Genomic DNA, 115,343 nt, shown 5'->3' on the forward strand with positions numbered 1-115,343 from the left:
ACTGCTGCTCACCCTCGTCGGCAACGACCGCGAGCGCCGCCGGCTGGCCCAGTACCTGACCGCGCACCGCGTCGACGGCGTGCTGCTGGTCTCCGTCCACGCCGACGACCCGCTGCCGGACCTGCTGGAGCAGCTCGGCATGCCGGCCGTGATGAGCGGCCGCAGATGGGCCTCCGAAACGCTCGCCTCGGTCGACTCCGACAACTTCGGGGGCGCCGGCGCCGCGGTCGGCCATCTCGTCTCCCGGGGGCGCCGCGCCATCGCCACGATCACCGGACCCCGGGACGTCTACGGGGCGCAGCGCCGTCTCGACGGCTACCGCGAGGCGATGTCCGGGGCCGGTCTCGAACCGGACGAGCGGCTGATCGCCCCGGCCGACTTCACCGAGGAGGGCGGTGCGCGGGCCATGCGCGAGCTGCTCGCCCGCCGCCCCGACGTCGACGCGGTCTTCGCGGCCTCCGACGTCATGGCCGCGGGCGCCCGTCAGGTGCTGCGCGAGGCCGGCCGGCGCATCCCGGACGACGTGGCCCTCATCGGCTTCGACGACTCGGCGGTGGCCCGCCACATGGACCCGGCCCTCACCAGCGTGCGCCAGCCGATCGAGGAGATGGGCCGCACGATGGCCCGCGTACTGCTCAGGGAGATCGCGAGCGAGAGCCAGGAGCGCCCGCAGATCGTGCTCCCCACCGAACTGGTCGTCCGCGACTCCTCGTGACGGCCGTCACACGGCCGCCCCCTGAGAGGGGCTCAGACACGAGAAGGGCCCCGGTCCGAAGACCGGGGCCCTTCCCTTCAGGGTGAGTAACGGGACTCGAACCCGCGACATCCTGGACCACAACCAGGTGCTCTACCATCTGAGCTATACCCACCATGTCCGGTCTTTTTCTGACCGGCCGAGAAAAAGTGTACAGGGTCCGAGAGGGTGCTCGCTCCCCAGTTGTTCAGCCGCTGATCCCGGCCCCCGAAAGGGCCATGACCAGCGGCTTCACAAGGTCCTACGGCGCGGGCGGCGCGACGCGTGCCGCGATGGCCTTCGCACGCTCCGAGTCCGGACCGGGCTGCGGCACGAAGACCGCCTCGCGGTAGTAGCGCAGCTCCGTGATGGAGTCACGGATGTCCGCGAGCGCCCGGTGGTTGCCGTTCTTGGCCGGGCTGTTGAAGTACGCCCTCGGGTACCAGCGGCGCGCCAGCTCCTTGACCGAGGAGACATCGACGATCCGGTAGTGGAGGTAGCCCTCCAGGGCCGCCATGTCCCGCGCCAGGAAACCGCGGTCGGTGGAGACCGAGTTCCCGCAGAGCGGGGCCTTGCCGGGCTCCTTCACATGCTCGCGGACGTAGTTCAGCACCTGGGCCTCGGCGTCGGCCAGGGTGGTGCCCCCGGCCAGCTCGTCGAGGAGGCCCGAGGCGGTGTGCATCTGCCGCACCACCTCGGGCATGGTCTCCAGGGCCGCGTCCGGCGGGCGGATCACGATGTCCACCCCTTCGCCGAGCACGTTCAGCTCCGAGTCGGTGACCAGTGCGGCCACCTCGATGAGTGCGTCTTCCGTCAACGAGAGCCCGGTCATCTCGCAGTCGATCCACACCATGCGATCGTTCATGGCCCCACCCTACGGGGCGCTCCGCTGGCCCGGCAGGGTCGGGCGCCCGGTCGTGTACGCGTCGGGGCCGGGTTTCCCCTGCTCCGGCTGGACCGTACCGACCGTCGGCGCCGCGACGGCATGCGGGCCCGGCGAGGTGGCCGTGGCCGCGGCACGCCGGATCGCCGCATTGCCCTGGGCGGGTACGACCGGCTCGGTCGCCGTGGTCACCGGCTCCGCGCCACCGCCCTGCGGACGACGGGCCCGGTAGGCGGCCCGGTACGCGGCGGGGGAGGAGCCCAGTTGACGCCGGAAGTGTCCGCGCAGCGCGACCGGCGAGCGGAAGCCGCAGCGGCCCGCCACCTCGTCGACCGAGTACTCGGACGTCTCCAGCAGCCGCTGCGCCTGCAGCACCCGCTGGGTGATCAGCCACTGGAGCGGTGCGCTGCCGGTGAGCGAACGGAACCTGCGGTCGAAGGTCCGCCTGCTCATGTAGGCGCGCGCGGCCAGCGTCTCCACGTCGAACTGCTCGTGGAGATGCTCCAGTGCCCAGGCCACGACCTCGGCGAGCGGGTCGGAGCCGATCTCCTCGGGTAAAGACCTGTCGAGGTAGCGCTCCTGGCCGCCACTGCGCCGCGACGGCACGACGAGCCGGCGGGCCAGTGCCCCGGCGGCCTCCGTGCCGTGGTCCGTGCGGACTATGTGCAGACAGAGATCGATCCCCGCCGCTGTCCCCGCGGAGGTGAGCACATCGCCGTCGTCGACGAACAGCTCACGCGGATCGACATGGACCGACGGATAGCGCTTGGCCAGCGTCGGTGCGTACATCCAGTGTGTGGTCGCCGGGCGGCCGTCCAGCAGGCCGGCGGCGGCGAGCACGAACGCGCCCGTGCACAGCCCGACGATGCGGGCGCCCTCCTCGTGGGCGCGGCGCAGCGCCTCCAGCGCCTCGGCGGGCGGCGGCGAGGTGATCGAACGCCAGGCGGGCACCACGACGGTGCCGGCCCTGCTGATCGCCTCCAGCCCGTAGGGCGCGGTGAGTTCGAGTCCCCCGGTGGTCCGCAGCGGTCCTTCTTCCCCGCCGCAGACGAGGAGTCGGTAGCGCGGAACTCCCGCGTCCTGGCGGTCGATTCCGAACACGGAGAGCGGGATCGAACTCTCGAAGATGGGGCCGCCGCTGAACAGCAGCACGGCGACGACTTCTCGTCGTCGACGTCCACTGAGCTTCCGTACAGCCTCCGTTGCGGCGGCGGAGTCCTGGCTCATGACGCTAAGCCCCCCTCGGTGTTCGCGTCTCCCTGGTCCTTACGGGCCTGTCGCACCTGCACTTTTCCCCTCGGTCCTGCACGAGTTCCCCAGACTTCGATACCCAAGATCGAATCTACTGCGTCCCGTGGTGCCGGCGTGACAAGTTCACCAACCGGCGTTATGTCGACAAGGCCACTTGGCGGGAAGCATTCGATCACGAAGCGTTTCATCCGAAAGCCGTGCAGGGAAGTGCGTCTGGCGTTGATGGCCCGTCCCCGTTGGGTGGAAGCGTACCGCGCGGTCTCTTCCTGCCTGGTGGCAAGGGGGTTGATCGGCCAATTCGGCAAGGAATGGGCACGGGTATGAAGTTGGCCGAAAATAGACGGTTGTGCATACGTGATTCAGTCATTGCACCGGCGCACAACCCGGGTGATCAACCGCTTCTTTGCGCCCCCTGGGCAGGTCGGACGGCTGATCGTACGGAATCGGGTGGTGGCAACCGACAGCGACCGGATTCCGCCCGCCGGACCGGTGTCGGTTCCCGGCCCGGCTGATCGCCGGGAGCGGGGCGGACGGGCCGGAGCGGGTGCGGTGGGGCGCCCGGGGCGGGGTGCCGGCCCCGGCGGTCGGCAGCGGGGCGGTGATCCGTTCCGGGGTCGCCCCGGGGGCGCGGGGGCCGCGCTCGGGTCCGGGGGATGACGGATCCGGATCCGTCCGGTCACCGAGGGCAGCCGTCCCGGCCCGGCGGCGTCGGTGTACAGCACAAGCGGCATTGCCATACGGGTCCGCCTCGGGCATGCTCCGTGAAACGTCGCGCGCGCTTTGCGCGGGTCTGGGCAGTGGAGGAGTGGCGCCGTACCCTTGGGGGTAAGGGGTTGGGAAGATGATTCCCGGACACCGCAACACCGCCCGCTGACCCACCTTCCCCAAGTCGCTCTCCTCACGAGGACTCTCTTCGCCGAGACACCGATGGCCGGTCACGAAATCCCCGAACCCGCCGACCGCAAGCAGGTAGCCGACCCCATGTCGGACCCGCAGACGGTCGAAGAAACACGTCACTCCTGCGATCCCGCGTTCCGCCATGGGGTCGTCGTCGGCTTCGACGGCTCGACCTCCAGTGAACGCGCCCTCGCCTATGCCATCGGGATGGCCCGAAGATCAGGCTCCGGCCTGATCATCGTCCATGTCGCCAACCGGCTGCCGACCACGGTCTGGGCAGGTTGCGAGCCGCCCGTCTTCGTGGACGTGCCCGATCACCGCACCGAGGTGCTCGGTCTGGAGCTCGCCTGCGCGGACTACCTCTCCGAGGTTCCCTGGGTCCTCGTCGAGCGGGGCGGGGACATCTGCCACGAGCTGGAGGAGGTCGGCCGGGAGTACTCGGCCGACGCCATCGTCGTCGGCTCCACGCACGGCATCGTCGGCCGCATCTTCGGCTCGGTGGCGGGACGCCTCGCGCGGCGTGCGCAGCGCCCGGTCGTCGTCATCCCCTGAGAGCCCGTCGGGTGACCTCTTTCGTCACTCCTGTGATCCGTCGATCGGTCCCTCGTTCGACATGGCGTCAACTCGTCTGCGTAAACCGGCAATTCATGTCGGGCGGAGGTGGATGGCGCGCTCGCGGAGCGGCCTGCCGCGGACAACGGCGTTCCCGCGGGAAGCGCCCGGCACCTCCACCCCCGGTCATCTCGCCCCGGGAGTCGCCCCGTTGGCGTTCGGTATCGGTCACCCCGGCGCCGTGGAGGCTGGCGCAGGAACGGCCCCGTACCCGCGCTCGCGGTGGGTACGGGGCCGTTCCTGCGCGCCGGGCGCGCGCGTGAGCTGTTGTGTGCGCGGGCCTATTCGACGGTGACGGACTTCGCCAGGTTGCGCGGCTTGTCGATGTCACGGCCCATGGCCAGCGCCGTGTGGTACGCGAAGAGCTGGAGCGGGATGCCCATCAGGATCGGGTCCAGCTCGTTCTCGTTCTTCGGCACGACGATGGTGTGGTCGGCCTTCTCCTGCACCTGGTGGGCGACGGCGAGGATGCGGCCGCTGCGGGCCTTGATCTCCTCCATCGCGGCGCGGTTCTTCTCCAGCAGGTCGTCGTCCGGCACGATCGCCACCGTCGGCATCGCGGGCTCGATCAGCGCCAGCGGCCCGTGCTTCAGCTCGGAGGCCGGGTACGCCTCGGCGTGGATGTACGAGACCTCCTTGAGCTTCAGCGAGGCCTCGCGGGCGACGGGGTAGCCGCGCACCCGGCCGATGAACATCATCGACTTGGCGTCCGCGTACTCGGCCGCCATCTTCTTGATCTCGTCCTCGTTCGCCAGGATCTCGCTGATCTGGGCGGGCAGCCTGCGCAGCCCCTCGATGATCCGCTTGCCGTCGGCGACCGACAGGTCCCGGATCCGGCCCAGGTGCAGTGCGAGCAGCGCGAACGCGACGACCGTGTTGGTGAAGCACTTGGTGGAGACGACGCACACCTCGGGACCGGCGTGGACGTACGTACCGCCGTCCGCCTCCCGGGCGATTGCCGAACCCACCACGTTGACGACACCGAGCACCCGGGCGCCCTTGCGCTTGAGCTCCTGGACGGCGGCCAGCACGTCGTACGTCTCGCCCGACTGGGAGACCGCGACGTACAGCGTGTCCGGGTCGACGACCGGGTTGCGGTAGCGGAACTCGGAGGCGGGCTCGGCGTCCGCGGGGATGCGGGCCAGCTCCTCGATCAGCTGGGCGCCGATCTGGCCCGCGTGGTACGAGGTGCCGCAGCCGAGGATCTTGATCCGGCGGACCCCGCGCGCCTCCCGGGCGTCCAGGTTGAGGCCGCCCAGGTGCACGGTGGCGAAGCGGTCGTCGATCCGGCCGCGCAGCACCCGGTCGACGGCGTCGGCCTGCTCGGAGATCTCCTTGTGCATGTACGTGTCGTGGCCGCCCATGTCGTACGACTCGGCCTCCCACTCCACGGTGGTCGGCGTGGCCGTCGTGGACGAGCCCTCCGTGGTGTACGTACGGAAGTCGTCGGCCTTGAGGGTGGCCATCTCGCCGTCGTCCAGGGTGACGACCTGGCGGGTGTGGGCGACCAGCGCGGCGACGTCCGAGGCGACGAACATCTCCTTCTCGCCGATGCCGAGCACGACCGGGGAGCCGTTGCGGGCGACCACGATGCGGTCGTTGAAGTCGGCGTGCATGACGGCGATGCCGTACGTGCCCTCGACCGAGCGCAGCGCCTCGCGGACCTTCTCCTCCAGGGTGTCCGCCTGGGCGCGGGCGATCAGGTGGACCAGCACCTCGGTGTCGGTCTCGGAGAGGAAGGCGACGCCGTCGGCGACGAGCTTCGCACGGAGCTCGGAGGCGTTGTCGATGATGCCGTTGTGGACGACGGCGACCTTGTTCTCGGCGTCCAGGTGCGGGTGCGCGTTCTCGTCGCTCGGGGCGCCGTGGGTGGCCCAGCGGGTGTGGGCGATACCGGTGGTGCCGGTGAAGCGCTTGGGAACGCGGGCCTCCAGCTCGCGGACCCGGCCCTTCGCCTTGACCATCCGCAGGGCGGCGGGCTTGCCGGCCGACGCCTTGCCGGTGATCACGATGCCCGCGGAGTCGTAACCCCGGTACTCCAGCCGCTGCAGCCCTTCCAGCAGCAGCGGAGCCACATCACGCTTCCCGATATATCCGACGATTCCGCACATAAAGTCTCTGCCCCTCCATCGACGTACCTGTGGTGCCCGTTGTTCAGCCGTAGACGATGCGGCGCAGCTGGCGGAGCGAGAGCTCCGGCGGTGCGACCGCGCGGTGCGGCAGCTCGGCCGCGATCCGCTCGAAGATCTCCGCGTTGACCAGGCCGCCGGACTGCAGTTCGCGGTGGCGGCGGCGGACGAAGTCGTCGGTCGTCTCGTCGAAGTACGCCAGCACGTCGAGGATCACCCGGGCGGCTTCACCGCGCTGGAGCGCGGTGCTGCGCACCAGGTGGTCGATGAGGTCGTCATGCGACGGGCGGCGTTCGAGCACTCGTTGATATTGCGATGAGTGGGGCGCTTACGCAACAATTCTGCCCGATATCGGGCAGGGTCGGGTGTGATTGCGCTCTCGCACGGGCCCGGGACGGCGTTCCGGGCCCGTGCTCGCGACAGCTCCGGGCTGCCTACAGGCGCTTGAGGACGGCCTGTTTGGCGGCGCTGAACTCGTCGTCGGTGAGCACCCCGGACCGGTGCAGCTCACCGAGCTCGCGCAGCCGGCGCAGCAGTACGTCGTGATCGTCGCCGGACGAGGCGGCCGGGGCGGGTGCGGCGGGTGCGGCCGGGGCCGTGATCTCCGCGGGGGCGGGTCCCGCGCCCGCGGGCAGCCGTACCAGGACCGCCGCCGCGACCAGGGCCGCCGTGTACTCCTTCTTGGACAGCCCCCACAGATCCAGCGAGTACGGGTCGTCCTCGGCCGCCGGGGCCGGCGCCGGGCCCTCGCGCCGCACGAAGCGCAGATGCCCGTTCTCCAGACCGATGGCGGGCACCCAGTGCACGCCGGTCACCTCCGAGACCGGGAACGCGACCGGGCCGCCCGAGGTCTTGACCTCGTTGGCCTTCCAGTTCCAGGTGAGGCGGACGGTCTCCCCGTCGAACGAGGCCGTGCCGTCCCCGCCGCCACCGGCGACCGGCACCGCGGGCCCCGGCAGCAGGAAGCCGTCCACCGCGCCGGTGGGCACCTGCTCGACCAGCAGGGCGCTGCGCACCTCGTCGACGAAGTACTCCGCCAGCCCGCTCCGGTCCTTCTCCACGGTCAGTTGGTAGGGGTCGGCGGCGTCCCTGAGCCTGCCGTCGGCCGCGCGCAGCACCGGGCACGCGCCGTCGCGCAGCCGCAGTCGCAGCCGGCCGCCCTTGCGGTCCGGTTCGAAGGAGATGCCCGCCAACGCCCGCAGCGGGACGACGCATTCGCCCAGCTCCTGCCGGAGCGGATGAATGCCCTTGCCCCGGCCCGGCACGATCCGCACCGTTTCGCCGTCGAAGGTCCACGTCCCGTCGCGCTGGGTTATTTCCGTCATGCGGCGGATTCTCTCAGCCGTGCAACGGGGAAGTGGTCTACACCTTGACCATACGTGAGGTGCACGATACGCATGGTGATGGTTCGGTTGCTCAGGAGATCCACAGGTGTGAACCCGTCGAAAGGGACCCGGCTTGTGAGACTGCACAGGACACAGCGCACCGCCCTTCCCCGCCTTCTCGGCTCGCTGCTGCTCGTCACGGCGGCCGGGATCTCCACTGTCGGCGCGACAACGGAAAGACCGGTGGCGAACAACGGTCCGGCCGCCGCCTCGCCCCGTCCGCTCGGCCAGATCGTGCCCGCCCCCGCCGAGGCGAAGCCCGGCGGCTCCCCGTACACCATCACGGCGGACACCAGGATCCGCGTCGACGGCTCCGGCGAGGCCCGACGGGTCGGCGACTACCTGGCGGGTGTGCTGCGCCCGTCCACCGGATACTCGCTGCCGGTCACCGGCGACGCCGGCAACGGCATCCGGCTGCGTCTCGACTCCCACAACGGCGCACTGGGCGCCGAGGGCTACAGCCTGAAGTCGAGCCGCGGCTCCGTCACCATCACCGCACGCGGCCCCGCGGGACTCTTCCACGGCGTCCAGACGCTCCGCCAACTGCTCCCGGCCGCCGTGGAGAAGAAGAGCCCCCAGAAGGGCCCGTGGACGGTCGCGGGCGGCACGGTCACGGACGCGCCGCGCTACGCGTACCGCAGCGCGATGCTCGATGTCTCCCGGCACTTCTTCTCCGTCGCCGAGGTCAAGCGCTACATCGACCAGCTCGCCCTCTACAAGATGAACAAGCTCCATCTGCATCTCTCCGACGACCAGGGCTGGCGGATCGCCATCGACTCCTGGCCGCGGCTCGCCACGTACGGCGGGCAGACGGAGGTCGGCGGCGGCCCCGGCGGCCACTACACGAAGAGCGACTACAAGGAGATCGTCCGGTACGCCTCCTCCCGCTATCTGGAGGTCGTGCCGGAGATCGACCTGCCCGGCCACACCAACGCGGCACTCGCCTCGTACGCGGAGCTGAACTGCAACGGGGTCGCGCCGCCGCTGTACACCGGCACCAGTGTCGGCTTCAGCTCGCTCTGCGTCCCGAAGGCCGTCACGTACGACTTCGTGGACGACGTGGTGCGTGAGCTCGCCGCGCTCACGCCCGGCAAGTACCTCCACATCGGCGGCGACGAGGCGCACTCCACCAGCCACGAGGACTATGTGGCGTTCATGGACAAGGCGCAGGCCGTCGTCGGCAAGTACGGAAAGACCGTGGTGGGCTGGCACCAGCTGACCGGGGGCACGCCGGTGAAGGGCACGGTCGCCCAGTACTGGGGTTACGACCGGACGGGCGCGGCCGAGCGCAAGCAGGTCGCGGACGCCGCCGTGAACGGCACGAAGCTGGTGCTGTCCCCGGCCGACCGCAGCTACCTCGACATGAAGTACGACAAGGACACCGAGCTGGGCCTGGCCTGGGCTGGCTACGTCTCCGTCCAGCGCTCGTACGACTGGAACCCGGCGACCTACCTGGCCGGCGCACCGGAGGGCTCGGTCCTCGGGGTCGAGGCGCCGCTCTGGTCGGAGACCCTGACCGACAGCGACGAGATCGAGCAGATGGCGTTCCCCCGGCTGCCCGGGGTCGCGGAGCTCGGCTGGTCGCCCGCGGCCACGCACGACTGGGACGCGTACAAGGTGCGGCTGGGAGCGCAGGGGCCGAGGCTCTCGGCGCTCGGCGTCGACTACTACCGGGCGCCGCAGGTCCCCTGGGCCGCCGAGTGAGGCGACCGGGACCGTCCGGCGACCAGGTACCTTCCCGGTCGCCGGACGGTCCCGGTGCCCGCGCTCTACTCGTCCCCGGCCGCCGCCTCGCGCAGCTGCTCCTCGCTCATCCCGCGGCGCCAGTACCCGACGAACGTCACGCGTCCGCGGTCGAACCCGCGCTCACGCACCAGGTGCCGGCGCACCGCCCGGACCTGCGAGGACTCGCCCGCGATCCAGACGTACGGCGTCCCCCCGGGCAGTTCGGCCGCCTCGACGGCAGCGGTGGCCGGGGGTGCGCCCTCGTCCCGTACGAGCCAGGTGATCCTGGCCCTGGCGGCGGTGTTGAGGGCCTGGCGGTCCCGGGTGTGCTGAACCTCCAGCCAGACCCGGGCCTTCATGCCTGCGGGCAGCCACTCCAGGGCGGCGGCCGCGGCGGGCAGCGCGGTCTCGTCGGCCCAGATCAGCACCCAGTCGGTGTCCTCGGGAGGGCGGAAGCGGACGGCCGTGTTGTCCTCGACGGCCGGGCCCAGCGCCGTGAGCCGGTCGCCGGGGGAGGCGTCCGCGGCCCAGCGGCAGGCGGGGCCGCCGTCCCCGTGCAGCGCGAAGTCGATGTCGATCTCGGTCGCCCCGGGTCGTCGAGCAGCCGCAGCTTCTCCGACTCGTCGTGGACGAAGGTGTGCACGAGCAGTGTCATGCCCCGAACTCCTCCCGGCAGCCGTCGAGTCCCTCGACGGTGACCTCGATGCTCCGGCACTCCTCCCAGCGTGCCCGGTCCATCCGCAGCCGTTGCAGGGTGACGGGCGCTCCCCGCACGGCGGCGACCGTGAGGCCGTCCGGCAGATAGCCGAGCCGGTGCGAGACGCCCAGCGAACGCGGGTTGTCGGTCATCGCGGCCGACACCGCGGTCCGGGCCCCGAGGCCGGCGAAGGCGAGATGCAGGGCGGCGGCCCGCATCTCGGTGCCGATGCCCCGGCCCTGGTGGGCGAGGCCCAGCCACGACCCGGTGCTGACCTGGCCGGTCACGGCGAAGTCCTTCGCCATCAGGTCCTGCCGCCCGACCACCTTGCCCTCGCACAGCACGGCGAGGCTCAACGCCCAGTCCCGTACCGACCAGTTGGCGACGGTGGACAGCACGTGCTGGAACACCACCTTGCCGCGCTCCTCGGGCGGTACGGCGGTCCAGGGGACCGTGAACGGCATCTCGTCCGGCGCGTGCACCCCGTCGGCGGCGACCGAGGCGAGCTCGTCCAGCAACTCCAGGTCGGGGAGGCGTAGTTCCAGGCGGGGCGTGCGGAGGCGGAGCCCGTACAGGGGCCAGTGCTGCGGCTTCATGGACGGACTCTGCCGGGCGGGGCGGCGCCCTGTCGAACGGATTCCATCGGATTCCCGGGCGGCCCGCGAACGGTCAGGGGCGCGGCCAGGGGCGGCCGCCCAGGCGCTCGATGTCGGTGTTGAAGCGCCTCAGGTAGGCGGCGAAGCCGGAGATGTCCTCGTCCGACCAGTTGGCCATGACCCGCTCCAGGGAGCTGACGAGGCCCTCGCGTTCCGCGTCGAGCATGCGGGCGCCCTCGGCGGTGATCCGGAACTTGCGGGCCATGCCGCCCTCGGGGTCCGGGATGCGTTCCACGAGTCCGGCGCGCATGGCCGCCGCGGTCTGCCGGTTGAGGGTGGAGGCGTCGAGTCCGAAGGCGTCGCTGAGCTCGCCGATCGACATCGGCCCCTGAATGCGGACGCGGCTGAGCAGGATGTAGGCGCTGTGGTCCATCAGGCCGTCCTTGCGCCGCCCGCCCTTGTTCTGCAGGAGGCCGTGGCGGCTGAGGAGCATCTGCTCGTACTCGACCTCGTGGGTGGGCCTGGTCATGCGCCTGCCGCCTCCTGCTGTCGTCCGGGCGTCCCGGCGTGTTTCCGAATGTCGGCTTCCATTCTCCCATAGGCCCATGCAGCGTACATATAACGTGCTCGATGCATGAAGTGTGTACGATGCATAGTCTTCTTCCGACACACACCCGAGGAGTCCCGGATGGGTGCCCCCCAGCCATCAACCCGCCCCGGCGGCGTCGTCGCCACGCTGGCCATCGCCGGTGTCACGGCGGCGATCATGCAGACCCTGGTCACCCCGCTCATCGCGGAGCTGCCGCAGATCCTGAGCACCACCCCCTCGAACGCGGCATGGGTGATCACCGTCACCCTGTTGGTGTCCGCCGTCTGCGTGCCCGTCTCCGGACGTCTGGGCGACATGGTCGGCAAGCGCCGGATGCTCCTCGTGTGCTCCGTGCCGCTGATCGTCGGCTCGGTGGTGTGCGCGCTCTCCTCGTCCGTCGTCCCCATGATCGTCGGCCGCGGTCTGCAGGGCATGGGCATGGGCGTGCTGCCGCTCGGTATAGCCCTGCTGCGTGACGTGGTCCCGGCGGAGAAGCTCAGCTCCTCCATCGCGCTGGTCAGCGCCTCCATGGGCATCGGCGGCGCGCTCGGCCTGCCGATCGCCGCGGCCGTCGCCCAGTACACGGACTGGCGGGTGCTGTTCTGGGGTTCGGCCGGCCTGGCCACCGTGGTCGCGGTGCTGATCTGGTTCCTGATCCCCGACGTGCCGGCCGGGGCCAAGGGGCAGCGGTTCGACGTGCTCGGTGCGCTCGGTCTCGGGGCGGGCCTGGTCTGCCTGCTGCTCGCCGTCTCCAAGGGGGCCGACTGGGGCTGGGACTCGGCGACCACGCTCGGCCTGTTCGCCGCCGCCGTCGTGGTGCTGCTCGCCTGGGGTGCGTGGGAGCTGCGTACCCGGGACCCGTTGGTCGACCTGCGCACCACCGCGCGTCCCCGGGTGCTGATGACCAACCTCGCCTCCGTCTTCGTCGGCTTCGGCATGTACGCCAGCATGCTGATCTCGCCGCAGCTCCTGCAGTTCCCCTCCGCCACCGGCTACGGCCTGGGCCAGTCGATGCTCGCGGCGGGCCTGTGGCTGGCGCCCGGCGGCATCATGATGATGATCGTCTCCCCGCTCGGCGGAAAGCTCATCGACGCCCGGGGCCCGAAGTTCACCCTGGTCTGCGGCATTCTGGTCATCGCGGTCGGCTACGGCCTGGCGCTGGTGCTCATGGGCTCCGCGTGGGGCCTGATGGTGGTCGGCATGGTGACCAGCAGCGGTGTCGGCCTGGCGTACGGGGCGATGCCCGCACTGATCATGGGCTCGGTCCCGCTGTCCGAGACCGCTGCCGCCAACGGCTTCAACACGCTCATGCGCTCCCTCGGCACGTCGATCGGCGCCGCGGTGATCGGCGTGGTCCTCTCTCAGATGACCGTCACCATGGGCGGCCACACCTTCACCTCCGAGAACGGCTTCCGTACCGGACTCCTGGTCGGCTGCGGTGTCGCCCTGGTCGCGGCGGTGATCGCCGCCGTCATCCCGGCGGCGCGCCGCGTCGAGGCCGGCGCCGACGCCGCGCCCGAACAGGCCACGGTCAAGGCCTGACCTACGGTTCGCGGTTCGCGATCGGCGTGACGTCGCCCGGTATCCGTACCTGTGCAGCGCAGGCGGAACACGGACCGGGCGGCGGTATCGCCGCCCCTCCCGGTAAGGTGACGATCTTCGGACGGCGTCAGCCTCCGGAGCCCCGAAGGCGAACGTCCATGACACACCCTGTCCCGCGCTCCGCCCGCCGTCGCCTCGACGCCGCACTGGACGGCCTCGCGATCACCTTCCGCGGAATGACCGCCCACCCCGACGAGAACAACTGCGAGTGCCACTGGGGCAGTGCCGAGGAGCTCGCCCGACTCAAGGTCCCGGACGTCGAGTTGGACCACGATCTCCTGCGACGCACCTGGCAGGCTCCCGACTGGAGCGACCACCCGTCGGTGCTGCGCCGGATACTCCCTCAGTTCGCCCGGTCCCTGGTCGCGGGCCGCGCCGATCCCTTCTGCGGCCCGGAGGAGATCGGCCGCTCGTTCGACCGCGGCCACTGGCAGCAGTGGCCCGACGAACAGGCCGCTGCGGTACGGGAGTTCCTCCACGCCTGGTGGTCCCACACACTCACCGACCCGGCCCCCGCCGTCCCGGCCCATGACCTCCTCGCCCTGAACACCAAGGCGTCCGGCACGCTCCGCCCGTGGCTCGCCCACTGGGAGACGCAGACCGGCACCCCGGCCACCCGGCACCTCGCCGAGGCCGCCGCCCACTGGGAGTACGACCTCCTCGGTGACGAACTCCCCTGGGCCGCCTGGGACGACGAGGACGACGAGGGCGAGAGGCGCGCCGAACTGACGGCCTGGCTGCTGCACCACGCCCGCCCCCGCCTCATCGCCCACGGCGCCCCCGACGAACTGCTCCACCGCATACGCCTGCTCGGCCTCACCGGCCCAGCCCGCTGGGAGGACCCGCACTGGCCCGACTACCGCCACTGACGCACCGGCCCCGCCCAGGAGGACTCCGACGACGATCTGGGGCTGTGCCGGGCCGAGGCGGTGCACCGCGGTCTGTTCGGCGTGCGGGGCGAGCAGGCCCTGCAACTCCCCGGCCGCGGCGGTGAGGAGACGGCCGTCGCGGGCGGCGTGGAGGGTTTCGAGGACGAAGGCGACGTGCGTGGAGCGGCAGGCGGTGTGCCGTGCCTCGATCCGGGGGTCGGTCTCGTCGGCGGGCGCCGGGATCCCGCTCAGGTCAGGGCGAGGAGGCCGACGGCGACGGCGGCGGTGCCCAGGCCGACGAGCTGGCCGCGGTGGATGCGTTCGGCGAGCACGCCGCGGGCGAGCAGGACCGTGCCCGCCGGGTAGAGGGCGGTGACCACGGCGACGACGGTGAGGTCCCCGCTGCGGGCGGCGAGCAGGAACAGCAGGTTCGCCATGGAGTCCAGCATGCCCGCGGCCGCCGACATCGCGTACGCGGGCCGCTCGGAGCCCAGCTTGCGGTGCATCAGCCCCGCCGCGACCAGGGTGACGGCCGAGGAGACCGCCCGGCCCACGATCAGCGGGGCCACACCGCTGTCGGACGGCGCCTGGTGCAGAAAGACCAGCTGGAGGGCGATGGCGGCGCCCGCGCCCAGGGCCAGCAGCAGGGCGGTACGGGAGGGGCGCACCGTCCCGGCGCCGTGCCCGGCGCTGACCAGCACCACCGCCGCCAGCGCGAGCGGCAGACCCACCAGGCCGGCGGCGCCCAGGTGCTCGCCCTGCGTCAGCCCCACCCCGACCGGCAGCGCGGCGGACACCAGCGCGGTCACCGGTGACAGCACGTTCATCGGGCCGATCGCCAGGGTCCGGTAGAGCATGGCGAACGCGGCGGCCGAGGCGACCCCCGACGCGGCACCCCAGCCGAGGGCACCGGCACTGAACGAGGCGCCGAGGAACGGCCACAGCAGCAGCTCGACCGCGAGACTGGCCGGGGCGGCGATCATCACGGTCCGCAGCACGTGTGCCCTGCGGGCACCGAGACCGCCGAGGAAGTCGGCGCACCCGTAGGCGAGTGAGCTGCACAGAGCCAGCAGCAGAGCGAGCACGGCACATCCCTTACTATTCAGTGGAACGACCGCACCGTACAACGGACCGACCGTGTCGTGTCAACCAAACGACCGCGTGGTGCATTGAAGTGGTCCACTTGCAAGGATGGTGATCAGGTGGCCGAGACAGCCGCAGCTCTGCGGACGGTCGCGCGCAATGTCCGGGCGGCCCGCACCCGCGCGGGCCTGTCCCTGGAGGAACTCGGTCGGCGCGCCCAGGTCAGCAAGGGTGCTCTGGTGGGGCTGGAGAAGGCCCAGGGCAACCCCAACCTGGCCACGCTGGTCCGGCTGGCCGACACCCTCGGCATCTCGGTGTCCGCCCTGATGCAGGGGTCGCCCGAAGGCCGCGTCCGGGTCGTTGCCGCCGACGCCGTGCCGCCACTGTGGACCGGAGCGCGGGGCAGCGAGGCCCGGCTCGTACTGACGACCTCGGGCCCGGCCCCCGTCGAGCTCTGGCGCTGGCGGCTGCAACCGGACGAGGAGTACCCCAGCCATCCCCACCAGGCCGGAGTCGTGGAGACCGTCAGCGTCACCTCCGGCCGGATGACCCTGGTCGTCGACGGCACCGAGCACGCCCTCGAAGCCGGACAGACCGCCACGTTCGACGGTGACACCTCACACGCCTACCGCGGCGCGGGCACCGAACCCTGCGACCTGATCATGACGGTCCACCTGCCGGCCGGCCCCGCCGCCACGGCCTGAGCCGGCCCGCGCGACGAACGGTGTTCAGCGCGGGACCCGGCGGTCCGTCGGGCCGAACATCACGTTGTGGCGCCCCACCGGGCCTCACCTGGCAGAGCCGTTCGACCTCCGTGCGGCCCGGTACCGCGTACGAGCGTCGGCAGTTGCGGGCGATCGAGGTGCTGCATCGGCTGCGGCACAAGGGCTCGGGTGGGTGACCGGGGCCGGAGGGCATCTCCGCCGACCGGTGGGCGGGGGGCCCGGCATACGATCCGCGCATGATCGAAGGCGAGTTGGTCAGGCTCCGCGCACTGCGGGCGGCGGACGCGGAGCACCATCTCCGGTGGCGCAACGACCCGGAGGTGGTGCACTGGGCCACCGGTGGCGACCCGTGCTTCGGGCCGGTCACGGCGGAGGCCATCGGGCTCGCCTTCGAGACGATGCTGCGGCTGGTCCCGAGGGAGTCGGCCGTCCTCACGGTCGAGGACCTGGCCGACGGCACGGCCATCGGCATGGTGGACTACCGCGATCTGGACCCGTTCGCCGGGCGGGTCACCGTCGGCATCACCATCGGTGAGCGGGACCGCTGGGGCCGCGGCCATGGATCCGACGCGCTGCGCCTGCTGGTGGGGCACCTGTTCGGGGCCTTCGGGCTGCACCGGATCGAGCTCGACACCTGGAGCGGCAACGAGCGGGCCGTCCGCGCCTTCGCCAAGGCGGGCTTCCGCGAGGAGGGCCGGCGCCGGGGTGCCGTGCTGGTGGCGGGCAGGCGGTACGACACCGTGCTGTTCGGGATGGTGCGCGAGGAGTGGCCGGGCGGGACGAGCTGACCGTCTGCCCGTCCGCCCGCCCCCACCCACGCCGTCAGCGCGTCAGGCCGGGAGGCCCAACTCGCGGGCGATCAGCATCCGCTGGACCTCGCTCGTGCCCTCGCCGATCTCCAGGATCTTGGAGTCGCGCCACATCCTGGCGACCGGGTACTCGTTCATGAAGCCGTAGCCGCCGTGGATCTGGGTCGCGTCGCGGGCGTTGTCCACCGCCACCGTCGAGGAGTACAGCTTGGCGATCGCCGCCTCCTTCTTGAACGGCTCGCCCGCCACCATGCGCGAGGCCGCGTCGCGCCAGCCGACCCGGGCCATGTGGGCCCGCGTCTCCATGTCCGCGATCTTGAACTGGATGGCCTGGTTGGCGCCGATCGGCCGGCCGAAGGCGTGGCGCTCCGCGGCGTACTTCACCGACTCGTCGACGCAGCCCTGGGCCAGGCCCGTGGACAGGGCGGAGATGGCGATCCGGCCCTCGTCCAGGATGCGCAGGAACTGGGCGTAGCCGCGGCCCTCCTCGCCCAGCAGGTTCGCCAGCGGGACGCGGACGTCGGAGAAGGACAGCTCGCGGGTGTCCGAGGCGTTCCAGCCGACCTTGGAGTACGGGGCGGCGACCGTGAAGCCGGGGGTGCCGGACGGCACGATGATCGAGGAGATGCGCGGGGCGCCGTTCTCCTTGCGGCCGGTCACCGCCGTCACCGTGACCAGCTCCGTGATGTCCGTACCGGAGTTGGTGATGAAGCACTTGGAGCCGTTGATCACCCACTCGCCGGTGGCCTCGTCGCGCACCGCCGTCGTCCGGGTGCCGCCCGCGTCCGAGCCGCCGTCCGGCTCGGTCAGGCCGAAGGCGCCGAGCGCCTCGCCCGAGCAGAGCCTCGGCAGCCACTGCCGCTTCTGCTCCTCGGTGCCGAAGTGGTAGACCGGCATCGCGCCGAGCGAGACCCCGGCCTCCAGCGTGATCGCCACGGACGAGTCGACCCGGGCCAGCTCCTCCAGGGCGATCCCGAGGGCGAGATAGTCGCCGCCCATGCCGCCGTACTCCTCCGGGAACGGAAGCCCGAACAGGCCCATCCGCCCCATCTCCCGCACGATCTCGTACGGGAACTCGTGCCGTTCGTAGAAGTCGCCGATCTTCGGCGCGACGACGTCGTGCGCGAACTCCTCGACGGTGCGCCGCAGTTCCTCGTGTTCGGCGGTCAGCCGGTGGTCCAGGGGCATGGCAGGGGTCACTCCTTGTGGGACGGTGTCTATCGCACCGAGAGCGCGCGGACGGTACGGGACGGGCTGGGTCGGCCCAGTTGATCGGCGAGCCACACGCTGGTGGCGGTGAGCGCGTCGAGATCGACCCCGGTTTCGACACCGAGGCCCTGGAGCATCCACACGAGGTCCTCGGTGGCGAGATTTCCGGTGGCGCTCTTCGCGTACGGGCAGCCGCCGAGGCCGCCCGCGGAGGCGTCCACGGTGGTCACCCCGTGCTGGAGCGCGGCGAGGGTGTTGGAGAGGGCCTGCCCGTACGTGTCGTGGAAGTGCACGCCGATGGTGTCGGTGGGTACGCCTTCCTCGTTCAGCTCGGCGAGCAGGGTCTGTACATGGCCGGGCGTGGCGACGCCGATGGTGTCGCCGAGGGAGAGCTCGTCGCAGCCGAGGTCCATCAGCGCCTTGGCGACCCGGACGACCTGGTGGACGGGGACGGGCCCCTCCCACGGGTCGCCGAAGCACATCGACAGATAGCCGCGGACATGCACCCGGTCGGCCTTGGCGCGGGCGACGACCGGCTCGAACATGGCGAGCGACTCGTCGACGGTGCGGTTGAGATTGCGGGCGGCGAACGTCTCGGTCGCCGAGCCGAACACGGCGATCCGGCGGGCACCGAGCGCCAGGGCCCGGTCCAGGCCGCGTTCGTTCGGTACGAGGACCGGCAGGGCGACGCCGTCGATGTCGGCCAGGCGGGGGAACAGGTCCTCGGCGTCGGCCAGTTGGGGCACCCACTTGGGGTGCACGAAGCCGGTCGCCTCGACGGTGGTCAGGCCCGAGGCGGCCAGCCGGTGGATGAACTCCGCCTTCACCTCGGTCGGTACGACGGTCTTCTCGTTCTGCAGCCCGTCGCGGGCACCGACCTCGTGGATGCGTACCCGGGCGGGCAGGTCCTGGGCCGGCACGGTCATGGGCAGGGTGCGGGACGTGGTCATGCTTCCTCCCCGGGCGCCTCGACGGGGGCCACCACGGCCAGGATCTGGTCCATCGCGACCGTGGCACCGGCGCTGACGTCCAGCTCGGTCACGGTCCCGGCGTGCGGGGCGGAGATGACGTGTTCCATCTTCATCGCCTCCACCACCAGCAGGCTCTGCCCGGCCACGACCTCGTCCCCGACCGCCACCTTCACCACGGTGACCGTCCCGGGCATGGGCGCGGCGAGCGTGTCCGCCCCGGACCGGCCCGCGCCGGCCAGGGACGCCTCCACCGGGTCGTGATCCTGTACGTGCCAGCTGTCGCCGTCCCGGCCGAGCCATCTGCCGTCCGGGGAGGCGGCATGGGTGAACGCGTGGGTGACACCGGCGAGTTCGAGGGTGAGGCGGTGCCCGGAGACCTCGACCAGCCTGGCCGTCTCCCTGCCGCCGGGCAGCGGGGCCAGCGGGCCGCAGGCCCCCGTCACGGGCTCCGGCGGCTGCGCGCCCTCCCCGACATGGCCGAAGGCCAGCTCCGTACCGGCCAGGCAGGAGCGCAGCGAGACCTGCACCGGGTCGTGGCCGGGCAGCCGGAAGTCGAGCACCGTGCGGGCCGGGGTGCCGCCGAGCCGCCAGCCGCTCGCCGCCGAGAACGGGTCGACCCAGCCGGAGGCGTCGGTGGTGCCGGTCCGGGCCCCGTCCGCACCGGCGGACCGCCGCAGCAGCGCCGCCGCCGCGTACACCTCCTCGGGCACCCCCTCCGGCACCAGCGTGTCCACCTCACGCTCCACCAGGCCCGTGTCCAGATCGCCCGCCACCACCGCCGGGTGGGCGAGCAGCCGGCGCAGGAAACCGGCGTTGGTCGGGACGCCGAGGATCACCGTGTCCGCGAGCGCCGCCCGTAGCCGGCGCAGCGCGGTGGCGCGGTCGGGGCCGTACGCGATGACCTTCGACAGCATCGGGTCGTACAGGCTGCCGACCTCGCCGCCCTCGCCGAGCCCGGAGTCCGTCCGCACCCCGTTGCCCTGCGGCTCGTGCAGCGCGAGGACCGTGCCGCCGGAGGGCAGGAAGCCGCGTGCCGGGTCCTCGGCGCAGATCCGGGCCTCGATGGCATGGCCGGTGAGCGTGATGTCCCGCTGCTCGTACGGGAGTCGCTCGCCCGCCGCGACCCTCAGCTGCCACTCCACCAGGTCCAGGCCGGTGATCAGCTCGGTGACCGGGTGCTCGACCTGGAGGCGGGTGTTCATCTCCATGAAGAAGTACGAGGCGGGGTCGTTGCCCGGGACGATGAACTCCACCGTGCCCGCGCCGACATAGCCGCAGGAGCGGGCCGCCTGGACGGCCGCCTCGCCCATCGCGGCCCGGGTCTCCTCGTCGAGCAGGACCGAGGGCGCCTCCTCGATGATCTTCTGGTGGCGGCGCTGGAGCGAGCACTCGCGCTCGCCGAGGTGGACCACGTTGCCGTGGGCGTCCGCCAGCACCTGGATCTCGATGTGCCGGGGCCGGTCGATCCACCGCTCCACCAGCAACGTTTCGTCGCCGAACGAGGCCCGTGCCTCGCGCCGGGCGGCCGCGATCTCGTCCCCGAGCAGCGCCTCGTCGCGCACCAGCCGCATGCCCTTGCCGCCGCCGCCCGCCGAGGGCTTCAGCAGCACCGGCATCCCGATCTCGCGGGCCGCGTCGACCAGCCGGTCGTCGGTGAGCCCGCTCCCCGAGGAGCCGGGCACCACCGGAACCCCGGCCGCCGCGACCGTCTCCTTGGCCCGGATCTTGTCGCCCATCAGCGTGATGGCGGAGGCGGGCGGTCCGATGAAGGTCAGCCCCGCCTCGGCGCACGCCCGCGCGAAGCCCGCGTTCTCGGCGAGGAACCCGTATCCCGGGTGGACGGCCTGCGCGCCGGCGCGGCGGGCCGCGTCCAGCAGCGCGGGCACACTGAGATAGCTCATGGCGGCGGGGGCGGGCCCGATCCGTACCGCTGTGTCGGCCTCCCGGACGTGCCGGGCATCCGCGTCCGCGTCGCTGAAGACGGCGACCGAGCGGACGCCCAGCTCCCGCAGCGTGCGGATGACACGTACCGCGATCTCGCCGCGGTTGGCGACCAGAACGGTGTCGAACATCGTCATCTGTTCCTCACATCCGGAAGACGCCGAAGCCGGCATCGCCCAAGGGGGCGTTGGCGCACGCGGTCAGGGCCAGCCCCAGCACCTGCCGGGTCTCCAGCGGGTCGATCACGCCGTCGTCCCAGAGCCGGGCCGTGGCGTAGTAGGCATTGCCCTGGGTCTCGTACTGCTCGCGGATCGGGGCCTTGAAGGCCTCCTCGTCCGCCGTGCTCCAGTCGTCGCCCAGCTGGTCGCGCTTGACCGTCGCGAGGACGGACGCGGCCTGCTCGCCGCCCATGACGGAGATCTTCGCGTTGGGCCACATCCACAGGAAGCGGGGGGAGTAGGCCCGGCCGCACATGGAGTAGTTGCCCGCCCCGTACGAACCGCCGACCACCACGGTCAGCTTCGGTACGCGCGTGCAGGCGACCGCCGTCACCATCTTGGCGCCGTGCTTGGCGATGCCGCCGGCCTCGTAGTCCCGGCCCACCATGAAGCCCGAGATGTTCTGCAGGAAGACCAGCGGGATGCCGCGCTGGTCGCACAGCTCGATGAAGTGGGCGCCCTTCTGGGCCGACTCGGAGAACAGGATGCCGTTGTTGGCGACGATGCCGACCGGGTGGCCGTGGATGTGGGCGAAGCCGGTGATCAGCGTCGTGCCGTACTCGGCCTTGAACTCGGCGAACCGGGAGCCGTCGACGACCCGGGCGATCACCTCCCGTACGTCGTACGGCGTCCGCGAATCGACCGGGACGGCGCCGTACAGACCCGCGGGGTCGACCTTCGGCTCCTCGACGGGGCGCACGGACCACGGCAGCGCGCCCCGGTCCGGCAGGGTGGCCACGATGTTCCGCACGATCCGCAGCGCGTGCGCGTCGTCCTCGGCGAGATGGTCGGTCACCCCCGACGTACGGGAGTGCACCTCGCCGCCGCCCAGCTCCTCGGCCGTCACGACCTCGCCGGTCGCGGCCTTCACCAGCGGGGGGCCGCCCAGGAAGATCGTGCCCTGGTTGCGGACGATCACGGCCTCGTCGCTCATCGCGGGGACGTACGCCCCGCCCGCCGTGCACGAACCCAGCACCGCCGCGATCTGCGGAATCCCGGCCCCCGACATCCGGGCCTGGTTGTAGAAGATCCGCCCGAAGTGCTCCCGGTCCGGGAAGACCTCGTCCTGCATCGGCAGGAACGCACCGCCCGAGTCGACGAGATAGAGGCAGGGGAGGCGATTCTCCAGCGCCACTTCCTGGGCGCGCAGGTGCTTCTTCACCGTCATCGGGTAGTACGTGCCGCCCTTGACGGTCGCGTCATTGGCGACGATCACGCACTCCCGGCCGCTGACCCGGCCGATCCCGGCGATCACCCCGGCCGCCGGGGCGGCGCCCCCGTACAGCCCCTCGGCCGCCAGCGGGGCCAGCTCCAGGAACGGGGACCCCGGATCGAGCAGGGTGTCCACCCGGTCCCTGGGCAGCAGCTTGCCGCGCGCCACATGTCGGGCGCGGGCCCTCTCACCCCCGCCGAGCCTGGCCGTGGCGAGCCGCTCCCGCAGCTCGTCGGCGAGCGCGTGATGCGCCGCCTCGTTGGCCTTCCAGGCCTCGGAGGCGGGATCGGCCGCGCTCGCCAGCACCGGTGCCTGCTGCATCGTGTCGAGCCCCCTTGCCCGTACCGCAGTAGTTAGTGACCGTTAACGTCCGACTTCAGGTTAACGAGCGCTAACAGCCTTGTCCAGGGCGCTCGGCCGGTGCCCGCAGCGCTTTCGGCAGCCGTCCGCGGTGCTTTCGGCGGGTATCGGCCAAGTGCGACCGGCCCACGGGGGGTGGCCCGCGTGGACCGGCCGGAATAATGGCCCGCACCGCTCCCTGACCCGGAGCGGCGCCGGTCGCCGACCGGCGAAGGGCTTCGGGTGGGGGAAACGGCAGATGACACAGCAGTCGCAGACGGTGCCGGGTGTGGACGGAGGGGCGGCCGGGGGAGTGGCCGGGAGGCCGCGCATCCTCGAAGTGGACGCCCTGCGCGGGTTCGCGCTCGCCGGGATCCTGGTCGTGAATCTCATGACGACCGCCGGACCTCCCGGCGCCAGGGACGGTCTCGCGGGGGTGCACGCGGCGGACGGAGCCGTGCAATGGCTGGTCGTCCTGCTCGCGCAGTCGAAGTTCTACCTGCTCTTCTCCTTCCTCTTCGGATACAGCTTCACCCTCCAGATGGACTCGGCCGCCCGAGCCGGGGCGCGCTTCGCGCCCCGGATGTCACGGCGGCTGGCCGCGCTCCTCGTGCTCGGGTTCGCGCACGCGGTGCTGCTGTACACCGGCGACATCCTGATGATCTACGCCCTGCTCGGGCTGGTCCTGCTGGCCGTCCGGAACGCCGGGCCCGCCGCGGTCCGGCGGGCGGCGCTGTGGGTGTTCGGCGTCGCCGGCGGCTTCCTGTTGCTGATCGGGCTGGGTGCGTCGCTGTTCGACCCGGGCGACCTGGGCGAATCCGCCACGGTGAAGGCCGAGCTGACCGCCGCCTACCGCGGTGGATTCGCCGACGTCGTCGGCGCCAACATCCGGGCGCTGCCCGACATGCTCGCGGCCGTCCCACTGATGGGCGGGTTCGTCGTTGCCGCCTTTCTCATGGGATTCGTGGCCGGTCGGCGGCAGTGGCTCGGTCCGGCCGCGCTCGCCGACCGGGCGCGGCTGCGCCGCATCTGCCTGACGGGTCTCGCGATCGGGGTTCCCGGGGCGGTCTTCTCCGCCGCGGGGCTCGTGGGGCCGCTGTCGGAGCGCTGGGTGCTGCTGGGCCTGGCGGTCGGTATGGTCGCGGCCCCGGCGCTCTCGGCCGCGTACGCCACCGGGCTGCTGCTGTGGTTCACCACACCGCGCGGTGGAGCGGCGGCCCGGGTCCTCGCGCCCGCCGGACGGATGGCGCTGACCAACTACCTGACCCAGTCCCTCGTCATGGCCCTCGTCTTCTCCGGGTACGGCCTCGGGCTGTACGGCCGCACGGGCGCCGCGGCGGCGGTCGGCGGGGCGCTCGTGCTGTACGCCGGCCAGCTCGCGCTCAGCGGGTGGCTGATGCGCCGGTACCGGCTCGGGCCGGTGGAGTGGCTGCTGCGCGCGGTGACGCTGTGGGCGCGGCCCCGTACCAGTTAACGTTCGCTAACCGCACTGTCTAGAATCGAATCCATGACCACGAGGACGGACGCCCCCACCCGCCGCGAGCAGATCCTCAAGGAGGCCGCCCGCCTCTTTGCCGAGCGCGGCTTCCACGGCGTCGGTGTCGACGAGATAGGTGCCGCCGTCGGCATCAGTGGCCCCGGGCTCTACCGGCACTTCCCCGGCAAGGACGCGATGCTCGCCGAGCTGCTGGTCGGCATCAGCGAGCGGCTGCTGGCGGGCGGGCAGCTGCGCGTCTCGGAGGACGCGGCCTGCGAGGGCGGCTCCCCGCAGGCCCTGCTCGACGCGCTCATCGAGGGGCACATCGACTTCGCCCTCGACGACCGCCCCCTGATCACCCTCCACGACCGCGAGCTGGACCGGCTGCGGGACGCCGACCGCAAGCGGGTCCGCCAGCTCCAGCGGCAGTACGTCGAGGTGTGGGTGGAGGTGGTCCGCGAGATGTACCCGGACCTGCCCGAGCACGAGGCCCGCGCCGCCGTCCACGCCGTCTTCGGCCTGCTGAACTCGACCCCGCACCTGGGCCGGCCCGGCGCGCAGCCGGGCCGCGCGGACACGGCGGCGCTGCTGCACCGGCTGGCGCGCGGGGCCTTCGAGGCGGCGGCCCGCGCGTAGGGCGCTACGGCGGTGCCCGGCGGGTGTGTCCGCGATTTCCGCCGGCCCTGACGCCCGGCCTTGAATATATGAATTGATGCGAAAGGGGTGAGGTGTCTCCTCATATTCCCTTTCCTTTTCCTCGACGAGCTCCGTCGGTCGCAGTGTCGCGAGGCCCCCAGGCTTATGGTTTGAGCTGTCCCACCCACACCTGATGGGGAATTTAAATGAAAACATGTCAGGTTTCGATCGTTGTCCCCTGTTTCAATGAGGACGAGGTCATCGAGGTATTCCACCGTGCGTTGATCTCCGCCCTCGAACCGACTCGGCGGACCTTCGAGATCTGTTATGTCGACGACGGCAGCAGCGACCGGACCAGGCTCCGGATCGGTTCGCTCGCCACTGCGGACCAGCGGGTCCGCTATACCTCCTTCAGCCGTAATTTCGGCAAGGAGGCCGCCATGCTCGCGGGACTGCGCATGTCCCGCGGCGACGCCGTCGTCCTCATGGACGCCGACCTCCAGCACCCGCCCGAACTGCTGCCCCGCATGCTGGAGCTGCGGCAGCGCGGCTACGACCAGGTCGTCGCGCGGCGCGACCGCGCGGGAGAAGGCGCCCTGCGTACCTTCCTCAGCGCCCTCTACTACCGGGCCATGGGCCGGTGCATGGACGTCCAGGTCGTCGACGGCGAGGGCGACTTCAGGCTGCTGTCGCGCACCGCCGTGGACGCCGTGCTCGCGCTGCCCGAGACCAACCGGTTCTCCAAGGGGATCTTCTCCTGGATCGGCTTCGACACCGTCGGTTTCACCTACCGGAACATGCAGCGCGCGGCGGGAGATTCGAAGTGGGGCGGCAGACGCCTGCTCAACTACGGGATCGACGGGCTGATCTCCTTCAACAGCCATCCGCTGCGCCTGGCCATCCACATCGGCCTCGCGCTCGCGCTGGCGGCACTGGGATACGCCGTGTGGACCATCGTCGGCGTCGTGCTCCACGGTGTCGTCGTACCCGGCTACACCACCCTGCTGACCGCCGTCGTGGCGCTCGGCGGAATCCAGCTCGCCACGCTCGGCGTCATCGGCGAATACGTGGGACGGATCTACTCCGAGTCGAAACGCCGCCCGCACTACCTGGTGCGGGAGACGGACGAATCTCCGCACGTCCGCCCGGTCGATATTCCGGCAGAGGCGCGTTCGGGCCCGCCCGCCCCCGAGGGCGGGAGACCGTCGGTGCGACGCACCGGGGCGACCGCTCTCGGAGCGTCGAGGAGGCGCACCGTACGCCAGTTCATCGAATTCGGGTTGATCGGAATCATCAATACGGCGGTATATCTGGCGGTATACGCCTCGTTGAATGTCTGGATTCCCTATCTGGCCGCACATGTCATCGGATACTCGGTCAGCGTCGTGGGATCATTCCTGCTCAACTCCCGCATCACCTGCCGCACGAAGCCGACCTGGCAGGCCTTCGTCCGGTATCCCCTGTCGAGCGTCGTCAATCTCGTACTCACCGGAATTCTGCTCTACCTCGGCGTGAGCAGGCTGGGCATGGACAAGAACATCGCCGCCGTGGCCGCGGGGATCCTCGCCACCCCCTTCTCGTTCCTGCTCGCCCGCTGGGCCATCGACTCCGGTGCCGCCCTCGCCCGGCAGGGCGGCGGACCGGCCGGGAGCAGTACTGGACACACCACACCGTGAACCCACCACCTGAACTTCTTGGCGTGCAAGACGCGAGCAGCGTACGAAGGGCACCAGTGCACATGACTACGGACACGTCGAAATCCGCCGGCACACAGGCGGAGAGCGAGGAATCTTCCCGGCCGGAACCCCGTCCGGGCCCCGCGCGGCGGTGGGCGGCGATCGGGACGTCGGGCCTTGCCCTGCTGCCGCTCGCCCTGCTCGGCGCGGCCTTCTGGATCGGCCGGCTGGTCCGCCCGGGAGGGGACGACTGGTGCTTCCTCCCGGTCGTACGGGACGGGGGCGCCTCCGGGATGATCGGGAAGTTCTTCCTCCATGACAACGGGCGCATCGCCAACGCGCTGCTCGTCATCGGGTACGGATCCTTCGGCGTCCCGGGCCATCAATGGTTCGCCCTGGTCAGCGGGGTGCTCATGCTGGGCATCCTCTGGGCGCTGATCGCCTCCGCGCTCAAGAGGGCCGGGCTGACCGCGCCACGCGGGCTGGCGCTGCTGGTGGGCGCGACGACGGCGGCGCTCCTCTTCTTCGCGACGCCCAACCCGTACAAGGCGTTCTACTGGCCCGCCTCCTCCGTCTCGCACACCGTCGCACCGGTGCTGGCCTGCGCCGCCGTGATCCCGCTGCTGCGCGCACGGACACGACGGGGACGCGACTTCGCGCTGGGCGTCGCGTACCTGGCGGGGATCTTCATCGGCACCCTGTCGGAGGAGACCGCGATCGTCGCGTGCGTCGTGCTCGCCGCCGTCCTGCTGATGAGCCTGTGGGCCCTTCCCGGGGCCGGCCGGACCCGTACGCGCGTCTGGTGCGTGGTCGCCTTCGCCGGGGTCGCCGTCGGGACGGTCATCCTGTACCTGTCGCCCGGCGCACGCACCCGGCGTGGACGGTTCGGCGCCGACAGCGCCTCCATGTTCGGCCCGGAGGCGCTGACCACGGCGATGCGGGCGTTCGGACACGTCCTGGGGACGATCTTCACGACCTGGCAGTACCTGGGAGCGGTCGCCGTCGGCGTGCTGCTGGGCCTGCTGGTGCGCGGAGGCGAGCGGGGAACGGACGCGCCGGAGGGGTCCCTGCGCCGCAGGCCCTTCCTCCTGGTTCTCGTCGGATTCCTCGCCTTCCTGGTCTCCGGCTACCTCTGCGTCGTCGTCGCCCACCCCGCCTTCGGGGCGAGCGTGGCGACCGCGTCGCGCATCTGGGGCGACTTCCTCCTCTTGTACGTGCTGCTCCTGGTCGGCGTCGGTGCCCTGTCGGGACGGGCGTTGCGGGCCCGCAGGTGGGGGATCCGCGCGGCGACGGCGGCGGTCGCCGGAGTCGTGTGCGCCGCGACCTGTGTCGGCCTCGCCGTCCCGCTGCACCGGCTGGAACGGCAGATGGAGGTGCGCGCCCAGCGGTGGGACCGGCAGGACCGCTCGCTGAGGAACGGGGCGGCGCGCGGCGCCAAGGTGCTCCCGTACACGCCGGTGTCGGTCAGCGGGATGCTGGAGCCGTTCGGCAACCACGGCCGGCGGGCGTGGCCGGCGCAGTGCGTCGCCCAGTACTACCACCTGAAGAAGATCACGCACTCGACCCGGCTGCCCTGACCGGCGGGCCGGGCCGATCGGTCAGTCGTGCAAGACACCCGGCACACTGTGCACACCTGACGGCACAATGGGTTCATGCCGATACCCAGCCGCGCCGCCCTCGTCGAACACCTCGTCCGCACGCGTATAGCCGGAGACGTCGCCACACCGCGCGACAACAACCTCTCCCACTACCGCAAGCTCGCCAACGGCGACCGTCACTACTGGCTGGGTCTGGAGCTCGGCGACCGGTGGCGCGACGAGCAGGACGTGCTGGCGGTGATGGCCGAGCGCTGCGGGGTCAGCGACGACCCGGAGCACCGGTTCGGGCAGGACACCATCGACCCGGAGCTGACGGTCGACGCCCTGGAGCGGATGGCGGCGCGGCTGCGGAAGGCGGCGGCGGGATCGGAGCGGGTGCTGTTCGCGACCGGGCACCCGGGCGGGCTCCTCGATGTGCACCGGCAGACCGCGGACGCGCTGCGGGCCGCCGGATGCGAGATCGTACGGATCCCCTCGGGGCTGATCGCCGACGAGGGCATGGTGTTCCAGTTCGCGGACGTCGCGGTGCAGGAGCGCGGCGCGACCCTCTGGCACACCCACTCGCCCGCCCCGATGGCCGCCATCCTGGACGGTCTGGAGCGCGAGGGCCGACCGCTGCCGGACCTGGTCGTCGCCGACCACGGCTGGGCGGGGTGCGCGGCGCAGCGCGGGCTGGACGCGGTGGGGTACGCGGACTGCAACGACCCGGCGCTCTTCCTCGGCGAGGCGGAGGGGACGCTCCAGGTGGCCGTCCCGCTGGACGACCATGTGCTGGACCCGCGGTTCTACGACCCGATGACGGAGTACCTGCTGGACGCGGCGGGGCTGATCCAGGACTGATCCAGAGCGGATCCAGGACCGATCCAGAACGGATCCGAGGCCGGTCCCGGCCGCACGGCCCGGTCAGACCGATCCGGTACCGGTACCGGGCCCGCGCAGCCGCTGCCTCAGGCCCGGGGTCGGGTCCAGGTACACCCGGCGGATCGACGGATAGCGCTCCCGCAGCTGCTCCTCCGCCTCCTCGCACGCCCACTCGATCTGCTCGGCGGTCGAGGCGTCCCGGAAGTCGACCTTCGCGGCGATCAGGATCTCGGCCGGCCCCTGGATGAGCGTGGTGAGTTCCAGTACCTCGATGATGTGCGGGACGGAGAGCAGTTCCTCGCGGATGCCGGCGCGCATCTGCTGCGGCACCGGACGGCCGATCAGCAGCTGGGCGTTGGACCGGCCCAGCACCCAGGCGACGTACACCAGCAGCAGACCGATCAGGATCGATGCGATGCCGTCCCAGACCCCGGAACCGGTCAGCTGGCCGCCGAGCAGTCCGCCCGCGGCGAGCAGCAGACCCGCCAGCGCCGCCGAGTCCTCCATCACCACGGCCTTGACCGCGGTGTCGGGGGTGTGGCGGAAGTAGTGCCCGACCGGCGCCCGCAGCCGCGCGGCCTCGCCGCGGACCTGCCGGAGCCCGGTCCGCAGCGAGTAGCCCTCCAGCAGGAAGGCCACCGCGAGCACGAGGTACGAGACGAGCGGATTGCCGAGCTCCTCGCCCGCCGCGAGGGTGTGGATGCCGTCGTAGACGGAGAAGACCGCGCCGCCGACGAACGTGGCCACGGAGGCGAGCATCGCCCAGATGTACCGTTCGGGGCCGTAGCCCAGCGGGTGTTCCTCGTCCGCGGGCTTCTCGCTGCGTCTCAGCGCGGTGAGCAGCAGCAGCTCGGTGACCGTGTCGGCGACCGAGTGCGCCGCCTCGGAGAGCATCGCGCTCGATCCGCTGATCAGCCCGGCGACGGCCTTCGCCACCGCGATGCCGAGATTGGCGGCGGCCGCGACGATCACCGTGACCGTGGACTCCCCACCACCGGTCTTCGCGTCGCTCATGGTCTCGTCCATGGTCTCGTCGCTCATGGTGGGGAGTATGTCCGAACCGGCGCCCCGCGGCCCGTCGGCGCAGGGCGCGTCAGTCCCGGGGGACGCGGACCACGCCCTCCTGGATGACGGTGATCGCCAGCCGGCCGTCCTGCGTGTAGATCCGGGCCTGACCCAGCCCGCGCCCGCCGGACGCGGACGGCGACTCCTGGTCGTACAGCAGCCATTCGTCGGCCCGGAACGGCCGGTGGAACCACATCGCGTGGTCCAGGCTCGCGCCGACCACGTCGCCGACCGCCCAGCCCCCGCGCCCGTGGGCGAGGAGCACCGAGTCGAGCAGCGTCATGTCGGATACGTACGTCGCCATGCAGACATGGAGCAGCGGATCGTCCGCGAGCTTGCCGTTGGTGCGGAACCACACCTGGGAGCGGGGCTCGCGCGGTTCGCCGACGCTGCCGAAGGGCGGGGCGTCCACGTAGCGCAGGTCGACCGCGGCCCGCGCCTCGATCAGCCGGTCCACGACCCCCGGCTCGCTGAAGCGGTCCGCGTACCGGGGCAGCAGCTGCGCCGCCGTGGGCAGCGTCTCCGGGTCCGGGGCGGGCGGCATGGCCGCCTGGTGCTCCAGGCCCTCCTCGTACGTCTGGAACGAGGCCGAGAGATGGAAGATCGGCTGGCCGTGCTGGACGGCGACGACCCGGCGGGTGGTGAAGGAGCGGCCGTCGCGGATGCGGTCGACGCTGTAGACGATCGGCGCGCCCGGGTCGCCCATACGCAGGAAGTAGGAATGCAGGGAGTGGGCGGTCCGGTCGGCGGGGACGGTGCGGCCCGCGGCGACCAGGGCCTGGGCCGCGACCTGGCCGCCGAAGACGCGGGGCACGACCGCCGAACGGCTCGTACCCCGGAAGATGTCCCGCTCGATCTGCTCCAGGTCGAGCAGATCGAGCAGGGAGTCGAGTGCTGCGCTCATGGAACGAACGTAGCCGCTCTCACAGGCCCATGGACTTGGCGATGATCGACTTCATGACCTCGCTGGTGCCGCCGTAGATGCGGTTGACCCGGTTGTCCGCGTACAGGCGGGCGATCGGGTACTCGTTCATGTAGCCGTAGCCGCCGTGCAGCTGGAGGCAGCGGTCGATGACGCGGTGCGCGACCTCGGTGCAGAACAGCTTCGCGGAGGCGGCCTCGGCGGCGGTCAGCTCACCGGCGTCGTGGGCCTCGATGGCGCGGTCGCAGACGGCTTCGGCGGCGTCCACCTCGGCCTGGCAGGCGGCCAGTTCGAACTTGGTGTTCTGGAAGGACGCGACGGTCTTGCCGAAGACGGTGCGCTCGGAAACGTACTGCTGGGCGAACCGGACGGCCGCCTTGGCCTGGGCGTACGCGCCGACGGCGATGCCGAGGCGCTCCTGCGGGAGGTTCTGGCCGAGGTAGGAGAAGCCCTTGTTCTCCTCGCCGAGGAGGTCCTCGACCGGCACTTTGACGTCGACGAAGGCCAGCTCGGCGGTGTCGGAGGTGCGCAGGCCCAGCTTGTCGAGCTTGCGGCCGACCGAGTAGCCCTCGGCCCTGGTGTCGACGACGAGGAGCGAGATGCCGTGCCGCCGGTCGTCCGCCCTGGGCGCGTCGGTGCGGGCGCAGACGATGACCCGGTCGGCGTGGACGCCACCGGTGATGAAGGTCTTGGCGCCGTTGAGGATGTAGTGCGTGCCGTCCTCGGAGAGCTTGGCGGTGGTCTTCATGCCGGCCAGGTCGGAACCGGTGCCCGGCTCGGTCATGGCGATGGCGTACATCGACTTGCCGGTGACGAAGTCCGGCAGCCAGCGCTTCTTCTGCTCCTCGGTGGCGTACGCCTTGATGTACGGCAGGCAGAGCAGCACATGCACGCCGGAGCCGCCGAAGTTGACCGCCGCGCGGGCGCACTCCTCGGAGATGATCGCCTCGAACTTGAAGGACTCGACCCCGGCGCCGCCGAACTCCTCCGGCACCTCGATGCCGAATATGCCCAGCTCGGCGAGCTTGTAGTAGAAGTCGCGGGGCACCTGGCCGGCCGCGAACCACTCGTCGTAGACGGGGGCGACCTCGGCCTCGATGAAGGCGCGGATGGTCTCCCGGAACGCCTCGTGGTCCTCGTTGAATACCGTACGGCGCACGGGGTGCCTCCTTGGTCTGCTTCGGGCGAGCTTCGGCCAGCCTGGCTAAGCGCTTGCTCAGATACGTTTAGAAGTTACCCGGGGGTCACCGAGGCTGTCCAGGGTGATGCGCAGCACGCCCACGCGGGCCGTACGGCCGCGGACATGCGGAAAGCCCTCCCCGGCCACCGGCCGGGAAGGGCTCCTGGCACGCCTTGCCGCCTACTGGGGCTTGAAGGAGCGGATCTGGTAGTTCCCCTGGAGGTTGCCGCCGTTTCCGGCGGGGGTGGATCCGACCCGGGCGTTGTAGTTGGTCTGGGTGTAGTACTGGACGCGGTGCCCGGTCGCGTTCCACACGGAGCGGACGTTCTGGCCGCGCTGGATGAACGAGCAGTCGTCGGCGGTATTCGCCCGCTTCTTGTCGGACCACTGGCAGCGGGTGCCACCTCCGTTCCAGTCGCTGTAGATACAGAAATATCCGGGGCTGCAGCTGTAGGAAGCCCTGGCGCTTTCGACGGCGGCGTTCTCGGCCGCCGCGACGGCGACGGGCCCGGCGCCGAGTCCCAGGGCCAAGGCGATCGAGGTGACGGTGAGCGCACTGATGCGATGCATGGCGGAAACCTCTTCTCCTGACGGTGACCAGGGCACCGGACCCTGGTCACCAGCAGCGTGGCACGGCTGCGACCTGCGCAGACAGGCGGAATCGGGGGCGCTCGAAGCCCGCTTCGAAGGTCGCGGTGCTCCTGTGCGCACCGGCGCGAACGCCCGCCCCGGACGGCCGGCGGCGGGTGCCCCGTGCCCGGCCGGCCGCGCGTCGTAGGGTGGGTTCCTCTGGGGGTGGACCATGTTCGACGGCGTACGCACCGTGATGGTTTTCGCGGCGGACCCCGAGGCTTCCGCACGGTGGTACGGGGAGCTGCTCGGCGTCCCGGTGCGGGTCGATGTCGGTGACACGGGCGCCGTCTACGCCTGGGTCGTGGCCGGCGGGGTCGAGCTCGGCTTCCACCCCGTCGACGACGCGCGCAACCCGAGGGGCGGCAGCCCGGTCGTGTACTGGAGCGTGGCCGACGTGGCCGCGGTCCGGGAGCGGCTGCTGGCCGCCGGCTGTGAGCACCACCGAGGCCCCCTGGTGATCGAGCCGGGCCGCCGCATCGCGCAGCTCCGCGACCCGTTCGGCACGATCATCGGCATCGACGGCCCGTAGGGCCTCTCGCGGGGCCTCGTCCGGGCGCCCCCGGCGGGCTGATCGCGCGGCTCGGGCAGCGGTCGCACGGGAGAGCGGTGGTGATCCGTGAACCGTGCGACGGCGCGGCCGACTGCGCTTGTGCCGCAGGGATCACGCCAAGCGCACACCCATCCATCATATGACTAATGGTCATTTTCCTTTCAGCTGGTGTTGCTGCGGGAAATGAGCTGGATGAAGGGCCTGAGCAGGCCGACACAGGCGAGAAGGACGGTCCCGCACCCGTCCGGCGCATCCGGTCCGACCGCGAGCTTCGCGGGCACCGCGCGCCACATCACATGAATCTGCGGATCACACAGAACGAACCAGGGCCTCTCACGGCGCCCGAGTCGGTCCGCGGCACCAGCTCCGCGGGCTCATCGGGCGATCCGTGGGCTGCCCCGCCGTGCCGGAACCACGACACACGGAGGTCCCATGCCGGGGGTGAAGCACCTGGAGGCGAGCTGGGTTCACGAGGGGATCACCAGCGCCGACCTGCCGGTCGTGGAGGCCAGCGACAGCCTGGTGTGCAGCATCATTGTGTGCGCGTCGACCATCTGTGGATCCGGCATCGGCTGCTGACGGCTCCCCGCCGGACACCGCCCGCCCACCGTTGAGTTGAACGGAGCCACCCGGACCCGTTCCGGGTGGCTCCCCGACCCGGAGGTCCGATGCCCCCACCCGGCCACGGCCCGTACCGCGCGGCTCTCGACATGGCCGTCCGACTGCTCGACGAATTCCCGGAGGTTCGCCACGCGACCTCCGATCCCGGCATTCCGGTACTGGCCGCCCTGGTCGCCCGGACCGATGACCCGGCCGCGGCGGCGAGCGCCCGGCGCGCGGTGGCCGCCTGGTCCCGGACCGTCGGCCGCGGCCTGTCCCACGACGGTCTGTACGACGGCGGCCTGGCCGGAACCTTCGTCGGCCTGCGCATGGCCGCCCAGGTCCACCCACCCCTGCACCGCGCCGCCGACCGGCTGCGCGACCACCTCCTGAACAGGGCCTCGGCGCGCCCCTGGCGGACGGCGGACGTCGGCCTGCCCGACTACGACCTCATCGGCGGGCCGTCCGGCACACTGCTCGCGCTCTGCGCCGGGACCCCGAAGCCGTCCGGTCGCCAACTCCTGCCGTTCGCCGCCCACTTGGCGGTGCTGTGCGACAGTGACGAGCTGCGCCGGCTGCACACCGGCCAGTACGCCGGCCATCCGCGACTGGGCTGGCTCCACGGCCGGGTGAACACCGGGATGGGCCATGGCGTGGCGGGACTCGCCGCCGGGCTCACCGCGACGGTCCGCCGCGCCGGGCCACGACCGCGCCTGACGGCCGCCCTGCGCCGCGCCACCCGCTGGCTGGTACGGCAGTCCTTCGACGACGCCCGGTCCGTCCGGAGCTGGGACGGCGCCGGCCTCGACGGCCCGCCGCCCGCCGGGGCACGGGCCCGGCAGGCCTGGTGCTACGGCACCCCCGGCGTCACCTGGGCGCTCTGGGACGCGTCCGACGCGCTGGGCGACCGGGCGACGGCCGACTGGGCGGCGTCCGCCTTCACCACCCTCGCGGAGCGGTACGACGAGGACTTCCATCTCTTCGGCGATCCCCTGACGGATCAGCTCGCGCTGTGCCACGGCGCGGCGGGCGTGCTGGCCGTCGCGGACGCCTTCCACCGGTGGGCCCGGCTGCCGGCCGCCGCCGCGCTCCGCGCCCGGCTCGCCGAGCACCTGAGCACACGACTGCCGGCCGCCCTCGCCCCCGGCGTCCCGCAGACCTCCCTGCTCGAAGGCGCCCCGGGCGCGCTCAGCGCCCTGCTCACCGCCACCCACGACACCCGGCGCGACTGGCTGCCCTGCCTCGGCCTGCGCTAGCGAACACCGCTCACCGCTGCCGCAGCGCGAACCACAGCTCCGTCCGTACGTCCATGTCGTCCAGGTCCGCGTCCAGCAGGGCCGCGCAGCGGGCGATGCGCTGACGGACCGTGTTGCGGTGGATCCGCAGGGCCGTGGCCGTGCGGTCCCAGCTGCCGTGGAGGCTCAGCCAGCAGCGCAGGGTCTCGCTCAGAGGCTCGGTGAGCGGGGCGAGGAGCGCACGGGCGTGGGCCTCGGCCCGGTCGGCGGGGACCAGCGCGGCAAGGCCGGTTCCGGTGTCGGTGTGGTGGTGGGCCAGCGGGGTGCGGGTCGCGACGGCGCGGCCCAGGGCGCGGGCGGCCTGGCCGTCGGCGAGGTCGAGCGCGGTGATGGGGGCGGAGGCGGACGCGCCGAGGGTCCAGCCCGGCTGCGGGGTGATCCGGTCGGCGCCGGGGATCAGTACCCGTACGGCGTCGCCGCCCCGGCCCGCGTCGACCAGGGCCGAACCGAGGGCGGCGCCCAGTGCCCCGGTGGTGAGCGGGTCCACCGGACCGTCGCCGCTGCGGCGCGCGTGCACCACCGTCCACTGCTCGGCGCCCCCGAGCAGCGGTGCGACGTCCTGCGGGTCCGCGCCCAGCAGCATCCGTACCAGGGCGGCCGACCGGCCCGCGGCGTCGGCGCCCTGATGCGGGGCGGCCAGCAGCGAGAGCAGGACGACCGCGACCCCGGCGATGGTGTGGTCGCCCGCCTCGCGCCGGCCCGTCGCCAGCGCCAGGACGAGCCCCTGCCCGCCGCCCAGCGCGTACGCGGAGAGATGGGTGTCCCGCAGCGTGTCGGTGGCGGACGTCGGGGCGGGGCGCGCCCCGGCGGCGACCACCCGGGTGAGCCTGGCCAGCGCCGCCCCGACGTCGGGGGCGGGGCGGCGGCCCGCGGCGTGCAGCTCCTCGCCGTCCCCGGCGAGCAGCGCCGCCCGGCCCTCCAGCTGGGCCGCCAGCTGGTGCAGCACCGCCGGGACCGGGTCCGGCCGGGCCGCCGCAGTGGCCAGGGCCTGCTGGGCGCGCGTCACCCGGCGCAGCTCGCGGTGCCGGGCCTCGGCCATCAGCCGCCACACCGCACGGGCGATCGCCGTGAACGGGGTCTCGGGCGGCACCTCCAGCAGCGGCAGGCCGTGCCGGTCGCACGCCTCGATCAGCTCCCGCGGCACCGTGTCGAACACCGGCGTCACCCCGAAGCCGAGCGCCGCCGCCCCCGCCTCCACCAGCCGGGCCACGAACGCGTCCGGGTCCTTCAGCAGCACCCCGGCGCTCAGCAGCAGTTCACCGCCGAGCAGATACGGGTACGGGTCGGCCATCTCCGAGGTGTGCACCCACAGCAGATCCGCCTCGGCCGGACCCGCGATACGGCGAAGTCCCAGCTCTTCGTGGGCGAGCAGCTCGCCGAGCGGGATCGGGGGAGTGGGCGGCGGGGTCGGCCCGCCCGAGGCTTCCGGCATGGACGATCCATCCATCAGAGACTTCAATTATGGATGAAACGTACTCTTCAGCGTCGCTTGCGAGCCACCTACCGTCTTCTTCACATAAGACATGTGCACTTGTGACCGAAACGGAGGAAGCCCATGGCTGTCGACTACGCGGTGATCATCATCTATCTGGCCGGCATGCTCGCCATGGGCTGGTGGGGCATGCGCCGCGCCAAGTCCAAGAGCGAGTTCCTGGTGGCGGGCCGCAGGCTCGGCCCCGGGATGTACTCCGGCACCATGGCCGCCATCGTCCTCGGCGGTGCCTCCACCATCGGCGGCGTCGGCCTCGGTTACCAGTACGGACTCTCCGGCGCCTGGATGGTCTTCACCATCGGCCTCGGACTGCTCGCCCTGTCCGTCTTCTTCTCCGCGCGGATCGCCCGGCTGAAGGTCTACACCGTCTCCGAGATGCTCGACCTGCGCTACGGCGGCCGGGCCGGGATCATCTCCGGCGTCGTGATGTGGGCGTACACGCTGATGCTCGCGGTCACCTCGACCATCGCGTACGCCACCATCTTCGACGTCCTCTTCGACCTGAACCGGACCGTCGCGATCATCCTCGGCGGCGCCATCGTCGTCGCGTACTCCACGCTCGGCGGCATGTGGTCGATCACGCTCACCGACATGGTGCAGTTCGTCGTCAAGACCATCGGTGTGCTGCTGCTCCTGCTGCCCATCGCGGTGATCAAGGCGGGCGGCTTCAGCGAGATGAAGGCGAAGCTGCCCACCGAGTACTTCGACCCGCTCGGCATCGGCGGCGAGACGATCTTCACCTATGTGCTGATCTACACCTTCGGCATGCTGATCGGCCAGGACATCTGGCAGCGGGTGTTCACCGCCCGCAGCGACAAGGTCGCCCGCATCGGCGGCACCGTCGCCGGTACCTACTGCCTCGTCTACGCCATCGCCGGCGCCGTCATCGGCACCGCTGCGAAGGTCATGTACCCGACGCTGCCCAGCGCCGACGCCGCGTTCGCGACCATCGTCAAGGACGAGCTGCCCATCGGCGTGCGCGGGCTGGTGCTGGCCGCCGCGCTGGCCGCCGTGATGTCCACCTCCTCCGGCGCGCTGATCGCCTGTGCCACCGTCGCCAACAACGACATCTGGTCCCGGCTGCGGGGCGCGGTGTCCCGGGGCGGCGGGGGCGAGGAACACGACGAGGTGAAGGGCAACCGCGTCTTCATCCTCGTCATGGGCGTCGCCGTCATCGTGATCGCCATCGCGCTCAACAACGTCGTCGAGGCCCTGACCGTCGCGTACAACCTGCTCGTCGGCGGCCTGCTGGTGCCGATCCTCGGCGGTCTGCTGTGGCGCCGGGGCACCGCGGCGGGCGCGCTGGCCGCGGTGTCGGTCGGCGGCATCGCGGTGATCGGCCTGATGGCGGCGTACGGAATCCTTGCCAACGAACCGGTCTACTACGGTCTGCTGGCCTCGCTCGCGGTATATGTGATCGTTTCCCTGGCGACGAAGCCGACCGACGCGGCCGTACTGGCGGCCTGGCGCGAGCGGCTCGCGGGGCGGGGCGCGGACGCGGAGGAGCCGGCGAGCGAACCGGTCACCGCGTAACGGCCTCCAGACCCCCGAGCGCGGGGCGGGACCCATCCGGATCCCGCCCCCGCACACCGAACAACGCATGAAACCCGAAGGAAAGGCACTTCACATGAGCAGCAACGAAACGCCGCGCGGTCCCGTCGACTCCTCCCGCGTCCCGCGGTACGCCGGACCCGCGACCTTCGCCCGGCTGCCCCGCCTCGACGAGGTCGGCACCGCCGATGTCGCCGTCGTCGGCGTGCCCTTCGACACCGGTGTCTCCTACCGCCCCGGCGCCCGCTTCGGCGGCAACGCGATCCGTGAGGCCTCGCGCCTGCTGCGCCCGTACAACCCCGCGCAGGACGCCTCGCCGTTCGCGCTCGCGCAGGTCGCCGACGCCGGTGACATCGCCGCGAACCCGTTCAACATCAACGAGGCCGTCGAGACGATCGAGGCCGCGGCCGACGATCTGCTCTCCACCGGCGCCCGCATGATGACGCTCGGCGGCGACCACACCATCGCGCTGCCGCTGCTGCGCTCCGTCGCCAAGAAGCACGGCCCGGTCGCGCTGCTCCACTTCGACGCGCACCTCGACACCTGGGACACCTACTTCGGCGCCGAGTACACCCACGGCACCCCGTTCCGCCGCGCCGTCGAGGAGGGCATCCTCGACACCTCCGCGCTCTCCCACGTCGGCACCCGCGGCCCGCTCTACGGCAAGCAGGACCTGGACGACGACGCGAAGATGGGCTTCGGCATCGTCACCTCCGCCGACGTCATGCGGCGCGGCGTCGACGAGGTCGCCGACCAGCTGCGCCAGCGCATCGGCGACCGGCCGCTCTACATCTCCATCGACATCGACGTCCTGGACCCGGCGCACGCGCCCGGCACCGGCACCCCCGAGGCCGGCGGTCTGACCTCCCGCGAGCTCCTCGAAATCGTCCGCGGGCTGTCCTCGTGCAACCTCGTCTCCGCCGACCTGGTCGAGGTCGCCCCCGCGTACGACCACGCCGAGATCACCTCCGTCGCCGCCTCCCACACGGCGTACGAGCTGACGACGATCATGTCCCGCCAGATCGCAGAGGCCCGTACGAAGTGAGCCACGACCACCACGACGAACGGCCGCGGCTCACCCCCGAGCAGATCGCGGCCGCCCTGAACCCCCCGGCCGGGCGCAATGGCGGCGACCTCGTCGTCGAGACCCTCCAGGGCCTCGGCGCGACCACCGTCTTCGGCCTGCCCGGCCAGCACGCGCTCGGCATGTTCGACGCGCTGCGCCGCTCCTCGCTGACGTACATCGGACTGCGCGTCGAGAACAACGCCGGCTTCGCCGCCGACGCGTACGGCCGGGTCACCGGGGAAGTGGCGCCGCTGCTGCTCTCCACCGGACCGGGCGCCCTCACCTCCCTCGCGGCGCTCCAGGAGGCGGCGGCGGCCTCCGCGCCCGTGCTGGCGATCTCCAGCCAGATCCCGACCGCGGGCCTGGGCGGCGGACGCCACGGCTACCTGCACGAGCTGCGGGACCAGAAGGCGTCGTTCCGCGACGTCGTGAAGTCGGTCCACACCGTCCGTACCGCCTCCCAGATCCCGTCGGCCATCGCCGCCGCCTGGGAGTCCGCGCTGACCGCCCCGCACGGCCCGGTCTGGATCGAGATCCCGCAGGACGTACTCCTGGCGGAGACCACTCTGCCGGTCGTCACGGCGATGGACGCCACCCCGCGCGAACTGCACGCCCGTCCCGAACTGACCGCCGTGGCGGCCGACCTGCTGTCGAAGGCCGGGCGTCCGGCGATCATCGCGGGCGGCGGAGTCGTACGGTCCGACGCCTCCGGCAAGCTGCTGGCCCTCGCGGAGAAGCTCGACGCACCCGTCGTCACCACCTTCGGCGGCAAGGGCGCCTTCCCGTGGGAGCACCCGCTCTCGCTCCAGTCCTGGCTGGAGGACCGCTACACGACGGACTTCCTGGAGTCCGCCGACGTGCTGCTGGTCGTCGGCTCGGGACTCGGTGAACTCTCCTCGAACTACCACACGTTCGCCCCGCGCGGCCGGGTGATCCAGATCGAGGCCGACGCCGGGAAGCTGGAGTCCAACCACCCCGCGCTCGGCATCCACGCCGACGCCCGCGAGGCGCTGTCCGACCTCCTCGAAGCGGTCGACCGCCGCGAGGACCCGTCGGCGCCGGACCGGGTCCGTACGGTCCTCGAAGCGGTACGGGACAGGATCGCCGCCCAGGAACTCACCCTGGAGCAGCGGCTCATCGCCTCGGTCCGCGAGGCGCTGCCCGACACGTCCCCCAGCTTCTGGGACATGACGATCCTCGCCTACTGGGCCTGGTCCGCCTTCGACGCCCGCCACCCGAACACGATGCACTCGGCCCAGGGCGCGGGCGGCCTCGGCTACGGCTTCCCGGCCGCCCTCGGCGCCGCGGCGGCCGACCGTACGAGGCCGGTCCTCGCGGTCTCCGGGGACGGCGGCGCGATGTACTCGATCGCGGAGCTGGCCACGGCCCGCCAGTACGACCTCCCGGTCACCTGGCTGATCGTCGACGACGGCGGCTACGGCATCCTGCGCGAATACATGACAGGCGCCTTCGGCGAGGCCACGGCGACGGAGCTCGCCCGCCCCGACTTCGTCGCCCTCGCCGAGTCGTTCGGCGTCCCGGCCCTCCGTACGACCCCCGAGACGCTCGCCGCCGACCTGGCGAAGTCCTTCGCTCAGCCGGGTCCTTCGGTGGTCGTGCTTCCGGCCCTGCTGAGGATGTTCGAGCCGACGCATCTGTAGGCACCGGCCCGCTGCCCGCCCGCTCACCCGGCCCCGGGTGCGCGGGCGGGGTTCAGCGGGTTCAGCTGCGGGGCGGGTGCTCCTTCGCGATGAGTGCCGCCTGGTCCTCCCTGCCCCGGTGGAAATCCGGCCGCTCGTCGGGATGGAGGCTGGTGGGCACGTTCTTCGCCGGTGGCAAGAAGTCGGTCAGCGACCGGAAGACCGGGTCTGCCGCCGCTCCCCGGCCGCGGATCCGGGCCTGCACCAGGTAGTGGACGATCTCCCGCAGGGGCTCCCGCAGCTGAGGTTCCGGCCGCGCGGCGGCCTTTTCCGCGGCTCCCGGCTGTCCCAGCCCATGGTGTTCGTTCTGCGCGAGCCTCTGCAGGGCCGCGACCGCCGCGTAGAGCCGACCGCAGCGGTATGCCTCGGCATGCCGGACCGGCTGAGCGCTCGTCAAGGTTCCCCCTCGGTCAATGTGCCGGGTCGCACCCGGTGACCGATACCCGCGCGTGACGGGCGACGAACCGCACAGCCCGCAATGCACAACTTTCCGGCCGGTCATGAGTCGTTACTCACGGGTGCGCCGGGAGCGCACCGTACCGATCCGCTCATGGGGGAGAAGCCGCATGAAAGAACAGCCCTGCATATCCCGTCGCGCAAAGGCCGCGCTGTCCGTCGCGCTCGCCGCGGGCGTGCTCGCACCCGTGGCGCTCGGCGCCGCGCCCGCGGTGGCGGCGACGCCGACGGTGAGCTGCACGTCCGGCAAGGCCGGGCTCGCGGCGAAGCTGACGAAGGACATCACCGCCGCGCTCAAGGGCCGGAAGTCGACGACGGCCGTGGCGCTCTACGACCGGAAGACCAAGACCAACTGCTCCCTGCGGGCGACCACCAAGTACGACTCCGCCAGCGTCGTGAAGGCGACCGTGCTGGCGACGCTGCTCTGGGACAACAAGAAGCACAACCGCTATCTCACCCAGCGCGAGATCAACCTCGCCACCGCCATGATCACCAAGTCCGACAACAACGCGACCACCAGCCTGTGGAAGCAGCTCGGGGCGACCAAGGTCAAGGCGTTCCTCAAGGCCGCCGGGATGACACACACCGTGCCCGGCTCCGGTGGCTACTGGGGGCTGACCCAGATCACCGCCCAGGACGAGCTGCGGCTGCTGACCCTGCTGACCGCCAAGAACTCCGTGCTGAGCGACAACGCGCGCTCCTACGAGCTGGGCCTGATGCGCAAGGTGATCTCCTCGCAGCGCTGGGGCACGCCCGCCGGAGCCCCGTCCGGGGCGACCGTCCAGGTCAAGAACGGCTGGCTGCCGCGCGCCACCCACGGCTGGCGGGTGCACAGCATCGGTGCCTTCACGGGCAAGGGGCACGATTACGGGATCACCGTGCTCACGCAGGACAACAAGACGATGAACGACGGCATCAACACCATCCAGGCCGTCGCCCGCGCCGTGCACAAGGACCTCAACCCGGCCGTCGCCGCGAGGACGACCTCGACCGTCGCCCCGCCCGCAGCCCCGCAGGAAGCGGTGCCCGCGGTGCCGGAGGCCCCGGCGGTACGCATGCTCACCGCGACGCCGCGGTCGTAGCGCCGGCCGGCGGGCCGGTCCTACGCCGGTCGTCGCACGCCCCTACGCCGATAGCACTGTCTTCGGCCCCGTCTTTGTAACAGCGGGATGAAATCCGCTGCCCACCGCGTTGGTGCCTTCCGGAAGACCAGGTCCAACGGGAGGCACCGGTGACGGACGCAGGGGACGTACAGAGCGCGACGCAGGCCCCGGGCTGGGCCCGGCGGCTGTGCGGCTACGCATGGCGCTACCGGCGCAATGTGCTGCTGGCGCTCGGCTCGTCGCTCGCGGGAATGGCGGTGATGGCCCTCGTCCCGCTGATCACCAAGGTGATCATCGACGACGTCGTCGTCGGCCACACGCGGTCCCTCGCCGTCTGGACCGGGCTCCTCGTAGTCGCCGCCGCGCTGGTGTACATATCCACGTACATCCGCCGGTACTACGGCGGCCGGCTGGCCCTCGACGTGCAGCACGATCTCCGTACCGAGATGTACGGGACGATCACCCGCCTCGACGGGAAACGGCAGGACGAGCTGTCCACCGGCCAGGTCGTCGGCCGCGCCACCAGCGACCTGCAACTGATCCAGGGACTTCTGTTCATGCTCCCGATGACGATCGGGAACGTACTGCTCTTCATCATCTCCCTGGTGATCATGGCGTGGCTCTCGCCGCTGCTCACCCTGGTCGCGGTCGCCGTGGCCCCCGCCCTCTGGTTCATCGCCCGCCGCTCCCGCACCCGGCTCTTCCCCGCCACCTGGTACGCCCAGGGACAGGCCGCCGCCGTCGCCGGAGTCGTCGACGGGGCCGTCTCCGGGGTCCGGGTCGTCAAGGGGTTCGGGCAGGAGGAGCAGGAGACCGGCAAGCTGCGCGAGGTCGGGCGGAAGCTCTTCGCCGGACGGCTGCGGACGATCCGGCTGAACTCCCGCTACACCCCCGCCCTCCAGGCCGTCCCCGCGCTCGGCCAGGTCGCGATGCTGGCCCTCGGCGGCTGGCTCGCCACCCGGGGCGAGATCACCCTCGGCACCTTCGTCGCGTTCTCCGCCTACCTCGCCCAGCTCGTCGGCCCGGTCCGGATGCTCGCCATGGTCCTCACCGTCGGACAGCAGGCGCGGGCCGGCGTCGAACGCGTACTGGAACTGATCGACACCGAGCCGACCATGAAGGACGGCACCAAGGAACTCCCGGCCGACGCGCCCGCGAGCGTCGAATTCGACGACGTTCGGTTCGGCTATGAAAAGGACCGCCCCGTCCTCGACGGCTTCTCGCTGACCATCGAGCCCGGTGAGACCGTCGCCGTCGTCGGCGCCTCCGGCAGCGGCAAGTCCACCGTCTCGCTGCTGCTGCCCCGCTTCTACGACGTGACGCACGGCGCCGTCCTGGTCGGCGGCCACGACGTCCGCGAACTGACCCACGAATCCCTGCGCGCCGCCATCGGCCTCGTACCGGAGGACAGCTTCCTGTTCTCCGACACCATCCGCGCCAACATCGCCTACGGCGTCCCCGACGCCACCCGGGAGCAGATCGAGGAGGCGGCCCGCGCCGCCCAGGCCGACCGGTTCATCGCGGACCTGCCCGAGGGCTACGACACCAAGGTCGGCGAACACGGACTCACCCTCTCCGGCGGCCAGCGCCAGCGCGTCGCGCTCGCCCGCGCCATCCTCACCGACCCCCGGCTGCTCCTCCTCGACGACGCCACCTCCGCCGTCGACGCCCGCGTCGAGCACGAGATCCACGAGGCGCTGCGCCAGGTGATGGCAGGGCGGACGACCCTCCTGATCGCCCACCGCCGCTCCACCCTCGGCCTCGCGGACCGGATCGCCGTCCTGGAGCACGGCCGGCTCGCCGACATCGGTACGCACGAGGAGCTGGAGCGCCGCTCCCCGCTCTACCGGCGGCTGCTCACCGACCCGGACGAGCTGGGCGGCACCTCGCCCGGACACCAGCGGCTGACCACCGCCGACACGACCCCCGACGACGACCGCGCGCTCCAGGAAGAACTGGACGCCGAGTTCGACGCCGAGCGCGGCATAAGCCCCCACCTGTGGGTCCGCAAGGAGGAGCCGCGCGACACCGGGGCGGCCGGCATGCCCGCCACCCCCGAGCTGCTCGCCCAGGTCGAGGCGCTGCCGCCCGCCACCGACACCCCCGACATCGACGAGGCGCGGGCCGTCGGCGCCGAGAACTCGTACGGGCTGCGCAGGCTGCTGCGCGGCTTCGGGCTGCCGCTGCTGGTGAGCCTGGCGCTGGTCGCGGTCGACGCGGGCGCCGGTCTGCTGCTGCCGGTACTGATCCGGCACGGCATCGACCAGGGCGTCTCGCAGCTGGCGCTCGGCGCGGTCTGGGCGGCGTCCGCGCTGGCCCTCGTGGTTGTCCTGGTGCAGTGGGCCGCCCAGATCGGCGAGACCCGGATGACGGGCCGCACCGGCGAGCGGGTGCTGTACTCACTGCGGCTGAAGATCTTCGCGCAGCTCCAGCGGCTCGGCCTGGACTACTACGAGCGCGAGCTGACCGGCCGGATCATGACCCGGATGACGACGGACGTGGACGCGCTGTCGACGTTCCTGCAAACCGGACTGGTCACGGCCTTCGTCTCCGTCGTCACCTTCTTCGGCATCATGGTCGCGCTGCTGGTCCTGGACGTGCAGCTGGCCCTCGTCGTCTTCGCGACACTGCCGGCGCTGGTCGTCGGTACGTTCTTCTTCCGCCGCAAGAGCGTCAAGGCGTACGAGCTGGCCCGCGAGCGCATCGGCGTCGTCAACGGCGACCTCCAGGAGTCCGTCTCCGGGCTGCGGATCGTGCAGGCGTTCCGCCGCGAGCGCGACGGCGCCGACCGGTTCGCGGAGCGCAGCGACCACTATCGCGAAGCCAGGGTCCGCGGCCAGTGGCTGATCTCGGTCTACTTCCCGTTCGTGCAGCTGCTGTCGTCGGTGGCCGCGGCGGCCGTCCTGATCGTCGGCGCGGGCCGGGTCGACAACGGCACGCTGACCACCGGTGCGCTGGTCGCGTACCTGCTCTACATCGATCTGTTCTTCGCCCCGGTGCAGCAGCTCTCCCAGGTCTTCGACGGCTACCAGCAGGCCACCGTCTCCCTCGGCCGCATCCAGGAACTGCTGCGCGAGCCGACCTCCACCGACGCCGCGGACGAACCGCTGGACGTGCTCTCGCTGCGCGGCGAGATCGCCTTCGAGGACGTGTCCTTCGCGTACGGCTCCGGCGACGACGCCGAGGAGGCCCTCATCGGCGTCGACCTGCGGATACCGGCCGGGCAGACGGTCGCGTTCGTCGGCGAGACCGGCGCGGGGAAGTCCACCCTCGTCAAGCTCGTCGCCCGGTTCTACGACCCGACGGGCGGCCGGGTCACCGCGGACGGCACCGATCTGCGCCGCCTCGACCTCACCGCGTACCGGCACCGGCTCGGCGTCGTGCCGCAGGAGGCATACCTCTTCGCGGGCACGGTCCGCGACGCCATCGCCTACGGGCGGCCCGAGGCCACCGACGCCGAGGTGGAGGCGGCGGCGCGGGCGGTCGGCGCCCACGACATGATCGCCACCCTGGACGGCGGCTATCTGCACGAGGTCGCCGAGCGGGGCCGCAACCTCTCGGCCGGTCAGCGCCAGCTGATCGCCCTGGCCCGAGCCGAACTCGTCGACCCGGACATCCTGCTGCTCGACGAGGCGACCGCCTCGCTGGACCTCGCCAGCGAGGCCCTGGTCAACCAGGCGACCGACCGGCTCGCGGGCCGCCGCACCACCCTGGTCGTCGCCCACCGGCTGACCACGGCCGCCCGCGCCGACCGGGTCGTGGTGATGGACCACGGCCGGGTCGTCGAGGACGGCACGCACGACGAACTCCTGGCCGGGGAAGGGCACTACGCCGTGCTGTGGCGCACGTTCATCGGGGAGGACGAGCCCGCGGGGGTGTGAGCGCCGGGCCCGTCCACCGGGTCACTCGCCGATGCCGGAGATCTTCCCGGTCCGCAGGTCCGAGCGCACGGTCAGGTACGAGTACGTGGGGTGCTTGCCGCCGCTCCAGGTGAGCCGCACCGTCGACCAGGTGTGGCCGGCGGCGCTGTCGTCCGGGGTGACCCGGAAGGCGATCGGGGTGTTCTGGGCGCGGAGCACACCGTCCGCGTGGTTGCGCTGCTCCCAGGTGTTCAGCTGGGAGCGCAGGTGAGGGGTCAGATAGAAGGTTCTGAGGGCAGTGGCGAGTCTGCCGCCGTCCTCCGCCGTGACGGCATCGATGTACGCGCCGTAGAAGTGGGCGACCTGCTGGTAGGCGGGGGCGCCGACGTCGCTGCGTACCGACGCCGGGGCCGCCGGGGCATGCGGGGCCTGCGCGACCGCCGGGACCGCGGCGGCGGCGGTGAGGAGAGCGGAGGCGAGCAGCGTCCGGCCGATGAGACGTCGGCCGGGGCCCTGTGCGTTGCGGAGTTGAGGCATGACAGTTCCTGCCTTTCGTATGGCTCTGTCCTGTTGGAGCCATGCTGTGGCGCTTCGGTTGCCCCGGGGGCGGAGCACGCCGGATGCAACCTTCGGATGGCCTCCTGCGTCGTACGCATGTATGCGTACGTGCCGAGCAAGGGCGTAAATGTTCGACTGGTGATGGGGTTGCTGGTGATCGTAGGGGTGGGGAAGTCCGGAAAGGTCGAATTGTCCAATAGGGGCGACGGCAGAGGCAGAGACGAAGCCGGGAGCGGAGCCGGAGGGGGGAGCCGCGGTACCCGCCGGATGCTGGTGTGCTCGATCGTCCTGCCGCTGGTGGCCGCCCTCGGCCTGGTGCTCGGCGGCCCCGCGGCCGGCCGCGCCGACGCCGCGACGGTCTGCGCCGGGCGCCCCGCGAAGACGGTCCCGTTCAAGACCGGCGAGCTGCGCGTCTACAAGAACCGCTCCTACGCCTGCGCGACAGCCGTCGCCAAGAAGCCGGGCCCGCGCCGCACCATGTCCGTGACGATCCAGGCGCGCGGCGGCAGTCCCGTCGTCGACCAGGGCAAATACACCAAGCAGGCCGGCCCGGTGACGGTCCACGCGCTCAACCGGTGCGTCAGGGCCTCGGCCAAGATATCGGGGAAGTCGGGCTCCACAGGCTGGATCCTCTGCTGACCCACGGGCCGGAACACCCGATCTCTCCGCGCCGACAGGGTCTGGCGGTACCCGTGTCGCCCCGCTAGGTTCACGACGAATGTCGTGATTCCTGGGAGGGCGTATGCGCAAGGCGTTCAGAGGGTTCCTGTCGCTCGCGGTGCTCATCGGCACAGCGGGTGTCACGGGCGCCTCGGCCGGGGCGGCCACCGCCGCGGAACCGGCCGCGTCCCTGAGCCGGTCCGTCAGTGACGACGGCACCGGCGCGGACATCAAGGACCGCATCCTGGCCATCCCCGGGATGAGCCTCATCGAGGAGAAGCCCTACGCGGGCTACCGGTACTTCGTCCTCAACTACACCCAGCCGGTCGACCACCGGCACCCGTCCAGGGGCACCTTTCAGCAGCGCATCACCGTGCTGCACAAGGACACCTCCCGCCCGACGGTCTTCTCCACCAGCGGATACAACGTCTCCACGAACCCCGGCCGCGCCGAGCCGACCCGGATCATCGACGGCAACCAGGTCTCCCTGGAGTACCGCTACTTCACCCCCTCCCGCCCGGCGCCCGCCGACTGGTCCAAGCTCGACATCCGGCAGGCCGCCGGCGACCAGCACCGCGTCTTCACCGCGCTGAAGCGGATCTACACCAAGAAGTGGCTGACCACCGGCGTCTCCAAGGGCGGCATGACGGCCACCTACTTCGAGCGCTACTACCCCGAGGACATGGACGGCGTCGTCGCGTACGTCGCGCCCAACGACGTGGTCGACAAGGAGGATTCGGCCTACGACCGGTTCTTCGAGCACGTGGGCACCAGGGAGTGCCGCGACCGGGTGAACGCCGTCCAGCGCGAGGCACTGGTCCGCCGCGGGCCGCTGGAGAAGAAGTACCGGGAGTACGCCGCCGCCAACGGCTACACCTTTGCCACCACCGGCTCGCTCGACAAGGCGTACGAGGCCGTCGTCATGGACTACGTCTGGGCGTACTGGCAGTACAGCCTGCTGTCCGACTGCGACACCATCCCGGCCGACGCCAAAACCGCCCCCGGCCAGGCGATCTGGGACTCCGTCGACTCGATCTCCGGCTTCTCCACCTATACCGACCAGGGCCTGGAGAACTACACCCCGTACTACTACCAGGCGGGCACCCAGCTCGGTTCGCCCAGTATCCGCCAGCCGTGGCTCGGCGGTCTCAGCCGGTACGGGTACCAGCCGCCGCGCACCTTCGTGCCGCGCTCCATCGCGATGAAGTTCCAGCCGTCGGTGATGCGCGACGTCGACAACTGGGTGAAGCGTCACGCCGATCGGATGCTGTACGTGTACGGGGAGAACGACCCGTGGGGCGCGGAGCGCTTCCGGCCCGGTGCGGGCTCCCGTGACAGCTACGTCATGACCGTGCCCGGCGGCAACCACGGCGCTGCCGTGGCCGGCCTCGCCGAGGACGACAGGGCGAAGGCCACCGCGGCCATCCTGCGCTGGGCGGACGTCGCCCCGGCCGCCGTGCGGGACGACCCGGCGAAGGCCGCGCCGCTCGCGACGTTCGACGCGCGGCTCGACAAGCGGGACGTGATGAACGAGCGCGGGCAGCGGCCGTAGCGGCTCTCCGAGCCGGGGGAGGGGCTGTGCTGAGGGGCTGTGCGCGCGGCGCACAGCCCCTCCGTGCTTCCGGTTAGTACCTGAGCCCGTAACCGACCGGGTGCAGCACCCGGGCCGGGTCGTCCGCGCGCTGCACCGGGACCGGCAGGGTGCCCCGCGGTTCGGCGCGGCCCGCGATCACCCGGGCGGCGGCCCGCAGTTCGACATCGGTCCAGGAGTACGTGGCCAGGTTCGCCGCGAACCCGGTCCCGGACAGCTGGGCGACGTCGTACGGATTGCGGATCGCGACCGTGATCACCGGGATGCCGGTCGCCGCCAGCGCGCTCACCAGGGTGCGCTGCGAGCTCGTCGCCGAGACGTTGTACGTCGCCACGACCACCGCGTCCTTGCCCTGGGCGGCGGCCACCGCCTCGTCGATCTCGGCCTTGGCGGGGGCGGTGCCGGTGGACAGCGCGGTCGCCGCGTAGCCCAGTTCGCCGAAGGCGGTGGCCAGCGTGGTGGTCGGCGGTCCGGTGGTGCCGGACGGGGAGGCGGGATCGGCGCCGACCACGAGCAGGTTCCGGTGGGAGCGGCGGGAGAGCGGCAGCACCGCGCCGTCGTTGGCGAGCAGCGTGGTGGTGCGCTCGGCGATCCGGTCGGCGGCGGCGAGGTGCGACCGGGTGCCGACGGTGCGGTCCACCCCCGAGTGGCTGACGAACGGGTCGTCGAACAGCCCGAGCTTCCCCTTCAGCCGCAGGATGCGCAGGATCGATTCATCGATCCGGGCCTCGCTGATCTCACCGTTCTTCACGGCCTCCAGGACGGCGTTCCAGGAGACGTCGAGGCGCGGCGGGTTGAGCAGCTGGTCGACGCCGGCCTTGAGGGCGAGGACCGGCACGCGCTCGTCGCCGTACTTCGTCCGCACCCCCTCCATGCCGAGCGAGTCGGTCACCACGACACCGTCGTAGCCGAGCTCCTCGCGCAGGATGCCGGTGAGGATCGGGTGGGACAGCGTCGCCGGGTCCTCCGACGGGTCCAGCGCCGGGACCACGATGTGCGCGGTCATGATCGAGTCGATGCCCGCGGCGATGGCGGCCCGGAACGGCGGCTCGTCCAGCTCGGCCCACTGCTCCCGGGTGTGGTTGATGACGGGCAGCCCGGTGTGGCTGTCGGTGCTGGTGTCGCCGTGGCCCGGGAAGTGCTTGGCGGTCGAGGCGATCCCGCTGCTCTGATACCCCTTCACCTGCGCGGCGACCAGGCCGGCCACGGACTGCGGGTCGGAGCCGAAGGAGCGTACGCCGATCACCGGGTTGGCCGGGTTGACGTTGACGTCGGCGTCCGGGGCGTAGTTCTGGTTGATGCCGATCGCGGCCAGTTCGGCGCCCGCGATCTGGCCGGCCCGGCGGGCGTCGGAGCGCGAACCGCCCGCGCCCAGCGCCATCGCGCCGGGCATCAGGGTGGCGGGCTCGCCGACCCGGCAGACGATGCCGTGCTCCTGGTCGGTGGAGACGAGGAGCGGCAGCGGGGTGGGACCGGCGAGACCGGCGCGCTGGATGCCGTTGGAGAGGTCGGCGATCTGGTGCGGGTCGCGGGTGTTGTGCGCCCAGGCGAAGTAGATGATCCCGCCGACGTGGTACCTGTCGATCATCTCGGCGGCCGTGCGGACCCCGATCTCGGCCATGTTGGCGTCGATGTCGGCCTGGTCGGGGTCGGTGGCGGAGTGCCCGTACACCCGCATCACGAAGAGCTGCCCGACCTTCTCCTCCAGGGTCATCCCGGAGATGATCCGCTTGAGGCGCTTGGTGGTGGCGGCCGCATTGTGCTGCCCGCCGCCGTGTCCGCTGCTCGCGGACCTCTGGGCGGCGACGGCGCCGGGGGCGAGGCCCACGCCCGTGACGGCGGCGACTGCCGTCGCGGCGGTGGCGGTGAGAAGGGTGCGTCTGGAGGTGCGGTGGTGCACGTGAGCTCCTTCGGCCGTACTCGGGGACGAGAGGTGGTGAAAGAAACTGCCAAGGAGCACGGATATCCAGAAAATAACTTCCGGTCAAGGGTCCGGACCGTTTTGAGCCCCTGCGGCGTGGCAGCGACCCCTGCCACAGCCCCGCCCCCGCCTCGCCCCCGCCTCAACCGCCCCTCAGTCCTGCCTCAGCCCCGCCGCGGCCCCGTGCGTCCGCAGCGCGGACACCGCCGCCGTGATCGCGGGCCGCCGGGCCGCCTCCGTACGCCACAGCGCGTACAGCCGCCGCACCGGTACGGGATCGAGCGGCACCGCCACCACCCCCGGCGGCAGGTGACCCCGCCCCAGACGCGGGATCATCGCGACCCCGAGGCCGGCGGCCAGCAGGGCCAGCTGGGTGTGGTTCTCCTCCGCCTGGTGCCGGATGTCCGGCTCGCAACCGGCCGCCCGCAACGTCCGTACGAGCCAGTCGTGGCAGACCGTCCCCGGCGGCTGACAGATCCACCGCTCCTTCGCCAGCTCCTCGCGCCGCACCGCGTCCCGCCCGGCGAGGCGATGCCCCTCGGGCACCAGCAGATCGCAGTGGTCGTCACCGATCACCGCCTGCGCCACACCCTCGGGGGCGGGCAGCGGGGCGATGTCCCAGTCGTGCGCGACCGCCAGATCGATCACGCCCTTGGCCACCAGGTCGACCGAGAGATGCGGATCGACCTCGGTCATCCGGACGTCCACGGCCGCGTGGTCCCGGTCCAGCTCCGCCAGCACCCCGGGCAGCAGCCCGCGGGCCGCGGACGCGAACGCGCCGATCGACAGCCGCCCGGTCGGCAGCCCCCTGCGCTCCTCCAGCGTCGTCTCGGCGCGCTCCACGATCGCCAGCAACTGCTGGGCCGTCGCGGCCAGATGGAGCGCCTCCTCGGTCAGCGCGACACCGCGTCCGCGCCGTTCGAGCAGCGTCGTACGGGTCTCCCGCTCCAGCTTGGTGATCTGCTGCGAGACCGCCGACGGGGTGTAGCCGAGCGCGGCGGCGGCGCCCGCGACGGAGCCGTGGACGGAGACGGCGTGCAGGGCGCGCAGCCGGGCCAGATCGAGCATCGGACCTCCCGTGCCATTCGTTGGCGATTCGTGGCGACTCATTAGCGACGCTCAATTCCACCATGAAGATATCCGCGCTGGTGCTACATGGTCGGCGCGGGTGATCCTCGGTGCATGCGTCCCCTCCACATCGCCCTGGCCGCCCTGGTGGCCGCCGTCTGGGGTGTCAATTTCGTCGTCATCGAGGTCGGCCTCGGGCACTTCCCGCCGCTGCTCTTCTCCGCCCTGCGCTTCCTGGTCGCCGCGCTGCCCGCGGTCTTCTTCGTCGGCCGGCCCAGGGTCGCGTGGAAGTGGATCGTGGGCGTCGGGCTGGCCCTCGGGGTGGCGAAGTTCGGTCTGCTCTTCATCGGCATGGACCGCGGCATGCCCGCCGGTCTCTCGTCCCTCGTGCTCCAGGTCCAGGCGGTCTTCACGGCCCTCTTCGCCGCCGTCGCGCTCGGCGAACGGCCGGGAAAGATACGGGTGTTGGGGATGGTGGTGGCCCTCGCGGGCATCGGCGTCGCGGCGGTCGACGAGGGGGCGGGCGGCCCCGTGCTCGCCTTCGTCCTGGTGATCGTGGCGGCGGCCTGCTGGGGCGTGTCCAACGTGCTGACCCGCAAGGCGGCCCCGCCCGACTCGCTCAACTTCATGGTGTGGGTCTCGACCGTGCCCGTGATCCCGCTGCTCGGCCTCTCCCTCCTGTTCGAGGGCTGGGACCGCGACGCGGACGCGCTGGCCGCGCTGGACTGGAGCGGCGCCGGGATCATCGCCTACGTCGCCTGGATCACCACCGTCTTCGGCTTCGGCGCCTGGGGCTTCCTGCTGCGCCACCACCCGGCCTCCTCGGTGGCGCCGTTCACCCTGCTCGTCCCGGTCTTCGGGATGTCGTCGGCCGCGCTGCTGCTGGGCGAGTCGGTGAGCCCGCTGCGGTGGTGCGCGGCGGCGCTGCTGGTCGGCGGGGTGGCCCTCACCTCGCTGGCGGGGGCGCGACGGATCCGGCCGACGGCGGTGGCGGGGCCGGATCGGGCGACGGATCGGGCGGCGGGCTCGGAGGTCGAGGCCGGGGCGGGAGTTCCGGCGGTCGCGGGAGACGGCGGGGCCGGTGTGGCGGGCCGGTGACGGGGGCAGGCGTGCTGCCGGACGCTCTGGGAAGACTGCCCCGGCCCGTCATGGACCTCGACGTTCGGGCTCCGATGCGAAGCCGACTGGACATGATCGCCATTTCTCCCTTGTTGGCAACAAACTGTCGGAAAGTGCACTCTTGTGGTGCAAGTAGGATCTGCCGTCAACGACGTTGCATCTACGAGGAGTTGACGGCAGTGGGTCAGCCTGTGGTGATTGTCGGATCGCGAGCGAGCAACCTGGCCAAGGCCCAGGTGCGTGAGGTACTGGCCCCGCTCCGCAACCAGTTCCCAGATGTGGTCTTCCGGCAGCGCGTCATCCTGGAGGGCGGCGACAAGGACCGGCGCACACCGACCCTTGCCGAGGTCGCGAAGACGGCCGGCGGCTCGGCGTTCTCCACCAACCAGGAGCGGGCGCTCCTGGACGGCGAAGTCGACGTGATCGTGCACTCCCTCAAGGACCTGCCGACCGTCGGCCCCGAGGGGCTGATGCTGCTGACCACGCCCGGTCCGCGCGCCGACGCCCGTGATGTTCTGTGCGGACACACCCTGGAGTCGCTGCCGATCGCGGCCCGCGTCGGCACGGGCGCCCCCCGCCGCACGGCGCAGCTCCTGGCGCTGCGGCCCGACCTGGACGTCGTCCCGATCCGGGGCAACGTCCCTGGTCGCGTGGCCCGGATCAAGGGGGCGGGGGCCATGGATGCCGTGGTCCTGGCCGCCGCCGGACTGCACCGGCTCGGCTTGGGCGACCGGATCAGCCAGTACCTCGACCCCACGGCATATCCGCCGTCACCCGGGCAGGGCGCGCTGGGCATCCAGGTGCGTGTGGACAGTGAAACCGCCCGGCTTCTCGCGGGCATCGGCGATGCCACGGTGGACAGTGCTGTGCGTGCCGAGCGGGCTCTGCTCGCGGAACTGCACGGCGGGTGCTCGGTGCCTGTTGGCGCATACGCCGAGCCCCGCGCCGACGGGACGCTGCATCTCACGGCCGCAGTAACCAGCGTCGATGGTGCCCACCAGATCACCTCAGCCGGGACCGGACCGGCTGACGAGCCGGACAAGCTTGGCCGCACTGTAGCGGCCGAGCTCCTGGCCAAGGGCGCTGAGGCCATTCTTGCCACTATCCGCGCGTAGCCGCCCTGGCGAGGTCCATCGCCCCGTAGGTGATGATGCGCTCCGCCCCGGCACGCTTCAGCATGGTGAACGCCTCCGAGAGAAGCCGACTGTCGCGGGTGCCGTCCCCGGCCTGGCTGGTGAGACGCAGGTACTCGCCCGACACGGAGAAGGGCACCAGCGGCACAGGGGTGGCTGCCTTCAACCGGACCAGGAGGTCCACCGCGAACAGTGCGGGCTCCAGCAGCAGCATGTCGGCCCCCTCACCGATGTAGTCCAGGCCGGTCCGTATCGCCTGCTCGGCCTGGCGCGGAATGATCTGGAACGCGCGGCTGCCCGAAACCGGGGCCGCCCCCATGGTCGCCCGGTACCCCTCGTACAGGGCGGAGTCGAAGATCAGGTGCGGCATGATCGAGACATCCTCGTGCCCTGCCGCGTCCAGGGCTGCGCGCACGGCTCGCACGGAGCCGGGCACCATCGCCGCCGGACCGACGATGTCGGCCCCCGCTGCCGCCTGCGCCACCGCCTGCTCGGCCAAGGCTTCGATCGTCGAGACAAGGTCCAGGCCGCGCCCCCATGGCCCAGCGATGAAGCATTCGCCGGTATCGGTGTGCGAGCAGACGCAGGTCTCCGTCATGACCGCCATCTCGGGCGCGGTGTCCTTGACTGCCCGGATCGCCCGCATCATCAGCCCTGTCGGTGAGGCGGCCTGGGACGCGCCCGCGTCCCGGACCCTGCTTCCCGCGAAGACCTTCACCGATCGGACCCCACAGCCAGTGAGGTCGCGGACGGCCTGCGGGATCTGTTCCACGGTGACGGTCGGCATGGGACGAGGGGCAGTGTCGTCGTCCTCCCGGACGAGGAAGACCATTGTCAGGTCGGCGGGCGCCAGTCCCGGTCCTTCGAGGAACCGGCGAACGGGTAAGCGGTGGGTGGGCATTGGGTCTCCTTCAGTGTGATCGAACGATCGACTCACCGTGCTGGGCGAATCGGAAGGATCGGAAGCAGTGGTCACTCCGGGGCGCACTGCGCTGACGTGGCCAGAATTCGGGCAATCGCAAGTGCCTGGTCCGGGGTGACTGATTCGAGCTGGATATGCTCGTCGCCCCCGCACCGCGGGCAGCAGCCGTAGAACGCGGCGTCGAGAAACCCACCGGCCGTCACTTCCCTCAGAAGCGTGATCAACCGGTCGGCGACTTCCTCCGGCTCTTCGACGGCCTCCTGGACCGTGTCAGCTGGGCGCAGGAGCGCGTCGAGACGCTGGGCGGTCTCGATGTCGATGACACCCAGGTGCACGCGGCGCCCGAAGACAAGCGGCGGCTCCATCTTGAGGCCCACCGCATGCGCCGCGTCGCGGACCGCGTTCGCCGCCCCGTACTCCTTCACCAGGCCCTCGCGGAGCACCTGTGCCAGGGCAGCGGCGGACTCGGCAGTGACGGTCCCCAGCGACACCGAACCGTCCGCATGCGGCTGCCACTCCGGAAGTGTGATCCCGGCGGCCCTCAGCGCCGAGTCAAGGCGAATCGTGCCGCCCGCAAGGTCAACCCCGAGACGGGCCAGCGTGGTCAGTGCTTCGGGAGACGTCACAACGCCTCCGGAGCCGTGGCGGACAGAGCGGGGCGCCCGCCATGCATGACAGTGGTCCTGCCGTCTTTCCACGCTCTCCACAGCCCGAGGAAGCGGCGGAGCTGGTACGGCCGCATGGTGTAGCGGGCCGTGTCAGGCGTCTGCCACAGATAGCCAGACAAGTCGGGCTCGGCGTTCTCGGCCGCAGACGGAAGGACGATCTTCGCCATCGACCGGACACCGCCGCAGAGGTAGATGAAGTTCTGCCCCGTGGCCACGGTCGTCAACGGGTTGTGCGGCACCCAATCCGTGCCCAGCAGCCGGATCGGCGCGGGATCGATTCCGGTCTCGTACCGGACGTGGGTGACCATCGCGGCCAGGTTCGACTGCTGCTCACCGGCGTGCCCGCCCGGCAACTGGTAGCGCCCAGCCTTCTCGCCGTAGTTCGCGCACATGGTCAGAACCTCGCCGTGCTCGTTCGGAATCCAGGCGAGCCCGCTGATACGGCACGCGGGTGGCGCAGACAGGTCGATGGGAGGTGGCTTCATGTTGATTCCGTCTCGTAGTCGTCTCGAACGCTCGGACAAGTGCGGGTCGCCCCCGCCGCGTGCAGGTAGGCGAGGGCCGCCCTCCCGAACGCCCGGGACAGCGCGGGGGCGTCAGATCCGGCCGACGCGCCAAGCAGCCGGAACGGGGGCAGAAACCGCACCGGACCGCAACGTGGATGAGCAACGGGTGGGTGCGGTGGTCAGGAGATCGGCTGCAACTCGTCGAGCAAGTCGACAGCCGTCAAGGCCATGCGCCTCAGGAGCCCCTTGGGCCCGACGGGGCCGTCTGCCGATGAGGTGGAGATCAGGTGTCTCGCTCTGTCGATCACGTCATCGACCGGGCCGGGCCCTACGCCGGAATCGGGTGCAGCCGCGACGAGTTGCAGGGAGCGACCCACGGATTCGGCACAGGAGTACGTCGACCTCGGCCTCGTCGGGAAGGCACTGTTCCCCGAGCACCTGCTCCAGGTCCTCGAAGACGCCGTCCAGCACTGTTTCGGACAAGGGCCACCGGCGGGTCTTCAGCCCGGCAAGCACCCGCTCGGCGGTTTCGGTGCTGTTGTCGACAGCACCGAAGACGGGGCGTTCCTCGTCCAGGAATGCCGTCCTCGCTGGGGTGATGGCAAGCATCACCGGCCGGCTCCAGAACCTGCCCCGATCACGCACCAGGTGATGCAACCGTCCTCGCTGACTCCCCACTCGTCGGCCAGCACGCCGACCAGGAGCAGGCCGCGGCCTCCCTCCTGGTCGTCTGCGGGGGAGCGAGGCTCGGCCCGTAACCCGGGCGTGCGGTCGTTCACAGCAACGCGGACCTTGCCCTCAAGACAGTCGTACGCGACGGACAGCCCAACCGACCTCATTCCGCCGTACAGCACAGCGTTCGACAGGAGTTCGCTGACCACTGAGACAACCGCGTCCACCGGCTCACACGCGACACCCGAGAGCCGGAGGAACGCGGCGACACCTCGGCGCTGATCACCGACGTACCGGGGCACCCTGGCCATCTCCGCCACGTACCGGCGAACATGCGGCTTCAGCCTGAGGCCGACCGGAAGAGCGGCCGACTCCACCGACGGGTTGTCGGCCGCCGCAGGCTCGGAAGCTGGGCAACACGTCCTATGCGCGGGCACCGTCACGGGCCAGATCACTGGTTCCCACCAGCCAGGGCTCGCGTCAGTCTCGCGGCGGTCCTCGTCAGCCTCGGGCGGGCGACAGGGCGCGCGACGGTTCCCTTGGCCTTTGTCGAGAGCAGGTTCACTGATACCCCTCACCGGCGGCTTGGCCACAAGGCCCAGCCGCCCTTTTCCAAAGTGGTTCGGCGTGACGGCATGTGCCGCGCCTGCGGATGGTGGTTGCGATCGCCGCCGCAGTACGCTCGGGCCCTCCAGAAGGGCCGTAAGCCGTGCTCTCACGTTACGCAGACAGGCGTTGGGAGAGGACTGACTACGGGTACGAGTAACAGCAGGCCCAACCGCCAAGGGGAGGCGTCATGGCCGTAAGTAGCAGAAGAGCCCCTGACGCAACACTGACTGGGCGCAGCCCCGCGCGCCGGCCACGTGAAGGCGCAGTCACCGGCCACCTCTTCAAGGTGATACGCGAGCATGTACCTCGCACTCAGGATGAACTGGCTGAAGCTCTTGGCGTGGACAAGACGACCGTCCAGGGATGGGAGTCAGGACGCCGCCCTCTCACCTCGACCCAAGCCGGGAACCTCCGAGCCGTCTCCCGCACCCTGCTGCGACTCGGTGCGCCCTCCCTGATGCTGACACTCCTTGACGAGGCTGTGGACGCCGACGCAGTGATCACCCACGCCCTGTCCGGGCCGCCATCGTCCATGCTCTCTCACCACCCCTTGTCCAGTTGGGTGTTCACCCGCGACACCACACACATGCTGGCGTGGGCACTGAACGGCGCCCCACCGGCTGCGCTTCCCGCCCCCGCGCCAAAGAGTCGGCGTGGGCCGTCTCGTTCCTCACCACTCCTCGATCCCAGCGACCAACGAGCCTTCTACGACCACATGCGGCGAGCTGCCGAACTCGCAGACCACGCGGGGGAGAGCGGTGCCCTGCTACGCCGCCAGGCCCTCTACCTGTGCTCGTACGACACAGCTCCGGACACGCGAGCATGGCTTGCCGACATGCGCCGCCACACCCCAGGTATTTGCTCCGGCTGGACTCCCCACTGGGCAGACACCCGCTCGGTCGCCGCGTCACTGACCCGGCACGGCGATCGTGAAACGCTGTGCGCCTTCATCCGGAACGGCATGGGCGACGAGGCCGGCGAAGTCGCCAACCTCAACTACTGGGCGTACTGGCTTGGCATCGACCAACTCCCCCGACCTGACGACACCTTCATGCTCGACCGCTCCGACACCACATGGGACGGACTCGCGCTCCTCCGGAAGCTGGCTGATCGCCTCGCCCCAGATCTGGGTTGCGTCGACCTCAACGCCCACACTGTGTGGGCCTTACTCGCTTCCCGCCGCGGCCTACTCACGGCCGACCCGCATCTGAACCGCCTCCTCGCCGACCAAGTCACCGTCCTCCTGGACGGCGATGCAATCTCCGCACAGACCAGGCGCGAGATGGAATCCGTGCATTACGGTCTGAGCCTGCACACCTGATCAACTCCACTGGAGGGGACGCCATGACAGACGCCAGCAGCACCAACCACGACATGGGAACAACTGGCTACCTGCTGGAGATGGGAGCCCTGAAGCGAGGCAAGCGCAGCGGCTGGTGGATCGCAGGCATCAAGGACCCAGAGACGATCGCCGAGCACTCCTGGCGCACCGCGGTCGTCGGGTCCGTCCTGGCCATGATGGAAGGTGCCGACCCCGCCAAGGTCGCCCTCCTGTGCACTTTCCACGACACGCAGGAGACCCGCGTCGGCGACATCCCGTGGATCGGCCGCCGGTACATCGACGTGGCCAAGAACGAGGACGTCACAGCCGATCAAGTCGCCGACGCGCACCCCGCTGTCGCCGACGGCATCAAGGCCATCGTCGACGAATACGAGAACAGCGACTCCCTCGAAGTCCTCGTTGCCCACGACGCCGACAAGTTGGAGTGCATGATCCAGGGGCTGGAATACCTTCAGCAGGGTTACCCGGCAGCGCAGGAATGGGTGGACTCCACCAGGGCGAAACTCAAGACGCCCTCTGCTCTCGCGCTCGCCGAGGCTGCACAGACGATGTCCCTCGCGGAATGGCAGCGCACCTACCTCCGCTAGGGCCCGGCCGGAAGCGCCCACATGAGCACTGGTGGTCGGTCCGAGCCTGCCACGCGTCCATACCGATCACCCTTCATGGAAGGTGAATCGGTCCGCATGGAAATGGTCGGATGGGCTACCACTTCGGTTACCGGGCTCGGCGGGTGTGTTCAAGGCCGTCTCACTGTGGCCGGTGCCCGGCCAGGCGGGGGGCCAGTCGTCTGCTGGGTGCCCTACCGCCCCGTCGCACCCAGCCGCAGCAGATGCTCCCGCCCGGCGGCCAGCAGCCCCGGCAGCTCCGCCGCCCCCGGGTGCCAGCGCTTCTCGTACTCCCAGCAGACCCAGCTGTCCGGGTCCAGCGTGTCCAGGCAGGCGCCCAGCGGCAGCACCCCGGCCCCCAGCGCCAACGGCTCGGTGTCCTCGGCCGACGCCATGTCCTTCACCTGTACGTATCCCAGGTGCGGGGACAGCACCGCATGGCTCGCGGCCGGCTCCTCGCCCGCCAGCCAGGTGTGCATGATGTCCCACAGCGCGCCGACCTGGCCGTGCCCGACCGTCCCGACGACCCGGGCCACATCGACGCCGGCCCGGTGCGAGTCATGGGTCTCCAGCAGGATGCGTACGCCTTTGTCGGCGGCGTGCGGAGCGGCGGCGGCCAGTCGCCGGGCAGCGGTCGCGTCGGCCACGGCGGGGTCCTGGCCACCGCCGCCCGGGAAGACCCGGACGTTCTGTGCGCCCAGGTCGTGCGCCAGGTCCACCAGCCCGGCGAGCTCCTCCAGCACCGGCGCGTCGTCGCCCTCGGCGGCGGCCCGGACATACCCGGCGACGGTCAGGATCTCGACGCCGCCCTTCCTGAACTCCTCCACGACGGCGGCCCGTTCGGGCGCGGAGATACCCGGGTGCACCGGCTCCTCGGGGTGGGCGCGCAGCTCCACCCCCTGGTAGCCGTGTCCGGCGGCGAGCCGGACGACGTCGGCGACCGGCATCCCCGGCACTCCGAGGGTCGAGAAAGCGAGCTTCACGTGCGTGTCCTTCCGTCGGTACGTGCCACTGCACCGTACGGACCGGGCAGCGGCCGGCACATCATGGGCCCGGGTCGCGGGTCGCGGGTCGCGGGGCGCGCGGCGTAGGGCGTGGGTCACGGGTCACAGGTCACAGGTCGCGGGGCGCGGCTCACGACCGCGGCGGCGCCGTCGACCCCCGCACCATCAGTTCGGCCGCGATCGTCGCGATGCCCCCGGGCGGCGGCGTCTCCTTGCCCATCGCGAGGCGGCCCGCCCGCGCGCCCGCCTCGAAGAGCGGCAGCCGCACGGTCGTCAGCGCCGGGACCGCGTCCACCGAGAACGGCAGGTCGTCGAAGCCTGCCACCGAGATGTCCTCGGGGATACGGAGACCGCGGTCCCGGATCGCCGCGCTCGCGCCCAGGGCCACCGTGTCGTTGGCGGCGACGACCGCCGTCACCTCCGGTTCGCGGCGCAGGAGTTCGAGTGTGGCGTCGTAGCCGGAGCGGCGGTCGTAGGGTCCGTGGACGGTGAGGCGCTCCTCGTCGCCGACGAGCCCCGCCGCCCGCATCGCGTCGCGGTGGCCCTCCAGCCGGTGGCGGGTGGTCGTCCGCTCCAGCGGGCCCGCGACATAGCCGATCCGCCGGTGGCCGAGCGAGAGCAGGTGCTCGGTGAGGCGGCGTCCGCCGCCCCGGTTGTCGAAGGCGAGCGCGGCCACGACCGCCTCGCCGTCCGGCAGCGGGGGCCGCCCGCACAGCACCACCCGGGTGCCCGCGTCCGCGAGCTTGGCCAGCTTGGCGGAGACGGCGGCCTGGTGCGCCGGGTCCTCCACGGCGCCCCCGGTCAGCACGACGGCCGCGGCGCGCTGGCGCTGGAGCAGGGTGAGATAGGTGAGTTCGCGCTCGGGGGAGCCGCCGGTGTTGCAGACGACGGCGAGCTTCTCGCCACCCGCCCGGCCCGAGCCGTCCCCGGGGCCGCCGATCTCGGTCTGCGCCGCACCCGCCATGATCCCGAAGAACGGGTCCGCGATGTCGTTGACCAGGATGCCGACCAGGTCCGACGTGGCCGCCGCGAGTGAACTCGCCGGCCCGTTGAGCACATAGTCCAGGTCGTCCACCGCGCGCAGGACCCGCTCGCGGGTGGACGCGGCCACGGGGTAGTTGCCGTTCAGCACGCGGGAGACGGTGGCCGGCGACACCCGGGCGCGAGCCGCCACATCCGCCAGGGTGACTGTCATCGCTTTCCTCCGAGGGTTTTGGGCCGGGCCCTCTTGTCCGCGCCGCTGTCGGCAGGCTAGCGTCATCCCGGATAGAAAGCGCTTGCTACGGTTGTTGGAGGAAGTTTCGTGACACGCAGGACAGTGCGCATCGCCATGAACGGCGTCACGGGTCGCATGGGATACCGGCAGCACCTGGTGCGCTCGATCCTCGCGATCCGCGAGCAGGGCGGCCTCGACCTCGGCGACGGCGACGTGCTGTGGCCCGAGCCCGTCCTCGTCGGCCGCCGCGCCCACGCGCTGGAGGAGCTCGCCGCGCAGCACGGCCTGACCGAGTGGTCGACCGACCTCGACGCGGTCCTCGCCGACGACACGATCGACATCTACTTCGACGCCCAGGTCACCTCGGCCCGCGTGGACGCGATCAAGAAGGCCATCGCCGCGGGCAAGCACATCTACACCGAGAAGCCCACCGCCACGGACGTCGAGGGCGCCCTGGAGCTGGCCCGGCTGGCCGGTGAAGCCGGAATCAAGCACGGCGTGGTCCAGGACAAGATCTTCCTGCCGGGCCTGCTGAAGCTGAAGCGCCTCATCGACGGCGGCTTCTTCGGCGAGATCCTCTCCGTGCGCGGCGAGTTCGGCTACTGGGTCTTCGAGGGCGACTGGCAGGAGGCTCAGCGCCCGTCGTGGAACTACCGCGCGGAGGACGGCGGCGGCATCGTCGTCGACATGTTCCCGCACTGGGAGTACGTGCTCCACGAGCTGTTCGGCCGGGTCTCCACCGTCCAGGCGCACGTCCAGACGCACATCCCGCAGCGCTGGGACGAGCAGGGCAAGCCGTACGCCGCCACCGCCGACGACGCCGCGTACGGCATCTTCCAGCTGGAGAGCGGCGCGGTCGCGCAGATCAACTCCTCCTGGACGGTCCGCGTCAACCGCGACGAGCTCGTCGAGTTCCAGGTCGACGGAACCCACGGATCCGCCGTCGCGGGCCTGCGCAACTGCCGTGTCCAGCACCGCTCGGCCACCCCCAAGCCGGTCTGGAACCCCGACCTCCCGGTCACCGAGTCGTTCCGCGACCAGTGGCAGGAAGTCCCCGACAACGCGGTCTTCGACAACGGCTTCAAGGCCCAGTGGGAGCTCTTCCTGCGCCACATCGTCCTCGACGAGCCGTACACCTGGGACCTGATGGCCGGCGCTCGCGGCGTGCAGCTCGCCGAGCTGGGCCTGAAGTCCCACGCCGAGGGCCGCCGCCTCGACGTACCGGAGCTGTCGCTGTGACGAGCCACCCCACGCACGGCACATCGGAGCTGATCTGAGTGACCATCCACCTCCCGCAGGGCCCGTACGAACCCCGCGCCACCCCGCTCGACCTGGCCCCCGGCACCGGCCCGCTCGCCTCGCGCACGGTCTTCTCCGCCGCCCATGTCGTCGCCGACCCGTACGCCGACATCAGCCCCGACTCCCCGGCCGCCGTCGACTGGGACGCCACCCTCGCCTTCCGCCGCCACCTCTGGTCGCACGGCCTGGGCGTCGCCGAGGCGATGGACACCGCCCAGCGCGGCATGGGCCTGGACTGGGCGGGCGCGGCCGAGCTGATCCGCCGCTCCGCCGCCGAGGCCAAGGCGGTCGGCGGCCGCATCGCCTGCGGCGTCGGCACCGACCAGCTCACCGGCCCCGCCTCCCTCGCCGAGGTGCGGTCCGCGTACGAGGAGCAGCTCGCCCTCGTCGAGGAGAGCGGCGCCCAGGCCATCCTGATGGCCTCCCGCGCGCTCGCCGCGGCGGCGAAGGGGCCCGAGGACTACCTGGAGACGTACGCCCACCTGCTGCGCCAGGCGTCGGAGCCGGTCGTCCTGCACTGGCTGGGCCCGATGTTCGACCCCGCGCTGGACGGCTACTGGGGCTCCTCGGACCTCGACACCGCGACCGACACGTTCCTGAAGGTCATCGCGGAGCACCCGGACAAGGTCGACGGCATCAAGATCTCGCTCCTGGACGCCGAGCGCGAGATCGACGTCCGCCGCCGCCTCCCGGGCGGGGTCCGCTGCTACACCGGCGACGACTTCAACTACCCCGAGCTGATCGCGGGCGACGACCGGGGCTTCAGTCACGCCCTGCTCGGCATCTTCGACCCGCTGGGCCCGCTGGCCGCCCACGCGGTACGGGTCCTCGACACGGGTGACACCCAGGGTTTCCGCGACCTTCTCGACCCCACGGTCGAGCTGTCCCGCCACCTCTTCCAGGTGCCCACCCGCTTCTACAAGACGGGCGTGGTGTTCCTCGCCTGGCTGGCCGGCCACCAGGACCACTTCACGATGGTCGGCGGCCTGCAGTCCGCCCGCTCGCTGCCGCATCTGGCGAAGGCGTACGAACTCGCCGACCGGCTCGGCCTGTTCCCCGACCCGGAGCTGGCCGAATCCCGGATGCGCACCCTGCTCGCGGTCAACGGCGGTAACGGAGGCACCCGATGAGCGACGGCCGTCTCTCCATCAACCAGGAGACCATCAAGCAGTGGTCGCTGCCCGAACTGGCCGAGGGCTGCGTCAAGGCGGGCATCGACAAGGTCGGCCTGTGGCGGGCCCCCGTCCAGTCGTACGGCATCGAGCGCACCGCCCGGCTCCTGGCCGACTCCGGCCTGTCCGTCACCAGCCTGTGCCGCGGCGGCTTCTTCACCGCCCTGGACCCGGCGGAACGGGCCCGCGCCCTGGACGACAACCGCGCCGCGCTCGACGAGGCGGCGGCCCTGTCCACCGACACCCTGGTCCTGGTCTCCGGCGGCCTCCCGGAGGGCAGCAAGGACCTGCACGGCGCCCGTGAACGCATCGTGGACGCTCTGGGGCAACTGGCTCCGTACGCGGCCGAACGCGGTGTACGCCTCGCCATCGAGCCGCTGCACCCGATGTTCGCCTCGGACCGCTGCGTCGTCTCCACGCTCTCCCAGGCCCTGGACATCGCGGAGCACTTCCCCGCCGAACAGGTCGGGGTGGTTGTCGACACGTACCACATCTGGTGGGACGACCAGGCGCCCGCGCAGATCGCCCGCGCGGGCGCGGGCGGCCGCATCCACTCCTTCCAGCTGGCCGACTGGATCACCCCGCTCCCGGCCGGCGTCCTGGTGGGCCGCGGCCAACTCGGCGACGGAGCGGTGGACTTCCGGGCGTTCCGCACCCTGGTCGAGGCCACCGGCTTCGGCGGCCCGATCGAGGTGGAGATCTTCAACGAGGGCCTCTGGGCCCGGGACGGCGCCGAAGTCCTCGCGGAGGTCGCGTCCCGGTACGCCGAACACGCCTGCTGAGAAGGCGCTTTGCCACCAAGGCAAAGAGATCGTCAAGGCATGCAACCGTTCGGCACCCAGCCGAGTCGTATGTGGAGTCGGGTGCTTCCGGGGAGGGATCTGGGGGGATCGGGAAGCCCTGACGGTGGGGGAAAGCGAGGGGGGTCCGGTCTTTGACCGGGCCCCGTTTCGTTTTCCGGGAACCGTGTGCGGACCCATCCTCGACCGCGTCGCTCCGCCTCCGGCGGGATGCCCGGAAGGTCGTGACCGCCCCGGTGGTGACCGGGCGGAATGACCCGCGAGCCTACCGAAGGCGGCAGTATCGGCACCGCGCTGCCGAGGCCGGTGGTGTCCGAAGAGTTGGCCCGCCCTCAGGATGCGGCTGCCGCCGGCACGCCCGGCGGGAGGGGGAGTTGAACGGTCCATATAAATGGCTGCGCATACATGAGAGTTGCCCTACGCTTCCGATAGCACACCAGTGCGAATCGTGCTCACCGAAAGGCAACAAGAGATGTCGCAGAATCCTCAACTGACCGGAAAGCTCGACTCCGTGGAAGGGCTCAAGGAGCTCTTCGGGGGCGGACTGTTCGGGAAGCGGGCCAAGAAGAATCACGCCCTGTTCTCGCAGGCCACCGCGAAGGGCGTGGCGCGGGCCACCGTTCTGGCCACCCGGGACTACGGCGACGACAACGTCTACCACGTCGTCGCGTTCAGCACCGGGCAGGAAGCCGTCGCCGAGGCCCGGATCGCCGGGTTGCGGCAGCGGGCCGAGGGCATCGCCGACGAGCTGCGCACGCATGGGTACTTCTACTACGACACGCCGACGGTCTGGGACGGCGACGGCAAGATCTGGATCAGCAAGAAGCCGCTGTTCCGCGACCTCGGCGCACCGGCGGAGGGCCTCTATGTCTTCCCGCTCCAGGAGAGCGCGACCGCGTCGACGCCGACCGACGTGGCCTGGGCCGTGATCGACGGCAAGCTGCACATCGTGGTCCCCGCGAAGTAGGGAAGTCCCCGGAGGAACAACGAACCGGGCGAGCGTCCCTTCCGGGCAGGACGGGGGCCGGTGGCTCGGGCAGCCGGCGCACCGGACGAACGGTCGCCGCCCGTCGCCGCGGAGCAAGCGGCCGTGAGCAGCGGCGTCGTCCACTGAGGCAGCACCTGAGCCGGCCGACGGCCGCCGAGGCCGGGAACGCGGTGTCAGTGGGAACCGATACCGTCGGTCCATGTCCACCATGCCGAACCTGGCCGTCCTCGAAGGTGTGCTGGAGCGCATCACGTACGCCAACGAGGAGAACGGGTACACGGTCGCGCGCGTCGACACCGGTCGCGGTGCCAACGATCTGCTCACCGTGGTCGGTTCGCTGCTCGGTGCGCAGCCCGGTGAGTCGCTGCGGATGGAAGGGCGCTGGGGCTCGCACTCGCAGTACGGCAAGCAGTTCACCGTCGAGAACTACACGACGATCCTGCCCGCCACCATCCAGGGCATCCGCCGCTATCTCGGCTCCGGCCTGATCAAGGGCATCGGCCCGGTGATGGCCGACCGGATCACCACCCACTTCGGCGTCGACACCCTCGACATCATCGAGAACGAACCGAAGCGGCTCGTCGAGGTCCCCGGTCTCGGCCCCAAGCGCACGAAGATGATCGCCGCTGCGTGGGAGGAGCAGAAGGCGATCAAGGAGGTGATGGTCTTCCTCCAGGGCGTCGGCGTCTCCACCTCCATCGCCGTCCGTATCTACAAGAAGTACGAGGACGCGTCGATCTCCGTCGTGAAGAACCAGCCCTACCGGCTCGCCGCCGACGTCTGGGGCATCGGCTTCCTCACCGCCGACAAGATCGCCCAGGCCGTCGGCATCCCGCACGACAGCCCGGAGAGGGTCAAGGCGGGACTGCAGTACGCGTTGTCGCAGTCCACCGACCAGGGGCACTGCTTCCTCCCGGAGGAGCGGCTGATCGCGGACGGGGTGAAGCTGCTCCAGGTCGACACGGGACTGGTCATCGAGTGCCTCGCCGAACTGGCCGAGGACCCGGAGGGCGTCGTACGGGAGAAGGTGCCGTCGCCCGAGGGCGGCGAGTTCGTCACCGCCATCTATCTGGTGCCCTTCCACCGTGCCGAGATCGCCCTCGCCGCCCAGGTCCAGCGGCTGCTGCGGACGCCCGAGGAGCGGATGCCGGCCTTCGCGGACGTGGACTGGGACAAGGCGCTGGCCTGGCTCGGCACGCGTACGGGGGCGAATCTGGCCCCCGAGCAGGAGGCGGCGGTCCGGCTGGCGCTCAGCCGGAAGGTCGCGGTGCTGACCGGTGGGCCCGGCTGCGGGAAGTCGTTCACCGTCCGGTCGATCGTGGAGCTGGCGCGGGCCAAGAAGGCCAAGGTGGTGCTGGCCGCGCCCACCGGGCGGGCGGCCAAGCGGCTCTCCGAGCTGACCGGGGCCGAGGCGTCCACCGTGCACCGGCTGCTCGAACTGAAGCCGGGCGGCGACGCCGCGTACGACCGGGACCGTCCGCTGGACGCCGATCTGGTCGTCGTCGACGAGGCGTCGATGCTGGATCTGCTGCTCGCCAACAAGCTGCTGAAGGCGGTGGCGCCCGGCGCCCACCTCCTGCTCGTCGGGGATGTCGACCAGTTGCCGTCGGTCGGCGCGGGGGAGGTGCTGCGCGATCTGCTCGCCGACGGCAGCCCCGTCCCCGCGGTCCGGCTCACCACGATCTTCCGCCAGGCCCAGCAGTCCGGCGTCGTCACCAACGCCCACCGGATCAACTCCGGGATACCGCCCCTCACCCAGGGCCTCAAGGACTTCTTCCTCTTCGTGGAGGACGAGACGGAGGACGCCGGCGTGCTCGCGGTGGACGTCGCGGCGCGCCGCATTCCCGCCAAGTTCGGCCTCGACCCGCGGCGCGACGTACAGGTCCTCGCCCCGATGCACCGGGGCCCGGCCGGCGCGGGCACGCTCAACGGACTCCTCCAGCAGGCCATCACCCCGGGCCGCCCGAACCTCCCCGAGAAGCGGTTCGGCGGCCGGGTCTTCCGGGTCGGCGACAAGGTCACCCAGATCCGCAACAACTACGACAAGGGGGAGAACGGCGTCTTCAACGGCACGGTCGGCGTCGTCACCGCCCTCGACCTGGACGAACAGAAGCTGACGGTCCTCACCGACGAGGACGAGGAGATCGGTTACGACTTCGACGAGCTGGACGAGCTGGCCCACGCGTACGCCATGACGATCCACCGCTCCCAGGGCAGCGAGTACCCGGCCGTCGTCATCCCCGTTACCAGGAGCGCCTGGATGATGCTCCAGCGGAACCTGCTGTACACCGCCGTGACCAGGGCCAAGAAGCTCGTCGTGCTGGTCGGCTCGCGGCAGGCGATCGGCCAGGCGGTCCGCACGGTTTCCGCAGGCAGACGCTGTACGGCGCTGGATTACCGGTTGTCAGGGGGCTCGGGCGGAGGATCGGCGGAAAAATGATCGATCAAATCGGTGGGAAACATCACGCAGCCCTTCCGGAACCGGAACCGAGGGGGCAGGATGAGTAAGTTCGCGGCACTCAGTGCCGCGAGTAGGTCCAATGGACGACCCCGAGTGCACTCTCCTGAGCCAAATGGGGGAGGGTGGAGACAGTCAGGGAACCTCGAAGAAGAGGCACTACGTCGGTGAGGGATGACGTGAGCGACAACTCTGTAGTACTGCGGTACGGCGACGGCGAGTACACCTACCCGGTGATCGACAGCACCGTCGGCGACAAGGGCTTCGATATCGGGAAGCTCCGGGCCAATACCGGTCTGGTGACGCTGGACAGCGGATATGGCAACACCGCAGCCTATAAATCCGCCATCACCTACCTCGACGGTGAGCAGGGCATCCTGCGCTACCGCGGCTACCCCATCGAGCAGCTCGCCGAGCGCTCGACGTTCCTCGAGGTCGCGTACACGCTCATCAACGGCGAGCTTCCCAAGGTCGACGAGCTGTCGACCTTCAAGAACGAGATCACCCAGCACACGCTGCTGCACGAAGACGTCAAGCGTTTCTTCGACGGCTTCCCGCGCGACGCCCACCCGATGGCCATGCTGTCCTCGGTCGTCAGCGCGCTGTCCACGTTCTACCAGGACAGCCACAACCCGTTCGACGAGGAGCAGCGCCACCTCTCGACGATCCGGCTGCTCGCCAAGCTGCCGACGATTGCGGCGTACGCCTACAAGAAGTCGATCGGCCACCCCTTCGTCTACCCGCGCAACGACCTCGGGTACGTCGAGAACTTCCTGCGCATGACCTTCTCGGTCCCCGCCCAGGAGTACGACCTGGACCCGGTCGTCGTCTCCGCGCTCGACAAGCTGCTCATCCTGCACGCGGACCACGAGCAGAACTGTTCGACCTCCACCGTGCGTCTGGTCGGCTCCTCGCAGGCGAACATGTTCGCCTCGATCTCCGCCGGCATCTCGGCGCTGTGGGGCCCGCTGCACGGTGGCGCCAACCAGTCGGTGCTGGAGATGCTCGAAGGCATCCAGGCCAACGGCGGCGATGTCGACTCCTTCATCCGCAAGGTGAAGAACAAGGAGGACGGCGTCCGGCTGATGGGCTTCGGCCACCGCGTCTACAAGTCCTTCGACCCGCGCGCCAAGATCATCAAGGCCGCCGCCCACGACGTGCTGTCCGCGCTCGGCAAGTCCGACGAGCTGCTCGACATCGCGCTGAAGCTGGAGGAGCACGCGCTCTCCGACGAGTACTTCGTCTCGCGCAACCTCTACCCGAACGTGGACTTCTACACGGGTCTGATCTACCGGGCCATGGGCTTCCCGACCGAGATGTTCACCGTGCTCTTCGCGATCGGCCGTCTCCCCGGCTGGATCGCCCAGTGGCACGAGATGATCAAGGAGCCGGGTTCCCGCATCGGCCGCCCGCGCCAGATCTACACCGGAGAGGTCCTGCGCGACTTCGTCCCGGTCGAGGCCCGCTGAGCCTCGTCGCACCCCCCCCGCACGACCCCCGGCCGCCGAGGCCGGTCGACTTCGCCCCGCGTACCGCGCTTTCGCACAGAGCGCGGTGTCCGGGGCGATTTGCGTACCCGGCGGCGGCACGGCGAGCGCCTGACAACAGCGAGAAGCGCCCCGCCATCGATCCCCCCACGGGCCGACAGCGAGGCGCTTCCCATGTCCCGGAGCGGATTCCCCCCACGGGATCCGGCCGGGCGTCTGTGGGAGCCGGAGCTCCTGCGTTCCTCAGCTACTGCGAACTGCGCTCTTCACTTGTCCTGCTGGTGCGGTCTGCCGGGGTACGTACGCACGGGAGGGCCGCTCAAAGCTCCCCGGTGCACGTGCCCCGGCCAACGCTTGCCCGGAGCGTCCCCCAAGACCCTCCGATGGATGTCCCCCAAGACATCCTTGGCATCGCACTCTTAGACTCACGAACCCGCCGGATGGTTACCCCGAAATCCATGTGATCTGGATCTCTTTGTGGAAATTACGTGAAGGCGCGCAACCGCAGGCTGTTCGTCACGACGAAGACTGAGGAGCACGCCATCGCCGCTCCCGCAATCATAGGGTTGAGCAGGCCAAATGCCGCAAGGGGCAAGGCGGCTGCGTTATAACCGAATGCCCAGAACAGGTTGCCCCTGATGGTGGTCAGGGTGCGCCTGGACAGCCGGATCGCGTCGGCGGCCACCTTGAGATCTCCACGAACCAGGGTGAGATCGCTCGCCTCGATCGCGGCGTCCGTGCCGGTGCCCATCGCCAGGCCGAGGTCGGCGGTGGCGAGGGCGGCGGCGTCGTTGACCCCGTCACCGACCATCGCGACCGAGCGGCCCTCGGCCCGCAGCCCCTCGATGACGTGCACCTTCTCCTCGGGCAGGACCTCGGCGTGGACCTCGTCGATCCCGACGGCACGGGCCACGGCGTCGGCCACGGCGCGGTTGTCACCGGTCAGCAGAACGGGGCGGAGGCCGAGGGCGCGGAGCTCGGCGACGGCCTCCGCGCTGGTGTCCTTGATCTTGTCGGCCACGGCGAGGACGCCGCGCGCCCGCCCGTCCCAGGCGACCATGACCGCGGTGCGGCCCTCGGCCGCCGCGTCCGCGACGGCGCCTGACAGGGCGTCGGAGGTGTCGATGCCCGCGTCGGCGAGCAACTGCGGACGGCCGACGAGTACCCGGTGCCCGTCGACGACGCCCTGGACGCCGAGGCCGGGGATGTTGGCGAAGTCCTCGGGGGTGGGGAGGGGGGTGCCGGTGCGTTCGGCGGCTCCGGTGGCGACGGCCTGGGCGATGGGGTGTTCGGAGGAGTGTTCCAGGGCGCCGGCGAGGCGGAGCACGTCGGTTTCGTCGGTGTCTTCGGTGGTGTGGACGTCGAGGAGGGTCATGCGGCCGGTGGTGACGGTGCCGGTCTTGTCGAGGACGATCGTGTCGACGCGGCGGGTGGTCTCCAGGACTTCGGGGCCCTTGATGAGGATGCCGAGCTGGGCGCCGCGTCCGGTGCCGACCATGAGGGCGGTGGGGGTGGCGAGGCCCAGGGCGCAGGGGCAGGCGATGATCAGTACGGCCACGGCGGCGGTGAACGCGGCGGTCACGTCGTCCGTGACGAGCAGCCACGCGACCAGGGTGACGAGCGCGATCACCAGCACCACGGGCACGAAGACCGCGGAGATCCGGTCGGCGAGGCGCTGCACCTCGGCCTTGCCGTTCTGCGCGTCCTCGACGAGCTTCGCCATCCGGGCCAGCTGGGTGTCGGCGCCGACCCGGGTGGCCTCGACGACGAGCCGGCCGGAGGTGTTCACGGTGGCCCCGGTGACGGAGTCGCCGACACCCACCTCCACGGGCACGGACTCACCGGTGAGCATCGAGGCGTCCACGGCCGAGGCACCCTCGACGACGGTGCCGTCGGTGGCGATCTTCTCGCCGGGGCGGACGACGAAGCGGTCGCCCGAGGCCAGCCGGGCGACGGGGACGCGTACCTCCGTACCGTCCCGGAGGACGGAGACGTCCTTCGCGCCCAGGTGCATCAGCGCGCGCAGGGCGGAACCGGCCTTCCGCTTGGACCTCGCCTCCAGATAGCGGCCCAGCAGGAGGAAGGTGACGACCCCGGCCGCGACCTCCAGATAGATGGTGGACGAGTCACCGGCGCGCGAGACGGTGAGGTCGAAGCCGTGCCGCATCCCGGTCATGCCCGCGTCGCCGAGGAAGAGCGCCCACAGGGACCAGCCGAAGGCGGCCAGCGTGCCGATCGAGACCAGGGTGTCCATGGTGGCCGCGCCGTGCCGGAGGTTGGTCCAGGTCGCGCGGTGGAAGGGCAGTCCGCCCCAGACGACGACGGGAGCGGCGAGGGTGAGCGAGAGCCACTGCCAGTTGTCGAACTGGAGGGCCGGGACCATCGCGAGCACGACGACGGGGGCGGCGAGGACGGCCGAGACGATCAGCCGCTGCCGCAGCAGGGCGAGAGCCTGGGCGGCGCTCCGCTCGTCGGGGTCGTCGTCCTCGGCTTCGGTGCCGGCCCGGGTGTCATCGCTGGTCGGCGGGGCGGACGGGGGTGGTTCCGGGTGGTGCACCGGCTGCGCCGTGTAACCGGTCCTCTCGACCGTGGCGATCAGATCCGCGAGGCCGGTCTCCGGGCTGAAGGCGACCTTGGCCTTCTCGGTCGCGTAATTGACGGTGGCGGTGACGCCGTCCATCCGGTTGAGCTTCTTCTCGACGCGGGCCGCGCAGGAGGCGCAGGTCATGCCGCCGATCGTGAGTTCAGCGGTCGAAGCCTCCGCCGCCCGGGTCCCGGCCTCTGTTGCGCTGTGCATGTCCGAACTCCTGAAATGCCGACCGGGCCGTGCCCCACCAGTATCTGCTGGTCGGTCCGGCCCGGCGGCAAAGGGGGCGACGCGGATGCGTCCGGCGTATCGGGGAGTGCCCCGATGGTGTTCAGGCCCGGCCGACGAGCTCGTAGCCCGCTTCGTCGACCGCGGCGCGCACCGCGTCGTCGGCCAGCGGGGCCGCGGAGACGACGGTCACCCGGCCCGTGGAGGCCACGGCCTTCACCGAGGCGACGCCCTCGATACCGGAGATCTCCTCGGAGACGGAGCCCTCGCAGTGTCCACAGGTCATGCCGGACACCTGGTAGACGGTGGTCACGTCGCCCGCCTGCGCACCGGCGTCCGCGCCGTCGTGGCAGGAGCCGCTGGGGGAGCAGCAGGAACCGGTGGCCTGGGGGAGCTGGGTCTCGGCGGTCATGGTGTTCTCCTCTTCGACGAGCACAAAGGGTTGCGGTGTCGGGGAGGCCCGGGAAAGTCCCGTGCGTCCCAACACACTCCACACTATACCCCTAGGGGGTATGAACGCGAGTGCCCCGCCCCTCGCTCGCGCCGGCGTTCCGCGCGCCGTGGGCCAGCGACCGCAGCCAGGCCAGCGCGACGAGCGTGATCACGACGATGCCGCCGACCGAGAAGAGGGTGAACAGATGCTGCTGCTCGGAGGTGGGGGCCGGGATGTATCCCTGCGCGAAGAGCGCACGGCTCAGGCCCGTGTCGGTGATCTCGGCGACCAGCCAGATCGCGATGCCGTGCATCGAGTCCCAGAGCGAGTGCAGCACGGCGACGCCGAGATATGTGCCGATCACCGGCGCGGCGAGGCGGAAACGCCCGTTCGGCTTCCGGAAGGAGCGGAAGGAGCGGAAGGAGCGGAAGGAGCGGAAGGAGCGGAAGGAGCGGAAGGAGCGGAAGGAGCGGAAGGAGCGGAAGGAGCGGCGGGTGACGGACTGTCGGGGTCGCTGTACCAGTTCACGCGGACTCCCTCTATCTATCGTGTATATCTCCTAATTTGTCCGAATCTTATGGTGTGTGGCGCTGTACGGCATTCGGGCGAGGGGGCCCTGTACGGCGGCGGGTGCGGGGTGCTCGCCGCCGTACGGGTACGGGGCCGGAGGTGTCAGTTCCGAGGGCCGTTCGGCGTGTTGGGGCGTCCCGGCCGCGGGGGCGCGCCGCAGGAGCGGAGGAACTCCCGGGTGCGGCGGGCGATGGGGAGGGGTTTGTCGGGCGGGCACGGGTACATGTCCTGCTCGACGATGGCGAACAGATCGGCGTCCAGCCCGCGGGCGGCGGCCAGCACGGGCTCCAGCGCGGGCACCCCGCCCGGCGGTTCGCACATCACCCCGCGCGCCACGGCCGGCCCGAACGGCACCTCGTCCGCCACGACTTGGGCCAGGACCTCCGGGTCGACCTGCTTGAGGTGCAGATAGCCGATCCGTTCGCCGTAGGTCTCGATCAGCTTGACGCTGTCGCCGCCGCAGTAGGCGTAGTGACCGGTGTCCAGGCAGAGCGAGACGAGATCCGGATCGGTGGCGTCGAGGAAGCGGCCGACGTTCTCCTCGGTGTCGATATGGGTGTCGGCATGCGGATGGACGACGATGCGCAGCCCGAAACGGTCCCGCACCTCGCGGCCCAGCCGCTCCGTCTGAGTGGTGAGGTCGCGCCACTGCTCCGCGGTGAGACTGCGGTCCTCCAGGACCTCGCCCGTTTTGTCGTCGCGCCAGAACGAGGGGATGACCACCAGATGCCGGGCGCCCATCGCCCGGGTGAGTGCCGCGATGTCGGCGACATGCGCCCAGGTCCGGTCCCAGACGTCCGGCCCATGGTGCAATCCGGTGAAAACGGTCCCGGCCGAGACCGAGAGCCCGCGGCGCCGGGTCTCGTCGGCGAGGCGGGCCGGGTCGGTCGGGAGGTAGCCGTACGGGCCGAGCTCGATCCATTCGTAACCCGCCGCGGAGACCTCGTCGAGGAAACGCCGCCAGGGCACTTGGAGCGGATCGTCGGGGAACCACACCCCCCACGAGTCGGGTGCCGAACCGATACGGATACGGGCCGGGGCCACTGCGGAGGAGGTCATGCCGTCAAGACTTCCGGCCGGGGGAGCGGGTGTCAATCATTCGTCCGTATGTCCGGACAAAGCATTGACACGGTTCCGGGGGGAGGGCTAGACCTGGAGGCAGTCACGCCGGTCGAAGGGATGGTTATGCCTGAGCGGTACGACGTCATCACCATGGGCCGCATCGGTGTGGATCTCTACCCCCTTCAGGCCGGTCTGCCACTGTCCCGGGTCGACACCTTCGGGAAGTTTCTCGGCGGCTCACCGTCCAATGTCGCCGTCGCGGCGGCCCGGCTCGGACGGCGGACGGCGGTGGTGACGCGCACCGGCCGGGACGCCTTCGGGGAGTATCTCCACCACCAGCTGCGGGAGTTCGGGGTGGACGACCGGTGGGTGACGCCGGTCGACGCGTATCCGACACCGGTCACCTTCTGCGAGATCTTCCCGCCCGACGACTTCCCCCTCTACTTCTACCGGCAGCCCAAGGCCCCCGATCTGGAGATCCACACCTCGGAGCTGGACCTCGAAGCCATCCGGTCCGCCCGGGTCTTCTGGATGACGGGCACCGGGCTGTGCGCCGAACCGAGCCGGACCGCGACCCTCGCCGCGCTGCGTGCCCGCGACCGCTCCGGCATCACCGTCTTCGACCTCGACTGGCGCCCGATGTTCTGGGACACCGCGCAGGACGCGTCGCAGGACGGCCCCACCGCCCGCTACCGCGAGGCCCTGGCCCTCGCCACCGTCGCCGTCGGCAACCTCGACGAGTGCGAGATCGCGACCGGCGAGCGCGAACCGCACGCGGCCGCCCGCGCGTTGATCGGCGCCGGCGTCGAACTCGCCGTCGTCAAACAGGGTCCCGAGGGCGTCCTCGCCGTCCACCGCGACGGCGCGGTGGCCGAAGTACCGCCGCTGCCCGTCGAGGTCGTCAACGGCCTCGGCGCCGGCGACGCCTTCGGCGGGGCGCTCTGCCACGGACTCCTCGCGGGCTGGGAGACCGGGCGCATCATGCGGTACGCCAACGCCGCGGGGGCCATCGTCGCCTCCCGGCTCGCCTGCTCGTCCGCCATGCCGTTCCCGTACGAAGTCGAAGCGGCCCTGACCGAAGGTGCCGTCACCTCCCGTCCCACCGGAGCCACCCCATGACGCCCGCGGCCTCCTCCGTCTCCGAACTCGTCCAGTTGCGCATGCGCCACCCCGAGGCCGTCGCCGAGGCCGCCGCGCGCCGCCGCAGACGCCCCCTGGTCGGCAGCGGCGGACGGCTGATGATCATCGCGGCGGACCATCCGGCCCGTGGCTCCCTCGCCGTCGGCGACCGCGCACTGGCCATGGCCAACCGCTTCGAGCTGCTGGAACGGCTCCGCCTGGCCCTCTCCCGCCCCGGTGTCGACGGAGTGCTCGCCACCGCCGACATCCTCGACGACCTGCTGCTCCTCGGCGCGTTGGAGAACAAGGTCGTCATCGGCTCGATGAACCGCGGCGGACTCGCGGGCGCGGCCTTCGAACTCGACGACCGGTTCACCGGCCACCGCCCCGAGGACCTCGCCCGTCTCCGCTTCGACGCGGGCAAACTGCTGCTCCGCATCGACTACGACGACCCCGGCTCGCTCGACACCATGCATGCCACCGCCCGCGCCATCGACGCCATGGCCGCACACCGGCTGCCGGTCTTCGTCGAACCGTTCCTCTGCCGCCGCACCGACGGCCATGTCCGCAATGACCTCGGCGCGGAAGCGGTCACCACCTCGATCGCCATCGCGTCCGGGCTGGCCGGGACTTCCGCGTACACCTGGCTCAAGGTCCCCGTCACCGAGAACCCCGACGACATGTCCCGGGTGATGGAGACGTCGACGCTGCCCGCGGTGCTGCTGGGCGGGGAGGTGGGCGACGACCTCGACGGAGCGTTCGAGAAGTGGCGCACGGCGCTGCGGCTGCCGACCGTCCAGGGGCTGGTGGTGGGGCGTTCGCTGCTCTATCCGGCCGACGGAGAGGTGGCCGCGGCCGTCGACACGGCTGTTTCGCTGCTGGAGCCGAGAGAAATGGAGCCGAGAACATGACGACGGACCACGAACCGCGCCACCACCTGAAGGCCGGGAGCACGGCGAGCGGCTCCTGCACCCTCGACATCGACCCGGAGCGGGCCGGCTGGGACCGGTCGAGTCTGCGTGTCCTGGAGCTCGGGCCCGGCGAAGTTCACACGCTCGTCACCGGAGAGAGCGAGTGGATCGTTCTGCCGTTGACCGGTGGCTGTACGGTGCACTCCTCAGGTGAGATCTTTGAACTGCTGGGCCGGGAAAGCGTGTTCAGCGGGGTATCCGACTTCGCCTATGTACCGCGTGACGCCCGAGCACAGATCGCCTCCGGCGCAGGAGGCCGCTTCGCCCTGGCAGGAGCGAAGTGTGAGCGACGACTCCCCGCTCGCTACGGCCCCGCGCCGGAGGTGCCCGTCGAGCTGCGCGGCTCCGGGAACTGCTCCCGCCAGGTCAACAACTTCGCCGCCGCCGACACCTTCGACTGCGACCGGCTGATCGCCGTCGAGGTCCTCACCCCCGGCGGCAACTGGTCGTCCTACCCACCGCACAAGCACGACGAGCACCGCCCCGGCGCCGAGTCCGTGCTGGAGGAGATCTACTACTTCGAGGTGGAGCACGACGGCCTCGGCTACCACCGGGTGTCGCCCTCCCGGGACGGCGGTACGGATGTCCTCGCCGAGGTCCGCAGCGGCGACGCGGTCCTGATCCCCGACGGCTGGCACGGCCCCTCCATCGCCTCACCCGGCCGCACCCTCTACTACCTCAATGTGATGGCGGGCCCGGGGGAGCAGCGGGAGTGGCTGATCAGCGACCACCCGGACCACGGCTGGATCCGCGACACCTGGCCCTCGCAGCCGGTGGACCCCAGACTGCCGTTCTACGGGACGGAGGCACGCCCATGAGTACCCGCCGCCTCACCACGGCACAGGCCCTGGTGTCCTTCCTGTCCCGCCAGTACACCGAGCGTGACGGCCGGCGCCGGCGCCTGATCGGCGCGACCTGGGGCATCTTCGGCCACGGCAACGTCGCCGGGGTCGGCCAGGCGCTCGTCGAGTCCGGCCGTGCGATGCCCTACCTCCAGGGCCGCAACGAACAGGCCATGGTGCACGCCGCCGTCGGCTACGCCCGCCAGTCCGGCCGGCTCTCCGCGCACGCCGTCACCACCTCCATCGGCCCCGGCGCCACCAACCTCGTCACCGGCGCCGCCCTCGCCACCGTCAACCGCCTCCCCGTCCTCCTCCTGCCCGGGGACACCTTCGCGACCCGGCCCGCCGATCCCGTGCTCCAGCAGCTGGAGGTCCCGTCCGCGGGCGACGTCTCCGTCAACGACTGCCTGCGCCCCGTCTCCCGCTACTTCGACCGGATCACCCGCCCCGAGGCCCTGGTACCGGCCGCCCTCCAGGCCATGCGGACCCTGACCGACCCGGCGGAGACGGGCGCGGTGACGCTCGCGCTGCCGCAGGACGTACAGGCCCAGGCGTACGACTGGCCGGAGGAGTTCTTCGCCGAGCGCGTCTGGTACGTACGCCGCCCCGCCCCCGATCCGTACGAACTCGACCGGGCGGTACGGGCGGTGCGCGGTGCCCGCCGGCCGCTGATCGTGGCGGGCGGCGGGGTCCACCACAGCGCGGCCGAGGAGACCCTCGCCGCGTTCGCCGCCGCCACCCGCATCCCCGTCGCCTCCACCCAGGCCGGCAAGGGCTCGCTGCGCCACGACCACCCCGCCGACGTGGGCGGCATCGGCCACACCGGCACCGCGACCGCCGACGAGCTGGCCCGCACCGCCGACCTGGTCATCGGCATCGGCACCCGCTACTCCGACTTCACCACCGCCTCCGCCACGCTCTTCTCGAACCCGGCGGTCCGCTTCCTCAACGTCAACATCACCGGCTTCGACGCCCACAAGCTCGGCGCCCTCCCGCTCGTCGCCGACGCCCGCGCCGCCCTCGAAGCGCTCACCGCCGCGCTCGCCGCCCGCAACCACCGCGTCGACCCCGCCTACGAGACGGAGTACACCGACGCCAAGGAGCGGTGGGAGCAGCGCGTCACCGCCGCGTTCACCGCCGAGGACCCGCACGCCCGGCCCACCCAGGCCCAGGTCCTCGGCCTGCTCGACGCCCTCGTCACCGAGGACGACATCCTGATCAACGCGGCCGGTTCGCTCCCCGGCGACCTGCACAAACTCTGGCGGGCCCGCTCCCCGCACCAGTACCACGTGGAGTACGGCTACTCCTGCATGGGCTACGAGATCCCGGCCGCGATCGGAGTCCAGCTGGCCGCCCCCGACCGCCCCGTCTGGGCGCTCGTCGGCGACGGCACGTATCTGATGAATCCCACCGAGATCGTCACCGCGGTGCAGCAGGAACTCCCCGTGAAGCTGGTCGTCCTCCAGAACCACGGCTACGCGTCCATCGGCGGCCTCTCCGAGCAGGTCGGCGCCGAGCGCCTCGGCACCGCCTACCGGCACCGCGCCGCGGACGGCACGTTCACCGGCCCGCCGCTCCCCGTCGATCTCGCGGCCAACGCCGGCTCCCTCGGCATGCGGGTGCTGCGTGCCAAGACCGTGCGTGACCTGCGCGAAGCCCTCGCCGAGGCGCGGGCCGCGGACCGTCCCACTTGTGTCTACGTCGAGACCGAAACGGCAGACATTGTGTCGGGCCCCCCTCCGGCACAGGCGTGGTGGGATGTTCCCGTAGCCGAAACGGCCACCCGGCCGTCGGCCGTGAGAGCCCGGGAAGAGTACGACCGCCACGTCGCCGACCGACGCCACCACCTCTGAAGGAGTTCTGTCATGAAGACCGTCAACCACTGGATCGGTGGCAAGACCGTCGAGGGCGCGTCGGGCAACTACGGCCCGGTCACCGACCCGGCCACCGGCGCCGTCACCACCCAGGTCGCGCTCGCCTCCCTCGAAGAGGTCGACGCCGCGGTCGCCGCCGCCAAGGACGCCTACGCCACCTGGGGCACGTCCTCGCTGGCCGCCCGCACCGCGGTCCTGTTCCGCTACCGGGCACTGCTCGACGCCCACCGCGACGAGATCGCCGCGCTGATCACCGCCGAGCACGGCAAGGTGCACTCGGACGCGCTGGGCGAGGTCGCCCGCGGTCTGGAGATCGTCGAGCTGGCCTGCGGCATCACCACCCAGCTCAAGGGCGAGCTGTCCACCCAGGTCTCCAGCCGGGTCGACGTCTCCTCGATCCGCCAGTCGCTCGGCGTCGTCGCGGGCATCACCCCGTTCAACTTCCCGGCCATGGTGCCGATGTGGATGTTCCCGCTCGCCATCGCCTGCGGGAACACCTTCGTGCTCAAGCCCAGCGAGAAGGACCCGTCGGCCGCCATCCTGCTGGCCGAGCTGGCCGCCGAGGCCGGTCTGCCGGACGGCGTGCTGAACGTCCTGCACGGTGACAAGGTCGCCGTCGACGGGCTGCTGAACCACCCGGACGTCGCCGCGGTCTCCTTCGTGGGCTCCACCCCGATCGCCCGGTACATCCACGCCACCGCCTCCGCCAACGGCAAGCGCGTCCAGGCGCTCGGCGGCGCGAAGAACCACATGCTGGTGCTGCCGGACGCGGATCTCGACGCCGCGGCCGACGCCGCCGTCTCCGCCGCGTACGGCTCCGCCGGTGAGCGCTGCATGGCGATCTCCGCGGTCGTCGCGGTCGGCGCCATCGCCGACGAGCTGGTCGCGAAGATCAAGGAGCGCGCCGAGAAGATCAAGATCGGCCCCGGCAACGACCCGGCCTCCGAGATGGGCCCGCTGATCACCGCCGCCCACCGCGACAAGGTCGCCTCCTACGTCACGGGCGCCGCGGCCCAGGGTGCCGATGTCGTCCTGGACGGCACCGGCTTCACCGTCGAGGGCTTCGAGGACGGCCACTGGATCGGCCTCTCCCTCCTCGACAACGTGTCCACCGACTCGGACGCGTACAAGGACGAGATCTTCGGCCCGGTCCTGTGCGTCCTGCGCACCGAGACCTACGAGGAGGGCGTCGCCCTCATGAACGCCTCGCCGTTCGGCAACGGCACCGCGATCTTCACCCGGGACGGCGGCGCCGCCCGCCGCTTCCAGCTGGAGATCGAGGCCGGCATGGTCGGCGTCAACGTGCCGATCCCGGTGCCGGTGGGCTACCACTCCTTCGGTGGCTGGAAGGACTCGCTCTTCGGCGACCACCACATCTACGGCAACGACGGCGTGCACTTCTACACCCGCGGCAAGGTCGTCACCACCCGCTGGCCGGACCCGGCCGACGCCCCGGCGGGCGTGGACCTGGGCTTCCCCCGCAACCACTGATCCCTCATCCCGGCCGACGGCCCGTACGGACGCATCCCCCGTCCTTGCGGGCCGTCGCCGTGTCCGTACGGGCCCTCGCCCCGCGCTCTCACATGCGCCGCAGCCCCGCGTACTGGACCGCGCCCATCGCCCCCACCACCAAGGCCTGGAACACGATCCAGCCGTTGCCGACCGTCGTGGCGGTCAGCGCGTCCAGGACGACGGTCACGACACCGGCCACGGCCCAGGCCGCGTTCAGGGCGATGACGACGGTGACCGCGCCGCGGCTGATGTCCTCCTGCCGCGAGACGGTCAGCACCCACAGCGCGTACACCGTGAGGAAGACGCCCACCGCGTACTGGACGGGGAGCGGCACGCCGAGGAGCGAGTCCAGGACGGTGGCGAGCGCGAGATAGCCGATGCCGTTCGCGCCGGTGAGGATCACATCTGCCACGAGGGCAGCCCGGAGAAGGCCGTCGGAGCGGGCGGTGCCCGTCGCCGGGACCGTACTCGCGTTCTGGGACGACATCACTGGGTCCTCCTGTCGTTGTCATGCGGTCGCTCTGGTCATGCGAACGGTAAGGATGGGCCCGGCGTCCGCTCAATTACCTCTGAGGTCATGGCCGCCCCGGGGCGGCCGACGAGCGCCCGGCGGAGACCGTCGCAGGGCCGGCGACGGGCAGACGATTCACCGCTCGCAATCAATGCGGTGTGCTTATTTCGCATTACGGTGAGTCAATGGCCCGCTCTTTATATGACGCAGGCCACGTGGCGCGCGCCACTCTTGTGGCGATTTGGAGCGTTTGCCGTGTGTGGTGGGCCACGTGACGGGCGTCACTATGATGCGGAATAGTAGAGGGGCGACGCTGTCGTCCGGGCTGTCGTGCGCATTCCTGGATCATTTCCGACGCCACATACGATTACTTTTAGTAAAAGGCCATCATTGACCTGGATTTCCTCTTGGCATAACAATTCTTGGCATCGCCCCACCGACGAAAGAGGAAATTCCGAATGCAGATCACCGCGATGCCCGAGAAGTTCGCCCGCATGACCCGCACCAAGAAGGCCTCGCTGGGCATGCTCGCCGCTGGTGCGGCGATCGTGGCCGGCACCGTCGCCGGCGCCCCGAGTGCCTCGGCCGCCACCCCCGCCAAGGCCGCCGGCGGCAACGTGGACACGTGGATCAAGCAGGCGCTCGAGGTCATGCGTGCGAAGGGCATCCCGGGCACGTACGAAGGTATCCACCGCAACCTGATGCGTGAGTCCGCGGGCAACCCGAACGCCATCAACAACTGGGACTCCAACGCTGCCAAGGGCATCCCGTCCAAGGGGCTGCTCCAGGTCATCGACCCCACCTTCAACGCGTACCACGTCAGCGGCACCTCCAAGAACGTCTACGACCCCGTGGCCAACATCGCCGCCGCCTCCAACTACGCCGCGCACCGCTACGGTTCCATCGACAACGTCAACTCCGCCTACTGAGCGGGGCAGGGTATCCACGTCGCATGACCGTGCCGGGGGCGTCCCGGGCCGGGACCGAAGAGAAGCCGGGGAAAGGGAGCCGTCATGGCTCCCTCTCCCCGGCTTCTTCTGTTTCTCCGGCCCCTCTCCGGCCCCTCTCCGGCCCTGGCCCGTCAGCGCACGGCGTCCGCCGCCTTCGCGGCACCGGCCTCCTCGGCGATCATCCGCTCCATCGGGACCGCGCCCACCCGCCCCGAGACCAGGAACGCGAGCACCAGGGTCGCCACCATGATCACCGTGCCGAGCCACACCATCGTCTCCACCGGCACCGTGTACGCGCCCACGGCCCGCACCACGCACTCGCCCAGCAGCGCCGCACCCCACACCGCCGAGAACCGGATCTCCGCCCGCCGGAACGCCGCCGACCCGGCCGAGAGCCGCTGCCAGGCGGTGTCCTTGGCCGCGTCGCCCTTGACCAGCATCGGCCGCACCCCCGCGCTCATCATCGGCTGCCCCTTCAGCGCGGTCACCAGGATCACGAGCCCGATGACGCTGCTCACCCCGCTGTCCTTGGCGAGCATCAGCCGGGGGTCCCCGACCACCAGGCTCGTCACCAGGCTGACCGCGTTGACCGTCACCATCAGCGCCGCCAGCCCGTTGAGCTGCCGCTTGCGCACCACGCCCCACACGGTGCGCAGGGCCGGCAGCACACTGCTCCAGGCCAGCGCGGCGAAGGTGCTCAGGCCCGCCGCCTTCAGCGCGTAGTACGAGACGAGCGGCACCCCCACATCCACGAGCAGCGGCATCAGGCTGTCCAGCAGACCCTTGCGCGGCGCGAACGGGGCGGTGGCGGCCGGAGCATCTGCGACAGGGGCGGTGACGGTGGCTGCCGGGCTGGTCATGAGGGGTTCCTCTCCCGTATCGGCGGGTGCCTTCGCGGCCCCGCTCTCGATACGTACAGACTGGCCGCCGGGGCCCGGTGCCCGGCAGAGCCGGGTGTACCGAGCTCCGTATGACGAATGTCAGCCCCCGCCGGTGACGCGCCCGTTCACCACCCGGCGGAATCCCGGACTCCGGTGCGCCGGTAAACCGTTCGCCGCGCCCGGCGGACCGGTGCTCTGATGGGGGCCATGACCGCTCCGACCAGGCCGCAGTACGAGATCCGCGCCCAGCACACGGACACCACCGTCACCGTGTACCAGGCATACGCACCCCTCATCGGCCTTCCCGCCGTGCGTGACGGGCGCTTCCCCGACGCCTGGAAGCGCGACCGCATGACATGGATCAAGCCGAGCTTCCTGTGGATGATGTACCGCTGCGGCTGGGCCGTGAAGGAGGGTCAGGAGACCGTCCTGGCCGTCGAGATCACCCGCGAGGGCTTCGACTGGGCCCTGGGGAACGCCGAACTCTCGCACTACGTCAGGGGAGTCCACCCGGACCGCGACACCTGGCGGCGGAACCTGCGCCACGCCCCGGCCCGCGTCCAGTGGGACCCCGAGCGCGACCTCCGCCTGGACCGGCTGCCGTACCGCTCCCTCCAGCTCGGGCTCTCCGGCGAGGCGTCACGGCGGTACGCGGACGAGTGGACGGTGTCGATCCGCGATGTCACCCCGCTCGCCCGGCAGGCCCACGAACTGGTGCGTGCCGGGCGGCTCGACGACGCGGCAGGACTGCTGCCCACGGAGTCGCCGTACCCGCCGGGCGGTGTTCCGCACCCGGCATCGACCGCCTGAGAGCCTGTCGGGCCGAACGGCTGGGGGCGCGGGAACATGGCACGTACTTGCGACTCGGGCGAGCGGGCAAATGCCGCATCAGGTGCATATCCATCGATACGCTCCCGGGATGATCCACCATGTCATCCCCCTGGCGGCATCCGGCCTGAAGATCGACTGGGCCAGGATGCCGACGTACAACACGATCATGTCGGTGGCCGCCGGCGCGGGGCTGCTGCTCGTGGTGGCGCTGGGGCGCCAGCTCCTCACGCCCGGACGCACCATCAACCCCGAAGGCTGGGTCCTCGCGTTCGGGGCCCTCGGCTTCACCCTGGTCACCACGGGCCTCCACATGACCCTGACCTGGCCGCTCGCCGGACAGGGCTTCCCGTTCGACAACATCATCTTCGGCGAACCGGCGCTGGCCTTCGGTGTCTTCCTCTTCGCCGCGTCCTTCTACCTCTGGAGACGCGGAGCCGAACTCAACAGCGCGGACCGCATCGTCCGATCGGCCCGTGTCGCCATGCCCATCTCGGTCTTCGTGTTCGGGCTCGGGCTCGCCTGCTTCGGAATCGCCGCCGCGGGCTGGAAGTACACCCTCTTCGCCGCACCGCCCGAGGAGCCCATCTCCGGGGAGTTCGCGCGGTGGCCGATCCTGGAGGCGAGCTTCATGTCCGGGCTGTACGTCCTGGTGGGCATCGGCGCCCTGCTGTTCCCGTTCGTGCTGCGCCGGCCGTCGAGCTGGATGGCTCCGGTGACCGGGGTCGTCTGGGGGCTGTCCGGTCTGGCGTTCCTGCTCTTCGGCGGGCTCAACTACTTCACCCACATCGGCCTCATCGTCAACACCATGTGAGCCGCCCGCCGCTGTTCCCGGTGCCACGCGCTCCGCATCCGACGGCCCTGCGCACGCGAACGGCCCGGCATACCGCGCATGGAGTACGGGCGCCGGACGCCGTACGCCGCAAGGAGGCCGGAGACTTCCGCCCAGTGGCGGGCCGTGCGCCGCGGCGGCCCGCTTAGGGTCGCAGCATGGAGACTCCCGAAGCGAGCAGGTCCCGGTGGCGGTGGCTGCCGCACCGCAGACGCGGCCGGTGGGCCGCGGGCCTGGCGGCGCTCGCCGTGCTGGCCGGTGCGGGCACCTGGAACGCCGCGGCCGACGACAGCGGGCCCGCCGTGCACCGCCAGGACCGGATGATGAAGGCCGACGGGGTGTCCATCGACACCTCGTACTTCACCGCCGGGGGCAGCGGGCGCCGGCCCGCCGTGCTGATCGGGCACGGCTTCGGCGGCAGCAAGGACGATGTGCGGGCGCAGGCCGAGCAGTTGGCCCGCTCCGGGTACGCCGTGCTGACCTGGTCCGCCCGCGGGTTCGGCAAGTCGGGCGGCGACATCGGGCTCAACGACCCCGACCGCGAGGTCAAGGACGTGTCCCGGCTGATCGACTGGCTCGCGGACCGGCCCGAGGTGGAACTCGACGCGAAGGGCGACCCCCGCGTCGGGATCACCGGGGCCTCCTACGGCGGAGCCGTCTCGCTCCTCGCCGCCGGGTACGACAAGCGCGTCGACGCCGTCGCACCGCAGATCACGTACTGGAACCTCGCCGACGCCCTCTTCCCCGACGGGGTCTTCAAGAAGCTCTGGGCCGGAATCTTCGTCACCACCGGCGGCGGCTGCCAGAAGTTCGAGAAGCGGCTCTGCGAGATGTACGAACGGGTCGCCGTCAGCGGAAAGCCGGACGCCGCCGCGCGTGCGCTGCTGACCCAACGGTCACCGAGCGCCGTCGCCGACCGCATCGAGGTGCCCGCGCTCATCGTGCAGGGACAGTCCGACTCCCTCTTCCCGCTCGGCCAGGCCGACGCCATGGCCAAGGCCATCAGCGGCAACGGCGCACCGGTCGCCGTCGACTGGATCGCCGGCGGGCACGACGGCGGCAACCTGGAGACCGACCGCGTCCAACGGCGGATCGGCGACTGGTTCGACCGCTACCTCAAGGACGACAAGGGCGCCGACACCGGGCCCGGCTTCCGCGTCACCCGCACCGGAGGCATCGACTCCACCGACGGGGCCACCCTGGTACGCGGGGCGAGCAGCGACACCTACCCGGGGCTGGACAACGGCACGCGCAACGTCGACCTGGGCCGTCGCACGCAGACCTTCCGCAACCCCGCCGGGGCCAACCCGCCCGCCATCTCCGCCGTCCCCGGAGTCGGCGGCGGTCTCGCCCAGCTCTCGTCGCTCGGCGTCGGGCTCTCGATCGACTTCCCCGGGCAGTACGCCCGCTTCGACTCGGCCCCGCTGGACAGCACGCTGAGCGTCACCGGCTCACCGACCGTCCGGGTCGACGTCGAGGCGAGGCAGGGCGACGCGGTGCTGTTCGGCAAGGTGTACGACGTGTCGCCGGACGGCAAGCAGCAGTTGCTGCCCTCCCAGCTGGTCGCCCCCTTCCGGATCACCCCGGACCAGCAGGGCAAGGAGATCCGGCTGACCCTCCCCGCCATCGACCACCGGTTCGACGCGGGACACCGGCTCCGCCTCGTCCTCTCCGCCACCGACCTCGGCTACGCCTCACCGGCCGAGCCGACGACGTACACCGTGACCCCGGCCGGCCCGCTGACCCTCCCCACCGCACCCGGCCTGAAGACCGCGCCCGCCACCCTGCCCTGGTGGACCTGGGGGCTCCCGGCCGCCGCCGTGGTGATCGCCGCCCTGCTGCTGCTCACCGCCCGCCGCCGCACCGCGACGCCCGCCCCCGACCCGGCGCTCGCCGACGTACCCCTCCGGATCACCGGCCTGTCGAAGAAGTACGCCAGGTCCAGCGACCGGTACGCCGTGAAGGAACTGTCCTTCCGGGTCGAGAAGGGGCAGGTGCTCGGCCTCCTCGGTCCCAACGGCGCGGGCAAGACCACGACGCTGCGCATGCTGATGGGGCTCATCACCCCCGACGACGGCGAGATCCGGGTCTTCGGGCAGGCCATCCGGCCGGGCGCACCCGTACTGTCCCGGGTCGGCTCGTTCGTCGAGGGCGCCGGATTCCTGCCGCACCTGTCCGGGCGCGCCAACCTGGAGCTGTACTGGCAGGCCACCGGGCGTCCCGCCGAGGACGCGCACCTGGAGGAGGCCCTGGAGATCGCCGGGCTCGGCGACGCCCTGGCCCGCGCCGTCCGTACCTACTCGCAGGGCATGCGGCAGCGGCTCGCCATCGCCCAGGCCATGCTCGGCCTGCCGGACCTGCTCATCCTCGACGAACCGACCAACGGCCTCGACCCGCCCCAGATCCGCGAGATGCGTGACGTGATGATCCGCTACGCGGCCGGGGGCCGGACCGTCATCGTCTCCAGCCACCTGCTCTCCGAGGTCGAGCAGTCCTGCACCCACCTCGTGGTCATGGACCGCGGCCGGCTCGTCCAGGCGGGCCCGGTCGCCGAGATCACCGGCTCCGGCGACATGCTGCTCGTCACCACCGCGCAGGAGGTCGCCGAACCGCTCGTGGAGAAGATCGCCGCCCTGGCCGGGATCGGCTCGGCGGTCCGCACCGCCGGCGGCCTCGGACTGCTGGTCCGGCTCGACGGCGCCACCTCGTCCGGGCTGATCGCCGAACTGGTCCGGCTGGACGTGCCGTTGACCGGTGTCGGACCGCACCGCCGCCTGGAGGACGCGTTCCTCACCCTGATCTCCGGAGGCTCCGCATGAGTGCCGCAGTCGAACTCACCGGGAGCGCCGAAGCCCCCGGCTACCGCGCCCGGCACACCCTGCCGCTGCGCGTCGAGGCGGTACGCCAGCTGCGCAGGCGCCGCACCCTGCTCATGGGCGGGGTGCTGGCCGCGCTGCCGTTCGTCCTGATCATCGCGTTCGCGATCGGCGGCACCCCGGACTCGCGGGGCGGCGCCGGCGACCGGATCACCCTGATGGACACCGCGACCGCGTCCGCCGCGAACTTCGCCGCGACCTGCCTGTTCGTCTCCGCCGGCTTCCTGCTCGTGGTCCCGGTCGCGCTGTTCTGCGGGGACACCGTCGCCTCCGAGGCGAGCTGGTCGTCGCTGCGCTATCTGCTGGCGGCGCCCGTGCCACGGGCCAGGCTGCTGTGGAGCAAGCTCGTCGTGGCCCTCGGCTTCAGCCTGGCCGCGATGGTGCTGCTGCCGCTCGTCGCGCTGGCCGCGGGAGCCGTCGCGTACGGCTGGGGGCCGCTCGAACTGCCCACCGGGGGAGCGCTCGCGGCCTCGCAGACCGTGCCACGGCTCGCGCTCGTCGTCGCGTTCGTCTTCGTGTCCCAACTGGTCACCGCCGGGCTGGCGTTCTGGCTGTCCACGAAGACCGACGCCCCGCTGGGCGCGGTCGGCGGCGCGGTCGGGCTGACCATCGTCGGCAATGTGCTGGACGCCGTCACCGCGCTCGGGTCCTGGCGCGAATTCCTGCCCGCGCACTGGCAGTTCGCCTGGGCGGACGCGCTCCAGCCCGGCATCGAATGGGGCGGCATGGTCAAGGGCGCGGCGATCTCGGTGACGTATGCCCTGATCCTGTTCGCTCTCGCCTTCCGCGGGTTCAGTCGTAAGGACATCGTGTCCTGAACCTGACGTTCCGCCGCTCTCCCGGCCCCCGTTGCCGCATCGAGACCCATCCGCAATGTCTTCGTCTGCTCCCCGGCGCCGTCTCGCACGTCACATTCACAAGTGCTGGCACGACGACGTCGGGGGCAGGCGATGGAACGCCGGACAGGCACGTACGCGAAACGGTACGTGCGGACATGGCAGGGTGCGCTCGGGGTGCTGCTGGCGGGCGGGGTGCTGCTCACCGGGTGCTCGGGGACGTCGACCGGGACCAAGTCCGCCTCCGACGGCCGGGGCGGCGGCGGCCCGCTCCCGGCGCCCGCACCCGCCGCGTCGGGCGGCGCCGCCGACAGCGACGGGGCGAAGAAGCAGGACGGACTGCGGGAGTCCGCACCGCCCGACTACCTCTCCACCTTCGCCCTGGACGTCGACACCGCCTCGTACGGCTACGCGCGCCGCACCCTCGGCGACGGCGGCCTGCCGGACCCGTCCACCGTGCGGCCCGAGGAGTTCGTCAACAGCTTCCGCCAGGGCTACCGGCGCCCGGACGGCAACGGCTTCACCGTGAACGTCGACGGGGCCCGCGCCGGGGGCAAGGGCGGCGACTGGTCACTGGTGCGGGTGGGCCTGGCCACCCGGGCCGCCCCCGCCCGTGACGAACGCCCGCCCGCCGCGCTCACCTTCGTCGTCGACGTCTCCGGCTCGATGGCCGAGACCGGCCGCCTCGACCTGGTGAAGAAGTCGCTGGGCATCCTCACCGACGAACTCCGCGACGACGACTCGGTCTCCCTGGTCACCTTCAGCGACGAGGCGAAGACCCTGCTGCCGATGACCCGGCTGCGGGACCACCGCGGCAGGATCAGCGACCGGGTCGACTCCATGGAGGCCACCGACTCCACCAACGTCGAAGCCGGTATCCGCCGCGGCTACGAAGAGGCGGTCGACGGCCGGGTCGAAGGCGCCAACAACCGGGTCGTCCTGCTCTCCGACGCCCTCGCCAACACCGGCGAGACCGACGCCGATGCCATCCTGGAACGCATCGGCTCCGCCCGCCACGACTACGGCATCACCCTCTTCGGGGTCGGCGTCGGCAGCGACTACGGCGACGCGCTGATGGAACGGCTCACCAACAAGGGCGACGGCCACACCACGTACATCGCCGACGAGGACCAGGCCCGCAAGGTCTTCGTCGACCAGCTGCCCGCACACCTCGAACTGACGGCGCGCGACGCCAAGGCCCAGGTCGCCTTCGACCGGGACACCGTCGAGCAGTTCAAGCTCATCGGGTACGAGGACCGCAAGGTCGCCGACGAGGACTTCCGCAACGACCGCGTCGACGGCGGCGAGGTCGGCCCCGGCCACACGGTGACGGCGCTCTACGCCGTACGCCTGAGGGCGGGCGCCTCCGGCCATGTGGCGACGGCGACCGTGCGCTGGCTGGACCCCAGGACCCGGGCACCGCACGAGCAGCAGGGCGCGGTCGGGACGAACGCGATCGACGGCCCGTTGTGGGGCGGTGGCAGCAAGCGCCTCCAAGTGACCGCGGTAGCCGCGTACTTCGCCGAGGCGCTGCGCGGCGAACAGCTGCCGGGCGCGCCCGGACTCGGTGAACTCGCCTCGCGGGCAAGGGAGCTGGCGTCCGGGACCGAGGACGAGTCGGTGCGGAAGCTGGCGACCATGATCGGACAGGCCGACCGGCTCAAGGGCGGCTCGGGCGACGGCGGTTCCGGGGGAGCGCCGGAGGGCGAACTGGACTGAACGGGGAGCGGCCACGCGCCCGCCGAGGACATGATGGCCACCATGTCCTCCTCCCTGTTCCTGGCGCTCGCCGTGATCACGACGGGCCTCTACGCCGGATTCATGCTGACGTTCCTGATCGCGGTCATGCCGGGCATCGCGGCACTGCCCGACGAGCGGTTCACGGCCGCCATGCGCCGCTTCAACGAGAAGGTGCCGGGTCCGGCCTTCCTGGTCCTCTTCCTCGGTGTGATCGCCTTCCCGGCCGTCGTGGTCCTCGGCGGCGACGGCGGCTCGGACCGGGCGCTCGCCGTCGCGGCGCTGGTCTGCGCGGTCGCCGGCCACCTGATCACGATCGCCGGCAACATCCCGCTGAACAAGGCACTCGCGGAGTCCGAAGGAGGCGACGACAGCGCGGCCCGCGCGGCGTTCGAATCCCCCTGGAACAGGCTCCACCGGGTCCGGACGGTCCTGTCCCTCGCCGCGTTCGCCCTGCTGGCCGTGGTCGGGGCGGAGTTCTAGGCCGGTGGGCCGGTTCCTTCGCGCGAAGGAACCGGCCCACCGGACGTCACGCCGCTCAGAAGTTGAACGTGTCGATGTTCCCGCGGTCGAAGACGGTCGGCTTGCCGAGGATGACCTCACCGTCCTTGCCGACCGTGTACTCACCGAGCCTGCCCGCCTTGAACTTCTCCCCCTCGGTGCCGTTGATCTGCCCCGACGCCAGCGCGGCGGCGGCGTACGAACCGAGGAGGCCCAGCTCCTCCGGATTCCACAGCGAGAACTGCTCGACGGTGCCGTCCTTGACGTACTTGCGCATCTGGTTCGGCGTGCCCAGTCCGTTCAGCACGACCTTGCCCTTGTACGAGGAGTCGCTCAGGTAGCGGGCGGCGGCGGCGATGCCGACGGTGGTGGGCGAGATGATGCCCTTGAGGTCCGGGTACGCCTGCATCAGGCCCTGCGTCTGCTGGAACGACTTCTGGTCCGCGTCGTCCCCGTACGCCACCTTCACCAGCATCATGTTCTTGTACCTGGGCAGCTTCAACTCGTCCTGCATGAAGCCGATCCAGGTGTTCTGGTTCGTGGCGTTCTGGGTGGCCGAGAGGATCGCGATCCTGCCCCGGTAGCCGATCTGCTCACCGAGGTGCTGGACCAGGCTGCGGCCGATCTCCTCGGAGCTCGCCTGGTTGATGAAGAGCTGGCGGCAGTCCTTCGCGGTGTCGGAGTCGTACGCGACGACCTTGATGTTCTTCTTCATGGCCTGTTTCAGCGGGCCGCACACCGCGTTGGGGTCGTTGGCCGCCACCAGGATCGCGTCCTGGCGCTGCTGGATCAGCGTGTTGATGTAGCTGACCTGCGAGGAGGCGCCGGCGTCGGACGGGCCGACCTCCTTGCCCGTACCGCCGAACTCCCGGGCGGCCGCGATGCCCGCGTCGTCCACGATCTTCTCGTACGGGTTGTTGATCTGCTTGGGCAGGAAGGCGAGCTTCAGGCCCTTCTTCAACGGCGCGTCCGGATCGGCCTTCGCCGTCGTCCCGGCCTTCGCGGAGCCCTGGTCCGCGCTGTCCTTCGTGGTGCCGGAACAGGCGCTCAGGGCGAGAGCGAGCGACACGGCGGTGGCGGCGGTCGCGACGGCGCGGCGTCCGGCGGCGGTGCGGAGCATCATGGCGACGGTGTGCCTTTCGACGGGATACGGGAGGGAAGTTCAGGACTGGGCGTTCGCGGCGCGCCGGTGCCGTCGTTCGACGACAGCGGCGATCACCCGGGGGGTGAGGACGGACGCCACGAGCAGCAGGCCGGTCACGATCACCTGCACCTCGTTGGCGATGTCGTTGAGCGTCAGGAGGTTCTTCAGCACCCCGATCAGCAGCACCCCGGCGACCGCGCCGAAGAGGGTGCCCCTTCCGCCGTCGAAGTCGATGCCGCCGAGCAGCACGGAGGCGATGACGAGCATTTCGAAGCCGAGCCCGTTGTCGGCGCGGGCGCTGCCGTACCGCAGGGTGAACAGGACACCCGTGAACGAGGCGAACAGCCCCGTCACGACGAACAGCAGCAGCTTGATCCGCTTGACCCGGATGCCCGCGAAGTACGCCGCCTCCTCCTGGGCACCGATCGCGAACAGCGAACGGCCCAGGCCCGTGGCGTGCAGCACGATCGCGGTGAGCACCGCGAGGACGGCGAACAGCAGGACCGGGTACGTGACGAAGGTGCCGGGCACCGTGGTGGTGTCGACCGCCCAGTCCGCGTACGTCCGCGGGAAGTCGGTCACCGCGTCGCTGCCCAGCACCACCGAGGCCAGCCCGCGGTAGAGGGCCAGGGTGCCGATGGTGACGGCCAGCGAGGGCAGCCCCACCCGGGTGACCAGCCAGCCGTTGAGCAGCCCGCCCGCCACGCCCACCAGCAGCACCACCGGCACGATCGTCTCGAAGGCCCAGCCGGCGTTCCACAGCGCACCGGTCAGCGCGCTGCCCAGGCCCAGCATCGAGGCGACCGAGAGATCGACCTGACCGGCGACGACGAGCAGCGTCATCGGCAGGGCGATGATGGCGACCTCGGCGATGTCGTTGAAGGCGAACGCGAGGTTCTCGCCGGAGCCGAAGCCGTCCGTGGAGCCGAGGCCGATGACGAGGACCGCCACCAGGAGCACGCCCACCGCGGTGTCCCAGCGCAGCGCCAGGCTCCGTATGCGGCCACCGGCGTCCCTGCCCGTCGTCCGGGCGGCGTCCGCCGCCTCCCGCGTCTCAGAGGCTGTCGGGTGACCTCGGACCGGGCGGCCACGCCCTGGCACGCACGCTTCCCGCGTTGTCGTCGGTCGACGACGCTCCGCGTCGCCTCCCTCCTCCGCCTTGGAATCGCACGCACCAGACCGCGTCCGCTTTTCCGGTCCGAGGTCACCCGACAGCCTCTCAGGCGCCGTTCCCATGCCGGGCGCTCCTCTTCCTCAGTGCGGCGGTCATCCGCAGGTTCACGATCCGGTCGGCGCTGATGGCGAGCAGCAGCAGCGCACCGGTGATGGCGCCCTGCCAGAAGGAGTCGACCTTCAGCACGACCAGGACGCTGCCGATGGTGGTGAGCAGCAGGGCGCCCAGCGCCGCGCCCCAGACCGTGCCCGTACCACCGGTGATGGCGACACCGCCGACGACGACGGCGCTGACGACGGTCAGTTCCCAGCCGTGCGCGTTGTCCGCGACGACCGTGCCGAACCGGGCCAGCCACAGGGCCCCGGCGAGACCGGCGACGGCCCCGGAGAAGGCGTACGCGGCAAGGATCCGGCGGCGGATCGGGACCCCGGCGAGCACGGCGGCCTCGGGGCTCGAACCGATCGCGTACAGCTCCCGGCCCGAGCGGTGGTTGCGCAGGAAGTACGCGGTCGCGGCGAGCAGGACCAGGGCGATCAGCGGCAGATACGGCACGCCGAGGACGCTGCCGCTGCCGAGCCCCAGAATCGGGTCGGGCACCTCGGCGGCGCCGATCTGGTCGCCCTGCGCCCACCAGTAGTCGACGCCCTGGATGATGTAGAGCATGCCCAGCGTCACCACGAGCGCCGGGACCCCGCCGAAGCTGACCAGGGCGCCGGAGACGAGCCCGCAGACCACGCCGACGGCGACGCCGAGCAGCAGCACGGCGAGCACACCGTGGTCCGTCCCGGCGACGAACCTGCCGCAGGCGAAGGCGGAGAGACCGACGACGGAACCGACCGACAGATCGATGTTGCGGGTGATCACGACGGCCGACTGGCCGACCGCGAGCAGCACCAGGATCGAGGCGTTGAGCAGCAGGTCCTTGATGCCCTGGTCGGACAGGAACCGCGGATTGGCGACGTACGTGCCGAGGACCAGCAGGACGAGCGCCCCGGCGATGGAGATCTCACGGGCCCGGAACACCGCGTCCACGAGCGAGGAGGCGCCGCGCGCCGGAGCCCCGGAGCCGATGTCCGGCGGGCCTTCGACGGTGGTGGTCATGCCACCGCCCTTTCGCCCAGTCCGGTCGCCGCGGCCATGACCGTCTCCTCGGTGGCGCTCCCGCGCGGGAGTTCGGCGACGAGCCGGCCCTCGCGCATGACGAGCACCCGGTCGGCCATCCCGATCACCTCGGGCAGATCGGAGGAGATCATCAGCACCGCGAGCCCGTCCGCCGCCAACGAGGAGAGCAGTCGGTGGACTTCGGCCTTGGTGCCGACATCGATGCCACGGGTCGGCTCGTCGACGATGAGTACGGACGGTTCGGTCGCGAGCCACTTGGCGAGCACGACCTTCTGCTGGTTGCCGCCGGACAGCACGCCGACGGCGTCGGCGAGGCGGTTGTACTTGAGCTGGAGGCGCACGGCCCAGTCGGCGGCCCGGTCGTGCTCCAGGGCGCGGCGGACGAGCCCGCGCCTGCGGACGTCGCCGAGGCCGGTGAGGCCGATGTTGCGCTCGATGGACAGCTCCATGACGAGCCCGCGCTGACGGCGGTCCTCCGGTACGAGCGCGAGTCCGGCGGCCATCGCGGCGGTGGGCGATCCGGGGCGCAGCACGGTGCCGTCCACCCGTACCTCCCCGGCGTCCGCGCGGTCGACGCCGAAGACCGCCTGGGCGACCTCGGTCCGTCCGGCGCCGACGAGCCCGGCGAGCGCGACGATCTCCCCGCGCCGGACCTCGAACGACACATCGCAAAAGACGCCCTCGCGGGTCAGCCGGCCGACCGACAGGGCGACTTCGCCGACCGCCGCGTCCTGCTTCGGATAGAGGGCGTCCAGATCGCGGCCGACCATCCGGCGCACCAGATCGTCCCCGGTCAGTCCGGCCAGCGGCTCGCAGGAGATCCGGTGGCCGTCGCGCAGCGTCGTGACCCGCCCGCACAGCTCGAAGATCTCGTCGAGCCGGTGCGAGATGAACAGCACGGCCGCACCCTCGTCGCGCAGCGTCCGCACCACGGAGAAGAGCCGGGCCGTCTCGCCGCCGGTGAGCGCGGCCGTCGGCTCGTCCATGATCAGGACCCGGGCGTCGAAGGAGAGCGCCTTCGCGATCTCGACGATCTGCTGGTCCGCGATGGAGAGCCCGCGGGCCGGCCGGTCGGGCGCCAGGTCGACACCGAGCCGGCGCATCAGCCCCGCGGTGGTCCCGCGCACGGCGCGGCGGTCGATCCGGCCGAGGCCGCGCCGGGGCTGACGGCCCATGAAGATGTTCTCGGCGATCGACAGGTCGGGGAAGAGGGTCGGTTCCTGGTAGATGACGGCGATCCCGGCGTCGCGGGCGGCGGCGGGCCCGTGGAAGGCGACGGGCTCGCCGTCGAGCAGTATCTGTCCGCTGTCCGGGCGGTGCACGCCGGCGAGCGTCTTGATGAGGGTGGACTTGCCCGCGCCGTTCTCCCCGGCGAGCGCGTGGACCTCGCCGGGGAGGAGGGACAGGGACACATCGTGCAGGGCGCGTATGGCGCCGAAGGACTTGCTCACGTCCTTCAGCGCCAGGACCGGGGCGACGGGGACCGGGGCCGGGGGCGGGCCCTTGGCGGGCTGGTTCATGGAGGCTCCTCAGCGGTGGCACACGCGGGTGGAGCGCGGTGTCCACACCGTGAAAGGATTCAATGAGGTAGCTCGGAAGCTAGACGGGGACTGCGGGCGCAGTCAATGGTCCGGCGGTGTGCCTGTTGCCTGTTGCCTGTCGCCGTTCCGCGCCCGCTCGTCAGGGGCCGGGGTAGGACGCCAGCGTGCGCTCGATGCCGGTCCGGACGAAGGCCCGCGCGAGACGGCCGCGCCTGATGCGCCACGCATCGGACGTGCGGTGCGGACCGGTGCCGTACCGGCGGTGGTGGATGTCGCGGACCACCTCGTCCGGCGCACCCCACTCGGCCAGCACCTCCAGCGCCTGCCCCTTGGTGATGAGCCGTCCGTCCCGCAGGGTGACCGAGGCCCGCGCGAGCGTCAGCAGCCCGAGGTCCACCCAGATGTCCCTCAGCCAGAGCGAGGGCCGGGCGCTCGCCGGATACCAGAAGCCCTTCAGGTCGCCCCGGACGAACTCCGCCAGCTCCCGGTCGGTCACCTCCGCGACGAGCCCGGCGGGCCCCGGACCGAAGAGCGACAGCCCGCCCGTGCTCAGCTCCCGCCTGCTGACCGGCGTGACCGGCCGCTCGAAGAGGCGGGACTGTGCCCAGGTCACATGGTCGCGTCCGGCTTCCGGCAGCTGCGAGCGCACCACGTAGGAGCAGTGCAGTCCGGCCGCCTCCGGCCCCTGTGAGATCAGCGTGCGGTGCAGCTCTTCGAGCTGCTTCCGCTGCGGGCCGGTGACCGGCGCGCCCACCAGGGCCACGAGGTCGAGGTCGCTGCGTCCGGGCTGGTAGTCGCCCAACGCCAGTGATCCGTGCGCCCAGAGGGCTTCCAGGGGGACGACGCGACCGGCGTCGGCGGTGAACCGTTCCAGCAGGTGCCGGGTGGACTGCGCCTCGGAAGCATCCATGAAACCGACCATGGCACGGACCGGGTCCGGCCGGACAGTGCCCCGGAGGGCCGTGGCGCGCGCATCCTGCTGCTCAACTCCGGCCCCGGTGGCCGGATTTCGTCGCCCGGTGTTCGCCGGTCGTTCGCGTGGCAGAGCTGTAACGGTCGCTTCGGGGAGGCAACCGTCGCGTGCCGCGGCCGGTCTGAGACTGCACGGTGCCGGTGCTTCATCGACGCACCGCACTGTTCACCCGAACCTTCCGAAACCTGAACGAAGGAGTCCACGTGGCATCCCGTGCCCTAGGAACCGCCGTGGTCCTCGCCATCACCGTGGCAACCGCCGTGACCACCTTCCCCACCGCCCAGGCGTCGACGCCCGCCCGCGCCACGACCTCGGTGTCGGCGTCCGCGAACGGGGCGGTGCCCGCACCGACCCCGCGCCGCGACGACTTCAACGGGGACGGCTACCCGGACCTCGCGTTCACCGCGCCGGGTGCCACGGTCGACGGCAAGGCCAAGGCCGGATACGTGGGTGTGGTGTACGGCTCCAAGAACGGTCTGCAGACCGCCACCAAGCAGGTCTTCACCCAGAACTCGGCCGGAATCCCGGACTCCGCCGAGACCGGTGACGCGTTCGGCAGCTCGATGGTCTCCGCCGACCTGGACAAGGACGGCTACAGCGACCTCGTGGTCGGCGCGGGCAAGGAGCAGATCGGCACGTTCAAGGAGGCCGGGTCGCTCACCGTCATCTGGGGCGGTGAGAAGGGGCTGTCCGGCGGCGCGACCCTCCTGACCGGCGATCAGGAGTACGACGGGGTCGGCTCCCAGACCGCCGTGGGCGACTTCGACGGCGACGGCGCCATGGACGTCGTCACGCTCGGGCTGGGCAACATCCGCGTCCTGCCCGGCCCGTTCAAGCGCGACGGCAGCGCGGCGGCCCCCGCCCGGAAGATCCCCGACATGGACGATCTGCGCTACATGGACATCGCCGCGGGCGACTTCAACGGCGACGGCCGCGACGACCTGGCCGCCGTCGTCCACGACGGCGACGAGTACGACGCCCGGCGCATCCTCATCCGCAACGGCGGCGCCACCGGCCTCGCCGAGGACTACACCACTGTCAACCGGCCCAACGGCTACCGCCTCCAGGGCGGCGAGACCATCACGGCCGGCCACATCAACGGGGACAAGTACGCCGACCTCGTCGTGGGCCGCACGGTCGAGGGCTACGACAGCGATCTGGACTACCCGCTCGCCCTGGGCGGCATGATCACCTACGTACCGGGCAGCGCCACCGGGCCGCGCGGCGACCGGGCCAAGGTCTTCAACCAGGACAGCGCCGGTGTCCCCGGCGCCGCCGAAGTGCATGACGGATTCGGCGCGTCCCTGTCGATCGGCGACATGAACGGCGACGGCTACGGCGACATCGCCGTCGGCGTCGCCCAGGAGGACATCGGCACGAAGAAGGACGCGGGCTCGGTCCTGGTCCTCCCCGGCACCGCGTCCGGCCCGACCGGGACCGGCACGGTGGGCTTCAACCAGGACACGGCGGACGTCCCCGGGGCGGCCGAGGCCGGCGACCTGTTCGGCAGCGCCGCCAAGCTGGTCGACGCCAACCGCGACGGCCGCAGCGAACTGGCCGTCGGCGCCCCCGGCGAGAACAGCGACGCAGGCTCCCTGTGGGTCTTCCCGACCACGGCGGCGGGCCTGACGGCCAAGGGCTCGTTCACCTTCGGCCACGGCGCGCTGGGCACCGTGGGAACGTCCGCGACGCTGGGATCGTCGTTCAACCGCTGACCGCACGGGAACGGGGGTGGGGCAGGCCCCACCCCCGGGAGTCGGGCAGCGGGTATGTCCCGCCCCGGGACCGCCTCCTACGGTGAGGCCATGAGCCGAACGAGAGGCCCCCGCACCGTGTGGCGGGCCCTGCCGTCGCCCCGCTTTCCGCTGACCTGCTGGCCCTGGCGGTCGGCCGGCTACCTGATCAGCGGTGCCCTGGCCGGCGCGGCCGTCCTGGTGGTGACCGTGACCGGTGCGGTCGTGGGCGGTGCGCTCTCCGTCGTGCTGATCGGGCTGCCGCTGCTCGCACTCCTGGCCCTGACCGGCATTCCGGTGGCAGCCCTGGAGCGGCGCAGGCTGGGCCTGATGGGCCCCGTCCCGGCCCCGGACCCGCACCGCCGGCCGGCCGAACCGGGGCTGCGGAGCTGGGCGGCCTGCCGGTTCCGGGAACGGGCGACCTGGTGGGAGCTCGGGTACGCGCTGCTGTTCGCCGTGGTCCTGTGGCCGCTCGACGCCCTGGCGGTGGCCGTCTGTACGGCCGTACCGCTGGCGATGCTGAGCACCCCCGTACTGATGGAGGTCTACGGGGACGGCTCGGAGTTCCGCGTGGTGAAGCTGTGGACGGTCACGACCTGGCCCGAAGCCTTCGCGGCGGCGGCCTGCGGACTCGTCCTCCTGCTGCTCGGCAGCTACGCCCTGGGCACGCTGGCCGGAGCCAGAGCGGAACTGACCCGCCTCCTGCTCACTCCCGGACCGGCCGGGCCGGACGAACGGGTCATGGAACTGGCCCGCTCCCGGGTCCGGCTGGTCGACGCCTTCGAGGCCGAGCGCCGCCGCATCGAACGCGATCTGCACGACGGCGCCCAGCAGCGCATCGTCGCCCTCACCATGATGCTCGGCCTGGCCCGGCTGGACGCCCCGCCGGGCCCCCTCGCCGACCAGCTCACCAGGGCCCACGAGGAGGCCGGCAAGGCGCTCGCGGAACTGCGTGAACTGATCCATGGCATCCACCCCCAGGTCCTGGCCGACTACGGCCTCCAGGCCGCGGTCGCCGACGCCGCCGAACGCTCCGTGATCCCCGTCGGGCTGGACGTCGAACTGACCGGCAGATTCCCCGAAGCCGTCGAGGCGGCCGCGTACTTCGTGGTCTGCGAGGCGCTGGCCAACGTCGCCAGACACAGCGGCGCGAGCCGCGCCGAGGTCCGCGGAGGCCACCGCGGAGGCCGGCTGTTCCTGGAGATCCACGACGACGGACGGGGCGGGGCGAGCACGTCCGGAGGCGGCAGCGGACTGACCGGCCTGGCCGACCGGGTGTCCGTGCTCGATGGCAGACTTGCGCTGTCCAGCCCGGCCGGGGGCCCGACCCGATTGCGTGTGGAGATTCCTTGCGAGTGGACCGATCGCTCCGCGTAGTCCTGGCCGAGGACAGCGTGCTGCTGCGCGAGGGACTGACCGGTCTGCTCGGCCGCTTCGGCCACGAGGTGGTCGCCGCCGTCGGCGACGCGGAAGCGCTCGTGGCGGCCGTCGCCGAACACGGACCGGACATCGTCGTGACCGACGTCCGGATGCCACCCGGCTTCCAGGACGAGGGCCTGCAGGCGGCGGTCCGGCTCCGCGAGAGCCGGCCCGCCCTCCCGGTACTGGTCCTGAGCCAGTACGTGCAACGCGCCTACGCCGCGGACCTCCTGGACTCCGGGGACGGTTCGGGCGTCGGCTATCTGCTCAAGGACCGGGTCGGCCAGATCGAGGAGTTCATCGACGCGCTGCGGGAGGTCGCCGACGGCGGCACGGTCGTCGACCCGGAGGTCGTACGCCAACTCCTGCGCCGCCGCCGCGATCCGCTGGAACGCCTCACCGCCAGGGAGCGCGAGGTGCTCGCCCTGGTGGCCCAGGGCCGGTCGAACGGCGCTGTCGCCCGCGAACTGGTCGTCTCCGAGGCGGCGGTGGGCAAGCACATCGGCAACATCCTCGCCAAACTGGACCTCCCACCGGCCGACGAGACCCACCGCAGGGTCCTCGCGGTCCTGACCTTCCTGCGGTCCTGACCGTCCTGCGCGCCTGGCCTTCCTGCGGTCCTGGCCTTCCTGCGCGCCCGATCGTCCTGCGGTCCTGATCTTCCTGCGCGCCCGATCGTCCTGCGCGCCTGACGACCGACCCGCCGCCCGCTCCGTCGGCATCTGCGTCCAGCCATACGCCGCCGCCACGCCGCGCTCGCTAGCGTGCCCCGGGCCGAGAAAAAGGCCCCCCGGTACGGAGGGCCTCGTGATCATGCGCGCTGTGCGCCCCCGGCAGGACTCGAACCTGCGGCCAAGCGCTTAGAAGGCGCCTGCTCTATCCACTGAGCTACGGGGGCCGGGTGGTGGCCTCGGCGGCCGGAAGCCCTGGGGCCGGGCCGGTCGGTGACCTGCCGGGACAAGGATAGGGCTCCGATCGCCTCGTCCTGGTTGCTTCACCTGCGTGGCACGATGTGGAGGTTCGGTGAAGCGAACCGATAATCGCAGGTAGGTGGGATTCGTGCAGCGCTTTTCGCGCCTCGCGCCCCGGGTGTTGTGCACTCGTTATGCCTGCGCCCCACTCGTCCCGTCTGTCCCGACTTGGTTCCTGGGAGAGAACCGGCGCGCAGAGGTGGCTATACGCTTCAAAAAGGCGCCAAAATTGGGCATTCTTCGCATGTGGTGACCTTGGACGTACGGCCTCAGCTCATCGACGCACTTTCCGCCCTGCGCGACCGTGTCGCTGCCGTGCGTCTTCCACTCCCGCTGCCGGGGGCCGCGCGCGCCCGGCAGACCCGGAGCGAGCTGCTCGCCCAGCTCGACGACTATCTGCTTCCCCGGCTCAGGGATCCTGAAGCACCCCTGCTCGCGGTCATCGGCGGGTCGACCGGGGCGGGGAAGTCGACGCTGGTCAACTCGCTGGTGGGACGACCGGTCAGCGAGGCCGGGGTGCTGCGGCCGACCACCCGGACACCCGTGCTCGTCTGCCATCCGGATGATCACCACTGGTTCGCGGGAGTGCGCGTACTGCCGCAGCTGACCCGGGTCTGGCTGCCGCCGGAGGAGTCCGGGGAGCCGGGCCGGTGCGACGACCTCGACGGGCTCGACGGACTGGACGGGAGCGAGGTAGAGGACGGAACCGCGTTGCGGGTCGAGACCTCGCCCGGACTGCCGCGCGGGCTCGCGCTGCTCGACGCGCCCGACATCGACTCGCTCGTGGTGCGGAACCGGATGCTGGCCGCCGAGCTGATCTGCGCCGCGGACGTGTGGGTGATGGTGACCACGGCCTCCCGGTACGCGGACGCGGTGCCCTGGCATCTGCTGCGTACCGCCAAGCAGTACGACGCCTCGCTCGTCACCGTCCTCGACCGGGTGCCGCACCAGGTGATCGCCGAGGTGTCGCGGCAGTACGGGGCGCTGCTCACCCGGGCGGGCCTCGGCGAGGTGCCGCGCTTCACCATTCCCGAGCTGCCCGAATCGGCCGGTGGCGGCAGCGGGCTGCTGCCCACGACCGCCGTCGCCCCGCTGCGGGCCTGGCTCAGCCACCGCGCCCAGGACCCGGCGGCCCGTCAGCAGGCGGTCGGGCGTACGGCGGCCGGGGTCATCGACTCGCTGGACGTGCGGATGCCCGAGCTGGCCGGGGCGGTCGCGGCGCAGTACGCGGCGGCCGTGCGGCTGACCGGCGTGGTCGAGGACGCGTACCGCGCGGAAGGCGCCCGGGTCCGGCGCAGGCTGCGCAGCGGCGGCGTGCTCGCCGGGGACGCCCGGACCAGATGGCGCGGATACCCGCTGTACAGCACCTCCGGGGAACTCCTCGAAGCGCTGGTCGAAAGCCTTTCCGCGCTCCTGCAGTGCGCCGTGGCCGCCGCCGACGAACAGATCCGTACGACCTGGCAACGCGAACCCGCGGCCGGGGAGTTCGGCTTCGAGGACGTCGGCCGGGAGGCCGGGGGATGGGGACCCGCCGAGGACATCCGGGGCCGGATCACCATGGCCGTACGGCGCTGGTGGCGGGTTCTGGAGGAGCTGGCCGAGGAAGAGGTGCGCCGTCCGGAACGCAATGCCGCGCCCGACGCCGAGACCGTGGCGGCGCTGCTGGCCGCCGCACTGCTCGGTGGCCGCCGCACCCGGGGCGCCGGGGAGCAGCTCGCCGAACGGATCGGCGCCCAGGGCGCGCTGCGGCTGCGCGACAAGGGCGGGGTGCTGCTCACCGACTGCCTCGACCGGGTGCTGAACGGCGAGCGCGACCGGCGGCTCGCACCGCTCGACGCGCTCGACGTGGCCCCGGAGCCGCAGGCCGAACTGATCGCCGCGCTGTCCGTACTGCAGAAGGAGAGGTGGCAGCGATGACTGCCGTCACTGACGAGGGAACCGGCCGGATCGGGAGTCCCGCTTCCCACGAGGACCGGGACGCGGACGGGCGGGGCCGGGTCCCGGAGGCGGGCCGGGTCCCCGGGGCGGGCCGGATCCCGGGGGCGGGCCGGGACTGGAACGACGGGCTCATCGCCCGGCGGGCGGCGGCCAAGGCGGCGGACCCGGAGCCCGGGACCGCCCTGGACGACGACGCACGGCCGCCCCAGGTCGAGGCCTACGTGCCTTCCGGCGGCCCGCTCCGGCCGCGGCTCGACGCGCTGCGTGAACTCGTCGGGCTGTCCAGGGCCCGGCTCGACGGCGACACCCTCGCCGAAGCGGGACGTGTGCTCGACGAAGCGGCGGCCCGGCAGCGGCTCTCCTCCCGGCACACCGTCGTCGCCATCGCCGGGGCCACCGGCAGCGGCAAGTCGACGCTCTTCAACACCCTCGCGGGCGCCCAGATCTCCGACACCGGGCTGCGCAGGCCGACCACCGCCGCCCCCATCGCCTGCTCCTGGACCGACGGGGCCGCCGGACTGCTCGACCGGCTCGCCATTCCCGGACGGCTCAGGCGCAGGCCGCAACAGGGCGGGGCGGACACCGACGAGGCGCTCCGGGGCCTCGTCCTCGTCGACCTGCCCGACCACGACTCGGCGGCGACCGAACACCGGGAGCAGGTCGACCGGGTGCTCGCGCTGGTCGACGCGGTGATCTGGGTGGTCGACCCGGAGAAGTACGCGGACGCGGCCCTGCACGAGCGCTATCTGCGGCCGCTCGCCGGGCACGCCGAGATCACCTTCGTCGTCCTCAACCAGATCGACCGGCTGCCGGGCGACGCAGCCGATCAGGTCCTCGACGATCTGCGCCGGCTGCTCGACGAGGACGGCATGGCGCTCGGCGAACACGGCGAACCGGGCGCCACCGTCATGTCCCTGTCCGCGCTCACCGGCGACGGCGTCGGCGAACTGCGCGAGGTGCTCGGCCGGTTCGTCCAGGAGCGCACCGCAGCGGCGCGCCGGCTCTCCGCGGACGTGGACGCCGCCGCGGCCAGGCTCCGCCCGGTGTACGTGGCCGAGGGGCGCCCCGGTCTCGGGGAAGGGGCCCGCGAGGAGTTCGCCGACCGGCTGGCGGAAGCCGTCGGGGCGGCCGCGGCGGGCCAGGCGGCCGAGCGAGAGTGGCGCAGGAACGCCGGACGGGCGTGCGGTACGCCGTGGCTGCGGCTGTGGCGCTGGTACGAGTCCACCCGGCGCCCCGGAAGCCTGGAGCGCCCGGCGCAGCCCGAGCCCCCCGAGGAGCAGCTCACCGCCCGGCAGTGCGTCGAGCAGGCGGTACGGACGGTCGCGGACGAGGCAGCCGACGGGCTGCCGGGCCCCTGGGCGCAGGCGGTCCGCGAGGCCGCGGTGCACGGTGCGGACGGGCTGCCGGAGGCGCTCGACGCGCTGGTGGAAAGGGCCGGCACCGAGCACGCCCAGGCCGGTTCGGCGGTGGTGGCGACGGGCGTCGCCGGGGCCTCCGGCGTGGCGCACAGCGGCCGTGTGGGCGGGAAGCCGCCGCGGCCGAAGTGGTGGCCCGCCGCGGTGCTGGCGCAGGCGTCGATGACCTTGCTGCAGATCTTCGGCGGTCTCTGGCTGGTCGGCCAGATCGTCGGCGTACTCGAACCGGGATTCCTCACGCCCGCCCTGGTGATGCTGGCCGGGGTCGTCGGCGGTCCCCTGGTGGAGTGGTCGTGCGCGGCCGCGGCACGTGGGCCGGCGCGGCGGTACGGGCAGGAGGCCGAGCGGCAGTTGCGCGAGGCGGCGGCGGCCTGCGGCCGGGCCCGGGTGCTCGATCCGGTGGCCGCCGAACTCGTGCGGTACCGCGAGGTGCGGGAGAGGTACGCGGCGGTGACGGAGATTTCCACAACCGGCGGGTAGTCCACAGGCCCCAGCAGGATTTCCGCCTCCCCTTCAACCTGGGATCAGTGACCGCGTGGACGCGATTGCTGATCCGAAGGCCGAAGGGGAGGCGGAGCCATGAACGACACCTTGGTGACACTGGTGGGCAACGCGGCGACGGGCGTGGAGTTCCGGGAGACCGCGACCGGCGGAATGGCGCGATTCCGGTTCGCGGTGACGCCGCGCCGCTGGGACCGCGAGAAACAGCTCTGGACGGACGGGCACACCAGCTTCTACACCGTGTGGGCCTGGCGGACTCTGGCCTTGAACCTGTCCGGTTCCGTTTCCGTCGGGGAACCACTGGTGGTCCACGGCAGGCTGAAGGTGCGCGAGGAGGAACGGGAGGGGCAGCGCCGGACGTTCGTGGACATCGAGGCGGTCGCGGTGGGCCACGATCTGACACGGGGGACTGCCGCGTTCCGGCGGGTGATGAGGGGGGAACCCGCGCTGACGGCACGGGTGGGGAGCGTGGACAGGGCGGGCGGATCGGGCGGACCGGAAGGGGGCGCCGGGACGGAGGGGTTCGACGGGCCGGACGGCCCCGGTGAGTCCCGGGAGCCGGACCGTTCCAGGAGCAGGCGGCCGACGGGGCGTCAGAAGGCCGCGCAGGAGCTCGCGTCGGTGCCGTGACGGGTCGAGAACGGGCCGGGAGGCGGGCCAGGGACGGGCCGGGGAGACGAACGCGAGTGATACCGGCGATAACGATTCCGATTCGGAATGGTTGTACGACGGTATGACGGGGGACTGTTCATCGCTTCGTCCTTAGGATTCCCCAGTACTCACGGGGCACTTGAGTCGACTGGCGGGGCAGTCCCCACACGCGCATCAGGCGCGAAGGGTCCCGCCCGGAGGGGAATTCTGTGTTTTCTGCTTCTTCAGCGACCGCTTCGTCGTCCTTGGAGACGACGGCCAATTCTCCACGGCGGCGCGGCATGGCCCGGCTGGCCGCATCAGTGGTGGCATCCGGTCTGGTCATGGCAGGCGCCCTCGTCGGCGCGGGCAGCGCGGTCGCCGACGAGACGCCGCAGCACCAGGGCGGCGCGGCCGCGGTGCTGGACGGGTTGAAGACCTTCGACCGCGCCGTGCTGCACGCGGACGGCAGGAACCAGCAGCTGCCCGCCGGCCTCTTCGAGATGACCGTCGACGGCGGCGGCCAGCTCAAGACGTACTGCATCGACATCCACAACCCCACCCAGGACCAGGCGAAGTACCTGGAGACCCCCTGGAACCAGACCTCGCTCGGCAGCAACAAGAACGCCGGCAAGATCCGCTGGATCCTGGAGCACTCCTACCCGCAGGTCGACGACCTCGCGGCGCTCGCCAAGGAGGCCGGCTCCGGGCCGCTCACCGAGAAGACCGCGGCGGCGGGCACCCAGGTCGCCATCTGGCGCTACTCGGACAATGTCGACGTCGAGGCCTCCGACGCCCAGGCCGAGAAGCTCGCCGACTGGCTGGAGCACAGCGCCGTCGACCAGGCCGAGCCCAAGGCGTCCCTCGCCCTGGACCCGGCCGCGGTCTCCGGCCGGTCCGGTGAGCGGCTCGGTCCGGTCACTGTCCGTACCAACGCCGGCCAGGTCTCCGTGACCCCGCCCGCCGACGCCGCCAGCGGTGTCAAGGTCACCGACAAGGCCGGCAAGCCTGTCAGCGCCGCGGCCAACGGCGCCGAGCTCTACTTCGACGTGCCGGACGGCGCCGCCGACGGCACCGCCTCGCTGACGGTCCAGGCCACCACCTCGGTGCCGGTCGGCCGGGCCTTCGCCGGTGTGACCAAGAGCCAGACCATGATCCTGGCCGGCTCCAGCGAGACCACGGTCTCCGCGACCGCCACCGGGACCTGGGCCAAGAAGGGCGCCATCCCGGCCGTCTCGGCGAAGAAGAACTGCGCCAAGGGCGGCGTGGACGTCACCGCCGCCAACGAGGGTGACGAGGCCTTCACCTTCGAGCTGGCCGGTGTGAAGCACACCATCGAGGCGGGCAAGTCCGAGACGATCACCGTCCCGGTCGCCGAGGACCAGGCGTACGACTTCACGATCACCGGCCCCGGTGGCTTCACGAAGACGTTCAAGGGCGTCCTGGACTGCAAGACCAGCGGCAGCGCCACGGGCGGCACCGAGACCCAGACCGGCGGGGACAAGACCCCGGCCACGTCCGGCGGCAGCTCCTCGACCGGTGGCTCGGGCGACCTCGCCGAGACCGGTGGCTCCAGCGCCACCCCGGTCATCGCGGGCGTTGCCATCGCTCTCGTCGTCGTCGGCGGCGGCGCGGTCTTCCTCCTCCGCAAGCGCAAGGCCCAGCCCTCCGCGCAGTAACCCCGCACCACCCCTCCGCAGACTGACGGCGGAGTGACGAACGAGGGGCGGACGGTCACGTCCACCCGATGACGGCCCCGGCACGCAGACGCGTGCCGGGGCCGTCGCATGCCGGGAGGTGGGGTTCAACTGCCGGAAAATAAGAGGCGGTTGAGGCATCCGCAGGGGACCATTGGGCCCGAAGCGGGCCACCGGATCCGGTGGCCGGTCCGCCCTGTGCGCATCGCCACGGTGATGCCGGATGATGGGGGATATCCGAGTGAACCTTCGAAGAGCCATCGCCGTCGTGTTCAGCGCGGCACTGTCGGTCGTCACGCTCGTGACGCCGGTCGGCGCGCAGCCGGTGCAGACCGGAGCCTCGACCACTTACCAGATCAACGCACGGCACGACGGCAGCCTCGTCGATACCGCTGTGGGAGCGCCGCCACTCAGCCAGAAGTGGTCCCGCGACCTGGGCGGGAACGTCTCCTACCCCATCGTGGCCAGCGGGCGCGTCTTCGCCACCGCTGCCTCGCCGGATGGGCACGGCACCATCCTCCACGCCCTTGACGCGGCGACGGGCGAGAACGCCTGGGAGCCCGTCGACCTCGGTGGTACCTACCGGTGGTCCGCGCTCGCCTACGGGGGCGGTCGGCTGTACGCCCAGAACTACGACGGCGTGCTGACGGCGTTCAACCCGGCCACCGGGGCGAAGATCTGGACCGTCACGCTGCCTGAGCAGTATTCCTTCACCTCGCCGCCCACCTTCGCCAGCGGCGTGGTGTACACGGGCGGCGCCGGCTCGGGCGGCACCCTGTACGCGGTGGACGCTGCCGGCGGTGCCGTGCTCTGGACCCAGCCTGTCGCGAATGGGGACAACAGCTCGCCTGCCGTCACGGCCGACGGGGTCTACGTCTCCTACGCCTGCGAGCAGACATATGCCTTCGACCCCAAGTCGGGCAACCCGATCTGGCACCACCGGACGGACTGCTCCGGCGGCGGGGGCCGCACCCCCGTTCTCGCCGACGGCGGTGTCTGGATTCGCGACGATGCCGGGATGACCCCCTCGGTCCTCGACACCGCCGACGGGAAGGTCCGCGGCACTTACGAGGCCACCGGCTGGTCCCCGGCACCGGCCTTCGACGGCCGCCAAGGCTACTTCGTCGATGACGGTGTCCTTCAGGAGCGACACAGCCGCACCCTGGCCACTCGCTGGAAGTTCGAGGGCGACGGCCAGATCAGCACGGCGCCGATCGTCGTCAACGGCTACGTCTACGTCGGCTCCCGAACCGGTCGGCTGTGGGCGCTCAACGGCGCCACTGGTCAGTCCGTCTGGTCCACCGACGTCGGCGCGCCGATCAACGAGCCCGACGAGCACAATGTGTCCGAGCCGCTGACCGGTCTCGGTGCGGGCGGCGGGCTCGTGGTGGTTCCGGCCACCAACCTGCTGGTCGCGTACGGGCAGTGAGCAGCGGGGTGGCGGCCCGTCGGCGCTCCTGCTCGCAGCCCATGGGCCGGGCTCCCGAACGACCGTGAACCCGGACGGACAGGCCCGTGCAGAGCTGCGAAGCCTGCACCCTCTCGGCTCACGGCGAAAGAGGGGTACGGGCCAAGCCGTGAAGCCCCGGACATCGGTCCGGGGCTTCACGGCCGTCGGATGTGAGATACCGCCGGCCGAAGGCTGCCGCCGGGAGCCGAGGGCCCTCGTTCTCTCCTGCGCAGGAAGGGGTCGGCGGCGACGACCGGTGACGGATCGGCTACGCGCGGGGACAGCGAAGGGGCAGGTCACAGGTCCCTGCTGATACGGGTTTCCGTCAAGAGGTAGCCGTCAGGCAAGATGGGGTGTTTCTTTCCGGGGGAGGGCACAAAATAGCCCCTCACCAGCAGTTTTCCTGCCGATGAGGGGCCGTGTCAGGCGGCCTGGGCCGTCTCTGGGCCGTCGTGGGCGTGACCGGCGGCCCGATACATCTCGCTGATGGCTTTCCGGGTGCGGGTCTCGCTGCTCGGCATCAGGTGCGTGTACACGCGAAGCGTGAACCCGGGGTCGCTGTGGCCGAGGTAGAGACTCAGCGCCTTGACGTTCTCGCCGGCGTCCAGAAGGACCGAGGCGTAGAAGTGCCTCAAGGCGTGCATGCCGTGTTCACGGGCTGCCGCGTATCGCTGCCCCTTCTCCGGAACCGGGATGATGCCCGCGGCGGCAAGCGCGGGCTTCCACCGCTCGTCGTTGAAGCCGTTGCTCCATAGAGCCGTGCCGACAGTGCTTGTGAAGGCGAGCCGATGGGTGACCTTGGGGCCGGTGGGCGTCACCCAGGGCAAGGTCACGTCGACCGGCGGGAAGCGCTTCAGATGCTCGGTCAGGGCCACGGACACCTCCGGGTCCAGCGGAACATCCCGGAGCTTGCCTCGCTTCGGCGGCGCGAAGACGAGAGATCCGCGGACCTTCTTCACTTGCTGCCGGACGTAGAGCCAGCCGAGGTCCCCGATGTTGTCGACCGCCAGACCGAAGATCTCGCCCTGGCGGAGACCACAGCCGCCTCCGACGTCGGCCATCGCCCGGTATCGCTTGGGGAGGCCGGCCCGCACGGCGAAGACTTGCGAGGCCGTCCACGGATGGATACGAGAGGGCGCAGGGCGGGGCGCCTTGACCGAACGGGCTCGGCAGGGATTCGAGGCCAGCAGACGGTCGTCCACGGCCGCGGTGAGCACGGAGGAGACCGCATCGAAGATCAGACGCCGGTAGGCGGCTGACGCCACGGCACTTTCGAGTTGACGGTTCCAGTCACGGATGTGCTCCGGTTGGAACGAGCCGATCGGACGCGTTCCGAGGTAGGGAAGGGCATGAAGGCGCAACCGTCCCTCCACCGCGGCCCGGCTCGTCAGGTCGGTGGTCAGTGCCGCGATCCATCGTTCGGTGTACTCACGGAAAGTGGTTCGTGCCGCTCGGGGGTCGATGTACTGGCCGCGTGCCATGTCGGCTTCGATGTTGGTCAGCCACACGTCGGCCAGGCGCTTCTGCTTGTCCGGGAAGCTCTTGGCCTTCTCGGTGCCGATCCGGGCCGATGTACCGGGCGCGGTAGCGGAGACCGATGCCGTATCGGTCGCTCTGCACCTTGCGGGACGTGCCGTCTGCGCTGATTTCGACCTTGTACCAGCGGTCCTGGATATGTCCGGCCGTCAGGCAGCAGCCCCTTCCTGGAGGCACTCGACCCAGGCGCGCACGTCATCCGGGTCGTAGCGCAGGTGCCGGCCGACACGGAATCCGCGAGGACCGACCCGCTTGCGGCGCCACTGGTAGACCGTCTCGACGCTGGGGAGGTCGAACATCTCCACCAGGTCGTCAGGTGTCAGGTAGCGGACCGGGAGCCGCGTGGCCATGGTCACCACTCCCTCTCGTCGGACGCCGACCGAAGTTCCTCGCGCGAGGTCTCTCGGTTGTGCTGGAGGTCGCGGGCGATGTCCCGGTGGCGTCCTCGAACTCGACGAGACCCCGGAGGCGGGCGTCGTGCGCGAGGTCCTGGAGGAGACGGGTATCCACGTCGAGGTGGACGAACTCACCGGGGTCTACAAAAACACGACCCGGGGCATCGTCGCCTTGGTCTTTCGGTGCAAGCCTTCTGGGGGCACCGAGCGCACATCCGCGGAATCCACGGCAGTCGAATGGCTCACCCAAGAGCAGATCACCGAGCGCATGTCCGAGGTCTACGCGATCCGCCTGCTGGACGCCCTCGACGGAGCCGGACCCCACGTGCGAAGCCACGACGGCAAGCACCTGATCCCAGCGCGGTAGAACTTTCCCTACTTCATCAAGCACCTGATCCCAGCGCGGTAGAACTTTCCCTACTTCATCAAGTGCCCGCGCAAGGCGCGGGCTGGCCCCTTGTGCCAGGCCCTCCGCGCCTTCGGCGCCCAGGCCGGACCCCTGGGGCCGCAGCGAACTACGGCCCCTGAGTCGAGAACCAAGCCCGCGGCTTCAAGACATGCCTCCGGCGGGGGCGCTCAGACTCCGGGATGGATAGGGCACCGTTCGCGAGTGCCGGCCGGAGCGTGGCGAGCGTCGTGGGGCTCCCATCCCGACCACCTTCGACCCAGGCAGAGCCGAGCAGTCGCGGCCTAGGGCGTCAAGGTCGTTCGTACAGTGGCGCGCTCCACCTTGACGCCCTGAACCACGCCCGCTCCACGGTGTGTGGGTCGAAGGCGGACGGGATGGGAGCTGGGGTGAGTGGTGGGTTGAGGACCGCTTCAGAACGCGGGTGGTGTCACACTCAAGTCCTCGCCGCCGTAAAGGGATTCGTAACGGATCTCGATCACCAGGCGTCGGGTGATGAGATCCCAGAACCAGCCATGCTCGTCATCGCTGAACTCGTCCAGAGACAACAAGAAGATGGTCTGCCCGGCTAACACCACGGCGCCTGGGCGTAAGGAATGTGCCTTGGGTCGCGTTGGGAACGAGCTCAGTATGCGTTGCTGCGTGTGGTAGTCCCACTGCCCAACGGCCTCTCCGTCCAACCGCACCACCGAGCTCGTCACGATGGCCGGCCCAAGACCAGCATTGACGACGTTGAGCCCCGCTTCAGTGCCTTCGTACTCCTTGACGCGGCGTATCTGGAGCACAGGCCTCACCGACTGGCGGCTATGTCGCCTACTGTCCCTGGCCTGTGTGTAGCTGACCCAAAGAGAGCCGAGCGCTATGACTGTCGCTGCAACAGCGGTGACCGTGTCTGAGTTCATATGGCTGCCCCCATGCGACACCGTGGATGTGATCGGTTCTTCCCCACCTGACCACCGTTCCAGTCCGCAACCGGCGAGTCTGCTGGGCCAGAAGGCGCCCGTGCCCCTGTCGTGCCCGATCGGCCGGGAACTGGCGGGGAACCACGGACACTGACGGACAGGACGCACGAGAATGGCCCCCGACCGAATCGGGCGGGTTCTAGCGATCCCCGCAACACCCTGGATTTCAGGGAGTTGCGGGGATCGTGGATTTTGAGGAGTTGAAGGCGCGGTTCTTCGAGGCGCTGGACCGGGAGAACGGGAGTGTCTCGGGTGCTGCTCGGGCGGTTGGGGTGAGCCGACACACGGCGGCGGGCTGGGCGCGGAAGGCCGGCGTCCGTGGTCGTGGGAAGACGGGCACCAGTGGGCATCCGGGGCGGGCGGAGTACGACCGGCTTCGCGCGTCGGGGGTGCGACGACGGGATGCCGCGGCGCAGGTCGGGGTCCACGAGCGCACAGCCAAGGACTGGGACCGCGGGATCCGGAAGATCGGCAACGCGCGCCTGCACCCCGATGGGCGAAGGATCGACTACACAACGGGCATGACCAGCACCGTCGCCGTCACGTCGGCGCCCTCTCTTGCGGCAGTCGAAGCCGAGCTGCACCCACGGTTCCTGACGGTGGCCGAGCGGGAGTTGATCGCCGACATGCGTCGTGAGGGCCGCTCACTGCGGGCGATCGGACGGGCACTGGGCCGGCCGGCATCCACCGTCAAACGTGAGATCGATGCCCGTTGCGTCGAGGGCGTCTATCAGCCCCACCGGGCACAGCGGGCCTGGGCGAAGAGCCGGGCACGCCCCAAGCAGTCCAAGCTCGCCCACGACGGTCCGCTGCGCGAGTACGTCGCGGGCAGACTGCAGCAGCAGTGGTCACCCGAGCAGATCTGTCACGCTCTGGTCATGGAGTTCCCCGACGACGAGGGTATGCGGGTGAGTCCGGAGACGGTCTACCAGGCGATCTATGTCCAGGCCCGTGGCGGGCTGCGGCGCGAGATCGCACTCGCGCTGCGCACCGGGCGCACCCGCCGCAAGCCACACCGTGGCCCGGAGCAGCGCACTCGCCGGTTCGTCGACGAGATGGTGATGATCTCCGAGCGGCCTGCCGAGGTCGAGGACCGGGCGGTGCCCGGCCACTGGGAGGGCGATCTGATCGTCGGCCCCCGCAGCGAGAGCGCGATCGTGACGTTGGTCGAGCGTTCCACCCGCTACGTCATGCTCGGGCATCTGCCCGGCGGACACACCGCCGAGGAGGTCCGTGACGTGCTGGTGCCCTTGATCCAGACCCTGCCCGCGCACCTGCGCGGCTCGCTGACCTGGGACCAGGGCTGCGAGATGGCCGCGCACAAGCAGTTCACCGTCGCCACGGGAGTACCGGTCTACTTCTGCGATCCGCACTCCCCTGGCAGCGCGGATCGAACGAGAACACCAACGGTCTGCTGCGGCAGTACTTCCCCAAGAGCACCGACCTGTCCGTGCACAGCGCCGCAGACCTCGAACACGTCGCTCAGCAACTCAACGGCCGACCACGCAAAACGCTCGGCTGGAGAACCCCAGCCGAGCGCCTGCGTGATCTACTGACGACCGCATAGGCCATCAGGTGTTGCGAGGACCCCGAGAATCCGCCTCGCCTGGTCAGGGGCCGTTCACATGCGGTGGGTGTGGGATTTGAACCCACGGTGACATCGCTGCCACGACGGTTTTCAAGACCGTCGCTCTGGGCGCGTCCTCTGTTCTGTGACCTGCTCAGATGCCTGTGTGCTGACACTTCTCTGGCCCGCTGGCCCATAGATGGCCCATGAAGCCTCCGCACCGGGCAGGACACCCGCCTCGACCAGCACCGGCCGAGAGCTAAGAAGCATGACCGCTTTCCTTGTATCCAGAATTGCAGTAGGGGTGGGCCATCTGCCCATTTCCCGGGTCTCCCGTACCGCCATCTTCTTTTCTAATCTTGTGGTCGAATGTCATTGCTCGGAGATGCAATCGCGCCCCACAGATATTGCACCTTGGGGAGGAATCTAGAGTCGCCTTCAAGACGATTGCATTCTTGGTCTCACTTGAGAAGTTTCGCCCATGCTTCCGGTCTTCATCTGTGATGATCTTCACCGGCAAGCGAGGGTTCAAATTCTTCCGCATTCGCTCAATGATTTCTTTTTCGTCAAGTTCATCGACTAGCGAGCCAAGAAGCATCCTGTACATTTCAAGGATAGCTGGCACCGACCTCTGCAGACTTCCATAAGCCTGGACGATCTGATTCAGGAAGTGCTTATACTTCACTAGGAATTCTTCAAAACTGGACCGTAGGCCAGTGTACTTGTTCAAGTGCCGCCGCTCGACAAGTTCCTGCGTGAAGGCAACGGCTGCCAAGAATGCGGCGGGCTGAAACCGCCCGGTGGCGCTATAGAAGTAAACGGACGGATGGAGACCCAGAGATGCTGGCGAATTGCCGGCTATCTTCATTGCGGCCTTTTTGGTTGCCCGCATGAACTCTATGGTGGCGGCACCGTCCAAGTCGTCAGCGAGGGCGGTTATGGATCCCTGGCTGGGCAGAGTTCGCTTCCTTCCATTTACCTCACTCCGCCACATCTCCGGGCGCAACTTGTTTACAAAATTTACCAACTCAAATACCATCTTCAGGCTATCTGCCGAGTACTCCTGTCCGGCGACCGGGAGGTCCGATGACCTAATCGAGAGATCAAGAGTCGGCCTAAAGATCAGATCGTAGACGTCCTTGGCATGAGACTCGATCTCAAGCTGAACGGAGTCGTCAAATGATGACCAATATTTGTGTCCAGTCCCTGCCCGAATGAAGGCTCGTGCTGCAAGCGCATTCGGCTTGCGCCGCGCCTTAATCATGTCAAGCTCTGTGGGGTCGATGGGGGTCGCCTGCTGGTTAATGCGAAAAAACGAGCTTTCCGCCTTTTCGGCCTCACCATTTACCCATTGAAGCTGCAGCGCGAAAGCGCTGAGATTTCGCGCAAGCCGCAATTTTTCCTTAGGTGTTGTGTCACTGTTCTGCAGAGCGATTTTCAGTTCACTAAACGAGCCAACACTGCCTTGGATTAGCTTCCTGGTTGCCTCGGCAGCCTTTTGCTGCTCGACAGGAATTACCCCATCAAAGAATCGCAGCGACCGATGCTTGTCCCCATAGTCGTCGTGGACCCAAGCAATCAATGCGCTCAGCCTATGAGCACCGTCGATAGTGAAGATATTTCC

Annotated in this window: 94 protein-coding genes, 2 tRNA genes and 5 pseudogenes (2 of these 101 cut by a window edge); 55 read left to right on the forward strand and 46 right to left on the reverse strand. The window is 70.9% G+C overall.

The annotated features are described in order from the left end of the window. Positions 1 to 715, forward strand: the 3' portion of a protein-coding gene (locus tag OG520_RS26115; protein ID WP_399329564.1) for a LacI family DNA-binding transcriptional regulator. Its footprint begins 317 nt before the window's first position; only the last 715 of its 1,032 coding nucleotides appear in the window; its start codon lies off the left edge, out of view; its stop codon occupies positions 713 to 715. An 81-nt stretch (positions 716 to 796) separates the two neighbouring features. Here the strand turns inward: OG520_RS26115 and OG520_RS26120 are convergent. The 3 genes from OG520_RS26120 to OG520_RS26130 all read right to left on the reverse strand — a co-directional run bounded on the left by OG520_RS26120 (position 797) and on the right by OG520_RS26130 (position 2,843). After that, positions 797 to 869 (reverse strand) — tRNA-His (locus tag OG520_RS26120). 126 nt (positions 870 to 995) lie between these two features. Further along, a complete protein-coding gene (gene orn, locus OG520_RS26125) occupies positions 996 to 1,598 on the reverse strand; it encodes an oligoribonuclease (RefSeq protein ID WP_399329563.1) in 603 nt (200 codons plus the stop codon). A 9-nt stretch (positions 1,599 to 1,607) separates the two neighbouring features. Further along, positions 1,608 to 2,843, reverse strand: a complete 1,236-nt coding sequence (locus OG520_RS26130) for a helix-turn-helix domain-containing protein (RefSeq protein ID WP_399329562.1) — start codon at positions 2,841 to 2,843, stop codon at positions 1,608 to 1,610. A 951-nt stretch (positions 2,844 to 3,794) separates the two neighbouring features. Here OG520_RS26130 and OG520_RS26135 point away from each other — a divergent pair. After that, entirely contained in the window at positions 3,795 to 4,316 is a 522-nt protein-coding gene (locus OG520_RS26135) for a universal stress protein (RefSeq protein ID WP_189547056.1), read from the forward strand. Between the two features lie 341 nt (positions 4,317 to 4,657). On the opposite strand, the gene glmS is transcribed toward OG520_RS26135, so the two are convergent. The 3 genes from glmS to OG520_RS26150 form a co-directional block, all read right to left on the reverse strand. After that, positions 4,658 to 6,487 (reverse strand): glutamine--fructose-6-phosphate transaminase (isomerizing), encoded by a 1,830-nt coding sequence (glmS, locus tag OG520_RS26140; protein ID WP_406014811.1) that lies wholly within the window; start codon positions 6,485 to 6,487, stop codon positions 4,658 to 4,660. A gap of 43 nt (positions 6,488 to 6,530) precedes the next feature. Then, a complete protein-coding gene (locus OG520_RS26145; protein ID WP_072489218.1) occupies positions 6,531 to 6,806 on the reverse strand; it encodes a hypothetical protein in 276 nt (91 codons plus the stop codon). Between the two features lie 133 nt (positions 6,807 to 6,939). Then, entirely contained in the window at positions 6,940 to 7,830 is an 891-nt protein-coding gene (locus tag OG520_RS26150; RefSeq protein WP_406014812.1) for a DUF4429 domain-containing protein, read from the reverse strand. A gap of 135 nt (positions 7,831 to 7,965) precedes the next feature. Between OG520_RS26150 and OG520_RS26155 the strand changes: the two genes are divergently transcribed. Further along, a complete protein-coding gene (locus OG520_RS26155) occupies positions 7,966 to 9,594 on the forward strand; it encodes a beta-N-acetylhexosaminidase (protein WP_406014813.1) in 1,629 nt (542 codons plus the stop codon). Positions 9,595 to 9,659: 65 nt separating this feature from the next. Here the strand turns inward: OG520_RS26155 and OG520_RS26160 are convergent. The 3 genes and pseudogenes from OG520_RS26160 to OG520_RS26170 all read right to left on the reverse strand — a co-directional run. Continuing rightward, positions 9,660 to 10,214, reverse strand: a pseudogene (locus tag OG520_RS26160) (siderophore-interacting protein); the annotation flags it as partial. A 52-nt stretch (positions 10,215 to 10,266) separates the two neighbouring features. Further along, positions 10,267 to 10,908, reverse strand: coding sequence for a GNAT family N-acetyltransferase (locus tag OG520_RS26165; RefSeq protein WP_406014814.1), 642 nt, complete (start codon positions 10,906 to 10,908; stop codon positions 10,267 to 10,269). A 73-nt stretch (positions 10,909 to 10,981) separates the two neighbouring features. Beyond that, complete coding sequence (locus OG520_RS26170) at positions 10,982 to 11,437, reverse strand: MarR family winged helix-turn-helix transcriptional regulator (RefSeq protein ID WP_406014815.1); 456 nt, start codon at positions 11,435 to 11,437, stop codon at positions 10,982 to 10,984. 159 nt (positions 11,438 to 11,596) lie between these two features. On the opposite strand from OG520_RS26170, the gene OG520_RS26175 reads away from it, so the two are divergent. Next, positions 11,597 to 13,039 (forward strand): MFS transporter, encoded by a 1,443-nt coding sequence (locus tag OG520_RS26175; RefSeq protein ID WP_406014816.1) that lies wholly within the window; start codon positions 11,597 to 11,599, stop codon positions 13,037 to 13,039. 158 nt (positions 13,040 to 13,197) lie between these two features. After that, positions 13,198 to 13,968 carry a hypothetical protein gene (locus tag OG520_RS26180; protein WP_406014817.1) on the forward strand — a complete coding sequence of 257 codons (771 nt, stop codon included), beginning with the start codon at positions 13,198 to 13,200 and terminating at the stop codon, positions 13,966 to 13,968. Positions 13,969 to 14,216: 248 nt separating this feature from the next. Here the strand turns inward: OG520_RS26180 and OG520_RS26185 are convergent, their stop codons facing one another. Then, positions 14,217 to 15,053, reverse strand: a complete 837-nt coding sequence (locus OG520_RS26185; RefSeq protein ID WP_399329555.1) for an EamA family transporter — start codon at positions 15,051 to 15,053, stop codon at positions 14,217 to 14,219. A gap of 117 nt (positions 15,054 to 15,170) precedes the next feature. On the opposite strand from OG520_RS26185, the gene OG520_RS26190 reads away from it, so the two are divergent. Together OG520_RS26190 and OG520_RS26195 are read left to right on the forward strand one after the other, a co-directional pair. Beyond that, positions 15,171 to 15,755, forward strand: coding sequence for a helix-turn-helix domain-containing protein (locus OG520_RS26190; RefSeq protein ID WP_399329554.1), 585 nt, complete (start codon positions 15,171 to 15,173; stop codon positions 15,753 to 15,755). 257 nt (positions 15,756 to 16,012) lie between these two features. Next, entirely contained in the window at positions 16,013 to 16,564 is a 552-nt protein-coding gene (locus tag OG520_RS26195) for a GNAT family N-acetyltransferase (RefSeq protein WP_399329553.1), read from the forward strand. Positions 16,565 to 16,606: 42 nt separating this feature from the next. Here OG520_RS26195 and OG520_RS26200 read toward each other — a convergent pair whose 3' ends face one another. Genes OG520_RS26200 through OG520_RS26215 form a run of 4 tightly spaced genes read right to left on the reverse strand, consistent with a single transcriptional unit; the run spans position 16,607 to position 22,458 of the window. Beyond that, positions 16,607 to 17,773, reverse strand: a complete 1,167-nt coding sequence (locus tag OG520_RS26200) for an acyl-CoA dehydrogenase family protein (protein ID WP_399329552.1) — start codon at positions 17,771 to 17,773, stop codon at positions 16,607 to 16,609. Between the two features lie 29 nt (positions 17,774 to 17,802). Beyond that, positions 17,803 to 18,744 (reverse strand): hydroxymethylglutaryl-CoA lyase, encoded by a 942-nt coding sequence (locus OG520_RS26205; RefSeq protein ID WP_406014818.1) that lies wholly within the window; start codon positions 18,742 to 18,744, stop codon positions 17,803 to 17,805. Then, on the reverse strand, positions 18,741 to 20,843 hold the full coding sequence (locus OG520_RS26210) for an acetyl-CoA carboxylase biotin carboxylase subunit (RefSeq protein WP_406014819.1): 2,103 nt from the start codon (positions 20,841 to 20,843) through the stop codon (positions 18,741 to 18,743). Before OG520_RS26210 ends, OG520_RS26205 begins: the two co-directional genes overlap by 4 nt. Positions 20,844 to 20,850: 7 nt before the next feature. After that, positions 20,851 to 22,458 (reverse strand): carboxyl transferase domain-containing protein, encoded by a 1,608-nt coding sequence (locus tag OG520_RS26215; RefSeq protein ID WP_399329550.1) that lies wholly within the window; start codon positions 22,456 to 22,458, stop codon positions 20,851 to 20,853. Positions 22,459 to 22,735: 277 nt separating this feature from the next. On the opposite strand from OG520_RS26215, the gene OG520_RS26220 reads away from it, so the two are divergent. From OG520_RS26220 to OG520_RS26240, 5 genes are all read left to right on the forward strand, one after another. Beyond that, positions 22,736 to 23,950: a DUF418 domain-containing protein gene (locus OG520_RS26220; RefSeq protein WP_406014820.1), complete on the forward strand. Its 1,215-nt coding sequence runs from the start codon at positions 22,736 to 22,738 to the stop codon at positions 23,948 to 23,950. Positions 23,951 to 23,983: 33 nt separating this feature from the next. Further along, a complete protein-coding gene (locus OG520_RS26225) occupies positions 23,984 to 24,589 on the forward strand; it encodes a TetR/AcrR family transcriptional regulator (RefSeq protein ID WP_406014821.1) in 606 nt (201 codons plus the stop codon). 206 nt (positions 24,590 to 24,795) lie between these two features. Next, positions 24,796 to 26,265 (forward strand): glycosyltransferase, encoded by a 1,470-nt coding sequence (locus OG520_RS26230; protein WP_406014822.1) that lies wholly within the window; start codon positions 24,796 to 24,798, stop codon positions 26,263 to 26,265. Positions 26,266 to 26,327: 62 nt separating this feature from the next. Next, positions 26,328 to 27,842, forward strand: a complete 1,515-nt coding sequence (locus OG520_RS26235; protein ID WP_406014823.1) for a DUF6056 family protein — start codon at positions 26,328 to 26,330, stop codon at positions 27,840 to 27,842. Between the two features lie 75 nt (positions 27,843 to 27,917). Then, positions 27,918 to 28,703 carry a phosphatase gene (locus tag OG520_RS26240; protein WP_266418916.1) on the forward strand — a complete coding sequence of 262 codons (786 nt, stop codon included), beginning with the start codon at positions 27,918 to 27,920 and terminating at the stop codon, positions 28,701 to 28,703. 63 nt (positions 28,704 to 28,766) lie between these two features. Here the strand turns inward: OG520_RS26240 and OG520_RS26245 are convergent, their stop codons facing one another. The 4 genes from OG520_RS26245 to OG520_RS26260 form a co-directional block, all read right to left on the reverse strand. Further along, positions 28,767 to 29,765 (reverse strand): cation diffusion facilitator family transporter, encoded by a 999-nt coding sequence (locus tag OG520_RS26245; RefSeq protein ID WP_406014824.1) that lies wholly within the window; start codon positions 29,763 to 29,765, stop codon positions 28,767 to 28,769. Between the two features lie 52 nt (positions 29,766 to 29,817). Continuing rightward, the gene (locus OG520_RS26250; RefSeq protein WP_266418918.1) at positions 29,818 to 30,693 is read right to left on the reverse strand and encodes an acyl-CoA thioesterase II; all 876 of its coding nucleotides are present in this window, start codon (positions 30,691 to 30,693) and stop codon (positions 29,818 to 29,820) included. Between the two features lie 19 nt (positions 30,694 to 30,712). Further along, the gene (locus OG520_RS26255) at positions 30,713 to 31,870 is read right to left on the reverse strand and encodes an acyl-CoA dehydrogenase family protein (protein WP_406014825.1); all 1,158 of its coding nucleotides are present in this window, start codon (positions 31,868 to 31,870) and stop codon (positions 30,713 to 30,715) included. Between the two features lie 201 nt (positions 31,871 to 32,071). Beyond that, positions 32,072 to 32,461: a peptidase inhibitor family I36 protein gene (locus OG520_RS26260; protein WP_406014826.1), complete on the reverse strand. Its 390-nt coding sequence runs from the start codon at positions 32,459 to 32,461 to the stop codon at positions 32,072 to 32,074. A gap of 232 nt (positions 32,462 to 32,693) precedes the next feature. Here OG520_RS26260 and OG520_RS26265 point away from each other — a divergent pair, with 232 nt between their 5' ends. The 3 genes from OG520_RS26265 (at position 32,694) to OG520_RS26275 (ending at position 34,930) form a co-directional block, all read left to right on the forward strand. Beyond that, positions 32,694 to 33,053 (forward strand): VOC family protein, encoded by a 360-nt coding sequence (locus OG520_RS26265; protein ID WP_406014827.1) that lies wholly within the window; start codon positions 32,694 to 32,696, stop codon positions 33,051 to 33,053. 462 nt (positions 33,054 to 33,515) lie between these two features. Continuing rightward, the gene (locus OG520_RS26270; RefSeq protein ID WP_406014828.1) at positions 33,516 to 33,653 is read left to right on the forward strand and encodes a hypothetical protein; all 138 of its coding nucleotides are present in this window, start codon (positions 33,516 to 33,518) and stop codon (positions 33,651 to 33,653) included. Positions 33,654 to 33,742: 89 nt separating this feature from the next. After that, entirely contained in the window at positions 33,743 to 34,930 is a 1,188-nt protein-coding gene (locus tag OG520_RS26275; protein ID WP_406014829.1) for a lanthionine synthetase LanC family protein, read from the forward strand. 10 nt (positions 34,931 to 34,940) lie between these two features. On the opposite strand, the gene OG520_RS26280 is transcribed toward OG520_RS26275, so the two are convergent. After that, on the reverse strand, positions 34,941 to 36,416 hold the full coding sequence (locus OG520_RS26280; protein ID WP_406014830.1) for a PucR family transcriptional regulator: 1,476 nt from the start codon (positions 36,414 to 36,416) through the stop codon (positions 34,941 to 34,943). A 108-nt stretch (positions 36,417 to 36,524) separates the two neighbouring features. Here OG520_RS26280 and OG520_RS26285 point away from each other — a divergent pair, with 108 nt between their 5' ends. From OG520_RS26285 to OG520_RS26295, 3 genes are all read left to right on the forward strand, one after another. Then, positions 36,525 to 37,994: a sodium:solute symporter gene (locus tag OG520_RS26285; RefSeq protein WP_406014831.1), complete on the forward strand. Its 1,470-nt coding sequence runs from the start codon at positions 36,525 to 36,527 to the stop codon at positions 37,992 to 37,994. A 94-nt stretch (positions 37,995 to 38,088) separates the two neighbouring features. After that, complete coding sequence (gene speB, locus OG520_RS26290; RefSeq protein WP_266418934.1) at positions 38,089 to 39,057, forward strand: agmatinase; 969 nt, start codon at positions 38,089 to 38,091, stop codon at positions 39,055 to 39,057. Next, entirely contained in the window at positions 39,054 to 40,739 is a 1,686-nt protein-coding gene (locus tag OG520_RS26295; protein ID WP_406014832.1) for a thiamine pyrophosphate-binding protein, read from the forward strand. The genes speB and OG520_RS26295 overlap by 4 nt, the downstream gene beginning before the upstream one ends. A 61-nt stretch (positions 40,740 to 40,800) precedes the next feature. On the opposite strand, the gene OG520_RS26300 is transcribed toward OG520_RS26295, so the two are convergent. Further along, a complete protein-coding gene (locus tag OG520_RS26300; protein ID WP_406014833.1) occupies positions 40,801 to 41,175 on the reverse strand; it encodes a hypothetical protein in 375 nt (124 codons plus the stop codon). 169 nt (positions 41,176 to 41,344) lie between these two features. Here OG520_RS26300 and OG520_RS26305 point away from each other — a divergent pair, with 169 nt between their 5' ends. Together OG520_RS26305 and OG520_RS26310 are read left to right on the forward strand one after the other, a co-directional pair. Next, positions 41,345 to 42,316, forward strand: coding sequence for a serine hydrolase (locus tag OG520_RS26305; RefSeq protein ID WP_399329537.1), 972 nt, complete (start codon positions 41,345 to 41,347; stop codon positions 42,314 to 42,316). Between the two features lie 149 nt (positions 42,317 to 42,465). Continuing rightward, positions 42,466 to 46,218, forward strand: coding sequence for an ABC transporter ATP-binding protein (locus OG520_RS26310; RefSeq protein ID WP_406014834.1), 3,753 nt, complete (start codon positions 42,466 to 42,468; stop codon positions 46,216 to 46,218). A gap of 21 nt (positions 46,219 to 46,239) precedes the next feature. On the opposite strand, the gene OG520_RS26315 is transcribed toward OG520_RS26310, so the two are convergent. Beyond that, positions 46,240 to 46,734 carry a hypothetical protein gene (locus tag OG520_RS26315; protein ID WP_406014835.1) on the reverse strand — a complete coding sequence of 165 codons (495 nt, stop codon included), beginning with the start codon at positions 46,732 to 46,734 and terminating at the stop codon, positions 46,240 to 46,242. 288 nt (positions 46,735 to 47,022) lie between these two features. On the opposite strand from OG520_RS26315, the gene OG520_RS26320 reads away from it, so the two are divergent. Next, positions 47,023 to 47,394: a hypothetical protein gene (locus OG520_RS26320; RefSeq protein ID WP_399329534.1), complete on the forward strand. Its 372-nt coding sequence runs from the start codon at positions 47,023 to 47,025 to the stop codon at positions 47,392 to 47,394. 103 nt (positions 47,395 to 47,497) lie between these two features. After that, a complete protein-coding gene (locus tag OG520_RS26325) occupies positions 47,498 to 48,967 on the forward strand; it encodes a S28 family serine protease (RefSeq protein ID WP_406014836.1) in 1,470 nt (489 codons plus the stop codon). Between the two features lie 73 nt (positions 48,968 to 49,040). On the opposite strand, the gene OG520_RS26330 is transcribed toward OG520_RS26325, so the two are convergent. Beyond that, positions 49,041 to 50,906, reverse strand: a complete 1,866-nt coding sequence (locus tag OG520_RS26330; protein WP_406014837.1) for a glycoside hydrolase family 3 protein — start codon at positions 50,904 to 50,906, stop codon at positions 49,041 to 49,043. A gap of 174 nt (positions 50,907 to 51,080) precedes the next feature. After that, positions 51,081 to 51,995 (reverse strand): LysR family transcriptional regulator, encoded by a 915-nt coding sequence (locus OG520_RS26335; RefSeq protein ID WP_406014838.1) that lies wholly within the window; start codon positions 51,993 to 51,995, stop codon positions 51,081 to 51,083. A gap of 114 nt (positions 51,996 to 52,109) precedes the next feature. Here OG520_RS26335 and OG520_RS26340 point away from each other — a divergent pair, with 114 nt between their 5' ends. Beyond that, the gene (locus OG520_RS26340; protein WP_406014839.1) at positions 52,110 to 53,093 is read left to right on the forward strand and encodes an EamA family transporter; all 984 of its coding nucleotides are present in this window, start codon (positions 52,110 to 52,112) and stop codon (positions 53,091 to 53,093) included. 200 nt (positions 53,094 to 53,293) lie between these two features. Further along, on the forward strand, positions 53,294 to 54,229 hold the full coding sequence (hemC, locus tag OG520_RS26345; protein WP_406014840.1) for a hydroxymethylbilane synthase: 936 nt from the start codon (positions 53,294 to 53,296) through the stop codon (positions 54,227 to 54,229). On the opposite strand, the gene OG520_RS26350 is transcribed toward hemC, so the two are convergent. From OG520_RS26350 to OG520_RS26370, 5 genes are all read right to left on the reverse strand, one after another. Beyond that, complete coding sequence (locus OG520_RS26350) at positions 54,216 to 55,148, reverse strand: hypothetical protein (protein WP_406014841.1); 933 nt, start codon at positions 55,146 to 55,148, stop codon at positions 54,216 to 54,218. The genes hemC and OG520_RS26350 overlap by 14 nt on opposite strands. A 71-nt stretch (positions 55,149 to 55,219) precedes the next feature. Continuing rightward, the gene (locus OG520_RS26355; RefSeq protein WP_406014842.1) at positions 55,220 to 55,795 is read right to left on the reverse strand and encodes a hypothetical protein; all 576 of its coding nucleotides are present in this window, start codon (positions 55,793 to 55,795) and stop codon (positions 55,220 to 55,222) included. Then, positions 55,792 to 56,322: an NUDIX domain-containing protein gene (locus tag OG520_RS26360; RefSeq protein WP_406014843.1), complete on the reverse strand. Its 531-nt coding sequence runs from the start codon at positions 56,320 to 56,322 to the stop codon at positions 55,792 to 55,794. Before OG520_RS26360 ends, OG520_RS26355 begins: the two co-directional genes overlap by 4 nt. Positions 56,323 to 56,652: 330 nt before the next feature. After that, positions 56,653 to 56,952: a hypothetical protein gene (locus tag OG520_RS26365; RefSeq protein ID WP_406014844.1), complete on the reverse strand. Its 300-nt coding sequence runs from the start codon at positions 56,950 to 56,952 to the stop codon at positions 56,653 to 56,655. Next, complete coding sequence (locus OG520_RS26370; RefSeq protein WP_406014845.1) at positions 56,952 to 57,326, reverse strand: ATP-binding protein; 375 nt, start codon at positions 57,324 to 57,326, stop codon at positions 56,952 to 56,954. Before OG520_RS26370 ends, OG520_RS26365 begins: the two co-directional genes overlap by 1 nt. A gap of 485 nt (positions 57,327 to 57,811) precedes the next feature. On the opposite strand from OG520_RS26370, the pseudogene OG520_RS26375 reads away from it, so the two are divergent. The 3 genes and pseudogenes from OG520_RS26375 to OG520_RS26385 form a co-directional block, all read left to right on the forward strand. Next, positions 57,812 to 58,003: pseudogene (locus OG520_RS26375) on the forward strand (helix-turn-helix domain-containing protein); the annotation flags it as partial. 102 nt (positions 58,004 to 58,105) lie between these two features. Beyond that, positions 58,106 to 58,945, forward strand: a complete 840-nt coding sequence (locus OG520_RS26380; protein WP_406016684.1) for an XRE family transcriptional regulator — start codon at positions 58,106 to 58,108, stop codon at positions 58,943 to 58,945. A 23-nt stretch (positions 58,946 to 58,968) separates the two neighbouring features. Then, entirely contained in the window at positions 58,969 to 59,553 is a 585-nt protein-coding gene (locus OG520_RS26385) for an HD family hydrolase (RefSeq protein ID WP_406014846.1), read from the forward strand. Between the two features lie 212 nt (positions 59,554 to 59,765). On the opposite strand, the gene OG520_RS26390 is transcribed toward OG520_RS26385, so the two are convergent. Then, the gene (locus OG520_RS26390; RefSeq protein ID WP_406014847.1) at positions 59,766 to 60,554 is read right to left on the reverse strand and encodes a sugar phosphate isomerase/epimerase family protein; all 789 of its coding nucleotides are present in this window, start codon (positions 60,552 to 60,554) and stop codon (positions 59,766 to 59,768) included. Positions 60,555 to 60,705: 151 nt separating this feature from the next. After that, positions 60,706 to 61,770, reverse strand: coding sequence for a LacI family DNA-binding transcriptional regulator (locus OG520_RS26395; protein WP_266418956.1), 1,065 nt, complete (start codon positions 61,768 to 61,770; stop codon positions 60,706 to 60,708). A gap of 108 nt (positions 61,771 to 61,878) precedes the next feature. Between OG520_RS26395 and OG520_RS26400 the strand changes: the two genes are divergently transcribed. The 6 genes from OG520_RS26400 (at position 61,879) to OG520_RS26425 (ending at position 69,977) form a co-directional block, all read left to right on the forward strand. Then, positions 61,879 to 63,030 (forward strand): Gfo/Idh/MocA family oxidoreductase, encoded by a 1,152-nt coding sequence (locus tag OG520_RS26400; RefSeq protein ID WP_342286356.1) that lies wholly within the window; start codon positions 61,879 to 61,881, stop codon positions 63,028 to 63,030. A gap of 38 nt (positions 63,031 to 63,068) precedes the next feature. Continuing rightward, positions 63,069 to 64,220 (forward strand): dihydrodipicolinate synthase family protein, encoded by a 1,152-nt coding sequence (locus OG520_RS26405; RefSeq protein ID WP_406014848.1) that lies wholly within the window; start codon positions 63,069 to 63,071, stop codon positions 64,218 to 64,220. Continuing rightward, a complete protein-coding gene (locus OG520_RS26410) occupies positions 64,217 to 65,044 on the forward strand; it encodes a sugar phosphate isomerase/epimerase family protein (RefSeq protein ID WP_406014849.1) in 828 nt (275 codons plus the stop codon). Before OG520_RS26405 ends, OG520_RS26410 begins: the two co-directional genes overlap by 4 nt. Before the next feature lie 490 nt (positions 65,045 to 65,534). Beyond that, the gene (locus OG520_RS26415; RefSeq protein WP_399329526.1) at positions 65,535 to 66,029 is read left to right on the forward strand and encodes a hypothetical protein; all 495 of its coding nucleotides are present in this window, start codon (positions 65,535 to 65,537) and stop codon (positions 66,027 to 66,029) included. Between the two features lie 229 nt (positions 66,030 to 66,258). Next, the gene (locus OG520_RS26420) at positions 66,259 to 68,490 is read left to right on the forward strand and encodes an ATP-dependent RecD-like DNA helicase (RefSeq protein ID WP_399329653.1); all 2,232 of its coding nucleotides are present in this window, start codon (positions 66,259 to 66,261) and stop codon (positions 68,488 to 68,490) included. A 197-nt stretch (positions 68,491 to 68,687) separates the two neighbouring features. Next, positions 68,688 to 69,977 carry a citrate synthase gene (locus OG520_RS26425; RefSeq protein WP_266418968.1) on the forward strand — a complete coding sequence of 430 codons (1,290 nt, stop codon included), beginning with the start codon at positions 68,688 to 68,690 and terminating at the stop codon, positions 69,975 to 69,977. 502 nt (positions 69,978 to 70,479) lie between these two features. Here the strand turns inward: OG520_RS26425 and OG520_RS26430 are convergent. The 4 genes from OG520_RS26430 to OG520_RS26445 form a co-directional block, all read right to left on the reverse strand. Further along, complete coding sequence (locus OG520_RS26430) at positions 70,480 to 72,792, reverse strand: heavy metal translocating P-type ATPase (RefSeq protein WP_406014850.1); 2,313 nt, start codon at positions 72,790 to 72,792, stop codon at positions 70,480 to 70,482. Between the two features lie 121 nt (positions 72,793 to 72,913). Next, positions 72,914 to 73,222, reverse strand: a complete 309-nt coding sequence (locus OG520_RS26435; protein ID WP_406014851.1) for a heavy-metal-associated domain-containing protein — start codon at positions 73,220 to 73,222, stop codon at positions 72,914 to 72,916. Between the two features lie 91 nt (positions 73,223 to 73,313). Next, complete coding sequence (locus tag OG520_RS26440) at positions 73,314 to 73,607, reverse strand: hypothetical protein (protein WP_406014852.1); 294 nt, start codon at positions 73,605 to 73,607, stop codon at positions 73,314 to 73,316. A 308-nt stretch (positions 73,608 to 73,915) separates the two neighbouring features. Then, positions 73,916 to 74,872: a sugar phosphate isomerase/epimerase family protein gene (locus OG520_RS26445; protein WP_406014853.1), complete on the reverse strand. Its 957-nt coding sequence runs from the start codon at positions 74,870 to 74,872 to the stop codon at positions 73,916 to 73,918. 126 nt (positions 74,873 to 74,998) lie between these two features. Here OG520_RS26445 and iolC point away from each other — a divergent pair, with 126 nt between their 5' ends. The 5 genes from iolC to mmsA are packed head-to-tail and all read left to right on the forward strand — an operon-like array spanning position 74,999 to position 81,172. After that, a complete protein-coding gene (iolC, locus tag OG520_RS26450; protein WP_266418983.1) occupies positions 74,999 to 75,994 on the forward strand; it encodes a 5-dehydro-2-deoxygluconokinase in 996 nt (331 codons plus the stop codon). Continuing rightward, entirely contained in the window at positions 75,991 to 76,905 is a 915-nt protein-coding gene (locus OG520_RS26455; RefSeq protein ID WP_406014854.1) for a deoxyribose-phosphate aldolase, read from the forward strand. The genes iolC and OG520_RS26455 overlap by 4 nt, the downstream gene beginning before the upstream one ends. Next, entirely contained in the window at positions 76,902 to 77,783 is an 882-nt protein-coding gene (gene iolB, locus OG520_RS26460) for a 5-deoxy-glucuronate isomerase (protein WP_399329522.1), read from the forward strand. Before OG520_RS26455 ends, iolB begins: the two co-directional genes overlap by 4 nt. Beyond that, positions 77,780 to 79,660 (forward strand): 3D-(3,5/4)-trihydroxycyclohexane-1,2-dione acylhydrolase (decyclizing), encoded by a 1,881-nt coding sequence (gene iolD, locus OG520_RS26465; protein ID WP_266418992.1) that lies wholly within the window; start codon positions 77,780 to 77,782, stop codon positions 79,658 to 79,660. The genes iolB and iolD overlap by 4 nt, the downstream gene beginning before the upstream one ends. A 12-nt stretch (positions 79,661 to 79,672) precedes the next feature. Then, on the forward strand, positions 79,673 to 81,172 hold the full coding sequence (mmsA, locus tag OG520_RS26470) for a CoA-acylating methylmalonate-semialdehyde dehydrogenase (protein WP_406014855.1): 1,500 nt from the start codon (positions 79,673 to 79,675) through the stop codon (positions 81,170 to 81,172). A gap of 88 nt (positions 81,173 to 81,260) precedes the next feature. Here mmsA and OG520_RS26475 read toward each other — a convergent pair whose 3' ends face one another. Then, entirely contained in the window at positions 81,261 to 81,680 is a 420-nt protein-coding gene (locus OG520_RS26475) for a hypothetical protein (protein WP_406014856.1), read from the reverse strand. Positions 81,681 to 82,162: 482 nt separating this feature from the next. Here OG520_RS26475 and OG520_RS26480 point away from each other — a divergent pair, with 482 nt between their 5' ends. Next, positions 82,163 to 82,633: a transglycosylase SLT domain-containing protein gene (locus tag OG520_RS26480; protein WP_406014857.1), complete on the forward strand. Its 471-nt coding sequence runs from the start codon at positions 82,163 to 82,165 to the stop codon at positions 82,631 to 82,633. Between the two features lie 152 nt (positions 82,634 to 82,785). Here the strand turns inward: OG520_RS26480 and OG520_RS26485 are convergent, their stop codons facing one another. After that, the gene (locus OG520_RS26485; RefSeq protein ID WP_406014858.1) at positions 82,786 to 83,514 is read right to left on the reverse strand and encodes a VC0807 family protein; all 729 of its coding nucleotides are present in this window, start codon (positions 83,512 to 83,514) and stop codon (positions 82,786 to 82,788) included. A gap of 228 nt (positions 83,515 to 83,742) precedes the next feature. On the opposite strand from OG520_RS26485, the gene OG520_RS26490 reads away from it, so the two are divergent. From OG520_RS26490 to OG520_RS26515, 6 genes are all read left to right on the forward strand, one after another. After that, positions 83,743 to 84,345, forward strand: a complete 603-nt coding sequence (locus OG520_RS26490) for a DUF4291 domain-containing protein (RefSeq protein WP_406014859.1) — start codon at positions 83,743 to 83,745, stop codon at positions 84,343 to 84,345. A 109-nt stretch (positions 84,346 to 84,454) separates the two neighbouring features. Beyond that, on the forward strand, positions 84,455 to 85,177 hold the full coding sequence (locus tag OG520_RS26495; RefSeq protein WP_406014860.1) for a DUF981 domain-containing protein: 723 nt from the start codon (positions 84,455 to 84,457) through the stop codon (positions 85,175 to 85,177). A gap of 176 nt (positions 85,178 to 85,353) precedes the next feature. Further along, the gene (locus OG520_RS26500; protein WP_406014861.1) at positions 85,354 to 88,014 is read left to right on the forward strand and encodes an alpha/beta fold hydrolase; all 2,661 of its coding nucleotides are present in this window, start codon (positions 85,354 to 85,356) and stop codon (positions 88,012 to 88,014) included. Then, entirely contained in the window at positions 88,011 to 88,889 is an 879-nt protein-coding gene (locus OG520_RS26505; protein ID WP_399329515.1) for an ABC transporter permease, read from the forward strand. The genes OG520_RS26500 and OG520_RS26505 overlap by 4 nt, the downstream gene beginning before the upstream one ends. 132 nt (positions 88,890 to 89,021) lie before the next feature. Further along, positions 89,022 to 90,626, forward strand: a complete 1,605-nt coding sequence (locus tag OG520_RS26510) for a von Willebrand factor type A domain-containing protein (RefSeq protein WP_406014862.1) — start codon at positions 89,022 to 89,024, stop codon at positions 90,624 to 90,626. Positions 90,627 to 90,659: 33 nt separating this feature from the next. After that, positions 90,660 to 91,127 (forward strand): DUF1772 domain-containing protein, encoded by a 468-nt coding sequence (locus OG520_RS26515; RefSeq protein ID WP_406014863.1) that lies wholly within the window; start codon positions 90,660 to 90,662, stop codon positions 91,125 to 91,127. Positions 91,128 to 91,182: 55 nt separating this feature from the next. On the opposite strand, the gene rhaS is transcribed toward OG520_RS26515, so the two are convergent. The 5 genes from rhaS to OG520_RS26540 form a co-directional block, all read right to left on the reverse strand. Further along, positions 91,183 to 92,268 (reverse strand): rhamnose ABC transporter substrate-binding protein, encoded by a 1,086-nt coding sequence (gene rhaS / locus OG520_RS26520; protein WP_406014864.1) that lies wholly within the window; start codon positions 92,266 to 92,268, stop codon positions 91,183 to 91,185. Between the two features lie 39 nt (positions 92,269 to 92,307). Beyond that, complete coding sequence (locus OG520_RS26525) at positions 92,308 to 93,288, reverse strand: ABC transporter permease (RefSeq protein WP_406016568.1); 981 nt, start codon at positions 93,286 to 93,288, stop codon at positions 92,308 to 92,310. Positions 93,289 to 93,508: 220 nt separating this feature from the next. Further along, complete coding sequence (locus tag OG520_RS26530; protein WP_406014865.1) at positions 93,509 to 94,564, reverse strand: ABC transporter permease; 1,056 nt, start codon at positions 94,562 to 94,564, stop codon at positions 93,509 to 93,511. After that, a complete protein-coding gene (locus tag OG520_RS26535; RefSeq protein WP_406014866.1) occupies positions 94,561 to 96,105 on the reverse strand; it encodes a sugar ABC transporter ATP-binding protein in 1,545 nt (514 codons plus the stop codon). The genes OG520_RS26530 and OG520_RS26535 overlap by 4 nt, the downstream gene beginning before the upstream one ends. Before the next feature lie 160 nt (positions 96,106 to 96,265). Continuing rightward, entirely contained in the window at positions 96,266 to 97,036 is a 771-nt protein-coding gene (locus OG520_RS26540; protein ID WP_406014867.1) for a nucleotidyltransferase, read from the reverse strand. Positions 97,037 to 97,302: 266 nt separating this feature from the next. Here OG520_RS26540 and OG520_RS26545 point away from each other — a divergent pair, with 266 nt between their 5' ends. The 3 genes from OG520_RS26545 (at position 97,303) to OG520_RS26555 (ending at position 100,841) form a co-directional block, all read left to right on the forward strand. After that, complete coding sequence (locus OG520_RS26545) at positions 97,303 to 98,814, forward strand: FG-GAP and VCBS repeat-containing protein (RefSeq protein WP_406014868.1); 1,512 nt, start codon at positions 97,303 to 97,305, stop codon at positions 98,812 to 98,814. A 90-nt stretch (positions 98,815 to 98,904) separates the two neighbouring features. Continuing rightward, complete coding sequence (locus OG520_RS26550; RefSeq protein WP_406014869.1) at positions 98,905 to 100,209, forward strand: sensor histidine kinase; 1,305 nt, start codon at positions 98,905 to 98,907, stop codon at positions 100,207 to 100,209. Further along, a complete protein-coding gene (locus OG520_RS26555) occupies positions 100,182 to 100,841 on the forward strand; it encodes a response regulator (RefSeq protein WP_406014870.1) in 660 nt (219 codons plus the stop codon). The genes OG520_RS26550 and OG520_RS26555 overlap by 28 nt, the downstream gene beginning before the upstream one ends. 235 nt (positions 100,842 to 101,076) lie before the next feature. On the opposite strand, the gene OG520_RS26560 is transcribed toward OG520_RS26555, so the two are convergent. Further along, a tRNA-Arg gene (locus OG520_RS26560) sits at positions 101,077 to 101,149 on the reverse strand. A 328-nt stretch (positions 101,150 to 101,477) separates the two neighbouring features. Between OG520_RS26560 and OG520_RS26565 the strand changes: the two genes are divergently transcribed. The 5 genes from OG520_RS26565 to OG520_RS26585 all read left to right on the forward strand — a co-directional run bounded on the left by OG520_RS26565 (position 101,478) and on the right by OG520_RS26585 (position 108,832). After that, positions 101,478 to 103,139 (forward strand): dynamin family protein, encoded by a 1,662-nt coding sequence (locus OG520_RS26565; protein ID WP_406016569.1) that lies wholly within the window; start codon positions 101,478 to 101,480, stop codon positions 103,137 to 103,139. Continuing rightward, the gene (locus OG520_RS26570) at positions 103,136 to 105,055 is read left to right on the forward strand and encodes a GTPase (protein ID WP_406014871.1); all 1,920 of its coding nucleotides are present in this window, start codon (positions 103,136 to 103,138) and stop codon (positions 105,053 to 105,055) included. Before OG520_RS26565 ends, OG520_RS26570 begins: the two co-directional genes overlap by 4 nt. A 99-nt stretch (positions 105,056 to 105,154) precedes the next feature. Continuing rightward, positions 105,155 to 105,706: a single-stranded DNA-binding protein gene (locus OG520_RS26575; protein ID WP_406014872.1), complete on the forward strand. Its 552-nt coding sequence runs from the start codon at positions 105,155 to 105,157 to the stop codon at positions 105,704 to 105,706. 230 nt (positions 105,707 to 105,936) lie between these two features. Next, the gene (locus tag OG520_RS26580) at positions 105,937 to 107,385 is read left to right on the forward strand and encodes a Cys-Gln thioester bond-forming surface protein (RefSeq protein ID WP_406014873.1); all 1,449 of its coding nucleotides are present in this window, start codon (positions 105,937 to 105,939) and stop codon (positions 107,383 to 107,385) included. Between the two features lie 259 nt (positions 107,386 to 107,644). After that, entirely contained in the window at positions 107,645 to 108,832 is a 1,188-nt protein-coding gene (locus OG520_RS26585; protein WP_406014874.1) for a PQQ-binding-like beta-propeller repeat protein, read from the forward strand. A 443-nt stretch (positions 108,833 to 109,275) separates the two neighbouring features. Here the strand turns inward: OG520_RS26585 and OG520_RS26590 are convergent. Next, a pseudogene (locus tag OG520_RS26590) lies at positions 109,276 to 110,542 on the reverse strand (tyrosine-type recombinase/integrase). Further along, on the reverse strand, positions 110,539 to 110,739 hold the full coding sequence (locus OG520_RS26595) for a helix-turn-helix domain-containing protein (RefSeq protein ID WP_376466645.1): 201 nt from the start codon (positions 110,737 to 110,739) through the stop codon (positions 110,539 to 110,541). The pseudogene OG520_RS26590 and the gene OG520_RS26595 overlap by 4 nt, the downstream one beginning before the upstream one ends. Before the next feature lie 67 nt (positions 110,740 to 110,806). Between OG520_RS26595 and OG520_RS26600 the strand changes: the two are divergent. Next, a pseudogene (locus tag OG520_RS26600) lies at positions 110,807 to 111,151 on the forward strand (NUDIX hydrolase); the annotation flags it as partial. A 452-nt stretch (positions 111,152 to 111,603) separates the two neighbouring features. Here OG520_RS26600 and OG520_RS26605 read toward each other — a convergent pair. Continuing rightward, positions 111,604 to 111,975, reverse strand: coding sequence for a hypothetical protein (locus OG520_RS26605; protein WP_406014875.1), 372 nt, complete (start codon positions 111,973 to 111,975; stop codon positions 111,604 to 111,606). Positions 111,976 to 112,541: 566 nt separating this feature from the next. Here OG520_RS26605 and OG520_RS26610 point away from each other — a divergent pair. Continuing rightward, positions 112,542 to 113,719 (forward strand): annotated as a pseudogene (locus OG520_RS26610) (IS30 family transposase). Positions 113,720 to 113,978: 259 nt separating this feature from the next. On the opposite strand, the gene OG520_RS26615 reads toward OG520_RS26610, so the two are convergent. Next, positions 113,979 to 115,343, reverse strand: partial view of an HNH endonuclease family protein gene (locus tag OG520_RS26615; protein WP_406014876.1) — the 3' portion only. Its footprint extends 273 nt past the window's final position; 1,365 of the gene's 1,638 nt are visible here — the last part of the coding sequence; its start codon lies beyond the right edge, outside the window; it ends in the stop codon at positions 113,979 to 113,981.

This window comes from Streptomyces sp. NBC_00984, from assembly GCF_045162475.1.
Classification (GTDB): Bacteria; Actinomycetota; Actinomycetes; order Streptomycetales; family Streptomycetaceae; genus Streptomyces.

Coding starts and splice junctions, on each gene's coding strand:
- OG520_RS26285 (WP_406014831.1), top strand. CDS start 36,525: ATGGCTGTCGACTACGCGGTGATCATCATCTATCTGGCCGGCATGCTC.
- OG520_RS26130 (WP_399329562.1), bottom strand. CDS start 2,843: ATGAGCCAGGACTCCGCCGCCGCAACGGAGGCTGTACGGAAGCTCAGT.
- OG520_RS26320 (WP_399329534.1), top strand. CDS start 47,023: ATGCTGGTGTGCTCGATCGTCCTGCCGCTGGTGGCCGCCCTCGGCCTG.
- OG520_RS26150 (WP_406014812.1), bottom strand. CDS start 7,830: ATGACGGAAATAACCCAGCGCGACGGGACGTGGACCTTCGACGGCGAA.
- OG520_RS26165 (WP_406014814.1), bottom strand. CDS start 10,908: ATGAAGCCGCAGCACTGGCCCCTGTACGGGCTCCGCCTCCGCACGCCC.
- OG520_RS26445 (WP_406014853.1), bottom strand. CDS start 74,872: ATGACCTCCTCCGCAGTGGCCCCGGCCCGTATCCGTATCGGTTCGGCA.
- OG520_RS26365 (WP_406014844.1), bottom strand. CDS start 56,952: ATGCTTGCCATCACCCCAGCGAGGACGGCATTCCTGGACGAGGAACGC.
- OG520_RS26225 (WP_406014821.1), top strand. CDS start 23,984: ATGACCACGAGGACGGACGCCCCCACCCGCCGCGAGCAGATCCTCAAG.
- OG520_RS26305 (WP_399329537.1), top strand. CDS start 41,345: ATGAAAGAACAGCCCTGCATATCCCGTCGCGCAAAGGCCGCGCTGTCC.
- OG520_RS26200 (WP_399329552.1), bottom strand. CDS start 17,773: ATGCCCCTGGACCACCGGCTGACCGCCGAACACGAGGAACTGCGGCGC.
- OG520_RS26170 (WP_406014815.1), bottom strand. CDS start 11,437: ATGACCAGGCCCACCCACGAGGTCGAGTACGAGCAGATGCTCCTCAGC.
- OG520_RS26180 (WP_406014817.1), top strand. CDS start 13,198: ATGACACACCCTGTCCCGCGCTCCGCCCGCCGTCGCCTCGACGCCGCA.
- OG520_RS26325 (WP_406014836.1), top strand. CDS start 47,498: ATGCGCAAGGCGTTCAGAGGGTTCCTGTCGCTCGCGGTGCTCATCGGC.
- OG520_RS26535 (WP_406014866.1), bottom strand. CDS start 96,105: ATGAACCAGCCCGCCAAGGGCCCGCCCCCGGCCCCGGTCCCCGTCGCC.
- OG520_RS26500 (WP_406014861.1), top strand. CDS start 85,354: ATGGAGACTCCCGAAGCGAGCAGGTCCCGGTGGCGGTGGCTGCCGCAC.
- OG520_RS26530 (WP_406014865.1), bottom strand. CDS start 94,564: ATGACCACCACCGTCGAAGGCCCGCCGGACATCGGCTCCGGGGCTCCG.
- OG520_RS26235 (WP_406014823.1), top strand. CDS start 26,328: ATGACTACGGACACGTCGAAATCCGCCGGCACACAGGCGGAGAGCGAG.
- orn (WP_399329563.1), bottom strand. CDS start 1,598: ATGAACGATCGCATGGTGTGGATCGACTGCGAGATGACCGGGCTCTCG.
- OG520_RS26350 (WP_406014841.1), bottom strand. CDS start 55,148: ATGCCCACCCACCGCTTACCCGTTCGCCGGTTCCTCGAAGGACCGGGA.
- OG520_RS26540 (WP_406014867.1), bottom strand. CDS start 97,036: ATGGATGCTTCCGAGGCGCAGTCCACCCGGCACCTGCTGGAACGGTTC.
- OG520_RS26435 (WP_406014851.1), bottom strand. CDS start 73,222: ATGACCGCCGAGACCCAGCTCCCCCAGGCCACCGGTTCCTGCTGCTCC.
- OG520_RS26135 (WP_189547056.1), top strand. CDS start 3,795: ATGGCCGGTCACGAAATCCCCGAACCCGCCGACCGCAAGCAGGTAGCC.
- iolC (WP_266418983.1), top strand. CDS start 74,999: ATGCCTGAGCGGTACGACGTCATCACCATGGGCCGCATCGGTGTGGAT.
- OG520_RS26340 (WP_406014839.1), top strand. CDS start 52,110: ATGCGTCCCCTCCACATCGCCCTGGCCGCCCTGGTGGCCGCCGTCTGG.
- OG520_RS26370 (WP_406014845.1), bottom strand. CDS start 57,326: ATGGCCAGGGTGCCCCGGTACGTCGGTGATCAGCGCCGAGGTGTCGCC.
- OG520_RS26430 (WP_406014850.1), bottom strand. CDS start 72,792: ATGCACAGCGCAACAGAGGCCGGGACCCGGGCGGCGGAGGCTTCGACC.
- OG520_RS26245 (WP_406014824.1), bottom strand. CDS start 29,765: ATGAGCGACGAGACCATGGACGAGACCATGAGCGACGCGAAGACCGGT.
- OG520_RS26275 (WP_406014829.1), top strand. CDS start 33,743: ATGCCCCCACCCGGCCACGGCCCGTACCGCGCGGCTCTCGACATGGCC.
- OG520_RS26360 (WP_406014843.1), bottom strand. CDS start 56,322: ATGAAGCCACCTCCCATCGACCTGTCTGCGCCACCCGCGTGCCGTATC.
- OG520_RS26280 (WP_406014830.1), bottom strand. CDS start 36,416: ATGGATGGATCGTCCATGCCGGAAGCCTCGGGCGGGCCGACCCCGCCG.
- OG520_RS26510 (WP_406014862.1), top strand. CDS start 89,022: ATGGAACGCCGGACAGGCACGTACGCGAAACGGTACGTGCGGACATGG.
- OG520_RS26490 (WP_406014859.1), top strand. CDS start 83,743: ATGACCGCTCCGACCAGGCCGCAGTACGAGATCCGCGCCCAGCACACG.
- mmsA (WP_406014855.1), top strand. CDS start 79,673: ATGAAGACCGTCAACCACTGGATCGGTGGCAAGACCGTCGAGGGCGCG.
- OG520_RS26215 (WP_399329550.1), bottom strand. CDS start 22,458: ATGCAGCAGGCACCGGTGCTGGCGAGCGCGGCCGATCCCGCCTCCGAG.
- OG520_RS26495 (WP_406014860.1), top strand. CDS start 84,455: ATGATCCACCATGTCATCCCCCTGGCGGCATCCGGCCTGAAGATCGAC.
- OG520_RS26395 (WP_266418956.1), bottom strand. CDS start 61,770: ATGACAGTCACCCTGGCGGATGTGGCGGCTCGCGCCCGGGTGTCGCCG.
- OG520_RS26410 (WP_406014849.1), top strand. CDS start 64,217: ATGAGCGACGGCCGTCTCTCCATCAACCAGGAGACCATCAAGCAGTGG.
- speB (WP_266418934.1), top strand. CDS start 38,089: ATGAGCAGCAACGAAACGCCGCGCGGTCCCGTCGACTCCTCCCGCGTC.
- glmS (WP_406014811.1), bottom strand. CDS start 6,487: ATGTGCGGAATCGTCGGATATATCGGGAAGCGTGATGTGGCTCCGCTG.
- OG520_RS26420 (WP_399329653.1), top strand. CDS start 66,259: ATGCCGAACCTGGCCGTCCTCGAAGGTGTGCTGGAGCGCATCACGTAC.
- OG520_RS26570 (WP_406014871.1), top strand. CDS start 103,136: ATGACTGCCGTCACTGACGAGGGAACCGGCCGGATCGGGAGTCCCGCT.
- OG520_RS26385 (WP_406014846.1), top strand. CDS start 58,969: ATGACAGACGCCAGCAGCACCAACCACGACATGGGAACAACTGGCTAC.
- OG520_RS26195 (WP_399329553.1), top strand. CDS start 16,013: ATGATCGAAGGCGAGTTGGTCAGGCTCCGCGCACTGCGGGCGGCGGAC.
- OG520_RS26240 (WP_266418916.1), top strand. CDS start 27,918: ATGCCGATACCCAGCCGCGCCGCCCTCGTCGAACACCTCGTCCGCACG.
- OG520_RS26210 (WP_406014819.1), bottom strand. CDS start 20,843: ATGACGATGTTCGACACCGTTCTGGTCGCCAACCGCGGCGAGATCGCG.
- OG520_RS26455 (WP_406014854.1), top strand. CDS start 75,991: ATGACGCCCGCGGCCTCCTCCGTCTCCGAACTCGTCCAGTTGCGCATG.
- OG520_RS26230 (WP_406014822.1), top strand. CDS start 24,796: ATGAAAACATGTCAGGTTTCGATCGTTGTCCCCTGTTTCAATGAGGAC.
- OG520_RS26415 (WP_399329526.1), top strand. CDS start 65,535: ATGTCGCAGAATCCTCAACTGACCGGAAAGCTCGACTCCGTGGAAGGG.
- OG520_RS26550 (WP_406014869.1), top strand. CDS start 98,905: ATGAGCCGAACGAGAGGCCCCCGCACCGTGTGGCGGGCCCTGCCGTCG.
- iolB (WP_399329522.1), top strand. CDS start 76,902: ATGACGACGGACCACGAACCGCGCCACCACCTGAAGGCCGGGAGCACG.
- rhaS (WP_406014864.1), bottom strand. CDS start 92,268: ATGATGCTCCGCACCGCCGCCGGACGCCGCGCCGTCGCGACCGCCGCC.
- OG520_RS26505 (WP_399329515.1), top strand. CDS start 88,011: ATGAGTGCCGCAGTCGAACTCACCGGGAGCGCCGAAGCCCCCGGCTAC.
- iolD (WP_266418992.1), top strand. CDS start 77,780: ATGAGTACCCGCCGCCTCACCACGGCACAGGCCCTGGTGTCCTTCCTG.
- OG520_RS26250 (WP_266418918.1), bottom strand. CDS start 30,693: ATGAGCGCAGCACTCGACTCCCTGCTCGATCTGCTCGACCTGGAGCAG.
- OG520_RS26335 (WP_406014838.1), bottom strand. CDS start 51,995: ATGCTCGATCTGGCCCGGCTGCGCGCCCTGCACGCCGTCTCCGTCCAC.
- OG520_RS26515 (WP_406014863.1), top strand. CDS start 90,660: ATGGCCACCATGTCCTCCTCCCTGTTCCTGGCGCTCGCCGTGATCACG.
- OG520_RS26485 (WP_406014858.1), bottom strand. CDS start 83,514: ATGACCAGCCCGGCAGCCACCGTCACCGCCCCTGTCGCAGATGCTCCG.
- OG520_RS26315 (WP_406014835.1), bottom strand. CDS start 46,734: ATGCCTCAACTCCGCAACGCACAGGGCCCCGGCCGACGTCTCATCGGC.
- OG520_RS26260 (WP_406014826.1), bottom strand. CDS start 32,461: ATGCATCGCATCAGTGCGCTCACCGTCACCTCGATCGCCTTGGCCCTG.
- OG520_RS26595 (WP_376466645.1), bottom strand. CDS start 110,739: ATGGCCACGCGGCTCCCGGTCCGCTACCTGACACCTGACGACCTGGTG.
- OG520_RS26205 (WP_406014818.1), bottom strand. CDS start 18,744: ATGACCACGTCCCGCACCCTGCCCATGACCGTGCCGGCCCAGGACCTG.
- OG520_RS26220 (WP_406014820.1), top strand. CDS start 22,736: ATGACACAGCAGTCGCAGACGGTGCCGGGTGTGGACGGAGGGGCGGCC.
- OG520_RS26575 (WP_406014872.1), top strand. CDS start 105,155: ATGAACGACACCTTGGTGACACTGGTGGGCAACGCGGCGACGGGCGTG.
- OG520_RS26480 (WP_406014857.1), top strand. CDS start 82,163: ATGCAGATCACCGCGATGCCCGAGAAGTTCGCCCGCATGACCCGCACC.
- OG520_RS26475 (WP_406014856.1), bottom strand. CDS start 81,680: ATGTCGTCCCAGAACGCGAGTACGGTCCCGGCGACGGGCACCGCCCGC.
- OG520_RS26175 (WP_406014816.1), top strand. CDS start 11,597: ATGGGTGCCCCCCAGCCATCAACCCGCCCCGGCGGCGTCGTCGCCACG.
- OG520_RS26265 (WP_406014827.1), top strand. CDS start 32,694: ATGTTCGACGGCGTACGCACCGTGATGGTTTTCGCGGCGGACCCCGAG.